Below are 115343 nucleotides of genomic sequence, written 5' to 3' on the forward strand. Positions count from 1 at the left end.
CTCATACGCGTCGCGGATGTCCTTGAGCGCGAAGCGGTGGGTGAAGAGCGGCGTCAGGTCCACGCGCTTCGCGCGCACCACCTCCATCAGGCGCCGCATGCGCTCCTTGCCGCCCGGGCAGAGCGTGGTGACGATGCGGTGGTCCCCCAGCCCCGCGGCGAAGGCGTCGTAGGGCAGCTGGAGCTTCCCGGAGTACACGCCCAGGCTGGACAGCGTGCCGCCGGGGTTGAGCGTGCGCAGGGCGCTCTCGAAGGTCTGCTGCGTGCCCAGCGCCTCGATGGCCACGTCCACGCCGCCGCCGGTGAGCCGCTTCACCTCCGCCACCACGTCCTGGCCGCGGAAGTCGAGCACCACGTCCGCGCCCAGCTTGCGCGCCATGGCCAGGCGCGCTTCGTCCCCGTCCACGCCAATCACCAGCGACGCGCCCATCAGCCGCGCGCCCACGGTGGCGCACAGGCCGATGGGGCCCTGCGCGAACACCACCACCGCGTCGCCTATCTTCACGCCGCCGGACTCCGCGCCGCTGAAGCCGGTGGACGCGATGTCCGCCAGCAGCAGCACCTGCTCGTCCAGCAGCTCGTCCGGGATGGGGGCCAGGTTCGCCTGCGCGAAGGGCACGCGCACGTACTCCGCCTGCGCGCCGTTCATCGTGTTGCCCAGCCGCCAGCCGCCCATGGCCTCCAGCCCCGCGCCGTGGCCGCACTGCGACAGGTGCCCGGAGAGGCAGCCCCGGCACTGGCCGCACGGCGTGATGGCGCCCACCAGCACGCGCTGGCCCACCTGGTAGCCCGTCACGCCCGGCCCCAGCTCGTCGATGACGCCCACCATCTCATGGCCCACGGTGAGGCCCGGCTTCACCGGGTACTCGCCGCGCAGGATGTGCACGTCGGTGCCGCAGATGGTGGTGAGCGTCACCCGGACGATGGCCTCGCCCGCGCCCGCCTTCGGCTTCTCCACGTCCTCCACGCCCAGCTTCTGGGGGCCCTGGAACACGGTTGCCTTCATGTCTCACCTCGTCTGTCTTTTCAGGCGCGCGGCATGCGCACCGTGACCGCCGGCCGGTCGCTGCGGGCCATCACCTGCTGCGCCACCGAGCCCAGCACCATGCGGCTCACCCCCGTGCGGCCGTGGGTGCCCAGGCACACCAGGTCCGCGCAGTGGCGCTCGGCCGCCTGGGTGATGACCCCCGCCACGTCGTCACCCTTCAGCACCGACAGCTCGACCTGGTGGCTCCCGTCGTGCTCCGGGGTCGGCACGCGCAGCTCCAACTGGTGACGCGCCGCCTGGAGCTGCTCGGGCGTGGCCTCCTCCGGCTCCACGTGCAGCAGGTGCACGGTTCCGCCCGGCGGGGTGATGGCGAAGGCGTAGGCGATGGCGCGGTCGCCGGCTTCGCCGAAGTCCGTGGTCGCGAGCACCGTCCGCACCCTGGGTGCCTCCTGCTCCAGCCCCTGCTCCGCCGCGCGCGCCGGCACGCTCACCACCGACATGGGCGCCAGGCGCCGGGCGGACTGGGACACGCTCCACAGCTTCGCGAGCGCCCTGCGCTGGTGGGTCCCCACCACCAGCAGGTCCACCTGCTCTTCCGACGCCAGGGCGATGAGGTGGTCCGCGATGCGGCCCAGCCCCGGCTCCAGCCGCGACCGCACCGGCAGGCCCGCCGCGCGCAGGGGCTCCAGCAGCGATTCGGACTCGAGCTCCAGCGCCTCCCGCAGCTCCGGGGACATGTCCTTGTAGCTGTGCGGGTGCACCAGCCCCAGCCGCTCCGCCTCGCTGCCCACCCAGACGATGCGTCCGCCCACGACCTCCACGGGCCCGACCTTCGCGAGCGTCTTCACCCATTCCCGGGCGACCTCGAAGGGCCTGGAGCGATCCACGCCCAGCATGAGCCGCAGGGGGCGCTCACCGCGCGCCCACGCCTCCAGGCCGGAGCCTTCGCGGATCACCAGGAAGGGGACCTCCAGCAGCTGCGCCATCCGGTCGACCGTCCCTCCCAGGCCGCGGAAGGGCGTGTCCTCGCGCGGCGCGCCGGCCACCACCCACTGGAAGCCGCGCTTCGCCACCAGCGACTGCAGCTCCTCTTCGGGCTCCCCCGTGAGGAGCACGGAGTCGACCTGGGCACCGGTGGCCCGCAGCCGCTCGCACTCGTCCCGCAGCGTGGAGCGGGCGGTTTCGCAGATGGCGTCTCCGAAGGTCCGCACCAGGGTCCCGGTCAGCACGTGCACGAGGCACAGCGGGACGTTCATCCGCCGGGCGAGCAGCGCCGCCGTGTCACAGGCGCGCCGGGCGCTCTCCGAGAAGTTGGTCGCGCAGGCGATGGTCATGGCCTCTCCTTGTCATTCCCCCTGCAAGCTAGTCACTGTCATCGCGGCGACTCCTGGCTCGCGGACTCGAACCCGGCGCGCGCGGACGCGGCCTCCCGCAGCTCCGCGGCCACGCCGCGCGCCCAGCGGGCAATCTGTCCGGAGTCCCGCCAGTCCCCGGCGTGCTCACGCACCATGGACCGGGCGATGAAGCCCCGGGCATCACGCGCCAGCCTTCCTCCGAAGGTCTCGTGGCCCCGCGCACCCACCTGCTCCATGAGGGCCCGCACCTGCGCCGTGGGCGGAATGCGCTCGCGCGACGCCGAGTCGTCGAGCGGTCCGCTGGAGAAGAACCACACGGGCCGCTCGCGCAGCTCCTGCGCGTGCCGGTGCCAGCGGTTGGCGTAGAGCCCGCCTCCGACGATGACGGCGTCGTAGGCCCGCACGTCGCCGACGTCCTCGGGGGCGAGCGCCTCCGCGTCGAGGCCCTCGTCCCGCAGGTCGCTGGCGAGCTGCCCGGCGATCTCCCGGGTCCCGCCCAGCTTGCTTCCGTAGGTGATGAGGATCCGCATTCGCGCCCTCCTGGCCGAAGTCCTTTATGCGTGGAGCGGCCGGACGGCGTTCGCAAGGGGACCCCGGCCGGGCGCCCGCGCCCGGACAGGCTCACGGCGGCAGGGCGCATTGCCGACGCCCGTGCAGGACCCCAGCTTCTTCCGGGGGCATCATGCGCATCCTTGTGCCGGTCAATCGCCTGCCTCATGGCTGGCAAGAAGCACGGGGTCTGGACGCGGACGAGGTGCTGGCGCGGCGCGCGCGTCACGGCCTCAACGACGTGCGGGGCCCGTCCCTCCACTCTCCTGTCCAGAGCCTGCGCGACGCCTCGCGCGACCCGATGCTCTGGTTCCTCGTGGCCACGAGCGTCCTGTACTTCGCCCTGGGGGAGCACGTGGAGGGCGTGGTGATGCTGCTGGCCCTCGTCCCGCTGCTCGGCATGGATGTCTTCCTGCACCACCGGACCCAGGCCTCCACCGAAGGCCTGCGCGGCCGCCTGGCCGAGTTCGCCACGGTGCTGCGCGACGGCCGCGAGGTGGAGGTGCCGGCGCGCGACGTGGTGCCGGGCGACCTGATGCGCGTGGAGGCGGGAGGCCAGTTCCCGGCGGACGGCCTGGTCGTGCGAGGGCAGGGATTGCAGGCGGAGGAGTCCCCGCTCACCGGCGAGTCGCTGCCCGTGCGCAAGCGGCCGCTGGAGCGCCTCCCGCCCGGAGACGAGCCCGCGGTGGACGGCAGGCACTGGGGGCTCGCGGGGACGCGGCTGCTCACCGGGACGGCCTGGGTGCGCGTCGTCTTCACCGGAGCGGAGACCCTGTACGGGAGCATCATCCGTTCCGCGGGCCAGGAGGTCCGGGCCCGCACGCCGCTGCAGCACGCGGTGGCGAACCTGGTGGCGGTGCTGGTGGGCGTGGCGGGCGCGCTCTGCGCGGTGTTGGCGCTCGTGCGCTGGCGCCAGGGCTTCGGGTGGCTGGACGCGCTGTTGAGCGCGGCGACGCTGGGCGTGGCGGCGCTGCCCGAGGAGTTCCCGGTGGCCCTCACGTTCTTCCTGGGCGCGGGCGTGTACCGCCTGGCCCGGCGGCAGGCGCTGGTGCGGCAGGCCGTGTCGGTGGAGAACATCGGCCGGGTGAGCTGCGTCTGCTCGGACAAGACGGGCACGCTGACCGAGGGGCTGCTGCGGGTGACGCGGCTGCTGCCCGCCCCCGGGACCTCGCCGCAAGCGCTGCTGCGCACCGCGGTGCTGGCCTCGCGGGAGGAGGGCAGGGACCCCCTGGACGTGGCGCTGCTGGAGGCGGGAGCGCGCGAGCTGCCGGAGCTGCCCGGCCCCGCGCGCGAGGCCACCTTCCCGTTCACCGAGGAGCGCCGGCGAGAGACGGCGGTGGTGCGGCAGGGGCCCGGGACGCTGCTCGCCGCGGTGAAGGGCGCGCCCGAGCGGGTGCTGGAGCTGTGCGAACTCACCCCGGACGCGCGGCGGGAGTGGGCGCTTCGCCTGGACGCGCTCGCGCACGAAGGACTCAAGGTCATCGCGTGCGCCAGCCGGACGCTGGACGCGGCGCACTGGCACGGCGGCGAGCCGGAGCGGGGCTTCGACCTGCTGGGGCTCGTGGCATGCGAGGACCCGGTGCGCGAGGGGGTGGAGGCGGCGGTGCGGGAGTGCCGTGACGCGGGGCTGCGCACGGTGATGGTGACGGGGGACCACCCCCGGACGGCGCTCGCGGTCGCCCGGCGGCTGGGACTGGGGGGCGCCAGTCCCCAGGTGCTCACGGGCGCGGACCTGGAGGCGCGGCTGGCCGACACGGGCACGGTGCCCCCCGTGGACGTGGTGGCGCGCGCGCTGCCCGCCCAGAAGTACGCGCTGGTGAAGGCGCTCCGGAGGCAGGGCGAGGTGGTGGCCGCCACCGGGGACGGGGTGAACGACGTGCCGGCGCTCCAGGCCGCGGACGTGGGCATCGCCATGGGGGAGCGGGGAACACGCAGCGCTCGCGAGGCGTCCTCCATCGTGTTGTTGAACGACGACTTCGGCACGCTGGTCCGCGCCATCGCGGAGGGCCGGCAGCTCTTCTCCAACCTCCAGCGCTGCTTCCTCTACCTGCTGCTCGTCCACATCCCGCTGGTCAGCACGGCGGCGCTGCTGCCGCTCTGGGGCCAGCCGCTGCTGTACCTGCCCATCCACATCGTGTGGCTGGAGCTCATCATCCACCCCACCGCGATGCTGGCCTTCCAGTCGGCCGCGCGGCCCGGGCGCCTCACCCCCGTGCGCGCGAGGCCCGCGGCGCGCTTCTTCTCCTGGCGTGAATGGACCCTGCTCACGGGCGTGGGCGGGCTGCTGGCGTGCGGGCTCGTCTGGGCCTACGCGCGGTGCCTGTCGGAGGGGCAGGACGTCGAGCGCGCGCGGGCGGTGGCGATGGCCTCGCTCATCCTCGCGAGCGCCGCGTTCGCGGCCGTCCTCACCCGGCTGCGGACGCGCACCGCGCGGTGGGTCTGCGCCCTGTCGCTGGGCCTCTCCGCGTTGCTCATCCAGGTGCCCGCGCTGGCCGCGCTCGTGGGGCTGCATCCCCTCCACGCTCGGGACGGGGCCCGGGTCCTGGTCGCCGTCGCCGCCGCGCTGGTGCCCCTGCTGCTCGCGTGGCCCTGGGCGCAAGGGGGCCGGTCCCGCGGACGGCGGTGGCGGACCGGCCAGCCCACGATGACCTTGGGGCATCCATGACGCATCCGCCGCTCGCCGTCCCGCCCGCGCCTCCCCCCCGGAAGGAGACACCCCTGTTCGCGAGGGTGCTCGCGTGGCTCGTCCCCGTGGCGATCGCGTTCGCGCTCCTGGTGGGCGCGCTCCAGTTGGGCGGGTGGGCCCTGTCGCTCTCCACGTCCTCCGGCCGTGCGTCACCCTGGAGCGCGGGCGGTCTGCTCTCCGCGGGAGGCGCGCTCTGGCTGCTCCATGACCAGGCGGCGCATGGCGCGCGGCGGGCCGCGGGGCGTGCGCTGGCGACCGGGGCCGTGGGCCTGGGCCTCGTGGGCCTCACCCGGGAGGCCCCTGGCGGCGAGCTGGGCCTGGTGCTCACGGGGCTGTCGCTCTGGACCCTGCACGTGCGCACGCGGCGCGGAGGGGCGCCTGCGCGGTGGCTCGCCTCCTGCGCGGCGCTGGTCGCGGTGTGGGGGCTCATCGCGGGGCTGTATCAGGGGCACTGGTTCGGGCTGCCCCCCCTGAACACGGTGGCGGGCGTCTCCCGGGCGCCAGGGCTTCCCGTGTCGCTGGCCCTGCTGCTGCTTTCAGGCGGGCTGCTCTCCCTCCACCCGGAGCAGGGTGTCATGGGCGCGCTCCTGCGGGACGACCTGGGGGGGCACTCCGCGCGGCGGCTGCTGCTCGCGGTCCTGGTCGTCGTGCCCGCGGTGGGCGCAGCCCGGATCCTGGGAGAGCGGCTGGGGTTCTACGGGACCACCGAGGGCATCACGCTCCTCGTGCTCATGACGATGGCGGCGTTCCTCACCGTGACCCTCTGGAACGCGAACGCCCTCTCCCGGCTGGACGCGAGCCGGCGGCGCACGGAGCAGTCGCTGCGGCTGTCGCAGGCGCGTTTCGGAGGCATCGTCGCGCATGCCGCGGACGCCATCATCTCCATCGACGCCGCGCAGCGCATCATCCTGTTCAACGCGAGCGCCGAGCGCATCTTCGGCTACTCCGCGAGCGAGGTCCTGGGACAGCCGCTGGACGTGCTGCTGCCCGAAAACCTCCGGGAGCTCCACACGCGGCACGTGCGGAACTTCGCGCAGGGCACGGTGACGTCCCGGCACATGGGCGAGCGGCTGCCCATCCTCGGCCAGCGCAAGGGTGGGGAGCGGTTTCCCGCGGAGGCCAGCATCTCCAAGCTGAGCGTGGACGGCACGCTGCTGCTCACCGTCATCCTCCGGGACATCAGCGCGCGGCGGAGGGCGGAGGACCTGCTGCGTCTGAGCGAGGAGCGCTTCCGCACCGCGTTCGAGGGCGCCCCCGTCGGCATGGCGCTGGTGGACCTGGACGGCCGGTTCCTCCACGTGAACGCGGCGCTCTGCGAGCTGGTGGGCTACTCCCGGGAGGAGCTGCTCAGCCGGTCCTTCCAGGACCTCACCGTTCCAGAGGAGGTGGCGCGGGACCAGGAGTACGCCGCGAGGATGCGCCGGGGCGAGATCAGGTCCTTCCAGCGGGAGAAGCACTACGTGCGCAAGGACGGCCGGCGCATCGCCATCCTCGTGTGGAGCGCGGTGGTGCGCGACGCCGCGGGAAGGCCGCTCCACTTCATCTCGCAGATGCAGGACATCACCGAGCGCCAGGAGCTGGAGCAGGCCTGGCGCTTCCTGGCGGACGTGGGCCCGCGGCTCGCGGCGTCGCTGTCGTCCCGGACGACGCTGGCCACGGTGGCGGAGCTCACCGTGCCGGCGCTGGCGGACTGGTGCGTGGTGGCCTGTGTGGACGAGAGCGGACGCCTGCATCGCGTGGAGCGCGCGGCCTCGGATCCGCGGGTGGCGGAGCGGCTGCGGACGCTGGGCGAGGCGTACGGGACGCAGCCCCTCCCGCCGGACCGCATCACCGCCTCCGTGCTGCGCACGGGACGGCCGGTGCTGCTGCCGGAGGTGCCGCCCGAGATGTTCGAGGAGGTCGCGGTGGATGCCCACCACCTGGAGCAGCTGCGCCAGCTGGCGCCCCGGTCGGCCATCATCGTGCCGCTGCGCAGCCGGGACCGGAACCTGGGCGTCATCCTCCTCGCGACGTCCGGGTCCGGGCGCCGCTACGGGGCCCGGGAGCTGGCCCAGGCGGAGGAGCTGGCCCGCCGCGCCGCGCTCGCCATCGACAACGCCCGCCTGTTCGAACAGTCCGAGCAGGCCACCCGCATGCGCGAGGAGGTGCTGCGTGTCGTCGCGCACGACCTGCGCGCCCCGCTCAACGTCATCCAGCTCAGCGCGAACCTGCTGGAGAAGGGCCTGCCCGAAGGCGGCGGCGCCCGGCACCGCCTGGAGACCCTCCAGAAGTCGGTCCAGCGGGCGAACCGGCTCATCCAGGACCTGCTGGACGTGGCCCGCATGGACGGAGGCATCCTGCCGGTGGAGCGCAAACCGCTGGAGGTGGCGCCGCTCATCCAGGAGGCGATGGAGCAGCACCGGGGGCTCGCGGAGGCCAGGGCGCTGCACCTCCAGGCCCACGTGCCGGAGGCGGTGCCCCGCGTCCTGGCGGATCCGGAGCGGCTGCTGCAGATCCTCTCCAACCTCCTGGGCAACGCGCTCAAGTTCACGCCCGAGGGTGGACACATCCTGCTGCGCGTCCAGCCGGAGGTGGGCCAGGTCCGCTTCCAGGTGACGGACACGGGCCCCGGCATCTCGGCGGAGGACCGGCCGCGCATCTTCGAGCGCTTCTGGCAGGCCGGACCGAAGCGCAAGGAGGGCGCGGGGCTGGGGCTCGCCATCGTGAAGGGCCTGGTGGAGGCCCACGGCGGCCAGGTCGGCGTGGAGAGCGCGCCCGGCGCGGGGAGCACGTTCTTCTTCACGCTGCCGACCGCGGAGCCCGCGGACGCGCACGCCGACACGCACGCCGGAAGCGCGCCCTAACGGCGCAGGGCCGCCTCCAGCAGGAGCCGCCGCTCCGCCGCCGCGACGACCGCCCGGGTGGCGGCGACGGCAGCGGGATCCACGGACAGGGAGGTGATGCCCGCGCGGACCAGGTGCTCCGCGAAGGCGGGGCGGTTGGAGGGGGCCTGGCCGCAGAGCGACGACGTGATGCCCGCCTCGCGGCTGGCCCGGATGATGCGGACGATGGCGTCCAGCACCGCCGCGTCCTCCTCGTCGAAGAGCTCCGCGCACAGCTCCGAGTCCCGGTCCACGCCCAGCATGAGCTGCGTCAGGTCGTTGGAGCCGATGGACACGCCGGTGATGCCCATGCGCGCGTACTCCGGGATGCGGTAGACGACGGAGGGCACCTCCGCCATCACCCAGCGCTCCAGCCCGCGCTGGCGTCCCAGCGCGCTGGCGTCCACGGCCTCCAGGCACGCCTCCAGCTCCCACTTCGTCCGGACGAAGGGAATCATCAGGTGGAGGTTGGGCGTCTCCTCGCGCACGCGGGCGAGCACCTCCAGCTCCAGCTGGAACACCTGGGGCTCGCGCAGGTAGCGGTAGCAGCCGCGAAAGCCAATCATCGGGTTGGCCTCGGTGGCCTCGAAGTCGCTTCCGCCCTCCAGCCCCCGGAACTCGTTCGTGCGGAAGTCCGTGGTCCGGTACACCACCGGGCGGCCCCGGAAGGCGCGGGTGATGGACAGCAGCGCGCCGGACATCCGCTCGACGAACTCGCGGCCTCGGCCCTCCGCGATGAGCTTGCGCGGGTGCACGCCGCCCAGGGCCTCGGTGAGCATGAACTCCGCCCTCAACAAGCCCACGCCGTCCACCGGCAGCGCCGCCGCCTCCTCGGCCTGTCCCGGCAGGGCCAGGTTCACGTAGAGGCGCGTTCCCAGCGCCTCGGGCGCGGCGGCCTCACCCTGGAGCGGGGCCCCCTTCCGGGCCGGCGCTCCCACCGTGACGCCGGACGGGGCCTCCGGGGCGCGGCCCTCGCGCACGGTGCCGGCGGCGCCGTCCACGGTGACCTCCTCGCCGTCGCGCAGGACCTTCGTGGCGGTGCGCGTGCCCACCACGCAGGGCTTGCGCAGCTCCCGGCTGACGATGGCCGCGTGGCACGTCATGCCGCCGCTGTCGGTGACGACCGCCGCCGCGCGCCGCAGCGTGGGCACCCAGTCCGGAGAGGTCATGGGCGCGACGAGGATCTCCCCGGCCTTAAGCCGCGAGTCCTCCCGGGCGTCGTGCAGCACGCGCACGCGGCCGGACACGGTGCCGGGGGACGCGCCCAGCCCGGACACGAGCGGCCGGGCCCCGGGCGCGGCGGCCTTCGGGGCCTCCGGGGCGCCCTGCAGCGCGGTCGTCACCGGCCGCGACTGGACCAGGTAGAAGCGGCCGTCCTGCTCCGCCCACTCGAGGTCCTGGGGGGCGCCATAGTGCCGCTCCACGCGCAGCCCCAGGCGCGCCAGCTCCAGCACCTGCACGTCCGTGAGCACCCGCGCGCGGGCCTGCTCCGGCGTGAGGTCCTCGCGCCGCTCGCGGCCCACGCCTTCGCGCACCAGCCGGAAGGCCTTCACGCCCACGCGGGCCTCCAGGATGCGGGGCCCCGCGCGCTCCACGACGTAGGTGTCCGGCTCCACCTGTCCGCCCACGACGACCTCACCCAGACCGAAGGCCCCTTCGATGACCAGGTGCCCGCGGTCGCCGCTGGCGGGGTCCACGGTGAACATGACGCCCGAGCGCGTCGAGTCCACCATGGCCTGCACCACCACGGCGATCTCCGGCACCTCCGTGAGCCCCTGGGCCTTGCGGTAGGCCACCACGCGCGGGGTGAAGGCCGAGGCCCAGCACGCTCGCACGCGCTCGATGAGCGCGTCGTCGCCCACCACGTTGGTGAACGACTCGTGCATGCCCGCGAAGGAGGTGGTGGCGGTGTCCTCCGCGGTGGCGGACGAGCGCACCGCGACGGCGGCGCCCTCCCTCAACTGGTGATACGCGGCGAGGATGCCGGCGTGCAGCGCCTCCGGCAGGGGCGCCTGGAGCACCAGGTCGCGCAGCGCCTGCGTGAGCCCGGCGAGCGACCCCGCGTCGTCCGGGTCGACGCGCTCCCACAGCTCGCGCAGCCGGGCGCGCACGGGCTCCAGGGCGTGCTGGAAGGCGGCGGCGGTGATGACGAAGCCCGGCGGCACGGGCAGCCCGGCGCGCGTCAGCTCTCCCAGGTTGGCGCCCTTGCCTCCGGCCTGGGACACGTCCTCGCGGGACAGGGCGTCGAACCAGAGGATGGACGGGAGCGGGGCACGCTGGGGTTCCGGTGCCTGGGCGGTGGGCTCTGGGGGGAGGGACGGGTCCATGGTCTTTGCTCCTGGCGCGGGGCCTTCCGGGCCGGTGCGTCCGCGCTCCCTCCAAGCTGGGGCCGCGCCTCGTGGGGCGCACGCCGTCGTGGGTGGGGGCAGGGGCCGGCCGCTCCATCCGCCGCCGGTCCGCGAGGGGGGCGCCTCGTGCTTATCCGGAGGGGTATGCACGCGCGACAGGACTGGACCCAACGCTACGCGGACCGGGTGCGGACGGCCGAGGAGGCCCTCCTCCACGTCCAGCCGGGGAGGCGCATCCTCATCGGCTCGGGGGCGGCGGAGCCGGTGACGCTGGTGCGGGCCCTGGTGGACCGCGGCCCCTTCCTGGCGGACAACGAGGTGGTGCACCTGCTGACGCTGGGGCCCGCGCCCTACGTGGAGCCCGCGCAGGCCGGGCGCTTCCGCCACGTCGCCTTCTTCATCGGGCCCAACGTGCGTCAGGCCGTGCAGGAGGGGCGCGCGGACTTCATGCCGGTGTTCCTGTCGGACATCCCGGAGCTCATCCGGAGCCGGCGGATCCGCATCGACGTGGCGCTCATCCAGGTCAGCCCGCCGGACGCCCACGGCTACGTCAGCCTGGGCGTCTCCGTGGACATCGTGCGCGCCGCGGTGGACGCGGCCTCGCTCATCATCGCGGAGGTCAACCCGGAGATGCCGCGCACGCACGGGGACTCCTTCCTGGACGTGCGCCGCATCCACCACCTGGTGCCGGTGGCGCTCCCGCTGCTGGAGGTCCATCCCGAGCCTCCCGATGAGGTGTCCCGGAGCATCGGCGCGCACGTCGCCCGGCTCATCCCGGACGGCGCCACGCTGCAGTCCGGCATCGGGAGGATTCCGGACGCGGTCCTGGCGGAGCTGGGGAACCACCACGACCTGGGCCTCCACACGGAGATGCTCTCCGACGGCGTCATGGACCTGGTGGAGGCGGGCGTCATCACCGGCAGGCGAAAGACGTGGCTGCCGGGCAAGCTCGTCACCTCGTTCATCATGGGCAGCCAGCGGCTCTACGCCTGGGCGCACGACCACCCGGCCATCGAGATGCGCCCGAGCGACGACACCAACGACCCCGCGGTGGTAGCGCGCAACGCGCGGATGGTCGCCATCAACGCCGCGCTGGCGGTGGACATCACCGGCCAGGTGGCGGCGGACACGCTGGGCGGTTGCTTCTACTCCGGCATCGGCGGGCAGGTGGACTTCATCCGGGGCGCCAGCCGCAGCCCGGGCGGCCGCGCCATCATCGCGCTGCCCTCCACGGCGAAGGGCGGGACGGTGAGCCGCATCCAGGGCGCGCTGGAGCCCGGCACCGGCGTCGTGACGAGCCGGGGCGACGTCCACTTCGTGGTGACGGAGTTCGGCGTCGCGGACCTCTGGGGCAAGAGCATCCGCGAGCGCGCGCTCGCGCTCATCGCCATCGCCCACCCGGACTTCCGGGGGGAGCTGATGGCCGCGGCCAAGGGACGCCGCTGGGTGCTGCCCGACCAGGTGGTGCCCCGCGCGCGCTACCCCTGGGCGGAGGAGCGGCTGGAGCACACGCTGTCCCACGACGCGCTGACCATCCGGCCCGCCCGCGTCACCGACGAGCGCGCCCTCCAGGAACTGCTGTACGGCCTGTCCGGCGAGAGCTGCTACCGGCGCTTCATGGGGTTCAGGAAGGCGTACCCGCACGAGGAGATCCAACGGCTGGTGGACGTGGACTACGAGCACGCCATGGCCCTGGTCGCGTGCCCGCCGGGCACGGACGAGGTGGTGGGCGAGGTGCACTACCTCTTGGACCCCGCCACGCGCCTGGGAGACGTCGCCTTCGTGGTCCGGGACGACTGGCAGGGACGGGGCGTGGGCACGCTGCTGATGCGGCGCATCCGCGAGGCCGCCATGGCCCGGGGCGTCCCCGGCTTCCAGGCGGACGTGCTGGTGACGAACACCGCCATGCTGGACGTCTTCCACGAAAGCGGCCTGCCCGTGCGCTCCCGTCGCGAGGACGGCGTGTATCACCTGGAGCTGCTCTTCCCCGAGGCCCCCGGCGCTCCCGGAGCCGGGCGTGCCGCGGCGCCCGCCGCCCCGGGGTGAGGGAGCGCGCAAGGCCCGGGAGCCCCGCGCCCTTCACGACTGCCCCTCCCCGTCCGGCCCCTTGCACCCGCCAGGCCCGGTCCAAACGTTCCGCTCAGGGGGCCTCCTCGCGAAGCCCGTCGGGCAAGGTCCCGGAAGGGGGCGGGCATGGCCATCATCGTCGGAACCGATTTCTCGGAGCATGCCCAGGAGGCGGTCCGCGTCGCGGCCGCCCTCGCGAGGAAGACGGGCATGCCGCTGTCGCTCGTGCACGTCGCGGAGCCCGGGATGCTCCGGCGGGACTGGTCGTCCGAGCGCGGCGGCGCCATCACCGACCTGGAGCAGCGGCTGGAAAAAGAGGCCGCCGCGTTGCGCGGCGAGGGCCTCAACGTCGAGCCGCGGGTGCTGCTGGGCATGCCGGACGAGGTGCTCGTCGCGCACGCGGAGCACCTGCGCGCGCGGCTGATCATCACGGCGGCCCTGGGCTGGCGGTCGGAGAAGCGCTGGCGGTTGGGCAGCGTCCCGGCGCGCGTGGCGCAGGCCGCGCACTGCCCGTTCCTCATGGTCCGTCTGGCCGCGCCCTTCCTGGAGTGGTGCCAGGGCCAGCGCCCCCTGCGGGTCACCGTGGGGGACGACTTCTCCCACAGCGCGGAGGTCGCGTTGCGCTGGCTCCCGGAGCTGCGCCGGGCGGGGCCCGTGGAGCTGACGGTCGCCCACGTCTACAACCCCGCCACGGAGTACGGGCGGCTCGGGCTGTACCGCGCGAGCCAGGGGCCGCCGGGCATCGAGTCCATCCTGGAGCGGGACCTGCGCGAGCGCCTGGAGCGCCTCGGGGAGCCCCGGGCGGAGTTCCGGCTGGCCCTGGGGTACGGGAACGTCGTGGAGCCGCTGGGCACGCTCGCGCAGGAGGCGAAGGCGGACCTGCTCTTGCTGGGCACCCACCAGCGCCGGGGGATGCGGCGCATGCGGCACGGCTCCGTCTCGCTGCCCTCGCTCCAGGTCGCGCCGGTGGCGGCGGTCGCGTGCGTGCCGGTGGAGGGCCCGCGGCAGGCCGCGGTGCCCATGGAGGTCCCGTCCATCCGGCGCGTCCTCGTGTCGACGGACTTCTCGCCGCTGGCGAACCTGGCCATCCCCCACGCCCTGTCGCTGCTGCCCCGGGGCGGGGAGCTCATCCTGGCGCACGTCATCGAGTCCCCCCTGCCCGTCGTCTACGCGGACTTCTGGCCCGCGGTGGCGCTGGGCGACGCGGGGGACGAGGCCGAGGTGCGGCGCGAGCTCGAGGCCCTCATTCCGCGCGACGCGGAGCGCCGGGGCATCACCGTCCGGGTGGAGCTGCTGTCGGGGGTCCACGCCGCGCAGTCGCTCTGCCAGGCGGCGGAGCGGTTCGGCGCGGACATCGTCTGCCTGGGCTCGCACGGCCGGACGGGCGTGTCCCGCGCGGTGCTCGGGTCCGTGGCCCAGGAGGTGGTGGCCCGCAGCCGCCGGCCAGTGCTGGTGGTCAAACACCCCGCGCTGCCATGACGGTCTCCATGCTGAAGCCCTTCGAGGTCCACGTGCAGGCCCGCTCGCTGGAGTGCTTCCAGCCGGAGCTCACGGGGGCGGAGTGGGCGGCGCTCCAGGCCAGCGCGGCGCAGGCCCGGGACCGGCTGGCGGGCCACACCTTCTGGAACGTGAACTCCACGGCCCGGGGCGGCGGCGTGGCGGAGCTGCTGCCCCGGATGCTCGCCTACGCGCGCGGGGCGGGCGTGGACACGCGCTGGATGGTGGTGGAGGGCACGCCCGCCTTCTTCCGCATCACCAAGCGGCTGCACCACGCGCTGCATGGCTCGCGCGGAGACGACTCGCCCCTGGGGCCCGCGGAGCGCGCCTGCTACGACGAGGTGCTCCGCGACAACGCGGAGGAGCTGCTCGTGCTGGTGCGGCCGGGGGACGTGGTGCTGCTGCACGACCCGCAGACCGCGGGGCTGGCCCCGACGCTGGCCGCGGCGGGCGCGCGCGTGGTCTGGCGCTGCCACATCGGGTGCGACACGCTTGAGGAGGAGGTGGTGCGGGCGTGGGCGTTCCTCGCGCCGGGGCTCGCCGCCGTGCGGCTCGCGGTCTTCTCCCGGGCCGCCTACGTGCCGCCGCTGCTCGCGGACCGCTCCGTCGTCATCCCGCCCTCCATCGACATCTTCGCGGTGAAGAACCAGCCCATGGCGCCGCAGGTCGCCAGCGCCATCCTGGGCCACACCGGGCTGGTGGCCCTGGCGCCGGACGCCCCCGACCCCGTCTTCATCCGGACGGACGGCGTCCCCGCCCGCGTGTCACGGGGGGCGGACATCATCCGGCTGGGCTCGGCGCCCGCCCCCGGGGCCCCGCTGGTGGTGCAGGTCTCCCGCTGGGACCCGTTGAAGGACCCGGTGGGGGTGCTGCGGGGCTTCGCCCTGCTCTTGCGCGAGTCGCCCGGCCTGCGCGCGGACCTGGTGCTGGCCGGGCCGTCCGTGACGTCCGTCGCGGATGATCCGGAGGCGGCGGCGACCATCGAGAACGTCACCGCCGTGTGGCGCGAGCAGCCGCGCTTCCTGCGCCAGCGCGTGCACCTGGCCAGCCTGCCCATGGTGGACCTGGAGGAGAACGCCGCCATCGTCAACGCGCTCCAGCGCCACGCGACGGTGGTGGTGCAGAAGAGCCTGCGGGAGGGCTTCGGGCTCACCGTCACGGAGGCCATGTGGAAGGCCCGCCCCGTGGTGGCCAGCGCGGTGGGCGGCCTCCAGGACCAGGTGCGCAACGAGGTGGACGGCCTGCTCGTGCGCGACCCCGAGGACCTGCCGGCGTTCGCCGCCTGCGTGCGGAGGCTCCTGGAGGAGCCCGTCCTGGCGGCCCGCCTGGGGGCCCAGGCCCATGAGCACGTGCGCGTCCGCTTCACCGCCGTCCGCCACCTCTCGGACCTGGTGGCCCTGCTCGAAGAGCTGGACGCGCGCTCGGAGCGGAGTGACTGACGCGGGCGCGGGGACCCGCCTCCCTCCTTCAGGTGGCGCCCACGCTCCGTCCCGCTTCCTGGCGCCGTGAGCGCAGCCACTTCTCCAGCCCCACGACGGGCAGCACGCAGGCGCCCACCAGCACGGACCGCGCGATGTCCCCCGGCGCCAGCGGCGCGGAGCCGAAGAGGCGCTGGAAGAAGGGCACGTACATGAAGGCGGCCTGGAGCAGCACCAGCGCCGCGACGCCCAGGAAGACGGTGCGGTTGCTGGTGAAGCCCACCTCGCGCGTGGAGCCGGTCAGCGTGCGGCACAGCCACAGGTAGAAGATTTGAAAGCTGACCACGGTGTTGACGGCCATGGTGCGCGCCTCGGCCAGGACCAGGTCGGACGGGGCCGTGTGGGTGCCCCCCTGGCGTGCGAACTCCCAGAGGAACAGGCCAATGGCGCCCGCCGCCATCAGCAGCGCGACCAGCCCGGTGCGCATCACCACGAAGTGGCTGAGCACGGGCGCGTCCGGCGCGCGGGGCGGGCGGCGCATGACGTGGCGCTCCTTCGCCTCGAAGGCCAGGGGCAGCGCCAGCGTGACGGTGGCCACCAGGTTGATCCACAAGAGCTGCGTGGGGCGCATGGCCAGCAGCGGTTCGCGCACGCCGCCGGCCTCCTGGAGGGGGAAGAAGGCCACGCCCAGCATGAGGATGAGGGCGAGCCCCAGGTTGGTGGGCAGCACGAAGGCGAGCGACTTGACGAGGTTGTCGTAGACGCGGCGGCCCTCCTCCACGGCGGCGACGATGGTGGCGAAGTTGTCGTCCGTCAGCACCAGGTCCGCGGCCTCGCGGGACACCGCCGTGCCGGTGATGCCCATGGCCACGCCGATGTCCGCCTGCTTGAGCGAGGGCGCGTCGTTGACGCCGTCGCCCGTCATGGCCACCACGTGCCCCTGCGCCTGGAGCGCGCGCACCAGCCGCAGCTTGTGCTCCGGGGCCAGGCGCGCGAACACGTCCGTGTCCTTCACCGCCTGGGCCAGCTCCGCGTCGCCCATGCTGGCCAGGCGCGCGCCGGTGAGGCCCGGGTGCGCGGGGGAGTGGATGCCCAGCTGAAGGCCAATGGCCTCCGCCGTGCCCAGGTGGTCGCCGGTCATCATCTTCACGCGGATGCCGGCGGCGTGGCAGCCCTTCACGGAGGCCACGGCCTCCTCGCGGGGCGGGTCGATCATCCCCTGCAGGCCCAGCAGCGTGAAGCCGTCCTCCACGTCGTGGGGCCGCAGCGCCTCCGCCCGGGTCATGCCCTTGCGCGCGAAGGCGAGCACGCGCAGCCCCTGCCGCGCCATGCGCTCCACCTCCGCCAACACGGCGTCCCGGTCCGTCCCGGGCCCGCAGCGGCGCAGCACCACCTCCGGCGCGCCCTTGAGGAACAGCTCGCCGGGCGCCTCCGGGCCGTCCGCGTGGAGCGTGGCCATGAACTGGTGCTCGGACTCGAAGGGGATGGCGTCCAGGCGGGGATGGCGCTCGCGCAGCTCCGTCACGCCCAGGGCCGCCTTCTTCGCGGCGAAGAGCAGCGCGCCCTCCGTGGGGTCGCCTGTCATGCCCCAGCGGCCCTCGCGGGGCTGGAGGTCGGCCTCGTTGCAGAGCACACCCGCCAGCAGCAGCGCGTGCACGTCCCCGGGCAGCTCCTCCACGGGGCGCCCGTTGCGCAGCAGCTGTCCCTGGGGCGTGTGGCCCACGCCGGTGAGCGCGTAGTGCCCGCGCCAGGTCCACAGCGCCTGCACGGTCATCTCGTTGCGGGTGAGGGTGCCGGTCTTGTCGGTGCAGATGACGGTGGTGCTGCCCAGCGTCTCCACGGCGGGCAGCTTGCGGATGACGGCGCGGCGGGCCGCCATGCGCTGCACGCCGATGGCCAGGGCGATGGTGACGATGGCGGGCAGGCCCTCCGGGATGGCGGCCACCGCCAGGGTGATGGCCACCAGCACGGCGTCGCTGAAGGCATAGCCCCGGAACACCCCCACCCCCAGGAGCACGGCGGACAGCACCACGATGCCGGCGGAGATGCCGCGGCCCAGCCGGGCCAGCTCGCGCGTGAGCGGCGTGCTCAGGTCCGTGGCCTGCTCCATGAGGTGGGAGATGCGGCCCAGCTCCGTGGCGCCGCCGGTGGCCACCACCACGGCGGTGGAGGTGCCGGACGTCACCAGCGTGCCGCCGAAGGCGAGGCTCGCCCGGTCTCCCAGCTCCGCGTCCCCGGCGACGGCCGCGACGTGCTTGCTGGACGGCACGGACTCACCCGTGAGCGCGGCCTCCTCCACCTGGAAGTTGCGCGAGCGCAGGAGGCGCAGGTCCGCGGGCACGCGGTCGCCGGACGCAAGCTGCACGACGTCCCCGGGGACGAGCTCCGCGGCGGGCCGCGCCACCGGGTGCCCGTCGCGAAGCACGTGGGCCGTCTCCGGCACCATGTGGTTGAGCGCCTCGATGGCGCGGCCGGCGCGGTACTCCTGCACGAAGCCGATGACGGTGTTGAGCACCACGACGGCGGCGACCACCAGCCCGTCCGTCACCTTGCCCAGCAGGATGGCCAGCCCCGCGGAGGCGATGAGCACCCAGATGAGCGGGCTGTCGATCTGCCGCCACAAGAGCTTCCACGCGCTGTCCGGCCGCGAGCGCTCCAGCACGTTGGGCCCGTGGCGCGCGAGCCGCTCCCGGGCCGCTTCCTCGCTCAGCCCTTGAGGGCCGCTGGAGAGCCGCTCCAGCACGGCCTCCGGGGGCAGTGCATGCCAGGGGACGGAAGGCGCGCCGTTGGGACGAAGGCCCGCCTGCTTCCGGGGGTGTGACGGCTCCTGCATGGCGTGCCTCCCACGGGGAAGCTGGCCACGCCCGTGCACAGCGGGGATGTCCTCCGGCCCCATCCTACATGGGACCAGCAGCCGGCCCGGCGAGCGCCAAATGCCCTTTGAAATCCGGGGCGCCTTCCCGTAGTTTCCCCCGCGACTTCGAGGAGCGTTGCGAGGCCTTCCCGGCCCCAGGCTCGAAGCCGAATGACCCAACGGCGCTCACCTGTACGCGTTTCTTGCGAGGGTGAGGCGGCCTTTCTTTCCAGGGCCTGGCTTCCCTCTTGCCAGCACGGCGCGCCACCCTGGATCCGGAGCCACACCATGACCGCGGTTACCAAGCAGCAGAATCACGACTACGCCATCGCCGACCTCAAGCTCGCCAGCTGGGGCCGCAAGGAGATCCGCATCGCCGAGAGCGAGATGCCCGCGCTCATGGCGATCCGCGAGGAGTACGCGAAGCAGCAGCCGCTCAAGGGCGCGCGCGTCACGGGCTCCCTGCACATGACCATCCAGACGGCCGTGCTGGTGGAGACGCTCCAGGCGCTGGGCGCGCAGGTGCGCTGGGCGTCTTGCAACATCTTCTCCACCCAGGACCACGCCGCCGCCGCGCTGGTGGAGGCCGGCACCCCGGTGTTCGCGCACAAGGGCGAGTCCCTCAAGGAGTACTGGGACTTCACCCACCGCATCTTCGAGTTCGGCCCCGCCGGCAGCGACCACGAGGGTCCGAACATGATCCTCGACGACGGCGGTGACGCCACGCTGCTCATGCACCTGGGCAAGCGCGCGGAGAAGGACCTGTCCGTCATCGCCAACCCCCAGAGCGAGGAGGAGACGGAGCTGTACGCCTCCATCAAGGCCAAGCTCGCCGAGGACGCGACCTGGTACTCGCGCAAGAGCGCGAAGATCATGGGCGTCACCGAGGAGACGACCACGGGCGTGCACCGCCTCCAGGAGATGTCCAACAAGGGCACGCTCCTGTTCCGCGCCATCAACGTCAACGACAGCGTGACGAAGAGCAAGTTCGACAACCTCTACGGCTGCCGCGAGTCCCTGGTGGACGGCATCAAGCGCGCCACGGACGTGATGGTGGCCGGGAAGATCGCCGTCGTCGCGGGCTACGGTGACGTGGGCAAGGGCTCCGCGCAGGCCCTGCGCGCGCTGTCCGCCCAGGTGTGGGTGACGGAAATCGACCCCATCTGCGCGCTCCAGGCCGCGATGGAGGGCTACCGCGTCGTGACCATGGACTACGCCGCGGACAAGGCGGACATCTTCGTCACCGCCACGGGCAACAAGTCCGTCATCACCCATGAGCACATGGTCAAGATGAAGGACCAGGCCATCGTCTGCAACATCGGCCACTTCGACAACGAGATCGAGGTCGCCTCCCTGGAGAAGTACAAGTGGGAGGAGATCAAGCCCCAGGTCGACCACGTCATCTTCCCGGACAACAAGCGCATCATCCTGCTGGCCAAGGGCCGCCTGGTGAACCTGGGCTGCGGCACCGGCCACCCCAGCTACGTGATGTCCAGCTCCTTCGCGAACCAGACCATCGCGCAGATCGAGCTGTACTCGCACAGCGACAAGTACCAGGTGGGCAAGGTGTACGTGCTGCCCAAGCACCTGGATGAGAAGGTCGCCCGCCTCCAGCTCAAGAAGCTCAACGCCCAGCTCACGGAGCTCACCCCGGAGCAGGCGCAGTACATCGGCGTGCAGAAGAGCGGCCCGTACAAGCAGGACACCTACCGCTACTAAGCGGCGCGTCCTGACCTGACACACCCGGGGCACCGTGGGCTTCAAGCCCGCGGTGCCCTTCGTGTCTTCAGAACAGCCGGTTGAGGCCGTTGAGCGCCGCCACGCGGTACGCCTCCGCCATGGTGGGGTAGTTGAACGTCGTGTTGATGAAGTAGTCGATGCCGTTGCCCGGCCAGTCCTGCGCCATGATGGCTTGGCCGATGTGGATGATTTCGGAGGCGTTGTCCCCGAAGCAGTGGATGCCGAGGATCTCTCGCGTCTCCCGGTGGAACAGCAGCTTCAGCATGCCCACGGTGCGGCCGGTAATCTGGGCTCTCGCCAGGCTCTTGAAGAAGGCGTGGCCCACTTCGTAGGGGACGCCCGCCGCGGTGAGCTCGCGCTCGGTGCGGCCCAGGCTGCTGATTTCAGGGCTGGTGTAGATGCCGGTGGGGATGTCCTTCACCAGCTTGTGCTCCGCCCGCCCCTCCACGATGTGCGTGGCGGCGAAGCGGCCCTGGTCATAGGAGGCGCTCGCCAGGGACGGGGCGCCCACCACGTCGCCCACCGCGTAGATGTGGGGCACGGACGTCTGGTAGCCGTCGTTGACCTGGATGCACCCGCGCGAGTCCACCGCGATGCCCAGCGCCTCCAGCCCCAGGTCCTGGCTGTTGCCGGACCGGCCGTTGGCCCAGAGGAAGACGTCCGCCTTCAGCCGCTTGCCGCTCTTCAGGTGCAGCACCACGCTGTCGTCGTGCGGCTCCACGGACACCATCTCCTCCTGGTGGCGGATGAGCACGCCCTGCTCCCGCAGGTGGTAGGAGAGGGCGTCGGAGATTTCATCGTCCAGGAAGGACAAGAGCCGGTCGCGCGTGTTCACCAGGTCCACCTTCACGCCGAGCATCCGGAACATGGAGGCGTACTCGCAGCCGATGACGCCCGCGCCGTAGATGATCATCGACAGCGGGGACTCGCGCAGCTTGAGGATGGTGTCCGAGTCGAAGATGCGCGGGTGGCGGAAGTCCACGCCGGAGGGGTGGTAGGGGCGGGAGCCCGTGGCGATGACGAACGCGTCCGCGTGGAGCAGCTCCACGGAGCCACGCGGCTCGATGACCTCCACGGTGTGCGCGTCCCGGAACTTCGCGCGGCCCACCACCAGCTCCACCCGGTTGCGCTCGTAGAAGGTGGTGCGCAGCTGCACCTGCTTGGACACGACGTTGGTCGCCACCCGCATCATGTCCTTGAGGGTGGTGTGGCGGGCCAGGTCCGCGCGCATCTCCGGGTGGTCCTGCTGCACGTCCATCAGCCGCTGGATGGTGTGGCGCAGGGCCTTGGAGGGGATGGTGGCGGTGTGCGTGCAGGCGCCGCCCACCAGGGCCCCCTGCTCCACGGCGCACACCTTGCGGCCGGACTTCGCCGCCTTCATCGAAGCCCCTTCACCCCCCGGGCCGGAGCCGAGGACCACCACGTCGAACCGCCGAGCGCTCATGGGGCCGGAGTGTTCCCCCAACCCCGGCCCCGAGGGAAGAAATCACCTCGGGGCCGGGCACTGCTTCACACTTCAGTTCTCGAGGGTGGCCGTGATGGACACGCCGCTGTAGGCCGCGTAGCCGTGCATCATCACGTAGTAGGTGCCCGGGCTGGTGACGTACGTGGCGCACGACTCCGTGGTGCCGCCGTTGTTGGACTTGCACTCGTAGGAGGACGTGTCCGGCTGGGAGCCGCCCTTGACGTACACGTCCGGGTCCCCGGTTCCACCGCTGGTCCGCACCGTCAGGAACTTCTGGCCGGACGGCACGGTGACGCTCCAGTAGCGCATGGAGCCCTGCGCCCCGGACAGGCCCGTCACGGTCTGCCCGAGCGTCAGCACGCCCGTGGGCGGATTGGGGTTGGTCCCGCCGGTGACGTAGACGCCGCGCAGGGAGGCGTTGGTGAGCGTCCCGGACGAGGACGCGTTGTACACGCGCACGTGCCAGGTGCCCGCCGTGGGGTTGTCCACGTAGCACGACTGGTTGTTGTTGACGGCGCCGCCTGCATTGCCGACGCAGTCATACGAAGACAGGGTGGGCGCGCTGCCGCGCTTCGCGTAGAGGTACGCCGTCGCGCCAGAGCCGCCGGAGGTGCTGAAGGTGACCTTCGTGGCCCCCGTCGGGACCTCGAGCGTGTAGTCGCAGGAGAAGCCTCCCGGCGGCGCGCTCAAGCCGTACGTGGGGGTGTTGTTGCCGAGCGGGCTGGTGGACGTGCACCCCGGCTGGCCCCCCGACAGGGTGTAGGTCCCCGTGATGCTCGCACCGGAGAACGACCCGGTGCCGTACAGGCGCGCCCAGTAGGTCCCCGGGGACGTCACGGTGAGGGAGCAGGTCTCGGAGTTGCTGTAGAGGCTGCTGGACCTGCAGTCGTAGACCGACTCCGTGGGGGACCCCTCCCGGCGCACGAACAGGTCGGCGTTGCCGCTGCCGCCGCTGGTGGTGAACGTCACCTGGGTGGCCCCGGTGGGGACATAGAGCTTGTAGATGCAGGACCAGTTGCCCGTGTCCGCGCCGATGCCGCTCAGGGGCACGTCCTTGGTCAGGGTCGTGCTGCTGGTGCAGCCGGTCGAACCGGACGGCGTGGACGTCGCCGTCAGGCTCAAGCCGCTGAACGCCGCGTAGCCGTAGACCTTCACGTAGTACGTGCCCGCCTGCGCGCCGTTGATGGCGCAGGACTCGGAGTTGCTGGAGCCATTGGAGATGCAGTCACTGCTGCCCGTGGTCGGCTCCGCGCCGTACTTCACGTACAGGTCCGCGTCGCCCGAACCGCTGGTGGTGGTGAACGTGAGGTTGCTGTTCGGGGACGCGACGTACAGCGTGTACGTGCAGGACCATTCTCCCGTGTTCGCGCTGATGCCCGTGACGGCCACGTTGGGGGTCAGGGCGATGTTGCCGGAGCAGCCGGCCATGGCCTGCACCCGTCCTTCCGGCGGGGGCGCCTTCTTCACCGCCGGGGCCTGCTCCTCGGCCTCGGGGGCGTTCTCCAGCTCCGCGCCACAGCCCGTCAGGGCACACGTCAGCCACGCCGCAGCGAAAGCCTTCCATGCAAGACGCTTCAAGGGTTGCTCCTCGGTTTGTGAGAAGGTGTTGCATCCGAGGCGGCGAAAGACTGTCGTTGCCGTCCGTCGGATGAGGAGAACCCTAGCAAGCGCATCTGACATTTTTTGGAGGTCGTGAGGCCTCTCTTCGCGTCACTCGCAGGTGGCGAGGAACTCCGCGCCGTGCTCCTGGCACCAGCGGCGGTACGTCTCCAGCCGCTCCGCGGGCGACACGCTCTTGAGGACCTGGCCGTCGTCGCCCAGGTATTCGATGGCGCCCTTCACGGTGATGTGCAGGACGACGGGTTCGTCGCCCACGACCTGCCAGCTGTCGATGTTGCCGGGCGGCTCGTAGACATACGTGCCCGGGCCAATCACCTCCCCGGTGTCGAGCAGCTGGCGGCGCCCGGAGACGTTGAAGGCGTGCGACTCGCCGACGTGGCGGTGCCGGGGGATGAGGGTGCCGGGCTCCAGGCGGAAGAGGTACATCCAGCCGCTGCCGTCGCGGAAGAAGCGCAGCGGCTTGAACGCGAGCCCAGGCCGGCCCATGGGGATCCACGGCATGCGTTCGGAGTCGACGGGGTGGGAGGCGTAGGAGGAAGAGGTCATGCCGGAAGAGTGCTCCGGCCCTGGCCCAGTGAAGGGGCCAGGATTGACGGATTTCATTGGGCCAATCCGTGGGAGGATGCGGCATGGACTTCCATGTGGAGCTCCAGGGCCGCCGGGACCTGGCCGGACAGCTCTACCGGGGGCTGCGAGCCGCCATCCTCGACGGGCGCCTGCGGCGCGGGGAGCGGTTGCCGCCCACCCGCGAGCTGGCGCTGCGCCTGGACGTGGCGCGCAACACCGTGAGCGTGGCGTATGAATGGCTCGCCGCAGAGGGGCTCATCGCGGGGCGCACGCGGGCGGGCAGCTTCGTGCAGGGGGAGGCGTCCCGGCCGCGAGGCAGGGCAGGGCGGGAGGCGCAGGTGCCGCTGCGCGCCCGGGCCTTCTGGCGAGCGCTGCCGGACCTGCCCGTGCCGCTGGCCCCCGCCGCGTATGACTTTGGCGTGGGCAGCCCGGATGTCTCCAGCTTCCCCTTCGAGTCCTGGCGCCGGCTGGTGGCGCGCCAGCTTCGGGCGGCCACGGTGTCCGGAGGCTACGTCGACGCGGCGGGACACCGGGGGCTGCGGGAGGCGGTGGCACGGCACGTGGGCCTCGCGCGGGGCGTGCGCGCGGACGCGGAGGACGTGCTCATTACCAATGGCGCGCAGCAGGCGTTGGACCTCGTGGGCCGGGTGCTCATCGAGCCGGGGGACTGCGTCGCCATGGAGGAGCCGGGCTATCCGCCCGCGCGGCAGGTGTTCCAGTCACTGGGGGCGCGCGTCGTGCCCGTTCCGGTGGATGCGGAGGGGTTGGACGTGGCGGCGCTGCCGGATGCCGCCCGGCTCGTCTATGTCACGCCGTCGCACCAGTTCCCGCTGGGCATGCCCATGTCGCCCGCGCGCAGGGTGGCGCTGCTGGAGTGGGCGAAGCGGCGGGACGCGGTGGTGATTGAAGACGACTACGACAGCGAGTTCCGCTTCGGCGGCCGGCCGCTGGAGACGTTGCATGGGCTGGACCGCTCCGGACGGGTGCTCTACGTGGGGTCGTTCTCGAAGGTGATGGTCCCCATGCTGCGGATGGGCTTCCTCGTCGCGCCGCCGTCGCTCCAGCGGGAGCTGCGGTGGGCTCGGCGCGTGATGGATTGGCACAGCCCGGTGCCGGAGCAGGCCGCGCTCGCGCGGTTCATCGACAGCGGGCTGCTGGCGCGGCACATCCGCAAGATGCGGCGCGAGTACGAGGCGCGGCACGAGCGCGTCGCGGAAGGGCTGTCACGCCATTGCGGCGACTGGCTCCAGGTGGTGCCCTCCGTGGCGGGCCTGCACCTGAGCGCCACCTTCCGGCGGGGCGGCCTGGCCCTGGAGCGGGAGACGGTGGCGCGGGCCCGGGCAGCGGGGGTCGGGCTCATCACCCTGTCGCGCTACTTCGCGGGGCCGCGAGCGCGGGCGGGGCTGGTGTTGGGGTATGGCGGCATTCCGGCCGCGCGTGTCCCGGAGGGGCTCCGGCGGCTGGGGGCCAGCCTCCTCCAGGCGGTGGGATTGACTAAGGATTGAAGGCAGATGCTAATCCCTCTCATGCTCAACGCCGCCGAGGGGGACGTCGCGTCGCAGCCCATGTGCCCGCAGCACCCTGAGCGGGAGGCGGTGCGCACCTGCGAGCGCTGTGGAAGGTATGCCTGCGCAGCGTGCGAGGGGGACGAAGGCCGATGCCGCGAGTGCACGCGGCTCTCCGCGCTGGAGGTGCCGGATTCTCGAGCGCGGGCGCACCGGGCCACGGTCACGCAGTACGTCTCCGGCGGCGCGTCGCTGCTGGGCCTGCTCTTCAACCTCCTGCTGTACCCCGAGCTCAAGGGGGAGTCCCAGGAGGTGGCCGCGAGCGGCGTGTTGCTCCTGGTGTTCATCGTCGCCACCACCGCGCGGGTCTGCCTCCTGATGTGGGTCCACCGCGTGGTCCGGCAGCTCAAGGCCCTGGGCGCGGACATCGGGATGAGCCCTGCCCGTGCGGTCTGGATGTGGCTGATTCCCGTCATCAACTGGTGGAAGCCGTACCACCTGATGAGGGACATCGCGGAGCGGCTGGGGGGAATGCCCTTCGTCGCATCACTCCCACTTCAGCTGTGGTGGGCGGCGCTCATCGTTGGACGGATCCTGGAGCGGGTGGAGGGGAAGCTGCTGTCTGGCAAGCCTGTAACGGTCGACAGCACCACCATCGAAGTCGTGAGCCTCCTGTCCTCGGTCTGCTCCATTGCCATGGCGCTCCTCTGCGTGCAGATCATCAACGCGGTCCAGGCGCGGCTCGACCTGCGCCGCGAGGGGCGGGCCGAGCCGGACGCCCCGGTCTCCGAGGAAGAGGCCGCGGCGGCGTGAAGGGGGCTACCTGGTCAGACGCGTCGCGTGGCTCGCTATCGCGGTGACGGGGGCGCCGCGACGCGGACCAGTTGCTTGCCCAGGTTCCGGCCCTCGAAGAGACCCCGCAGGGCGGACGGTGCCTGCTCCAGTCCTTCCGCGATGGTCTCTGCGTGGACGAGCTCTCCCCGGGCGGCCCAGGTGGACAGCTCGCGGAAGGCCTCTGGGAAGCGCGGCACGTGGTCCAGGAAGATGAAGCCCTCCATGCGCGCCCGCTTGAAGGCCAGCTGCATGTAATTGCGCGGCGTGGTGCCGTAGTCGTGGTCCTTGTAGCCGGAGGAGACGGCGCCGCAGAGGACCACGCGGGCGCGCACGGCGAGGTGATCCAACGCAGCCTCCAGGACTGGCCCACCCACGTTGTCGAAGAAGACCTCCACGCCCTTCGGAGCCAGCGTCAGGAGGCGCGTCCGGACGTCCTCGGACTTGTAGTCGATGCACGCGTCGAACCGGGCGACGCGGGTCACCCAGTCGGCCTTCAGAGGACCGCCCGCGATGCCGATGACACGGCAGCCCCGGAGCCGCGCCACCTGTCCCGCGATGGAGCCCACGCTGCCCGCCGCGCCGGAGACCAGGACGGTTTCACCAGGGGCCGCGTGGCCCACGTCGGTCATCCCAATCCAGGCGGTCAGCCCGCTGGCGCCGTAGAGATTCAGCATGGCCTTGGGGTCGATGCCGTCCGGCACCTTGTTGAAGCCGAAGAGGCCCGCGTCACCGGCCAGCGCGTACTCCTGCCAGCCCGTCATGCCCGTCACCCAGTCCCCCACGGCCAGCCGTTCGGAGCGGGACGTGATGACCTGTCCAACACCGACGCCACGCATGACCTCGCCAGGCTCGACGGGCGGGATGTAGGTCGTGTGGGGATTGAGCCAGGTGCGTTGGGTGGGTTCGATGGAGAGCCAGACGACGCGCACCAGCGCTTCGCCAGGGCCCGGGGTCGGCACCGGCGCCTGACGCCATTCGAAGCAGGCGTCGGAGACTTCGTCGTGGGGACGGGACGTCAGCACCCACTGGTGGTTCATGGCGTTTCCTTGGAGAACGCCGGGGCCGCCAGCCGCCGAGCGCATTCGCGGATGTCGTCCGGCCAGCTCCGGGTCCATTTGTTGAAGCGGGTGCGGTCGCCCGCGTAGAGCGCGCGGGCGGCTTCCTCGTAGCCCGGCGCGTTGCCGGCCATCGTGGTCATGAAGCGGTCCGTGGCGGCCTGGGCACGGCGGACGCGGTCGGCTTCTCCGCTGTTCGCGCGAGCGGCCTCCACCAGCTTGCGCAGGGCCACGGACGCGCCGCCGGGTTGCTCGGACAGCCACTCCCAGTGGCGTGGGAGCAGCGTCACCTCACGGGCCACCACGCCCAGCTTCGGGCGGCCTGGGCCTCGGGGCTCGGAGGACTCGGCGGCGGGATCCGGCGCGGGCTGGAGGCGGGCAAGCACCTCCTCCATCGTGCCGCGCAGGTGGAAGTCCACCGTCCGGCCCGTGGCGTCGTCGAACAGGAGCAGGGACTCGGATTCACCCGCGTCGAGCGCGCCCTTGGCGGCAGTGACGACCTCCGCGGGCGTTCCGGAGGCGATCAGGCGCTGGCCGGCGAAGGCGGTCCAGGTGACGGAAGGGGAGGGCATGACGGGCATATTACCCGGACATAAATAGGTGTCAATTATACCCGGGTGATAAATGTCCCCTGGGGCAAAGAACCTTCAGACCTTGTCGGATTGTTGTTCAGTGGTTCTTCACTATTGTGTCCTGCGGGGAACCTCGTGGCTTTGTGAGGATTTTGAAAGGAATCACTTGGTGGGGTGGCAGGCAATGTCATATGTCTATGGTTGCAGTTCGAACGCTTTGCTGTCTTTTGGGGGGTCACATATGAAATTCCTGAGCGCCGTTGTTGCCCTTTCGTCTCTCTTCGTCATGGCGTGCGGCGGGCCCGAAGCCATGCCTGAAAGCCCTGCTGTCGGGAGCGCCGAGCAGGCGGTGCTTACCGCCGGAGATTCGCTCATTGGAAGCTGGCAGAACGGTAGTTGGGTGCAAACCATCTACGTCAGCGGCGATGGCTATATGACGTCCGTCGCCTCGGGCTATCCTTGCTGGTCCGTCGGCTCAAAGAGCTTCCGTGATCTCGTCAAGACGAGCACCAATGAATATACGGGAGAGTGTGGCATCTGCGATGGCACCTCCGTCGTCTGGGTCCCGGTCAGCATCACCGTGTCCACGGACGGCTTGTGGATGACGGAGTACTTCAATGGCACGTCGTCCTCCTGGTACAAGACCTAGCCCCTACCCCGGACCACGGCAGTCTGTTTCTTCGCGCCCTGCTTGAAAGGGGAGCCGGGCGGTGCGGAACGGACCCGGAGCCGAGGCATGAAGGACGCGAACAGGATTCCCGTCATCGTGGGCGTGGGGCAGATCAACGACCGCCCGGAGGATCCACTGCGGGGCCTGGACTCGCTGGGGCTGATGGAGGCCGCGCTCCGGGCAGCGGACACGGACGCGGGCGGCGGCTGGCTCTCCCGGCTGGATTCGCTGGCGGTGGTGGACCAGCTCTCCTTCCGGCAGATGGGGCCGTTGCCGCTTGCGCTGGCGGAGCGGCTGGGGGCCCGGCCGCGTTTCCACGAGCAGACGGCGGAGGCCAACGGAGACAGCCCGGTGCGGCTGCTCCACGAAGCCGCCAACCGGATCGCCTCGGGTGAGGCGGAGGTCGCGGCGGTCGTGGGCGGCGAGGCCCTGCGCACGGCGGCCCGGCGCGCGGCCATGGCGGCCGGGGACGCCCCCTCCGCGCACAACGCCGCGAGCACCATCGGCGTCCAGGCGCACGCGGCCTACCGGCGGCGCTACGGCCTCAACTCGCCGGTCGACGTCTATCCCCTCTATGAGAACGCGGGCCGCGCCGCGTATGGCCAGACGCTGGCGGAGGCGCAGCGGGAGAGCGGCGAAATCTGGTCGCGGTTCTCACAGGTCGCGGCGGGAAACCCGGGCGCGTGGATCCGCGAGCCCTTGTCCGTGGAAGAGATTGTCACGCCCTCGCCGTCCAACCGGCCCATCGCGTTTCCGTATTGCAAGCGGATGGTGGCGAACAGCGCGGTCAACCAGGGAGCGGGGTTCTTCGTCACCAGCCTGGCGAAGGCCCTGGCGCACGGCGTGCCGGAGGATCGGCTCGTGTACGTGGGGCGGGGCGTGGCCGCGCACGAACCGGAGGACTTCCTGGCGAGGGATGGCTACGCGCGCTCGCCGAGCATGGCCGTCTCCCTGCGACGCACGCTGGAGCTGAACGGGTTGACTGTCGATTCGCTGGACTTCGTGGAGCTCTACAGCTGCTTCCCCTGCGTGCCGAAGATGGCGCGCCGGGTGCTGGGCTGGCCGCTGGAGAGGCCTGCCACCGTGTTCGGAGGCCTCACGTTTGGCGGAGGTCCCATCGCCAACTACATGAGCCACGCGGTGGTCAGCATGGTGCAGCGGCTGCGCGAGCAGGGGCGTCACGGCCTGCTCTTCGGCAACGGCGGCTTCGCGACGCACAATCACAGCCTCGTCCTCACGCGTGAGCCGCCGCCCGCCGGGACGCTCCCCCAATCCTTCGAACATCAGGCCGAAGCAGACGCCGCGCGCGGTCCCGTCCCTCGGTTCGTGGAGGACTTCACGGGCCCCGGCCACATCGAGACGTATACGGTGCTGTACGAACGCGACGGCAGCCCGAGGTTCGGCGTCATCGTCGGGCGCGGCGCGTCCGGTGAGCGCTTCCTCGCGAAGGTCCCGGCGCGGGACGCCGCGGGAATCGACTTCCTGTGTGACGGGAAGGAGGAGCCTGTCGGCAGTGAAGGGCACGCTGTCGCCGGTCCCGGCGGGGACATCCTCTGGCACCGGGCGTCCTCCTGACGCTGTCGTTTGGCCCCCGTCCTCCTGGGTTGCCGCTGTGCGGCCGGACGCCGGACGGCTGCTCCTGCTGTGCACCCGGGAGGGGCGCCTGCTGGGGCGTTCGGCTGACGCGCGCGCGAGCCGGCGGGAAGTACGGGCGGGTCTCCTTTGTCTGTCCTCTTCAACCCGCGGACAAAAGGACCAAGATGCTTCGACTCCTGAAACTCGCACCCCTGGCGCTCCTGGTACCCTTCGTTGCCCAGGCATCCGTTGTCTGGAAGGGAGACTTCGAGACCGGCGACCTGTCTCAGTACAGCCAGGCCTGGGCTGTTGCTCCGGACCGCATGCAGGTGCAGGGTGACCTGGTACGGGATGGCAACAAGGCGCTGAAGGTGACCGTCCAGCAGGGAGACAAACCCATCAATGCCAGCGGCAATCGCAACGAGCTGGTTCAAGGCACCTATGAGCCGGACGGCTCCGAGTTCTACTACAAGTGGAGCACCCTGTTTCCCCAGGACTTCCCCAGCTCACCGCGGTGGCAGGTGTTCACGCAATGGCACCATGACGGCTGCTGTGGCTCCCCGCCGCTCGAGTTCTTCGTCACCAACGACACGATGAACATGCGCGTCGGAGGAAGCTCGGGCGAGGTGCTGTGGCAGGAGCCGGTGCACCGGGATCAGTGGAACGACTTCGTGATGCACGTGAAGTGGTCGTCCGACCCGAATGTCGGCTTCATCGAGCTGTACTACAACGGCCAGCTGGTGGTGCCGATGCGCAACATCGCCACGCGCTTCCCAAACACGGGGGGCTACCTCCAGCTCGGCTACTACCGGGATGCGACCATCCCGCAGACGGGCTCGATCTACCATGATGGCTTCACCATGGCGACGACGCCGGAAGAGGTGATGCCCGCGGTCGCTGCGGCTCCCTAGTCCGCCGTGTCAGCTGCCCCTGGGGCTTGAAATCGGTCCCTACCGTTCGAGCCGGGCCGCCAGTTCGAGCCGGGCCGCCACGGCCAGCGCATCCGCGCGGTTGTTCTCCACGTCATCCGAGTGGCCTCGCACCCAGTGCCAGGTCACCTGATGTGAGCGGACGGCGTCCAGCAGCTCGCGCCACAGGTCCGCGTTGGACACGGGCTTCTTGGCCGACGTGCGCCAGCCATTGGCCTGCCACGTGTCCAGCCACTTCGCCTCGAAGGCGTTGCACACGTACTTCGAGTCGGTGAACACCTGGACGCGACACGGCATCTTCAAGGCCTTCAGCGCGACGAGCGCCGCGGTCAACTCCATCCGGTTGTTGGTGGAGTCCGCCTCCGAGCCCTGGAGCTCCTTGCGGTAGTCCTTGCGCTCGGGGGCGATGAGAATGGCCCCCCAGCCGCCCAGGCCGGGGTTCGGCGAACAGGCGCCGTCGCAGTAGATGTGGACGAGAGGGAGCGACATCGAGCGCGCACTGTACCGGCCTTCTGGGGCCGCGGGGTGGCATCAAGAGTCCGCGGAGGCGGGGCGGCGCAGGCGGGCGAGGAGGGCCTCATAGCCGGCGTAGGACAGCGGCAGCAGCAGGGCGAAGAGGACGGTGACCTGCGTCAAGGCGGGGTGGGCCAGGGGTTCGCGCACGTGGGCGGCCATGGCGACGATGAGGCGCTCCGGCCGCGCGAGCACGTCCCAGCTGTTCCAGCGCTCCACCCGGCCCAGGTAGATGCCATAGCCGCACAACAGCGACGTGCTGGCGACGAAGGCCCACGCCGCTGTCCGCCCCCAGCGCTCCTCCAGCCACCGCTTCCAGACCTCCAATGACAGCAGGCCCAGCATCCACCCGGTGGCGGCGAACAGGGCCAGGAGGGCCGCGTCGAACCAGAGCGGCACCACGGGCCGCTGCCGCAGGTGGATGAAGTCGGTGACGAGGTAGGGCGCGTTGGGGAAGAGCGCGAGCCATCCCAGCGCCAGCGGGGCCATGCGCCACGGCCGATCCAGGCCGCGCACCATCAGCACCCGCGCGAGCAGGGCCAGGGTGTAGGGCGCCCAGGCCAGGAACAGGTTCCACGCCAGGAAGGCGAAGCTGGCGCGCTCGCTCCAGTCGAGCCGGACCGCCAGCAGGTTCACCGCGAGGAGGCTGCACAGCGTCGCGGGCAGCAGGCCATGGCGGCCCAGGACGGACAGGAAGCTGGGAGGAGGTCGGGACATGGGGACGTGTGGCGAGGCAGCCGCGCCCCGTGGCGGAATGACCACGCGGGAACGGCTCCGGAAGGGGCGTGGAGCCGGCGCGCCATCGATGGAGCCCCTCGGGCCTGACGCAGAGCAATGCGTGGGCCAGCCCACGAACCCCCGCGCCCCCGGCTGCGGAGCGGAGCGATTCCGGGGGAGACTGGCCCACCCGTTTCCATTGCCAAGGTGAGTCATGGTCCACGCACCTGTCCTGCTCGCGACGCTCGTGCTCGCGGGCGCCGCTCCCGTCCCGGATGAAGCCGCGATGTGGAAGGCGGTCTTCTCGCTGGAGCCGCCCACCGTCCCGGCCATCCGGGCCCGCGCGGAGGCCGACCTGTTCAAGGGAGGCGCCACGGCCTACGGCGTCCTGTCGAAGGTCGCGCGGGTGGGGGGCATGGAGCAGGCCCTGTCCGCTTCAGGGCCCGCCACGTCCTGTGGCAACTCCGCCGTGGCGCGCTTCCGGGGCGGGGTGCGCGCGGAACGCTCCTCCCTGTCCGTGCAGGCGGCGGAGCTGTTGGGGCGGATGCTGGCGGAGGACGCGGCGCTCCGTCAGCGGGCGCAGCGCTCCGAGGATCCGTTCGACCGGGGGCTGGCGTTGGCGGCCTCGGCGCGGGCTCCCTCGACGCAGGAGGAGGCCCTGGCGGCGATGCGGCTGGAGCCGGATCCGAAGCTGCGGCTGTGGGCGACCGCGTTCGCGGAGTGCTTCACGCGCATGGCCGGGAAACGGGACGGCGGCGTGCCGGAGGGGCTGGAGTCCGTGGCGGACGAACTGGCGGAGCTGGCGGACGCGGTGCGGGCGCCCCTTCGGTGTGTCGAGCCCGGCGAGCTGGAGCCGGTGCTGGTGGACGAGCTGGCCAGGGGACTGGCGGCGTCCGGCGGGTGGTCCGCGTCCAACGACTCCATGGAACTCTACGTGCGGCGTGAGAACGGCGAGCGCGTGGAGTTGAGCCCTGCTTGCGCGGTGGCGGCCTATGACGCGGTGGCGGCGAAGGGCACCTACGAGGACGCGTTGCTCATGCCGCTCGCCACGGTGATGGTGGGGAACTGGAAGCTGAGGCAGGCCGCGGCACAGCGCCTCGCGCGAGACCTGGAGCACTTCCCGGAGCTGCGGCGCAACACGCTGGCCGCGGACCTGGTGAACGCGGGCCACGAGGTGCCGAGGAAGGTGACCTTCGATGCGAAGAGGCTCGAATGGAACGACGCCGAGATGGAGGCCGCGGTGCGGCAGGGCAACCCGGAGGCCCGGGCCGCCATCCAAAAGCTCATCCTCTGCCGCCATGGCATTGATCAGCGGGATGTGGCCCTGCTGGGCTACGTCGGGACGAAGGCGGCGGCGGACAAGGCGTACGAGCTCGCGAGGCAATGTCCGGCGGGGAAGGCCGCGGCCGTCGCGGCGCTGGTGCGGATGAAGGACGTCCGGGCCGTGAAACTCCTGCCCGAGGCGATGGAGGACTGGGGCTTCAATCAGGAAGCCCTGCAGCGTGCCCTCCGGGAGGGCTACACCCCGAAGCTGGGGGAGCAGTTGCTGGCCCTGGAGGCCAAGGGCAACCTCCAGGCCCGCTCCGCGGTGCTGTGGTTGAAGGCCGCCGGCGTGATGAAGCCGTAGCGGGGCAGCTCACGTCCGGGGCGTTGGCTGAAGCCCCAGCAGGGCCTTGCCGAGGAAGTCGCGGACCACCGCTGGAGACCAGGCCATCAGCGGGCCGCTCATGGCATCGCGCAGGTAGCGCTCGATGGGGTGGCTCCGCATGTAGCCCGAGCCTCCGGCGAGCTCCATGGCCGCGGTGGTGATGGCCACGGCGGCCTCGTTGGCCACGACCTTGGCCTGCATCTGCAGCACGGGGAAGTCCGGCTCGCGCTGATCCGTGGCGATGGCCGCGCGCATGGCCAGCGCCCGCGCCGCCTCCAGCCGGAGGCTCATCTCCGCCACCGAGAACTGGACCCACTGCATCTGCGCGATCGCCCGGTTCTCCGGAGGCAGCTTGCGCTCCCTGGCGTAGGAGATGGCGAAGGCCAGCGCCGCTTCGGCGATGCCGATGGAGATCCACGGCAGTCCCAGGGCGATGGGGTTGGGCTGGGAGGGATCCAGCCGCAGCCGCCGGGACTCCGGCAGCAGGGTGTCCTGGAAGTGCAGCAGCTGGCTGCGCGTGGCCCGCATCCCCAGGGTGTCCCAGACATCCTCCACCCGGATGCTGTCGTCCTTGTCGATGAGGAAGAAGGCGGGCTGGCCATCACACACGGCATTGGTGAGCAGGTAGCCCGCCCGCTCGCTGCCCGACACGAAGCGCTTGGCCCCGGACAGGCGCCAGCCGCCCTCGACGCGGCGGGCCTCCTGGTGAGGCATGAGGAACATGTTGCCGCTGGTGGGCTCGGACAGCGCGTTGCCGAACCAGGCTCCCTGGCGGAACCTGTCGTTGAAGGAGGCCACCAGCGCGGGCTCAGGCAGTGCCAGGAAGGCGAGCCCCGAGCCCTGATGCATCAGCCAGAGCGTCCCGAAGGAGGCGCTGCCCCGGCTCAGGATGCTGACGACGCGCCCGAAGGTCAGCCAGGAGGCACCCTCCAGTAGCGCGGTGTTCAGCGGGGATGAGGCCATGGCCTCGAAGCCCTCGTCAGGCAGGGAGGTCTCCCGGTCATGCCGCGCGGCCTGCTCGGCCAGCAGCCGTTGGATCCGCTCCGCTTCGGCCAGACAGTCCGCATCGCTCATCGTTCGTTGGAGCTGGGGCATGGAGGCGTCAGACATTAGCCCAAGCCCATGGCTCAGAGCAGCCCGTCCAGGATGAGCTCACGGCGCTGGGAGTCCTGCATCTGCGCGCCGTCGTGGGCCAACACCAGGTGCAACTCGGGCGCGGTGCCCTGCAGGTCGTGCAGCCACCGCAGCTGGTGCGCCATCGCCTGCGCATCCCCGCCGCCCACCCACTGGGCGAGCCGCGGGAGCATCCTCGGGAGCTGGATGTTGTCCTGGTGCCAGGCCACGTCGCCGACGAGCAGGAACTCGCGCCCGTCGACGAGCCGCACGTACACCATCTGGGTGCCGGGCGTGTGGCCCGGGGCCTTGATGAGGACCACGCCGGGGCGCAGCAGGTGCAGGCGCTCGTACTGGAGCGGCGCGAACCCGGCGCGCAGCTCCGCTTCGTGGCTTTCGTCCCTGCTGGCGCCCAACCAGCCCCGCCTCCCGCCGGCACAGCGCCGGCAAGAGGCGGTTGCCGCGGGAACTTCAGTTGCTCAAGCAGACCCACGTGTTGGCGGGGATCTCCTGGCAGAAGCACTCGCCAAAGGTGCCATTGGCCCACTGGCAGCCCGTCTCCGCTCCCGGAGTACAGCGGCGGGTCTGGAGCGTCTCACAGCTGCTGAGGAGCTCGGCGGAGTCCTGACCGGGCTGCACGCCGCTCTCGGCACCGTCTGTCACTTCAGCGCCACCACAGCCCATTCCGAAGATGGAGACGACGGCGAACATCGCGAACCCACGAAGCAACATGTGGCCCTCCCTTTCGCTGGTGAGGTGCGGATGCAACAGCGCATGAGAGTGCTGGTCAAGGTTTACATAGAAAGCGCGATGTCATTGAAAAGCTCCGCACGGAGCGGTCTCAGCGTTTGAGATTGCGGAGCGGGGCCTGACGCTGCTTCGCACGCAGGCTCAGCAGCACGCCCGCGAGCAGCGCGGTGCCACCCAGGAGCAGCCGTTGGGTGAGGGGCTCTCCGAGCAGCAGCACCGCGCCCACCGCCGCGATGACCGGGACGCACAGCTGCACCACCGCCGCGCGCGCGCTGCTCAGGTGGGGCAGCGCTGCGTACCAGAGGCTGTAGCCCACGCCCGAGGCGAGCGCGCCTGACGTGACCGCGAGCAGCAGCCCCTTCGATGACGGATGGGGGGCCACGTCCAGGGCGCGGGCGAGCATCACGAGCACCAGGGCCAGCGGCACGCTGCGCGCGAAGTTGCCGGCCGTTGCCGCCAGAGGATCCGTGCTCGCGCGCCCCCGCAGGCTGTAGATGCCCCACGCGACGCCCGCCGCGGCCATGAGCCCCGCGCCGAGCGCATCCGGCGCGCTCGCTCCAGGGAGCGTGAGCCCTGCGAACCCGGCGAGTGCCACCGCGAGCCCCGCCCACTCGAGCGCGCGCGGCCGCTCACCGCGCGCGAGCCCTGCCGCGAGCATGGTGAGCTGCACGCAGCCGAAGAGCAGCAGGGCGCCCACGCCCGCCCCGATGCGCACGTACGCGAAGCTGAAGCCGGCCGCATACACGAAGAGCGCGAGCGCCGACGCCCAGCTCCCGTGCCCCGTCGCCCCGCGGCCGTCCCGCCGGAGCCGCAGCAGCAGCGCGAGCACCAGCGCTCCTGACGCAAGCCGCACCAGCGTGAACGAGCCCGCGTCGATGCCGCGCGCCGCGCCACCCGAGAGGGCCGCGCGGCACAGCAGCGAGTTCGCGGCGAAGCCCAGGAGGGCAAGCAGGGTGAGGAGGGGAGTGCTCACAACACGGGGACATAGCGGGCCGCGTGACGCGCGTCACGCCCCTGCGGTGGGTAGCCGCGACCGCGCCCAGCACCGGCAGCTCCCACACCCCCGCGTATCGAGCGTCGACCCGTTGGACCCGGTCCGTGTCCCAAGCGAGGCGGTCCAGCCGCGCGGAAGCCCGTTCTCGCCTCAAGCCGGTGAGCCGGGCTCGACCGGTGCCGGGGCGTCCACGTCGATGCCGTCCCGGCGCAGCCCCTCCGTGCTCGCCGCCTCGGCCAGCGTGCCGGGCGGGTTGTCGTACCAGCCCGGGTCCTTGTAGCCGTCCAGGCGCTCGCGAACCTTGAGCACGGTGAACATGCCTCCCATGGTGATGTCATCGTGCTTGCCCTGGCGTCCCACCATGGGGATGGAGTTGGGTGGGATCGGCATCCCCATCCCGCCCATCTCCGCCATGCCCGTCTGGCCCATCGTCATGTAGCCGGGCAGCAGCGCGCGCACCTTCGCGTCCAGCCCATCCGGTTTCACGCCAATCATGTTGGGGAAGGCGTGGCCCATCTGGTTCATCACGTGGTGGGTCATATGGCAATGCAGGGCCCAGTCGCCGGGCGCGTCCGCCACGAACTCGATGGCGCGTGCGCTGCCCACGGGGACGATCACCGTCGCCTCCGGCTTCTGCGCGGACTCGGGGACACGTCCGCCGTCAGTCTCGGTGATGCGGAAGTGAAAGCCATGCAGGTGGATGGGGTGGTGGTTCTGCGGGCTCAGGTTGCCCAGCCGGATGCGCACCCGCTCACCCTGGCGTACGACGAGCGGCTCCGTGCCCGGGAATGCCTTCGCGTTCATGGTGAGCACGTTGAAGTCCGTCATCTCGTTTGGATTGGGCCGACGGGTGCCGACGTCGATGCGCCATTCATGCAGCAGGATGACGAAGTCCCGGTCGACGCGGGGCCCCACGGGCCGGCGCGGGTGGATGACGAACATGCCCGTCAGTCCGAGGCCGATCTGCGTCATCTCGTCATGGTGCGAGTGGTACATGTTCGTCCCTGACTGGCGCAGGGTGAACTCGTAGCTGAACGTCTCACCAGGGGCGATGGACTTCTGATTGAGGCCTCCCACGCCGTCCATGCCGTTGGGCAGCAGGATGCCGTGCCAGTGCACGGTGGTGGGCGCGGGCAGCCGGTTGGTGACGTAGATGCGCACCCTGTCTCCCTCCACCGCCTCGATGGTCGGGCCATGGACCCGGCCGTTGTAACCCCAGCAGAAGGCCTTCAGCCCGGGCGCGAACTCGTGCTCCACCTCCTCGGCGACCAGGTGGAAGACCTTCACGCCGTCCACCACCTTCCACGGCAGCTTGGAGCCATTGGGCACCACCACGGGCTGATAGTCCCGGTGGGGCATCCCGGGGCGCAGCCCGTCCTGCCTCGCTTGTCGCGGGCCGGTGCCCGCGGCGGAGCCCTCGCGAGGCCCGCGAGCCGCCGGGAACTCCGACTGGGCGCGAGCCGCGGATCCGCTCAGCAGCAGCGCACCTCCCGTGAGCGTCGCGCCCGCTGTCGCCAGCATGCTTCGCCGGGTCAGGGTTCCCGTTCCTCCCGCCTCGGGAAGGCTTCCAGGGGAGCCCTCGCGCTCCGAAGTTCTGGGGACGTCCTCCTCGCGGACCGGTGCGTGCGCGGTCTCGGTCGTGTGGATGCTCATGGGGCCTCTCCGTGCCGTGGGTAGCGGTCGGCCACGAGGCGGCCGAAGTAGGGGCTGCGAATGGCGGGTGGCCTCTTCAGCGGAGAGACACAGTCAGCGAAGGAAGGGATGCTCGCCAGCACGACGGGCGTTCGACGCATGGGAACCTCGTGGCCACGCCGTGATGGCAGCCAGGATGACGACCCATGTCGATGTCCCGCGGTCCATGAGGTTCACAACCTCACGGCTTTGCATCGAAGCGTCGCGCCCGAGCGGCTTGGCGTGGACAACACCGCCTCCGACGTCAGGGATGTAGGCGGCAAGCCACCGCCTCCACCGCCGTCCCGGTCTGGCTCGGTCAGGCCATCCTCCAGCGCCGGCATCAGCTTTGGCTTGGGAAGCTCAAGCCTGGGAGGAAATGCCATGAGGAAGCTTGGATACAGCCTGATCATCACCACGGGACTGCTCTTGGGCCCGCTCGCTGGAGCCCAGGGGACAAGTCAGACACCGACCTCGGAGCGACAGACAAACGCGCCCGCGCAGCCGCAATCCGGTTGTCCCTGCGGGATGATGGGGAGCGGCATGATGGGCCATGGCATGGGAGGAGCAGGAATGAGCTGCCCCATGCACGGCAAGGCTGACGTGAAGGTGGAGCAGACGCCGACAGGGGCCATCCTGCGGCTCACCGCGAAGAACCCCGGCCAGGTCGAGGAGGTCCAGCGCATGGCGGAGGGAATGCAGCGCTGCATGAGCGGAAGCGGCACCCCACGGCAGGGCCAGCCGTCCTCGCCCGGCGCGCAAGGAGGGTAGGGGGACGACGCAATGACAGAACGATGACCAACGCATGGATGCGTGCCCACCTTCGTGTCCATGCGCCTGCGTACCTTGGACACCGTTCCCGTTGCCCGCCGTTCCCTCATGGGGCCACGCCGTGGCCCACGCGCACGGAGGCGCGTCTCGTTCCCGCCATGAACTTCACACTCGCGGATCTGTGGACCCACATGGGTCCGGTCGCACAGCTCATCGTCATCCTCATGGGCGTGATGTCGATGGTGTCCCTCCTCATCCTCGCCGAGCGCACGATCGTCTTCCGCGCGTCCCGCCGCCACTCGCGCAGGTACGCCGCGCAGCTGGACTCCCTGCTCGCCAGTGGCGACTTCGACGCCGCCGCCGAGGTGAAGACGGAGAAGGACGTGGGCTACCTGGGGAGGACCATCCGCGCGGGGCTGACGGCCTACCGCATCTCCGCCACCGACAGTCGTGAGGAGGCCATGGAGTCCGTGGCGCGCAGCCTGGAGCGACAGGCGCAGCGGGAGGTCCAGAGCCTCAAGCGCGGCCTGGGCCACCTCGCCACCGTGGGCTCCACTGCCCCCTTCGTGGGCCTGCTCGGCACCACCATCGGCATCGTCACCGCGTTCCAGGAGATGGGCGCCGCGAACTCGGGCGGCATCGGGACCATCTCGACGGGCATCTCCGAGGCGCTCGTCACCACGGCCTTCGGCCTGCTCGTCGCCATCCCCGCGGTCATGGGCTACAACTCCCTGCAGGGCTGGGTGGACGCCCGCGCGGTGGACCTCTCCGAGGCGAGCAACGAGTTCCTCGATGCCACCTCCCGCGCCCTCAAGCGCACGCGCGGTTCCGTGCGGTGATCCGCACGACCCGCGGTGGGATGTCTTGCGTGAAGTCCAGTGCCCGAAGCCATGAGTTTCGGGCACTCTTGAACCACTGGATAGACAGCGGGCTCACGTGAACGCCAGTTCGTCCGAGGGGACGGCCGTGGCCTGCGCGCTGGACCCGGGTCCGAGGAAGCTCCCGTGCCATGAAATTCAATCCAGCCGTGCTCATCATGGCCGGGAGCTTCAGCCTGTTCTTCCTCGTGTCCGGTGTGCGAGCCCTGGTGCGCAAGCGGATGACGGTCGTGAACCCCTCCCATTCCGGGGCCTGGCCGGGCCTGCTCGGCAAGGCAGTGCTCTACATCGTGCTGGGCGTGGCCCTCCTGGGTCTGGGCATCTTCGCCACGCTGGTAGAGAACGACGTGCTCTGAAGCAGCCCCTGCGCCCTGCCGCCCAGGTGGGGCGCTTGGGCCGGCGTATGCCCAGATGCACGGACGAGTTCATGGCGGCCCTGGAGCAGGTGCGCGCAGGCAAAGGAGCACCGTAGCCATGAGCATTCCCCGTGTCCTCCTGGTGCCCCTCCTTCTCGCTCAGCTGGTCCTCGCGAGGGCCTGTCGGCCGTGACTTAACTTCCTTGTTTTGCCATGCTGGCACATTGAACAATGCCAGCCGCCCCCGCTCCCCACCGCGCCGCGAGCGCCGCATTGCTCCTCGCCCTCCTCGGGTGCGGCTCGGCCACCGTTGGTGGGGAAGGAAGTCCTGCGCGCGCGAGGTGGGTCAGCCCCATCCTCTCCACGCCGGACGGCGGGCAGCTGCGCACGACAATTTATTACGGGCCCTGGCAGTGCAGCGCCGCGTTCCTGTCCCGCTGCGAGTCGAAATGTGCGGCCCAGGGCTACCCGCTCATGGGCTGCATGTGGCTGGCCGACATCAAGGGGGATTGGCAGGGCCGATACCTCTTCATGCCCGCAGAGGCCGGTGGCCGCCTCGCCATCACCCACTGCTGCTGTGACTACCCCAAGGTGACGGACCTCCAGCGGCGCCGCGACAAGTGGGATAACGCGCGCGAGCGCTTCCGGGACGTGTGGGGATCCGAATTCGGCGCGTGGCCAGCCAGCAAAGGGAAGGCCTGGCCAGGGCACCACATCTTCGACCTCGCCCATGGCGGGCCAGCGGTGGCTCCTGACAATGTCCTGCCCGTCCCAAGCGACGTGCACAAGGCCTTCAACGACGAGTACCCCGCCTGCTACGCGCCTGGAGGGAAGTGGCTGACGCCCGGCCCTGAGCGTCCCTACGCAGACTGAAGAACGCCGCCATGTCCATGGACAGCTTGCTGGCCGAATTCTCCCGGCTCCACTTCCCCAACCCGCCCGCGACGTCCGCGCAGCTCACCGCATTCGAGACGCGCACCGGCTGGAAGCTGGACGACGACCTGCGCGCCTTTTACTTGCATGCGAACGGCGGCACCCTCTTCAGACCCCTGTCGAGCGCGAAGTACTGCATCCTTCCACTGGACGAGATTGAGCGGGCCCGCGTCGCCATCCGCGGAAGAGACGAGGACAACGCAGGCCCTGCCTCGCATTACACACTGGTGGATATGCAGGACACCAACTACGTCATCCTGGATGTGGCCACGCGGACCACCGGCTGCTATCCGTTGCTCGACGCCTTCCACGAGACGTACCCGGACGAGACGCCGTGCATCGCCACTTCGTTCGAGGAGTTCCTTGAGAAAGCGCTGCGCAGCGGCAACCGGGCGTTCTGGTTGAGCAACGAAACGTCAGAAAGCTGAGCGCGCCACGCACCCTTTCAGCTTCCGGCACGCTTTAGGGCTTGCACCACCATAGGTTCCGCCCGCTGCGTCGCCCACCTCACCGTCCGCCTGCCGTGTTGGCCATGGCAGGACAGAAGAGACGGCGGGTATCGGGCTCACCTTCCGCGCGAAGAAATGAGCGCGGCGAATGCTACTCGCGGCTGGGCGAACTCTTCACCGGCGGTGCCTTGCTCTTGTGGTCAATTTTCTTTTGGGAGGAAGTCTCCTCGGCGCGCAGGGCATCGACCTCGTCCGCAGTCGCGAAGAAGCCTGAGCATACCTTCGCCACGAGACCACTCCCGCCCAAGAGTGTTCTTGTGAGGAGTGAGGCGGTGTGCTGTGCCGTATCGATGACCAAGAAGTCCCCAGCGTTCACTCCCTGAACGAGGGTGAGAAGTGGGGGAACTTCAGCATCCACTGAAAAGACGATTTCTTTCTGTGTCTCTCCACCCTCAAAGAGGCACGGAACCTTCCGCGACTGTCGCCAGCAAGCAAGAGTGCTTTCGGGAGAGTCGAGGGGTTTCACTTGTCCGCCCCGAGGGCCCACCCCGATAGCCTGACAGTCCCGAAAGACAATGTAGAAGTCAGGTCGCGAAGGCTCATCTGCCAGCGCACTGCTCGACAGCGCGCATGCCATCGTGACGAGCCCAACTCGCCACCGATTGAATCGACTGCCGGCACCAATGCGCATCATGTCCCCTCGCAGCGTTGAGCCGACGACCTTGGCATTGGCGGCCTCGTGAGTATGTGGCGCGGTGCCGTACGATGGATGCGGGGGTGTCCGTCTTCGTGGGCTCCGTGCAGGGTGCACCGCGGTGCCGGTGCGGTCCGCTCTGGATCAATTCATGAAGTCACCCTGGATTGTCACCCAGGATGTTTCCGAATGAGGGCGGCGCGGCGTTTTTTCGCGTGTTAGAGGTCCGCGACACCGGGCTGCCGGGCGGCGTGATTCCGCGCGGAGAGCCGAGGTGCAAGTCATTGCATCAGGAGCCCTCGCTTGACGTCCACGCCCCCCTCCTCCCGGGTCACCGGAACCGAATACGAACGCCTTCTCGCCAGCCTGCGGCGCAAGAGCCCCTGGGCGCTGGAAGGTCGGAACACAGCGGTGGCGCTGGAGGGCGGGCACGGGGCCGCACGCGTCCCGGACTCCAGGGTCGACCACGGGCCATGGCGCTCGGTGGTGGACGTCATCGCGGAGCAATGCCGGCTGCACGCGGACCGCGTGGCGCTTTCCGACGGGACCACGGAGACAACGTATGCGCGACTGGATGCGCGCACCCGCGCCCTGGCCTCGGACCTGCGGGCCCGGGGGATTGGACGGGGGGACGTGGTCGCGCTCGTGCTGGACCGGGGGCCCGCCTTCGTTGAACTCGCGCTCGCGGTCTGGAAGGTGGGCGCGGCCTACCTCCCGCTGTCGCCATCGCATCCGCGGGCCTGGCGGGAGGACATCGTCCGCAGGGTCGGTGCGGCGCTCGCGGTCGGCTTCGCACCGGACAGCGCCGTGCCAGCGGTCCCTTTCCTGGATGCGGGGGCCGAAGCGGGCTCCGTCGCGTCGCGGGAGGACGACGCGGTGCTCGCTCCGGAGGACCTCGCGTACATCATCTGCACGTCGGGTTCGACGGGTGAACCCAAGCTGGTGATGAGCGAGCATCGCGGGGTCGCCAACCTCCTGCATGCCCAGCGTGACTTCCTGGGCGCGTTGGGGCCGGACACGCGCGCGCTCCAGTACTTCCACCCGTCGTTCGACGCGTCCCTGTTCGACGTCCTGCTGGCGCTGCCCAACGGCGGGCGGCTGGAGACCCTGGACGCGGCACAGCTCTCTGGCGAGCCGCTGGCCCAGGTGCTGGTACACCGGCGCATCACCCACGCGGTGCTGCCCGCGACGGTCCTGCGCACGCTGCGGCCGGGGGGCTTCCCCGACCTCCAGATGTTGATGAGCGTGGGGGACGTGTGCCTGCCGGAGACCGTCCGGCAGTGGGGCGCGCAGCACCGCTTCATCAACGGCTATGGCCCCACAGAGGTGACGGTGGCCAGCACGCTCCAGGCCGTGCGCTCCGTGGACGGCGAGCGCGTGCCCATTGGGCGCCCCATCTCCAACTACCACGTGGTCCTGCTCGATGAGCACCTGCGCCCCGTCCCCGACGGAGCCCCGGGGGAGCTGTGCTTCGGAGGCGCCGGGGTCGGACGCGGTTACCTGGGCCTGCCGGGCCTCACCGCCGAGCGGTTCATTCCGGATGCGTGGGGCCCGCTGCCGGGAGGACGGCTGTACCGCAGTGGCGACCTGGGCCGGTGGCTGCCGGACGGCACGCTGGAGTTCCTGGGCCGCCGCGACGACCAGGTGAAGATCCGGGGCGCGCGAATCGAGCTGGGGCAGGTGGAGGCGGCCCTGGCCGCGCTGCCGGACGTGCGGGACGCGGTGGCGCTCGTCGACGGCACCGGGGAGCGGCTGCTGGGCTACGTGATGCCGGTCGCCGGCGCGGTGCTGTCGGGCGACGCGGTGCGCGCGGAGCTGCGCCGCCGGCTGCCCGGCTATCTGGTGCCGGACGTGGTGGTGGTGGTGGACGCGTGGCCGCTGAACACGAGCGGCAAGGTGGACCGGGCCCGGCTGCCCCGTCCCCAGCGGAGGGAGCGGACCGGCTACCAGCCGCCGGAGTCCCCCGCCGAAGAGGCCCTGGCGGCCATCGCGGCGGCGTTGCTCGGGATGGAGCGGGTGGGACGGCATGACGACCTGTTCGAGCTGGGCGGGCACTCGCTGTTCGCGACCCAGCTCGTCGCCCGGGTGCGCCGCGTCCTGGGCGCGCAGCTGGAGTTGAGCGCGGTGCTCCAGTCGCCCACGGTCGCCCAGCTCGCGGCTGGCTTGAAGCCAGGCCAGGCGGGGGTGGACCTGGGCCCTCGCGGAGGCCAGGCGGGTGCCGCCATCGCACCGTCGTTTGGCCAGGAGCGCGTGTGGTTGATGCACAAGCTCAACCCGGGCGCGCGCGCCTACCACACGCAAGCCGTCTTCCGGCTGGCGGGGGCGCTGGACATCGCCGCGCTGCACGCGAGCCTCACGGACATCGTCCGCCGCCACGACGTGATGCGCACCCGCTTCCCCGAGGTGGATGGGGAGCTGCGCTGCGAGCTGGAGCCGCCCTGGGCGGTGGAGGTGCCGCTCCAGGACTTCAGCGGCGTGGGCGAGGACGTGCTGGAGGCCCGGGTGGGTGAGGCGGTCCGCGAGGCGGTCCAGACGCACTTCGTGCTGGCGGAGGGCCGGCCATTCCGCTGGCGGCTCCTGAAGGTGGGCGAGCAGGAGTACATCTTCGTGCACGTCGAGCACCACGTCGTGCATGACGGCTGGTCGTTCAACGTCTTCGTCCGCGAGCTGCTCAACGGCTACGCCGACCACGTGCGCCACGGACAGGTGCGCCGCCCTCCGCTGGCCGTGCAGTACTACGACTACGCGCGCTGGCAGCGGGAGTGGATGGGCACGGAGGCCGCGAACGCGCAGCGCCACTTCTGGCGCCAGTCCCTGGAGGGCACGGAGACGCAGCTCCAGCTCCCGCGCCGCGTGTTGTCCGGGACCCGGCGCTTCCGTGGGGTGGCGCCCCGGATGGAGCTGGACGCGGAGCTCGCGCGACGGTTGCAGGACCTGGCGGACCGCAACCACACGTCGCTCTTCACCACGCTCCTCTCGGCGTTCTTCGTCCTGTTGCACCGCTACACCGGCTCGCGGGACATCCTCGTCGGCACCGCGGTCGCGAACCGGCGCTGGCAGGACACGGAGAGCCTGCTGGGCATGCTCGTCAACACGGTGGTGCTGCGCGGCCGGCTGCACGAAGACCCCACCTTCACGGAGTTCCTGGCGCGGGTGCGGCGCAACACGCTGGAGGTCTTCGACCACCAGGAGCTGCCGTACGAGCACATCTTCGCGGAGTCACCCGCGCGGCATCAGGGCGGGTTCAATCCGTTGATCCAGACGATGTTCAACTTCCATGACTCGTCGGTGGGCTCGCTCGAAGCGTCCCCGCTCGACGTCAACATCGTCGAGGGCCTGAGCAATGGCTCCGCCAAGTTCGAGCTGTCCGTCGTCGCGGTCCCCCTCTACGCCGAACCGGGACACATCAGCCGGTTCGCCGGGGACCTGGTGAGCATTCCCCTCTCCGACGGCCCCGTGCGCTCCAGTCCCCGGTCCTCCCTGAGCGGCATCCTGCTCTCGTGGGAGTTCGACTCCGACCTCTTCGAGGACTTCTTCGTCACCGGCATGCTGTCCGCGTACCAGCAACTGCTGCGCTCCATCACCGCCGCGCCGGACACCCGCGTGTCCCGCCTGGCCTTGATGAACGAAGCGCAACAGCGCGCGCTCGTCAGCGTGGGCGCCAGGATGGAGGCGCCCACGTATCGGGTGCACGACCTGCTGGCCCACTGGACCCGGCTCGCGCCCGACGCTCCGGCGGTGAAGGCGGGCGCCTCCGTGCTGACGTACGCAGCCTTGACGCAACGCGCGGAGTCCCTGGCGCACCATCTGCGAGACCTGGGTGTCGGCCGGGGGGCGCTGGTGGCGGTGTGCCTCCACCGCTCGGCGGAGCTGGTCGTGGCCCAGTTGGGGAGCCTCATGGCGGGGGCGGCCTTCCTCTCGCTGGATCCGAAGGCGCCACCGGCGTACCTGGAGTCGCTCGTCCGGGATGCCGGGGCCCACGCCCTGGTCACCACGGCGGCGCTGACGGACCGGCTCACCTCCCTGCCCACCGTCGTGCTGGATGACCTTCCCCCGAAGTCCGGTCCGCCGTTGCCCTCGGGAAGTCCGTCGGACCTGGCCTACGTCCTCTACACCTCCGGCTCGACCGGCAAGCCCAAGGGCGTCCAAATCGAACACCGCTCGGTCGTGTCGCTCATGCACCGGACGGCCCTGGCCGAGGACCTGGGACCGGGCAAGACGATGCTGGCGATGGCGTCGGTCTCCTTCGACGTCTCGGTGCTGGAGGTCTGGGGGGCGTTGTTGAACGGCGCCGCGGTCCACTTCCTGCCGCCGGTCTGGGACGTGCCCACGCTGGCCCGGTGCCTCATCGAGGAGCGCATCACGCATGCGGTGATTCCTCCCGTGGTGTTGCCCCGATTGGCGGCGGAGGCCCCGGAGTCCTTCACCGCCTTGGATCGGGTGCTCGTGGGCGGAGAGGCCTTTCCCCCGGAGGCGTTCCGCACGCTTCAGCGAGCAGGCTTCACGAAGCTGACGAACGCCTACGGCCCCACGGAGATCACCGTCATGGCGAGCGCCTACAAGCTCGACGAAGGACATGATCCCGAGGCCACGAACGTGCCCATCGGGAGGGCGCTGCTCAATGCCCACGTCGTCGTGCTCGACGCATCCGGGCAGGTGGCGCCGCCGGGCGCCGTGGGGGAGATCTGCATCGGCGGGGACGGTCTCGCGCGGGGGTACCGAAACAGGCCGGAGCTCACCGCGGAGCGGTTCGTGCCGGATCCGCTCTCGGCGCATCCTGGCGGGCGGCTCTACCGCAGCGGAGACCTGGGCCGGTGGCTTCCGGGGGGCATCATCGAGTTCCTGGGCCGCCGCGATGAGCAGGTGAAGGTCCGGGGCTTCCGGGTGGAGCTGGCGGAGGTGCGCGCCGCCCTGGCCGAACATCCCGGCGTGGCGGACACCCTCGCGGTCATCGACTCGCGCGCGGAGGAGCCCCGCCTCGTGGGATACGTGGTGGCCGAGCCGGGCGTCGCGGTATCCGCGCAGGCCGTGCGCGAGGACCTGGCGCGCAGGCTGCCGGGACACCTCGTGCCCTCGGAGGTCGTGGTCCTGGAGGCGTGGCCGTTGACCCCGCACGGAAAGGTGGACCGCTCCCGGCTGCCCACCACGACACAGCGGAGTCCGGAGGCGCCCTTCACGGCGCCCAGGACCGAGACCGAGGTTCGCATCGCGGCGGTGGTCGCGGAGCTGCTGGGCGTGACCCGGGTGGATGTCCACGAGAGCCTGCTCGCGCTGGGCATGCATTCCTTGCAGGCGATGCGGCTGGCCTCGCGACTGGGGCGGATGATGGGGCGTGAGGTCGGGCTCGCGACCATCCTCATGGGACCCACCGTCGCGCAGCTGGCCGCCGCGCTCACCGTGGCGCCCGCCACCACCACCATCAAGCGGTTGCCGCGCGCATGACGACCGCGTTCCCGATGTCCTTCGCCCAGCAGCGGCTGTGCTTCCTGCACCGGATGGACCCCACCGGCGCGGCCCACGCCACGGTCCGCTGCCACCGGGTGGCGGGGCCGCTGGACCCGCGAGCCCTGCGGGAGGCCCTGGACGTGCTGGTGGCCCGGCACGAACCGCTGCGGACCGTCTTCCCATTGGGGACGCAGCAGCACCTCTCGCCGCAGGGGCAGGCCCATGTCCACGTCGTGGACGTGGCGACCGAAGCGGAGGCCCTGCGCCACGCGCAAGCCGAGGCGGCCCGACCGTTCGACCTGGAGCACGGACCGCTGCTGCGGCTCACCGTGCTCCGGCTGGAGCCCCGGACGCACTTCCTGGTCTTCGCGGTGCACCTGCTCGTGGCGGACGGCGGGTCGCTCCAGGTCTTCTCCGAGGACCTGGCCCTCGCCTACCGCGCGGCGGTCCTGGGCGAACCCACGGGCCTGTCCGAGCTGCCCGTGCAGTACGTGGACTGGTCCGCGTGGCAGCGCGAGCAGCTCACCGCCTCAGTGCGCGAGTCCCTGTCGCGCTGGTGGCGTGAGCGGCTGTCAGGCGTCCCCCTCTTCCTGGACCTGGTCGCCCCGCGTCCCGCGCTGGGCCAGGGGCGCCGTGCGCATCGCGTGCTGCCCGCTGCCATTGTGCGGTCCGTGCACGCCCTCGCGAGCGCTGAACGTCAGACGGTGTTCACGGTGCTGGCCGCCGCGTGCGGCCTCGTGCTCGGTCAGCGTGCGGGACGTGAGCGGGTGTTGCTGGGACTGGCCGTGGCCAACCGGGACCTGCCCGAGGTCGAGCGCGTGCTCGGCTTCTTCGTCAACACCGTCGTGCTGGAGGTGGACCTGCGCGGCGACCCCGACTTCCGCCAGCTGCTCACGAGAGTGGCCGCTTCCACGGCGGACGCGTACGCCCACAAGGACCTGCCCTTCGAGCAGCTCGTCCAGGACCTGTCCCCACCCAGGGACCCCACGCGCTCTCCCGTGGTCCAGGTGAACTTCGCCTACCATCCGCCCCACACGGCGGGAGCGCTGGCCCTGCACGGCTGCGAGGTGACGGAGTTGCTGCTGGACCTCCCCACCGCGAAGTTCGAGTTCACCCTGCGGGTCGAGGAGCGCTCCGACGGCCTGTTCACGGTGTGGGCCGAATTCGATGAGAGTCTCTTCGACCTCGCGTTCATCGAAGGGCTGCTGGCGGCCTACGAAGAGGTCCTGCGGGCCCTGAGCCCCGACGCACGCGCGACGAGCCTGCGTCCGCCTCCGACCGCGACGGAGGCACACCTCGCCCGCATCTTCGCCGACGTGCTGAAGGTCGCTTCGGTCGGCCCGTACGACGACTTCTTCCAGCTCGGCGGCCATTCCCTTCAGCTGATTGAAATCGCGGCCCGGGTCCTGACCGAGCTGGACCGGGACCTTGGATTGCGTGAGCTGTATCAGCATCCCACCGTGGCGGGCGCCGCCGCCCTGCTGACCCGAACAGGAGCATCCCGATGAGCATTTCCTATCCGTTGCCCAAGGACTGGCAGCATCCGTTGGAGCCTCCCGCGGAATACAAGCGGTTGAGGCAGGAGGCCCCGGTGTGTCCGGTCCGGCTGTTCAACGGCAACACGCCGTGGTTGGTCAGCCGCTACCAGGACGTGCTCACGGTCCTGAGCGATCCCCGCATGGTCCTGGACTCCACGCTGCCAGGGTTCCCGCACATCTCCGCCTCCTCCGTGGCCCGGCAGGAGCGGACCCTGCCTTTCTTCTTTCGCCCGGACGCGGAGTACCGGGTGCAGCGGGCCATGCTCGTGCAGGAGTTCCTGCCCCGGCGGATGGAGGCCCTGCGGCCGCGAATCCAGCGCACGGTGGATGAGGCGCTCGACGCGATGCTGGCGGGCCCGCATCCGGTGGACCTGATGGCCGCGTTCGCGCTGCCCGTCGCCCTGCGCGTCATCTGCGACCTGCTCGGGGTGCCCCATGACGGCGCGGAGCGCCTGCACGTCCTCAGCCGGACCATCGGCTCCCGGGCGTCATCGCGCGAGGAGGCGACGGCGGCCCTGGCCGGACTGGATGAGGTCTTCCTGGCGCTGGTGGAGGCGAACCTCCGTGAGCCCACGGACACGCTCATCGGTCGCGTCGTGTCCGAGCAGGTGGCGACGGGCAAGCTGAGTACCCCGGATGCCGCCGCGATGTTCCATGCGCTGTTCTACGCGGGCCACGGGCCGCCCGCGTACATGTTCGGCCTGGGCACGCTGGCGCTGCTGCTCGACCCGGGGCAGCTGGAGAAGTTCCGCGCGATGGAGGACCCCGCGGCCATCACCGCGGCCGTCCAGGAGCTCCTGCGCTTCGTCAACGTCTCGCACCTGGGCCGGCAGCGCGTCGCCACGGTGGACGTCACCATTGGCGGCCAGCTCATCCGCGCCGGTGAAGGCATCCTCGCCCAGCCGGACTCCGCCAACCGCGACGAGACGGTCTTCGAGGATCCGGACCGGCTGGACCTCCAACGCGAGGTGCACCGTCACTTCGCCTTCGGCCATGGCATCCACCTGTGCACGGGGCGGGCGCTGTCGCTCATCGAGTTCGAGGTGTTCTTCAAGACGCTCTTCCAGCGCATCCCCACGCTGCGGCTGGCCGTGCCACCGGAGGAGATCCGCTTCAAGAAGGATGAGAACCTGCTCGGCGTGCACGAGCTGCCCATCACCTGGTAGGCGCCGCGAATCAGAAGCCCGCGGCGTCCTCCTGCGACCTCACTGTTCCGCCCGGAGGAGCTCCGTCGGGCTCATGCCCAGGAAGCGGCGCAGGCAGCGGGCCATGTGGCTTGGGTGTGAGAAGCCCGCCTCCATCGCGATCTCCGTCAGGCTCTGGCGCCCTTCCATCAAGCGCAGCCGCGCGCGCTCCACGCGACGCTCCATCACGAACCGATGAACCGGCATCCCCGTGGCCTGTTTGAACAGCGGCTTGAAGTGAGACAGGCTGAACCCCGCCACCCTCGCCAGCTCCGCCAGCGTCAGGTCCTCGTCCAGGTGAGCCTCGATGTACTCGACCACCTGCCGCAGCCGCCACGTCGGCAATGCGTGGCGACGCCTGGGCGCCGGGGCTCCTGTGTGGGATTGCGACGCGACCAACCGCGCGGCGAGCGCCGTCGCCAGGCTGTCCACGAAGAGCCTCCCACCCGGATAGCCATCGTGGTCCTCGGCCTGCATCATCCAGCCGATGCGCTCGACCTGCGGGTCCCGGATGTGGATGGCCGGATCCAGTGCCGCCCCTTGCGCTCCCAACCCCAGGGACTCCGCGGCCTCCCGCATCAGCGCGGGCGTCAGCCGCAGGAGCAACGACCGCGCCGGGCCTGACAACGTCCACCGCGTGCTCGACCCCGCCGGAACCACGCAGAACTGACCGTGGATGCGCGCCCCCTGACGCTCGGCATTCCCCACGCGATACGTCACCGGCACCGGTTCCCCCACGTGCAGACAGAGGACATGGCGGTCATCCACCGGCGAGTCGAACCGCCCGGACGGAACCGGAGACGTGAGCACGTCGAGCAACGGCATGCGCCCCGGGCCAAGGCTCGTCACCAGCGCGGCCGGAAGGCTCGGGTAGCACGAGGGTCGATCGGTCATCGCGGGATCCTTCCCCTTGGGGCTGCCGGGCCGCAACACGGAAGATCATCCGTTCATGCCCGGGAACGGCCAGCGGTGCGCGCGGCGAAACGAGCTCGCCGCAATCATTGGCGCGTTCTCTCCCTCTGGAGTCTTCCCCATGAGCCGTCGGTTCTTCCTCCTCGAGTTCGCGGGCATCGCCCTCGCGGCCAGCACGCTCGGCGCTTGTGCATCCCACCCGGAGCTCCGCTCCACCACGGCTGGCGTCACCGCGGCCCGGGTGACGGACGCGGCGGCCTGGCGCGCGGCGCGACGCTTCGCCCCGCTCTCGTTCGGAAAGATTGCCTACGTGGAGCGCGGCTCGGGTGACGCGGCCGTGTTCCTCCACGGAGCCCCCCTCAATGGCTTCCAGTGGCGCGGCGCGTTCGACCGGCTGTGCGATGTCCGGCGCTGCATCGCTCCTGACTTCATGGGCCTGGGCTACTCGGAGGTCCCCGAGTCCCAGTCGCTGGCCGCCGCCGACCAGGTGGACATGCTCGCGGCCCTGCTCGACTCGCTCGGCGTCTCCCAGGTCGACATCGTCGCCAGTGACAGCGGCGGCGCGGTCGCCCAGCTCTTCCTGGTCAAGTTCCCACAGCGGGTCCGGACGCTCCTCCTGACGAACTGCGACACCGAGCCGAACAGCCCTCCGCCCAAGGTGATGCCAGCCATCGAGATGTCCCGCGCTGGGACGCTCGCGGCCTCCACCGCGGAGTGGCTCACCGACCCGGCCATGGCCCGCTCGACGTTCGGCGCGGCTGTCTTCCAGAACCCCGGCACCCTCACCCAGGAGGTCATCGAGACCTACGCCTCGCCCGTCGTGAGCTCACCGAAGCGGCAGGCGCAGTATCACGCCTTCCACAAGGCGCTGCTCCCCAACCCGCTGGCGGGCATCGAGGCGAAGCTCCTTCGCACCCAGGTCCCGGTCCGCATCGTCTGGGGCGAGAGCGACGACATCTTCTCGAACGAGGACGCGCACTACCTCGACCGCACGTTCCCCGGCTCCCAGGGGATCCGCTTCGTGCCGGGCGGGAAGCTGTTCTTCCAGGAGGAGCACCCCGACATCATCGCGGAGGAAGCCCTCCGTCTGTGGAAGGTCCACTGAAACGGAAACAGCAGGGCCCCTCCGTCAACACCGGAGGGGGCCCGCCGCTCCCGCGCGGCCTGGCGGGAGCGAGCCTCAGGGGCAATGCGTGCAGTAGAAGTAGTCGGTATAGACGGGATAGGCGCTCTCCACGCCCCAGCATGTGGGATTGCAGGACGCATCCAGCTCGCACTGACCGACCTGCCCATCGTCTCGCATGGGGTAGGAATCCCAGTACGTGGTGAGCCTGGGGACGTAGTACTGGGTGCATGCACTTGCCTTCACGGTGTTGTCCTTCTCGGAAATCACCGCGGGCGGGCGCGCTTCGTTCCCGGTGCCTTCCAGGCTGGAATCGCCTCCGCACGCGACCAGCCCCGACGCCAGGAACGCAGACACTGCCAGGAAATGCCTCATGGGGCCTCACCTCTTGAAAGGAACTCTGGAAGAGGCCCACATGTTCGCTCATCCCCACCCCAGACGGAAATGCCGCACAGCCGACGGACCGTGAGGATTTGATTCAAAGGCCGCACATCGACGAAGTGCCGGTCGTCAAGGCCATCCGTGACGACCCGCTGGAAGGTGAGCTCCGCGGGGTCCGCGTGGAACACCTTGCTCACCGCCAGGAGGGAAGGGCGCAGCGCGCTGACTTCTGCTTCCCCGGTCTGCTCCTTCCCGCCGAGCTGGAGCTGGCCGAGGTTCCCATTCGCGAACGTGGGCACATGGCCCTCTTCGGCGCCCACAACCTGGAGCGAGACCCCGAAATCGATGCGCGGTCATCATGTGCGCGGTTGTCTCCTCACGCTCCAGGGTAGGACCGCGCGGATGAGGGTTTCGGACGTTTCGCGACCCCGCGGGGCATCAATCACTTTGAGTCAGAAGGCGTTACTTCACTGGGAAGGCCGCGCCAGCGTTGCCTTCCCGGCTTCTGGCCGAAGCTGGTAGTGCCACCCCCGGGGGACCCATGTCGCTGAAGCTCCTGTCGCGGACGGTCGTGTCCGCCTGCGTGCTGTTCCTGCTGTCGGCGTGCCAGAGCGCGGGCAATCCCATACCGTCACCCGGTGACACACCCTGCCGTGGCACCGCGTCCGTACCGACAGCCGTGCGCGAAAAGTTCCTCACGGTCGCGAAGCCGGTCCCCGGTGAGTACGTCGTCGTGCTCAAGGAGTCCCGGGAAGGGGACGTCGCGCCGGCGCCGGGGGTGGTCGCGCGGAGCCTCACCGAGCGCTTCGGCGGCAAGGCCTTCCACGTGTACGCGCACGCGCTGCGGGGCTTCGCTGCGCGCATGAGCGAGAAGGAGGCCCGTGCCATGTCCGCCGCGTCCGAGGTGGAGTACGTGCAACAGAATGGCGTGGTGACGCTCGACGGGAGCCAGGCCGATGCGACGTGGGGGCTCGACCGCATCGACCAGCGCGACCTGCCGCTCAATCAGCTCTACGAGTACCAGACGCAGGGTCGGGGCGTGCACGTGTACGTCATCGACACGGGCCTGCGTCCCACACACCAGGAGTTCGCCGGGCGGGCGGACATCGCCTTCGATGCCGTCGACGACGGTCGCAACGGCGTGGACTGCAACGGCCATGGCACCCACGTGGCCGCCACGGTGGGCGGCAACATGTATGGCATTGCCAAGAGTGCGTCGCTGCACGCCGTGCGCGTGCTGAACTGCGAGGGCTCCGGGACGACGGCCGGCGCGGTGGCGGGAGTGGACTGGGTGACCGAGCACCACCAGTCCCCGGCGGTGGCCAACATGAGCCTGGGCGGCGGGGAGGACGCGGTCCTCGACGACGCCGTGCGCCGCTCCATCGCGTTGGGCGTGACGTATGTGCTGGCGGCGGGCAACGAGAACCAGGACGCGTGCAAGCGCTCTCCGGCGCGCACCGCCGAGGCCATTACCGTGGGTGCCACCACCCGCGTGGACCGGCGGGCGTCCTTCTCCAACCATGGCGACTGCGTGGACGTCTTCGCGCCCGGCGAGGGCATCCTCTCGGCCTGGGCCAGCGATGACACGGCGACCCGAACGCTGAGCGGCACGTCCATGGCCACCCCGCATGTCACCGGCATCGTCGCGCTCTTCCTGGAGGCGCATCCCTCCGCCGCGCCGCAGGAGGTCATCGCCGCCATGACGGGCAACGCCACGCCGGACAAGGTGGCCAACCCCGGGCACTGCTCGCCGAACCGGATGGCCTACTCGGGCTTCATCGCACCCCTGCGGGCCCCCACGGTCCGGAACAGCGGGGAGTAGGCACGTCCTGCGTCCGCGCTCACGCGAACTGTCGTCCCCTTCCGCTCTCTGCTCCAAAGCGGAGCCCATCTGTGCACGGGGCGTCACGGGAGGCGTCGTCCCCGGCCTTCCGGCGCCGGTCCGTAGTAGGAACGCGCCGATGTCCGACCTCGACGACTCCTCGCTCCTGGAACTGCTGGACCTGACCTTCGACGCACTCTGTGCGTCCCGCGTCTCGGATTGGGTGGACCCCGACCGGGTTCTCGCCGCGGTCGACCTCGCCCTGGCGCCCGAACGGGTGACGGGCTGGCATGCCCGGCTGGGCATCCCCCTGCGCACGCGCCTGCTCGCGCGCGCGGCGAAGAGCGGCATCAAGCTGGGCGCGTGGCTCCCCGCCGAGGCCACCACGTCCCTGACGGCGCTCCTGGGCCAGCCGGTGCACCTGCCTCGCAAGGCCATCGATGAAATGGTGGCGTCCGAGCAGGTGCGGGAGACCGTGCGCACCACGCTCCAGGAGACCCTGTCGTCGCTGGTGAGCAAGGTCATCGCGGGAGCCCCCGGGACGGGCGGCTCCGGGCTGAGGGATGCGCTGAGCTGGGGCGCGCGAGCGGCGGCCTCGGCGGGCAAGGGAATCCTGGGGGGCCTGGGCGGCAGCTTGCAGGACCGCGTGCGCGAGGTCATCGACGGCTCCATGGCCCTGGTGCAGCGGCGGATCGCCGAGCGGCTCGCCAGCGAGGAGACCGCCCGCGCCCTGGGGGCACGGCGCCTGAAGCTCTTCCTGTCCACCCTGGAGAAGACAGAGGCCGAGGCCGCGCAGGCGTTGGGCCGGGTGCCCCACGAGCACCTCGACTCCCTGGCGCCCCAGGTGATTGCGCACAACCTCGCGCGCCCCGAAGTGCGCGAGGGGCTGAAGGCCGAGCTCCACGCCGTCCTGGAGGACCTCTCACGGCACACGGTGGGGGAGCTGCTCGAACAGGCCGGGCTGCGGGACGCGACACGCCAGTGGCTGCACGCGCACGGACTGCCCTTCGCGCGCACGCTGGCACACTCCGCACCCTTCATCGCCTGGCGGCGTTCCGGGCCGTAGGCCGCGCCGATGAATGGCTCACAAGCCCGTGCGCGGAATCGCAGTGCGGAAGAGAATGGCGCCCGTGCTGCCTTGGTCGAAATTCGGGCCCTGACAAGTCATTCCCAAGCAAAATGTGGCCGGGGGCCTGGCTCCTGGTCCTGGAGTGGGGACCGGACATGATAGAGGGGCCCCCATGTTTCCTGAATCCGGGCTTCGCAACCTCGCTGCCGTCGCGCTGACGACCGTCGCGACCCTGGCCTCCGCGGCCGGGACGCCCCTTCCGGCGCAATCCGCCTTCTTCCTGACCCGGAGCGAGAACCGGAACCAGGTCCACTACGCCCTGCGCCTGGACGAGGCCTGCCGCCCCGTGGGGACGCGTCCCGTCCAGGTGTACTGGCGGATGTTGGAGCGCGGGGCCTCGGAGGTGGAGGAGCTGCTGGACATCGAGCAGCCCGTCTATGGGCTGGAGGATTCGCAGCCGGTCGACGCCACCGCGGAGGGCTGGCGCGTGCGGGTGCGCCTGCGGGCCTTTCCCTCGCGCCCCATCGACATCACCACCGCGCGGGTCGACGGCCGATGCCAGGTCCAGGCGTGGACGAAGCTGGGCAACAGCGTCTCCCGGCTGGAGCACGTCTTCGTGAAGACGTCCTGGCCCTTCTCGGTCGACTTCGTGCGGCTGGATGGTGTGAGCCCGGAAGGGCAGCCCGTCCATGAGCTGATTCGCCAGCCGTGAGTTCCGAGCGCTCTCCTCCGCTAGCAGGTTGAACAGCGTGAGCCCGCTCGGTCGCCGCATGCGACGGAGGGCCCGGAAAACGGGGGCCCGCTTCCTCCCACCGTGAGGTGTTGTCCTCCGGCGACCGCGTCCTCAGCCTCCTCGAAGGCGGGCACTCAGCCCTCGCAGGAGACAAAGCCATGAGAGCAGGACACAGTACTCACTTCGGATTCGCCCTGATCGTTGGAGCAATGCTGTTCGCCGCGGGCTGCGCCTCGACGAGCGTCGGCAAGACCTGGAAGAGCCCGGCACTCGCTCAGCTCCCCCCCGTCAAGAAGGTCGTTGTCGTGGCGATGGTGCCGAGCGACGCTACCCGGCAGCAGCTCGAACAGGAGTTGGTGTCGAAGCTGTCGGAGAAGGGAGTCCAGGCCGTCAAGAGCTCCGACGTCCTCCCGGCGGGAGCGAAGCCTGACAAGGAAACGCTCCGGAGCGCCATCGAAGGCAAGGGTTATGACGGCATCCTGGTGGCCCGCTTCGCCGGGATCCATGAAGATGTCAACGCCGCTCCCTCCATGTCCTACTACGACTACGTCGGGTTCTACGGGCCAACGGCCTACTCCGTGACGGAGGAGGCGCGGATGCAGGTCAGCCTCTTCGACGCCCGAAGCGACAACGGACAGCTGCTCTGGAGCACGAACACCAAGACCTACGAGCCCTCGGACGTGCAGAAAGAGGTCCCGGGCCTCGCGAATGCCATCGTCAAGAGCATGGCCAAGGACCACGTGGTGGGGAGCGCGAGCTGACGCAAGGACGCCAGCCACGCAACGGCGGCTTTCAATGCAGGGGAGGCGGAACCGGGAGCGCATGGGAGGGGCCAAGGCCCTGTGGATCCACCGCGCGCGCCAGGTCCGCCTCCTCGCTGCTTCCCGTCGAATCCCTACCAGGTCCCTCAGCGGTCGTCGCCGTCGCGCCCCGCGGACGCGGGAACCGCAGGACTGACCTCCTGGCGCCCGCCCGTCAGCACCCAGGCGCGCTGACTGGGGGCGAAGCGAGGCGCCAGATAGCCATCGTTGATCTCGCGAGTCACCGCGAAGCGATTGAACGCCGTGGCGGGGATGAACAACCGCGTGTTGTCCGCGAAGCCATCCGAGGCGGCGTCGACGTCCCCCTCGGCGGCCGAGACGACGCCGTCACCATTCATGTCGACCCTCGCGACCTCCCGGGCATAGGCCTTGAAGAGGCGGCGGTCCAGGTTCCGCTCCCAGGGCATGAACGACGCCAGCCGGACATAGACATCCAGGAAGATTTCGTTGGCGAGCCCGCTTGGGATGAATCGCTGGCGGAACTCCCGCTGGGAATCGATGTCCGCGTCGAAGAGGTCCGGATCGCGAGGGCGATATGGGCTGTCTCCATACTCTTGCGGAAAGTTCTTCACGCCCAGGGGCCCCGAGCCCGGGATGATTGACTTCAGCAAGCCAATCTCACCGTCCTCGAAGGCGTCAGGAGGCGCTCCAATCCTGTCGGGGAAGCCACCGGTGAACGGCAGCTCGTAGAGCGGGTGGACCCAGTTCGTGGTGTAGTTGAACTCCCAGTAGTTGTGCACGTCCAGTTGCTGCATGGCGTTGTACGCCCCCATGCTGAGCTGGATGGGGACGACGTTGCTCTGGATCCACGGGAAGCGATCGTTCTCGCTCGGGAACCGGACGGCCTTCCCATCCGTCGTGAAGAGATTCCCGGGGACATTGTTGTGGTGTCCGATCTTCGCCAGCATCGCGGCATCGGCCGGGGTCATCGTGCCGAACCGGGCATGCCCGTCAGGGCGCGCGGGCGCGACTGGCGGGACGACCAGGTCGTGGATCATCCAGCCCTCGTACCACCCGCTCTCGTTGTTGATGACGAAGAGCCCGGAGATGTCCGTGAAGACGTCGATGAAGGCACGGACGTCGTTCGGGTCGGTGGGCAGCCCGGGCTTCGGCTCGACGACGAGACGTACCGACGCGATGGTGGGCAGCCCGCAGTTGCCGCCCGTGGCCGTCAACATCGCGGTGTCATTGACGCCGGGGATGATGCTGACGAAGACGTTGCGCTCGAAGCCATTGGTATCCAGCAGGTAATACTGGAAGAGCTGGCTTGGCGTGTCCGCCTCCGCGAAGACCTGCATGGGGAGGAAGGTGTGCGGCCGGCTTGCGATCCGGAGGAGCCGCTCCTTCAGCGGCGTGGGCAGTGCGACGACGTCGCCACGGTTGGCCACGGTGGCCACATCCGCGTCGGCATTCGGGTTGGGATGACACGGCGGCGGCGGTTGCTCCGCGTGAGCCTGATGAAGCGGGAGACATGGGGTCGCCAGCGCGAGCGATGCGATGGCACCCATGGCGCGTCTGCGCACCTGCTTGAGCGGAGAGACAATGAGGGGAGCTTGCACTTCGAGCCTCCTTCGGGCGGCGTGCCAACCGTGAACGAAAGAGGGCAAGCGGCTGCCTGCCCATCTTCCTGGACTGCGCCGAGGATCTATTCCCTGTCCCTCTGGATGCTCAGTGTCCGCGTGTCCCTTCTTCGTGAGAGGAATGCAACGGACGGGGGGCCCTGGCGCGCTGACTGAACCCTCGCATTCCGCCGCCGGGCCTTCCGCGGCCCCCGGGCTTCACGCGGAACCCGCACCTCCAGTAGCATGGGGGACAGAACCTCCCGGCCTCTTGGGGATGCCGGGTGAGCTTCTCCAGGATCGAATCATGACCCGTCGCATTGGGGGCGCCGGAACAGGCCCATCGCCGCTCTCGCGGTCCGCAGGCACACCTCCTCCTCCGCCCAAGGCGGCGCAGAAGAACACGGCCGCGACCGAGCCCAGCAACCTCCGCGAGGCCCGCTACGAGAGCCGCTTCGAGGAAGCGGACACCGCCCGTCCCAAGCCCCAGGCGGAGGGCGCCAAGGCCGGTGCCGCGGCCGGCGCCAAGGCCGGTGCCGGGGCGAGCCAGGACACCTCGAAGCTGGGCGCGGACGTCCGCAAGACCCTGGATGAGCAGCTCGCGCTCCATCCGAAGAACAGCGCGGCCTGCAAGACGCTCAACGCGCTCGCCGCCTCCCCCGGCTTCCAGGGGATGAAGCCGGCGGATCAGCAGAAGCTGCTGCGCTACGTGGGCGGCACCAACCGCGACCTGTCCGGGCCCGCGCGCGCGGCGCTGGACAAGAAGCTGGGCACCGACGCCTACAAGAAGGCGGACGCGGGCAAGCAGACCGCGCAGCTCCAGAAGTTCCTCACCGACCAGCCGGCCACGCCGGACGTGGTGTCGCCCCAGAAGGACGCCTTCAAGGACAAGCGGCTGCCGTACAAGCTGCACGGGCCCACGAAGGCGAAGGACATCGAGTTCCAGGGCGGCAAGGCCGACGCCGTGAAGTACGAGGTGGAGGTGGACGGCAGGAAGATCCCCGTCTACCTGCCCAAGAAGATGGACAAGACCACCACCCACAGCATCGACGAGGTGGCCAAGGGGCTCGCCGCGCTGCCCAAGTCCAGCCGCGCGCTCGTCAAGGAGGTGCTGGTCGAGGGCAAGCCGAACCCCGACGACGCCTACTGGGCCAAGGAGTACAACGACCCCAACTTCTCCTCGTACATGACGGCCGGCGCCGACGGCGTCATCAACGTCTATCCGAGCAAGCCGAAGCAGTCGCAGGACTACCTCGACGGCACGATGATCCACGAGACGGGCCACACGCTCTCCATGAAGACGTGGGGCTCCGACGACAGCGACAAGCGCTGGGATGGCTGGAAGGCCGCGGTGAAGAGCGACGGCATCGTGCCCTCGAAGTACGCGAAGGCGTCCGTGGGCGAGGACTTCGGCGAGACGCTCCAGCTCTACCAGCAGGTGAAGGGCACGTCGCAGGAGGCGGAGGTCCGGGCGATGATGCCCGAGCGCTTCAAGATCATCGACTCACTGGTCGCCGGGAAACCGTGACGCGCGGAAATGAGAGGAGCTTCAGGTCATGAGTGAGCCCAAGCATCCGGGGACCATCCAGTTCATCGACGGCGCGACGAAGGAAGTCACCAAGACCGTCGACGCCAAGGAGGTTCCCCCCTCCATCCGCTTCGCGAAGAACGAAGCGGGCGAGCTGGTGCCGGTCGTGAAGATCGTCGCCTTCCAGGAAGGAGACCGCCGGACCCTGCGGGAGTACGGGCCGGAGGGCCAGTTCCTCCGCTCCACGGTGCAGCTGCGGAACCCCTCCCGGTGAGCCGGGGCAGGGTCCACGCCTCGCGGAGCCCCTTCGCGGCGCTGGTGGTCGCCAGCGCGCTCGCCTGCACCCGCCCCGCCGCGGCGCCGCCCCCGCCCGCGGCGGCGCCCGAGCAGCCCGCACCGCCCGCACCGCCCGCACCGCCCTCGCGACCCCTGGTCGCGCCGGGCATCTACAACGGCCGGCCGCCGCGCCACGTGGGCCTGTTGCAGTTGAAGGTGCGGGAGGACGGGACCGCGACCCTCCTCTACGTCGTGTCCGTCCACCTGCCTCCCGTGGAACTGGAGCGCCGGGAGGTGCGGCTGGAGCCGGGGCCGGAGGGCCGCGTCTGTCTGAGCCCGGAGCCCGAAGCGCTGGAGCCTTGTCTGACGCTCGCCCCGGACGGGAGCTTGAACGTCCGGACCCGCGAGGAGGACGCGGAAGGACTCCCCGTCCTCCTGCGGCGTGAGCCCTCGCCGTAGCCCTGCCGGGGGAAGACCTCCGGCGGCGGGGGAAGGTGTTTCAGTTCGTGGGTGTTTGCGCCGTCAGGAGGCCGATCCGAAGGAAAGACCATGTCCCCTGCCCGCCGCCCCTACGACGATGACGCGGAGCTCACGCGACGCGGTACGTGCTGGAGCACTGCGGCGAGCTCATCACCCCCTTTGAGCACCGGGTGCGAAGGTCCCTCCTGATTCGCTACGAGGAGCGGCCCCTGCTGGAGCCTCCGAGGGTTCGCCAGGGGTACTTCCTGGACGACCTGGAGGTGAACGCGGCCCTCGAGGGTGGCATGCCGGCGTTCCTTCGAGGGGGGCGGGACCGCATCCTGAGGGAGCACGCGGACACGGTGTTCATCCACCGGTGTGAGCGGTGCCGGAGCATCCTGGCGACACCCCGGGCGCGGCAGTGCCTGTGGTGCGGCCATGACTGGCATTGACGACGGAAGCGGTCAGGGGGCTTTCGGCGGCTCGGCCGCGGGCAGGGCGGGCGCGGCGGCGGGGCGGGCGACACGGGTGACACGACCGCCACGATGTTCCCGGAACTGGCTCCGCTCGACTTCGCCATGGCGCTCCCCCTGGCTGGACGCGCGAAGGTTGGCCCAGGGCTTCACCCACCCCCAACGGCCCCCGGTCAACACGCCTCGACCCCTCGGTGCGCGCGGCGTCCTGCCGTCCTCGACAGGCCAGGCGTCAGGCCGGCGCGGCGGTCGCCTCGCTGTCACGCGGTGAGAGTGCGTGGACGCTGTCCAGCGCGCGCGCCACGTCCGCGTCATGCGTGACGACCACCAGGCCACGCCCGTGTGCCTTCATCCCATCGAGGTCTCGCATCACGCGCGCGGCGGTGCGCGGATCCAGGTGCTCGGTGGGCTCATCCAGCAGGAGCCAGGGGGCCTCTGAAAGCCAGGCGCGCGCGAGGAGGACGCGCCGTCTCTCGCCTCCCGAGAGGGCCTCGCCGCCGCGGCCGAGGGGCGTGTCGAGCCCCTGCGGCTGCCGCGCGTACCAGTCCCCCAGACCTGCCTTGTGAAGCGCCGCGACGGCCTCGTCGTCGGTGAGCGTCGCGCGCACGACCCGGAGGTTCTCCCGCAGGGTGGTGTCGAAGAGGTGCGCATCCTCGGCCGAGCAGTGCAGCAGCTCGACCCGGCGTTGCTCGCTCACGTCCGCCAACGAAACCTCGCCGAGCTTCACCACTCCCGCCTTCGCAGGGAGGTGCCCCGCCAGGCTGAGCAGCAGCGTCGTCTTCCCGCTCCCGCTGGGCCCGGTGAGGGCGAGCGACCTGCCTCGACGCACGGTGAGGTTGATACCCGAGACCGCCGCGCTTCGGTCCGGCCAGCCGCACGCGAGCCCCTCCGCGCGCAGGTGGGCCGCCGGAGCGGGGGAGGGGAGCGCGGTGGCCGGGTGCTCCGCCTCGGGCATCTCGAGGAACGGAAGCAGCCGCCGGGCCGCCTCGGTCGAGCGCAGCAGCTGGGTCAGCGCCGCGGGCATGGACTGGAGGGCCTCGAACGCACCGAGCGGCACGAGCACGACGACACAGAGCTCCACCTGCGAGAGCGCTCCGCGTCCAAGCGCCGCGAAGCCGAGGACGAGCGCCGCCCCCACGCTCGCGCTCCACGCGCCGTGCATCAGGAAGGTCGCGGCGGCGGTCCATCGGGCAGCCCGCGCGGAGAGCCGCTCCAGAGACAGGTCGTCCGCGCGCAGCGCTCCCAGCAACACCCGCGCCTGTCCCGAAACCTTCCACTCCGCCGCGCCTTCGAGCAGCTCCAGCGCGGTGGCCAGCTGATGCGACCGGGTGTCCGACGACGCCTTCTCCAGGAGGGCCAGCGCGCGCGCACCCATCCAGGGTGCCACGCCCCCCGCGATGGCCAGGCTCACCGCCAGGGCCCCCGCCGCCGCCGGAAGGAAGAAGGCGAGCAGGACGACGCTGCCGACGCCGACACCCACCGCGATGGCCATGGGCACGAGCGCGCGGATGACCGCCTCGCCCACCGCATCCACGTCGCCACCGAGCCTCGCGACGAGGTCCCCGCGCTTGAGGCCCAGGACCCGGGTGAGCGGCCCGCGCGCGAGCGCGTCCACGAGCCGGGCCCTCAGCCGCGCCACGCCATGAAAGGCCACGTCGTGCGCGACGAGCCGGTGGGCGTAGCGGAGGCCCGCGCGGGAGAGCCCCAGGGCCCGCACGCCGACGATGGCGAGCGTGAGGTCGAGCACGGGCGGCATCTCGGCCGCGCGCGCGATCAGCCACGCGGACAGCGCCCCCAGCGCCGTCGACGCGAAGAGCGCGGCGGTCCCGAGCGCGACCGCGAAGCCCACCGTGCGGGGACGGAGCCCAAGCTCCGGCAGCACCTGACGCAAGGGATGACGGCTCATGCGGCCTCCGCGAGGGTGTCCGGGGAAGGGGCTTGCGAGTGGAGCGTGAGGACCTCGTCCGCGATGGCCAGCGTTCGCGCGCGGTGGCTGACCAGCAGGAGGGTCGTCCCCTGCCGGGCGCGCCGCTTCAGCGCTTCGAGGACGCGCTGCTCGGAGACTTCATCCAGGTGCGCCGTGGGCTCGTCCAGGAGCAGCAGCCGCTCGTCGCCCGCGAGGACCCGGGTGAGCGCGAGCCGCTGCCGCTGCCCGAGCGAGAGCCCCTGGCCGTCCCGCCCCAGCTGCGTGTCCCAGCCTTCGGGCAGCCGCGCGACGACGGCATCGAAGCCGGTGGCCTCCGCGGCGGCCGACAGGGCGGAGTCCGCGATCACGCGCCCCCGGCAGACGCTCTCGCGCACCGTGCCAGGCTCCAGATGGAGCCGCTGGGGCAGCCACGCGAGCTGGGCCCAGTAAGTCGTCAGGTCGAGCGACCCGAGCGGGAGCGCCGCCGCGCCTTCGGGCCGCAGGAAGACGCCCCCGCGCGTGGGCGGCAGGAGCCCGAGCACCACCGCCAGGGCCGTGCTCTTGCCCGCGCCGCTCTCCCCTCGCAACCCGAGGATGCGGCCCTGTCCCAACGGCAGCGCGAACGACAGCCCCTCCGGTGCGTGGCACCCGGCGTCGCGCGTGGCGACCGAGACGTCCCGCAGCTCCAGCGTCCCCGAGGTGAGCGGGGGCGCCGCGAGCGTGCCGCGCGCGGGCTGGGGGGCTTCGAGCCGCGCGATGGCCTGCGCCGCCGCCTCGGCGCCCTCCGCGGACGCGTGGAAGAGCGCGCCCACCTGACGCAGCGGCGCGTAGACCTCGGGCGCGAGCAACAGCACGAAGAGGCCCGTCTCCAGCGGCATCGCGCCTTCGAGCAGCCGCAGGCCGATCCCCACCGCCACACTGGCAATCGAAAGCGTGGCGATGAGCTCCAGCACGAAGCTGGAGAGGAAGGCGCGCCGCAGCGCCTGGAGCGTGGTCCGCGCGTGCGCCTCGCTCAGCCGAAGGACCTGGGCCGCGACGCCCCGGTGCCGGCCGAGCGCCCGCAGCGTGGCGAGCCCGGTGATGAGGTCCAGCACCCGCGCGCTCAGCTGCTGCATGCTCGCGAGCTGCCGCACCGTGGCCTCGCGCGTGAAGCGGCCCACCAGGACCATGAAGAGCGGGATGAGCGGCAGCGAGCCCGCCATCAGGACCGCGGAGACCGGATCCGCGCGCCACACACAGACGAGCAGGGCCGGCGTCGCCAGCGCCGTGAGCAGCAGCTGCGGCACGTAGCCTTCGAGATACGGCTGCAGCGCGTCCAGCCCACGCGTCGCCAGCTCCACCTGCGCCACCCCGCCGGCCGAAGTGCCGTCCCGCTCCGACCGGGACGCCAGCCGCGCGAGCAGGCCTGCTCGCAGCTGCGCGATGACCCGGTGCGCGCTCCGCTTCCCCGTCCACTCCTGGAGCCCCGCCAGCGCCGCGCGCAGCAGCCACACGCCGCCCAGCCAGAGGAGGGCTTCGGGGCCTGCGGCCACCTCGCGCGCATGCCCCAGCAGCCGCGCCAGCCCCCGCGCCTGCAGGACCGTGAGCGCGACCATCCCGAGCCCCAGGCCCGCGGTGAGCAGCACGTAGCGCCGCGCGGCGCTCGCGTGCCGCAGGAGCTTCGGGTCGAGCGGCTTCATGGGACGCTCAGCCCTCTCCCAGCGCCGGGGTGAGCTCGTCGACGGTGACGCGCTGGCGGAAGACCCAGTACGTCCAGCCCTGGTAGGCCAGCACGAACGGCACCAGCGCGACGGCGACGTAGGTCATGATCCGCAGCGTGTAGGGGGTGCTCGACGCGTTGTGGACGGTGAGCGAGTGCGCCGGCTCCAGCGCCGGCATCACGTCCGGAAAGAGCGAGCCGAAGAGCAGCACCACCACGCCCGCGATGGCCAGACAGCTGAAGGTGAAGGACCAGCCCTCCCGCTCCCGCCAGACGCTCAGCGCCGCCGCCCCCAACGCCAGGGCCACGAACCCCAGCACCGGCCACGTCCACGCCACCGAGTACTGCACCTGCGTCCACAGTCCGAAGGCCCCGCTGACTCCCAGCGTGGGCAGCGCCATCCGCTTCGCCCAGCCGAGCGCCCGCGTCCGCAGTGGGCCCTGGGTCTTCAGCGCGACGAAGACCGCGCCGTGGCTGAGGAAGAGCAGGGTGGTGGCCAGGCCGCCGAGCAGCGCGAAGGGGGAGAGGAGGCCGAGGAACGTCCCGGTGAACTGATGCTTCGCGTCCAGGGGGACCCCGCGCACGATGTTCGCGAAGGCGACGCCCCAGAGCAGCGCGGGCACCCACGACCCCACCTGGATGGCCTGCTCCCAGCGGCGCTGCCACAGGGGGCTGTCCAGCTTGGCCCGGAACTCGAGCCCGATGCCGCGCACGATCAACGCGACGAGGATGAGGAAGAGCGGCAGGTAGAAGCCGGAGAAGAGCGTCGCGTACCACTCCGGGAAGGCCGCGAACGTCGCGCCGCCGGCGGTGAGCAGCCACACCTCATTGCCATCCCAGACCGGGCCAATCGTGCGCAGCACCGCGCGGCGCTCCGCCGGGGTCTTGCCCAGGATGGAGAGCCACATCCCCACGCCGAAGTCGAAACCTTCGAGCACGAGGTAGCCCGTCCACAGGACCGCGATGAGACAGAACCAGAGTGTATTCAGTTCCATGATTTTCTATCGATGTCAGGCAAGAGGGGCCGGAGCTCAGTAGCCAAACGAGAGCGGCGCGGTTTCAGGGTGGCTGTCTTCGCTCGCGACGGGTGCCGGATGTTTCAGGCTCGCACGGACGAAGTGCCGCATCAGGTAGAACCAGACCGCCGCCAGCGCCCCGTAGACGCAGGTGAAGCCAATCAGCGTCGTCCACACCATGGCGGGCGACACGGCGGTGGACACGCCGCTGGCCGTCAACAGGCGGAGCGCGTCCACCCCGTTGGGATTGGGGGCCACCAGCCAGGGCTGCCGTCCCATCTCGGTGAAGATCCAGCCAAAGGAACACGCGAGGAACGGGGTGGGCAGCGCCGCGAGGCTGAGCCGGGCGAGCCGCTCCGAGTTGCTCGCCACGCCTCCCCGCGTGAGCCAGAACCCGACCAGCGCCAGCGCCGCGCTCCCCACGCCCAGGCCAATCATCAGGCGGAAGGACCAGTAGGTGACGGCGAGGTTCGGCGCGTAGTCCTGACCCGCGCCGTAGCGCTCCTCGTAGCGCTTCTGGACGTCGTTGACGCCCTCCAGCGGTGCCTGGAAATCACCGCTCGCGAGGAAGGACGTGAGGCCGGGAAGCTCCAGCAGGTGGCGCACGCCCCGGCAGTCGTTGTTCAGGTCTCCCACCGCGAGCAGCGAGAAGGGCGCCCCCGCGCGGCCGTCGCAGAGCGCCTCGGCCGCGGCCATCTTCATGGGCTGCTGCTGGAACATCAGCTTCGCCTGGGCATCCCCGCTCACCGCCACGCCGAGGCCGGAGACGATGACGGTGACGAGCCCGAGCCGCAGCCCGCCGCGAAAGGTCTGGGCCTCCGTCGCTTCACCTGCCTGGCTCGAGCGCACCATCAGCCAGCCGCAGATGCCCGCCACGAAGGTGCCCGCGACCAGGAAGGCGGAGGTCACCGTGTGGGGGAAGGCCACGAGCGCCGTGTTGTTGGTCAACACCGCCACGATGTCCGTCATCTCCGCGCGCCCGGTGGCGGGGTTGAAGTGCGCCCCGACGGGGTGCTGCATGAAGGAGTTGGCCGCGAGGATGAAGTAGGCCGAGAGGTTCACGGCGAAGGCCACCAGCCAGATGGAGGCGAGGTGCAGCCCGCGCGGCAGCTGCTTCCAGCCGAAGATCCAGAGGCCCAGGAAGGTGGATTCGATGAAGAAGGCCGCCAGCGCTTCCATCGCGAGCGGGGCGCCGAACACGTCGCCCACGAAGCGCGCGTACTCGCTCCAGTTCATTCCGAACTGGAACTCCTGGACGATGCCCGTCACCACGCCGAGCGCGAAGTTGATCAGGAAGAGCTTGCCGAAGAGCCGCGTCAGCCGGAGCCATGCCGGCTTGCGCGTCACCACCCAGAGTGTCTGGAGCAGCGCGACGAGCGGTGCGAGCCCGATGGTGAGCGGGACGAAGATGAAGTGATAGACCGTGGTGATTCCGAACTGCCATCGCGCGAGTTCAAGGCTGGTCATGACGGAGGGGCGTCATTGCAATTGCCCCGCCGTTCACGACGCCTCGGGTGCGCCCTGGAGCCTGCGCAACAGCTGCACCGCCCCCCGTGGACCCGCGCAGATTCTGCGCTCCGTCGCCAACGCGCCCGGGACCGCCGTCACACCGTCCGGGAAAAGCGGGGCTTCGCGGCCCTGGCGAGGTGGGCGTCGAACACCATCGCCACGTTGCGCACGAAGAGGCGGCCGAGCGCCGTCAGCTCCAGCTGCGTACCGTCGCGGACCAGGAGGCCGTCCGCCTCGAAGGCGCGCAGCCGCTCCAGCTCCGGGGCGAAGTACGTCGCGCCCTCGTCGCCGAGGTCCGTCCAGAAGTTGCACATCAGCTGGGTGATGACGGCGCGGCGGCGCCGGTCGTCGTCGGTGAGGACGATGCCGCGCTCGGTGGCGAGGCGTCCCTCGGCCACCCGCGCGTAATAGGACGGCAGCGGTCGCACGTTCTGGGCATACGCTCCGCCCACGTCGCTGATGCCGGTGCTGCCCAGCGCCACCACGTCCGACGCGGCCTTCACCGTGTAGCCCTGGAAGTTGCGCCCCAGGCGGCGCCCGGCCTGTGCCCGCGCCAGCTCGTCCTCGGGCACCGCGAAGTGGTCCATGCCGATGGGCCGGTAGCCCGCCGTCAGGAAGGCCTCGCACGCGGCGCGGAACAGCTCCAGCTTCGTGCGTGCGGCGGGAAGGGCCTGCGCGGGCATGCGCTTCTGGTGCTTCAGCACGTCCGGCATGAAGGCGAAGGAGTAGACGGCGAGCCGGTCCGGCCGCATCTCCAGCACCGCCGCCAGCGTGCGGGCCCAGCGCTCCGCGTCCTGGTGGGGCAGGCCGTAGATGAGGTCGAAGTTCACGCCCGTGAAGCCCAGCGCGCGCGCATGCTCCAGCAGCGCGCGCGTCTGCTCGGGCGTCTGGAGGCGGTTCGTCGTCTGCTGCACCAGGGGGTCGAAGTCCTGGAGCCCCATGGAGACGCGGTTGAAGCCCAGCTGGCGCAGCAGCGACAGCTGGCCCGGCGTGGTCAGCGCGGGGTGGACCTCGATGGCCACCTCCGCGTCTGGCAGCGGCGTGAAGCGGCGGGTGAGCTCCGTCCACAGCCGCTCCAGCTGCGCCTCGGTGAGGAACGTGGGCGTGCCGCCCCCCCAGTGGAGCTGCGACAGGCCGCGCCGCTCGCCGAGCCGCCGGGCGACCAGGTCCATCTCCATGACGAGGTGGTCGAGGTACCGGTCCGCCGCGCTCGGGTCCTGGCTGATGACGACGTTGCAGCCGCAGTACCAGCAGAGGCTGCGGCAGAACGGCAGGTGGACATAGAGGGACAGCGGCTCCGAGGCCTCCCGCGCGCCGGCCAGGGTGAGGCGCTCCGCGAGGGCGTCGGGGCCAAAGTCGCCGCGCCACTCGGGGGCGGTGGGATAGCTGGTGTAACGCGGGCCGGCGACGTTGTAGCGGGCCAGCAGTTCCTCGGACGGCGTGGGGAGGTCGAAGCGGGTTTCCATCACACCCCTGCTCCAATCCAAACCCTGTGCCAGCTTGCGCCCGAGGGAAGCTCCGGGCCGGGCGCGCAAAGCCTGCGCACCTCCCCAGGGCCCCGGACCTCTTCACGTCCTGGCGCCAGGGCGTGCACCGCGATGCGAGCGCAATGCCCAAGGACCAACGCCGCGAGCAGCAAGCGCCTTGGAAGTGGCTTCCATTCCACATCCCTGGATGTGTCTTGGGATGCCGGTCTTCCATGGAAAAAGGCTTGATTGCGTTCCTGGCTGCGATGGCATTCATGAACAGCATTCCTGGGGGGCTTCTGATGCATCGCATTGTGAATCAGGTGTGGGGCGCGCTGTGCATTGCGCTGCTGGGATTGCTCGGCTGTGGCGGTCCCCCGGAAGGAGAGTCGCTGGAGGTGTTGGGCATGGAGAACGCGGGCGTCACCGTGATGACGCCGAAGCGGGTGATGCCGCTGGGCGACTCCATCACCCAGGGGGCGGCGGGGCACGCCAGCTACCGGTGCGAGCTCTGGCGGAAGCTGACCCGGAATCGCTACAAGGCGGACTTCGTGGGCACCCTGTCGACGGGCTACCTGGGGGAGAACACCTGCTCCTCGCCCGGGTTCGATCGCGACCATGAGGGCCACTGGAGCTGGCGGGCGGATCAGGTGCTGGCGAACATCTCCAACTGGGCGGAGAGCACGCGCCCCGACCTGGTGCTCATCCACCTGGGCACCAACGACACGTACCATGACCAGACAGAGGACAGCACCGTGTCGGAGCTGGAGCAGATCATCGACCGGCTGCGCGTGGTGAACCCACGGGTGAAGGTGTTCCTGGCCCAGCTCATCCCCACCGCGGGCGCCGCGCTGGCGCTGAAAATCCAGTCCCTCAACCAGCGCATGCCCGGGCTGGCCGCGGCCAAGAGCACGGCGGACTCGCCTGTCTACGTGGTGGACCAGTGGACCGACTTCAACCCCTCGACGGACACGTATGACGGGGTGCATCCGAATCTCCTCGGTGAGGAGAAGATGGCGGAGCGCTGGTACCAGGCCATCCGCGAGCACCTCTGACCGGGCTGCTCGGAGTTCCGCCCTCACGCCCCCCGAGTCCACTGGCGGACATCAGGCCCCTGGATGCAGAATGCGCGCTCGCTGTCTCCCGGTGTGCGCGGCCACGCACCCGGTTGCCTCGTGCCGTCAAGGGACCAATCCCGGACCGCACGCGTCTTGTTTCATCTGGGGGAGTCATGCGCGTCCTTGTTGCGACAGGGGTTCTTCGTTCACATGTGCTGCGAGCCGTGCTCTCGGCGGGGCTGCTCGGCGTCGCCGCCTGCAAGGGTTCGGCGGGCTCGGAAGGCACCCAGGGCCCTGCTGGACCTCAGGGCCCACCGGGTGCCCAGGGCCCGCAAGGTCCGCAGGGGCCCGCGGGACAGGGCCTGAGCGCCTTGCTGCTCACCACGCCCGAGCCCGCGGGCGCCAACTGCGGCTTCGGCGGCGTCAAGCTGGAGACCGGCGTCGACCGCAACGGCGACGGCGACCTGCTGGATGAAGGCGAGGTGAACGCGTCCGCCACGAAGTACCTCTGCAACGGCGCCCAGGGTCCCAAGGGCGACACGGGTGCGGTGGGCGCGGTGGGGGAGATGGGGCCCCAGGGGCCCAAGGGCGACACCGGCGACACGGGCCTGATGGGCCCGCAGGGGCCCAAGGGCGACACGGGCTCGCAGGGGCTCCAGGGCGAGTCCGGACCGCTCGCGTTCGCCTACGGCGACGGCTCCGCGGGGGACTTCACCCTCTCCTCCTTCGCGAATCCGCGGTTCTTCCAGGCTGGGAACTACCCCCTGCCCGCTGGCGCCAACCTGATGTTCCACAACGTGACCATCGACGGCACGCTCATCGTGTCGAGCGGAACGATGATTCGCGCCACCGGCGACATCATCATTGGTCAGACCGGCGCCATCATCGTCAGCCCCGACTTCGCGATTCAGACCCTCAACCCTTCGCAGAAGGGCATCGCCATGTCCGCCTCCTTCAACTACCTGGGGGGCAAGGGACTGGACCTGGGGCGCACTTCCCTGGTCTCCCGCGCCGACCTCCAGGGTGGCGGGAGCGGGTTCCGCTCGACGACGAACCCCGACATCCTTGGCGGCGATGGTGGCGGGCGGCTCATCCTCGCCGCCAAGGGCAACATCATCATCCGCGGCTACATCGACACCAACGGTCGCCAGGGCATCAACAACAGTGTTCCCACCATCAACCGGCCCGCTGGCTCGCCGACCCCCGTGGCGGGTGGCGGAGGCGGTGGTGGCGGCGTCGTCAGCCTCATCTCCCGCGGCACCATCACCGTGGATACCAATGGCAAGATATACGCCAATGGAGGCAATGGAGCCGTTGGCTGGAACGGAGCCACTCCGGTGGCGGGGCAGATGTATGGCGGCGGCGGTGGTGGCGGCGGTGGCATCATCCAGTTCCTCAGCGCGAACGCGCCCGTCATCGTGAACCCCGCCAACGTCCAGGTGAACGGTGGCGCCGCGGGCGCGTCGGCCGTCTCTGGCACGGCCACGACGCTGGTCCAGACCGGCGGTGGCGGTGGCGCTTGCGCGGGCGATGGCGGAGACGGCACGAAGTCCACGTTGAGCGCTGACGCCTCCAAGGCGGGCGCCACGGGAGACATCATCACCGTCAAGGCAGACCAGCCGGAGCTGCTCTTCTACTGAGCGCCGCCCGCAAGCGAGGCCATCGGCACCGTCGCCAGGGTGAAGCGGTGGGACACGATGACGTTCCTGCCGCGGCTCGCACGCCACGTGAACTTGCTTCCGCTCCCCGGCGCGATGGGAGCCGGAGTGTCCGCCAACGCACCCCGCCTCCCTCCTTCGGGGCGAACCTCGCGCGTCGCCCCGCCACCTGGGCTTGGCTCCCTCTTCATGGAAATGAGAAGCGCTCCGCTGGAGAGGGCCACGGCCAAGACGTGGGACGGACTTTCACGCATGGCCTTCGCGGCGGACTGGAACCCCGAAACGGCCATTGACTGGAGCCGCCCCATCGAGCCGGGCGCCGTCAAGGAGGGCTGGGTCCGCATCCTCCAGTATTTCTACGAGGGAGAGTGGCAGGGGCTCGAAATCATCCAGCGCTTGATGAACAAGGCCGCGCACCGGTTCAACACGAGCGAGATGGTCACGTACTACTCCACCCAGTGCTACGACGAGTCCAAGCACTTGTTCGTCTTCCGCACCTATCTGAGCAAGCTCAACGCCTCACCCACGAAGCAGCGGACGTTTGATCCGCTGGTGTTCCTGGCGACGTCGGGTCCCCTGCCGGTGGAGCGGTGGCTGCTGGCGACCTATTTCACGGAGACCCTGGCGGCGACCCTCTTCCAGCGCGCCCTGGAGCTGGACGCCGTGGACCCGACGGGCAAAGAGCTGCTCCGGCTGATGTTGAAGGACGAGTCGCGGCACATCGCCGGCACACGGCTGGGCGTCCAGACGCTGATGGCGCACGCGGGTCCCTTCAAGACGGCGCTGCTCAAGCTCTGGTGGAGGCTCTTCGTGCGCCTCGCCGTGGCGGAGGTGCGCAAGCTGAAGCGCCACGGCGACGAGGTCGGCATGGAGCCCGAGTCCATCCTCCAGAAGACCTTCGTGCGCATGGCCGGGATGGAGGCGTTCGACGGCGAGTTCCTGAGCGACGACTTCGCGCGGGGATTCCTGCGCGACCGGGTCGCGTAGCCGTCCCCTGGGCGCTCTCGGGGAGGCTCGTGATCAGCGCCCTGACCCTGGAGCCGTCGGCGACAGTGTGTTGATGATGGCCGCATGTCGTCGCCCCCGGCCCATCCCTCCCTGACCTCCCTGGTGCCCCCACCGGGCGAGCTGCTTCGCACGCAGAGAAAAGCGGGCCGGTCCGCCGTGGTCGGCCTGATGCTCCTCTGGGGCGCCGCCTTCGTGAGCCCCTTCCTGGCCTACCAGGAGGACGTGAAGGCGGCGCAGGGCGAGCTCCTCATCCACCTGTCGGACCGCGCGGGCTTCCAGGCCCAGGCCCTGGGCGCGCACCTCGGGCTGCTGCGCTCGGAGCTGCAACGGCTGGCGGAGCACCCGTCGCTCCGGCCCGAGGATGGCGCCGCGGCGCCCGAGGTGGCGCTCCTCGAGAATGCCTTTGGCCACACGTCTCTCTTCTCGGGGGGCGTCGCGCTGGTGTCCGCGGACGGCGCTCGCATCTGGAGCGACCCGGCGGAGATGCCGCTCGGGCGCACACCGCTCGCCTCGCGCCCGTGGTTCCGGCGGATGGTGAAGGAGCGGGTCGCTTCGGTCGGACTGCTGGACGAGGAGGGGGGAGGGCTCGTCGCGGTCGCGGTCCCCATCGTGCGCGACGAGCGCGTCGTGGGCCTCCTCGTGGGCGAGCTCGCGACGGCGAACGAGCTGCTCCCGACCCCTCGCGGAACGCACGAGTCCATGGTCGCCCTGCTCGGCGAGCGCGGCCGCATCCTCCTGCCAGCGACGCCCCCGCCGCTGCTGCGCCAGCCGGAGCTCGCCACACGCCTCCGCCCGCTGGTGGACGCTCCCGGGGCCGTCACGCTCGGGAGCACGCGGCTGCTCGGCGCGGCGGCGCTCGTTCCCGGAACCGGCATGCTGCTCGCCGTGCTCGAGGACGAGGCGCAGGACCGCGCGGTGCTCAAGAGCCGCTACCTGGGCCAGCTCGGCTTCCACACCGCGCTGCTCGGCGGAGTGCTCCTGCTCTTCACGGTGCTCCTGCGACGCTCCTACCGTTCGCTGGTGGCCGCCGAGGAGCAGCTGCGGCGCCAGGAGACGATGGCCGCGCTCGGCACGGCGTCCTCGCTCATCGCCCACGAGGTGAAGAACGCGCTCAACAGCATGCAGGCCGCGCTCAGCATGATCCGCGCGAAGGGAGGGGAGACGACCCTGCCCGTCCAGGCGCTGCGCTCCCAGGCGGACCGGCTTGGCCACCTTGCCCGCTCATTGCTGAGCTTCGCCTCTCCCCAGTCCACGCAGCAGCGCAGCTGCGAGATGCACCTGCTGGTGCAGGACGCGCTCCAGGCCGTGCGGCTGCTGCCGGAAGCGGCGGATGTCGCCATCGAGACCACGCTGCAGGAGGGGCTCTTCGTGAAGGGGGACCCGACGCTGCTGGTCTCCGCTGTCGACAACCTCATGCGCAACGCCGTCGAGGCCGGCGCCGTGGCCCATGACACGGGCCAGCAGCCCACGCCCCGCGTCGAGGTCCGCCTCCTTCGCGACGGCGCGGAGGTGGTGTTCATCGTGGAGGACAACGCGGGCGGAGTGCCCCCGGCCTTCGAGCCGCGGCTCTGGGAGCCCTTCGCGGTGGGGCGCTCGAAGGGCATCGGGCTCGGGCTTCCGATGGTACGCACGGCCATCCGTGCGCATGATGGAGGAAGCGTCTCCTACACCCGCGTGCCCGGAGGCAGCCGCTTCACGGTCCGCCTTCCGCTCGAGAGAATGGCTTCATGAGCACCTCCCTGCTGCTCGTCGATGACGACAGGACCTTCTCTTCGCTCGCGGCCTCCATGCTGAGCCAGGAGGGATTCCGCGTCCGGGTTGCCCGGTCGCTGCACGAGACCCGCGTCGCGCTCGCCGCGGAGGCGCCCGACCTCGTCGTGCTGGACCGGAGGCTGCCGGACGGAGACGGGCTCGTCTTCCTGCCCGAACTGCGCGCCCAGCTCCCGACGACCGTCGTGCTGATGGTGACCGCGCACGGCGACATCGAGAGCGCGGTCGAGGCCATCCGGGCCGGGGCGCGCGACTACCTGAGCAAGCCGGTCGAGATCGACGACCTGGTGATGCGCGCACGCCGCGCGGCCAGCGACCTCCAGCTCCAGGAGCGGCTGCGCCAGGCGGAGAGCGTCCTCGAAGGACAGCATCGGATGGCGGAGCCCCGCTCTCCGGCGATGCAGCGCACCCTGGAGATGCTGGAGCGGATCGCCACCACGCCGCGGAGCCCCGTCCTGCTGCTCGGGGAGACCGGGACCGGGAAGGCGGTGCTCGCCCGCCATCTCCACGCCTTGCGCCAGAAGCAGGGCGCCTTCGTGCAGATCAACTGCGCCGCGCTTCCGGCCACGATGATGGAGAGCGAGCTCTTCGGCCACGAGCGCGGCGCCTTCACGGATGCGAAGACGGCCAGGCGCGGGCTCGTGGAGCTCGCGAGCGACGGGCTGCTCTTCCTCGACGAGGTGGGGGAGCTGCCGCTCGCGCTCCAGGCCAAGCTGCTCACGTTCCTCGACAAGGGGGCCTTCCGGCGGCTCGGTGGCACGACGGAGCTCACGAGCACCGCGCGCATCGTGGCCGCCACCAACAAGGACCTGGAAGCGGAGGTCGCCGCCGGGCGCTTTCGCGAGGACCTCCTCTTCCGGCTCAGCGTGTTCCGGGTGGACGTGCCCCCGCTGCGCGAGCGTCGCGAGGACGTGCTGCCGCTCGCACGGACGCTCGTGCTGGAGCTGTGCTCGGAGCTCGGCCGGCGCCCCGTCCCGTTCTCTCCCGCCGCGGAGGAGCGCCTGCTGAGCTACCCCTTCCCCGGCAACGTACGGGAGCTGCGCAACGTGCTCGAACGCGCGCTGGTGCTGGAGGGCGGGCCCGCGCTCGAACTGCAGTCGCTCGCCAAGGGGGGCGGCATGCCGGCCCCGGTGGACCCCAATGCCTTCTCCGTGTCGGGCCCACCCCGGCCGCTCGATGAAGTGGAGCGGCTCTATGTCCGGCACGTGCTCGAGCAGCTGGGAGGCAGGCGCATGGAGGCGGCCCGCGCACTGGGCCTGTCCTATCCGACCTTTCTCCGCCGCCTGGAGGAGAACCCCCCCTCGGAGTGAAGGACTTAAAAAGTCTTTCATCGCTTGAGGCGCGGGCTTCAAGTTTCTTTCATCCCCCGGTGCTGACGGGCCACGCCCCAGGCGGGAAGGGCCCGAAACGGCCCGGCATGACGCTTGCGTAGGCCTCCTGTCACTTCGAGCCCTTTTGCGGTTCGGCAGATGACAGGAGAGCTCAAGCAATGACTTCAGGTGGAAAAGCTGCGGAGGAGAGGCCCTCGTTGAAGGGGATCCTCGCCTCGGACTTGCCGGCTTCGCTGGTGGTGTTCCTGGTGGCGCTGCCCCTCTGCATGGGCATCGCGCTCGCCTCGGGAGCGCCCATCATGGCGGGCCTCATCGCGGGCGTCGTGGGTGGCATCGTGGTGGGCTTGCTGGGGGGCGTGCCGCTGCTCGTGAGCGGCCCCGCGGCGGGCCTCGCGGTGATGGTGTTTGGCTTCATCCAGCAGCTGGGCTTCGCCGTGACGTGCGCGGCGGTGGCCGCGGCGGGGCTGGTGCAGGTGGCGCTCGGCGGGCTGAAGGTGGCGCGTTCGGCGCTCGCCATCTCGCCTGCCGTCATCCACGGAATGCTCGCGGGCATCGGCATCCTCATCGTGCTGGGGCAGGTCCACATCGTCCTGGGCGGCTCTCCGCAGAGCAATGCCTGGAACAACCTGCGGGAGCTGCCCGGGCAGATCCTGGACCTTCATGGGCCGGCCACGCTGCTGGGGCTGCTCACGCTGGGAATCCTCATCGCGTGGCAGTTCCTGCCGAACGGGCGGCTGAAGAAGGTCCCGGGGCCGCTGGTGGCGGTGGTGGGTGGGACCGTGGTCGCGGCGGTGATGAACGCGAACGTGGCGCGGGTGAAGCTGGCCTCGGATGCGCTGTCGGCCATCCAGCTGCCCTCCCTGCCGGAAGGGTCCATGTGGGGCGCCTTCATCGTGGCCGTGCTGTCCCTCGCCCTGGTGGCGAGCGCTGAGTCGCTCCTGAGCGCGGTGGCGACCGACAAGCTCCACACGGGGCCTCGGGCGAACCTGGATCGCGAGCTGCTCGCGCAGGGCGTGGCGAACACCGTCTCCGGTCTGGTCGGCGGTCTGCCCATCACCGGCGTCATCGTGCGCAGCGCGGCGAACATCAACGCCGGCGCGAAGACGCGCTGGTCGGCGGTGCTCCACGCGGTGTGGATGCTCGCCTTCGTGACGCTGCTGGGCGGCCTCGCGTCCTACGTGCCCCTGACGGTGCTCGCCGGCCTGCTCGTGCACGTGGGCCTGAAGCTCGTGAACCTCGCCCACATCCGGGAGCTGCGGCACCGCGGCGAGCTGCCGGTCTACCTCATCACCGTGGCCGGCGTGGTGGGCATCAACCTGCTCGCGGGCATCGGGCTGGGACTCGGCGCGGCCATCCTCCGGCTCCTGTGGCAGCTGGGCCAGGTGCGCGTGGAGACCCGCGCCGTCAACGGCGTCCACCAGGTGTGCATCAGCGGCGCGCTGACCTTCGTCGGGGTGCCGAAGCTGTCGACGGCGCTCGCGAAGATTCCCTCTGGCTCCAGGGTGGAGGTGGACGTGGCGGTGAACACGCTCGACCACTCCGGCTTCGAGGCGCTGGAGAGCTGGGCTGACACGTATCGCAAGACGGGCGGCACCGTGACCATGGAGCCGCTCGAGGACGTCTGGACCCGGCGCAGCGCGCGTGCGGCCCCCGCTGCAGGGTCTGCTTCATCCCCTTCCTCCCCCGTTCATCACGTCTCGTCACTCGCTTCCGGAGGTGCTCAGTGAAGAAGCTCATCAGAGGTCTGCTCGATTTCCGGCGTCACACGCTGCCCTCGTACCGGGCGACCTTCGCGAGGCTCGCGAAGGGGCAGTCTCCTGACTGCCTCTTCATCAGCTGCGCGGACAGCCGCGTGGTGCCCAACCTGCTCGTCTCCACGGACCCCGGTGACCTCTTCACCGTGCGCAACGTGGGCAACCTCGTGCCGCCCGCCGCGAACAACGGGCAGTCCACGGGGGACCGTGGCGAGGCGGCGGCCATCGAGTTCTCCCTGGGCTTCCTGCCCATCGAGGACGTCGTGGTCTGCGGCCACTCGGGCTGCGGCGCGATGAAGGCCATCCTGGCCGGAGGCGCCGTGGACGGCGCGCCGAACCTCGTGCAGTGGCTCGGGCACGGAGCGCCCTCGCTCAAGGCGTTGAAGGAGAACACCCAGGTGGGCGCGGGGCTGCCCGACGCGGATCGCCTCTCCCAGCTGAACGTCCTCGAGCAGCTGGAGCACCTGAAGACCTACCCCATCGTGCGGGAGCGGCTCGCGGCGGGGACGCTGCGGCTGCACGGCTGGTGGTTCGACATCGGGGCGGCGCAGGTTCACGCCTACCGGCCCGACCTCGGCCGCTTCGTTCCCATCGACGAGACCGAGGGGGAGCGGCTCCTGACGGAGCTGACGGAAGAGCAGCCGGGTCTGCGCGCCGTCCAGTAAGGCGGCATCGCGCCTCGGCGATCCTGCGCGGATCGCCGGGGCCTGCTTCGCTCAGGGTTCGCTGAAGCCGCCGCGCACCCACGCGTTGGCGACGTCCCGGGTGAACTTGAAGTTCACCGGCACGCGATGCTTCGCGACGGTCGCGCCCGCGTCGTCGATGGCCGAGAGGAACGCGTGGGGCTCGTACTCATCGGGCACCATCTCCAGCCGGACCTCGTACCAGCGTCCCTCCCAGGCGATGGAGAGCTTCTTGGTCATGGCCTGGTCGCGCTGTCGCGCGGAGCGGTCCAGGACCTCCGAGGCCGTCTTCACGAAGGTCGCGAACGCCGGCGCGTCGAAGGGCTTGGGGTTCTTCTTGTCGCGGCCCATCACCCACGGGCTGATGAGGGCGGGCTCTGAGAGCCCCTGCTTGCGGATCTCCACCGCCCAGCCGTCATCCTCCTCGTTCTTGATGACCCGGGCCGACCAGCCGTTCTTCCGCCAGAACGTGGGCTCCATGACATCGGGCTCGGCGGGCGTGTGCTCATTGCTCATGGGCACTCCTCATACCCCCTGGGGCTGACGCGCGCCGCACCCATCAGCGAGTTGGGGAGCGAGCGCCAGGTTCGAGGGGTCGATGAGGGCCGCTGACGGGGAGGTCACTCGATGGCTGGCGGCTCGGGCTCCAGGAGGTGAGGGGGCTCCGACTGCCCTTCGTCCCGGAGCCTGAGCGCGCGGTCGATGCGCGCGGCGGCGCTGATGAGGCCCAGGTGGCTGAAGGCCTGGGGGAAGTTTCCCAACTGCTCGCGCGTCAGCGGGTGGATCTCCTCCGCCAGCAGTCCCAGGTGGTTCGACGCCTCGGCGTGCGCGACGAAGACGTCCTCGGCCTCCTGGATGCGATTGGCCAGCGCCAGCGCCTCCGCCAGCCAGAAGCCGCAGAGGATGAAGCCTCCCTCCGGCCCCGCCACCCCGTCATCCATCCGGTACCGGCGCAGGAACGGGCCCGCGCCCAGCTCCGCGCGCAGCCAGTCGATCGTCCTCAGGATGAACGGATCCGTCCCCCGGAAGCAGCCCACGATGGGCAGCTGCAGCAGCGCGGCGTCCGGCTCGTTGCCTCCGTAGACTCCGACGAAGTGCTTGCGCGCCGGATCCACGCCGTTGCGCAGGATGTCCGCCCGGATGACGTCCGCCAGGGCGGCGCTGGAGTGCTCCAGCGCCGTCTCCCCGAAGAGCCGCGCCAGGTGCTGCCCCCGGCGCACGGCCAGCCACCCCATGAGCTTCGAGTGGACGTTGTGCCGCATCTCCCGGCGCGGCTCCCAGATGCCGTGGTCGGGTTCGCTCCAGCGGCGGGCGGTGGTGTGGATGACCGACCGGAGCAGCCTCCAGGTGCGCAGCGGCAGCCGCCCGCCGGAGCGCTCGTAGAGGTACGCCGCGTCGAGCAGCGCGCCCGCGGTGTCGAACTGGAACTGGTCCCTCGCGCCGTTCCCCAGCCGCACCGGCCGCGAGCCCTGGAAGCCGGCCAGGTGCTCCAGCTCCCGCTCCGGCGGCACGGGGGCGCCGTCCAGCGTGTACATCACCTCGAGCCCGTCACCGCGCTGCAACGTGTCGCGCATGAAGTAGAAGAACTCGCGCGACTCGCCCTGGAAGCCGAGCAGGTTGGTGGCGCGCACCGCCATCGCGGAGTCGCGGACCCAGCTGAAGCGGTAGTCCCAGTTGCGAGGCCCTCCAATCCACTCGGGGAGCGACGTGGTGGCCGCAGCCACCATCGCGCCCGTGGGGCCGTACATCAGCAGCTTCAGCGCCAGCGCGGAGCGCAGCACGTGGTGCCGCCACGGCCCTTCGTAGTGGAGCTGTTGCGCCCACTCACGCCAGGCCTGCCGCGTGTCCCGCAGGTGGTCGAAGGGGCGGTACGCGGCAAGCGGCTCCGGCCGGTCGGCGTCCCACGCCAATATCATCCAGCGCCGCTCGCCCGGCCCCATGCGGATGCGCGTCTGGAGGCCCGTGTCTCCCCGGCAGGGCTGGCCGCGCAATGGCTCGCAGGGCCGCCACTCCGCCTCCCCGCTGAGCACGGCGACCAGCCGCTCCCCTCCCGACCCGCGGGCGACCAGGCCGTGCTCCTCCAGCTCCACCCGCGTCCGCGATGCCCCGTAGCCGAAGCGCGGGTCGAAGACGACGTTCAGCTCCACCGGACCTTCCAGGCACTCGATGCGCCGGTGCACCTCGTGGACGGTGGAGCGCGGGTCGTTGGTCCACGGCATGTAGTCGATGATGCGGATGGCCCCCTTGCGCTCGAAGCGGAACAGCGTCTCCAGGACGTTGGTGTCCGGGTCGTAGCGCTGCAGGCTCTCGAAGGGCCACACGACGGGGGTGATGCCGGTGATGCCCCCCTTCTGCTCATCGAGGATTCCCGCGAAGACGCTCGGGCTGTCGAAGCGGGGGAAGCAGAGCCAGTCGATGACGCCGTCCGGCCGGACGAGCGCGCAGGAGCTTCCATCGCCAATCACCCCGCGGCCCGCGAGGGAGACCTCCCGGTAGGACGCCGGGTTGGTGAACCGGAAGGGGCGGGCCATCCGCTTGGCGGCGCTGTAGAGGTCCATGGGCAGGCGTGTCGCGGGGCAGGAGCGCGACCTCCCGCCCTCAAAGTAGCCACGGCGTCCGCTGCTGCCGGGCGCACCCGCCGACAAGCGCGTTTGTATTCACATTCAGAGAGAAAATTGGAATCGAAGCGCTCCCGGAAATGTCAGACCGACCCGGTATGAATCTCCTTACGCGACGCCATTCCGGGCGTCGCCGAAAGGGCCGCACTCGCAATGCAAAAGTCACTGATTTCCCTCGGGCTTCTGGTGGGTATGGCAGGGGTCGGCTGCGGTGGGCTCGATGAGGCCGGGGCGGTGGACTCCGCCGTGGCGGGGGACACGACCTCCCAGGTCACCCAGGGCGTTATCACCCAGGTCACCGGCACCAGCCCGGTGGTCTTCGTCGCCATGTCGGGCAACGAGACGAAGCCCTACGACCAGTCCGCCACGTCGGTGGTGGCCTACACGCGGGATTCGACGACCGGGGCGTTCACGGCCTATCCGGGCACGGGCTCCGCGGACGGCACCATCTCCGTGCCGAACGTCCCTTCCGGCCGCATCTACCTGAAGCTGGGTTCGCGCTACCTGGTGAGCACCAGCCGTGCGTTCGACCTGGGCTCCACGGAGTGGGGCCGCGATGGCACCTTCGTCTCACAGCCCACGCCCGTGACGGTGTCCGCCACCGGCCTGTCTCCCTGGCAGTCGGACGACTACCTGGAGGTGTATTCGTTGAACGCGGGCGCGTTCGGCTACGTCAACCGCGGCGTCACGGGGTTCCCCCTGGCGGGCGCCACGTCGCTCTCCGGGCTGAGCTTCAATTACGCCGACATGCTCAACCCGGTGCTGCTCGACAGCAGCCGCGGGGATCTGTTCTCGCTGGCGCAGATGCGGTTGCAGACGAGCGCGAATGGAGTGCCCTACCGCGCGATGCACAAGGTGCTCGTCACGAGCATGACGCAGGTGGAGGGCCAGCCCGTCACCGTCAGCGGGACCTTCACCCAGCCCGTCGCGACAGGCACCTTCGCGGTGGACTGGAGGCGCTCGGCCTTCGAAGCCCTTCGCACCCAGGTGAACCCGGGCGCGGTCAGCACGTACAACGAGATCTGGATGTCCGCCCGGCCGGCCGCGCTGAGCTCGGCGTTCGCGTCCATCAGCGGGCAGCCACTGCTCGTGAAGCTCAATCCTGACTCGCTGCGGACCGACATCGTCACGGGGAGCATGACCTACAACAACCCGCTCCCTGCGACGTGGCAGAAGGTGGCGCTCGTCGCCGCCGGCTTCACGAAGAGCTACGCGCTGGGAAGCGCGACGCCCTACACCATGAGCGTGGACATCCGCGTGGACCAGGAGGCGAGCGCGTTCACCGCCGCGCCCGTGCAGCCCCTCGTCGGGCCGGTGCAGGCGCCCCTGGTGAACACGCGCGGCGCGTTCCAGGACCTCACGGGCGTGGGGACGGACGCCTCGCTGCGCTGGTCGAAGCCGCTGGTGGGCACGGCCACGAACTACGTGGTGAACATCTACCGGCTGGGCACGAGCAACGGTGCCACCACCGTGACGCGCGTGGCGGCGCTGCACACGGACCTCCAGAGCGTGTACCTGCCCCCGGGCGTGCTGCAGGCGGGCCAGACGTACTTCGCTGAGATCCAGAGCTGGTACCAGCCCGGCTCGGACCTGGCGACGAGCCCGTACAAGCGCGCGCTGCCGCGAGCCCGCGCCAGCGTGCTCACCGGCATGTTCAGCCCGTAGCCGCTGAAGTCCTGGGAAGGGAGGGAGCCCGCTCCCTTCCCTCCTCACGACCCGGATGAAGCTTCACCTCGGGCGGCGGGGCCCTGCCGCCCGAGGGGCAGATCCACCACGAACGTGGCACCGGCGCCGAGCGCGCTCTCCACGGTGATGGTGCCACCGTGGGCGCGGACCGTCTCACGCGCCAGATAGAGCCCCAGGCCCAGCCCGCCGTAGTTGTACGCGGGCACGGCCTGCTCGAACCGCTCGAAGATGCGCGCCTGATCCGCGCGGTCCACCCCGCTTCCGCGATCCCGCACCTCGAGCCGCGCGAAGTCGCCCGTCACGCGCGCACGCACCGTGATGGGGTGGCCCGCGCCGAACTTCATGGCATTGAGGAGCAGGCTGGTGATGAGCCGCCCCAGGCGGGCGCGGTCCCATTGCCCCACCACCGTCTCCTCGAAGCCGAGCTCCACCGAACAGTCCGAGGCTTTCAGCCGCTCAGCCAGGGCGTCCACCTGCTCCCGCACCAGGGTGGACAGGTCGCACGCGTCCAGCGCCAACGCCAGCGCTCCCGCCTTGAGCCGGGACACCTCGAGCATCTCGTCGGCCAGATAGGCGAGGCGGCTGACCTGACGCTCGAAGGTCCCGAGCAGGGTCACGAGCCGGCCGTCGGTGGGCGCTTCAGGCGCCCGCGTGCCCATCACCTTCCGGATCGACTGCACCTGGAGCTTCATGGCGGTGATGGGGGTCTTGAGCTCGTGGGAGGCGATCGCCAGGAAGTCGTCGCGCACGCGGACTGTCTCCTGGGCTGCCTGGTAGAGGCGAGCGTTCTCCAGGGAGATGGCGGCCTGCGCGGCCAGCACCTCCAGGGTGAGGATCCGCTCGGACGTGAACGCCCCCGCGAGCTGGTTGTTCTCCAGGTAGAGCATGCCGGCGAGGTCCGTCTGCCGGACGAGCGGAATGCACAGCACCGAGTGCACGCGCAGCGAGGCGAAGTACGGATCCGAGGAGAAGGGGCTCGGCTGGGATGCATCGTCGAGCAGGACCGGCTGCCGCAGCCGCTGCACGTGCGTCAGGAGCGAGCCCGGAAGCTCGGCACCGGGCGCGACGGGCTCGCCGAGGACGGAGACCTGGATCCCGGACTCCGTCAGCTGCGCTGCCACCCGCACGAGGGGATGTCCCCCTTCGAGCGTCATCAGGTATCCCCGCTCCGCACCTGCCTGCTCGAGCGCGCTCCGCAAGAGCTTCTCCAAGAGCCGCGGCAGGACGATCTCCTGGGAGAGGACCTGTGACGCGTGCACCATCGCGCGCGCGTCGAGCTGGGCGGGCTCCGCATCCAGGCGGTGCGGGAGCACACGCGACAGCCGCTCCTTCATGCGCGGGTACAGCTGCTCCAGCTGGCGCAGCTTCGCCTCGGCCCCCCACTCCTGGTACGCGCGCCAGGCCTCTTCAAGGTAGGCGTCGGCGACGGTGCGCAGGCCGCGGGAACGGTAGAAGCGCGCGGCCAGCTCTCCCGCCAGCGCCGCATATTGGAGGAGGCCGCTCTCGCGCGCGGCCCGGAGCGCCTGCTCGTAATGCTCCGCGGCCTCCTCGGTCCGTCCATGCCGCCGCGCGACCTCCGCCGTCACCAACGCATTGAAGGCGAGAAAGTTGGCGGGACAGAAGGCTGCCAGGTTCCTGAGGAAGGCGTGATGGCCTTCGAGCTCGTCCTTCCACTGCGCCTGCTCCTCCGCCGCTGCCTCCTCCCCATGGGCCGCCAGCGTCAGGGCGACCATGAAGACGGCATGGGCCTCACCGTACTGGCCCCGCTGGGCGACGATGAGTCCGGAGAGCTGTCGCGCTTCGGCGAGCGCGGCGGCGCGGTTGCCCAGGACGAGGTGGAGTTCGAGGCGGCGGACGCGGTACCAGAAGCTGGCGAACGGCGGCTGGCGGCTCACCCGCTCGGCGAAGGCCGCCTCCTCGAGCCTCTCGAGGGGGAGCGCCGGAGGGCGGCCGCGCAGCGCCTGGGTGAGGCGCTGGACGACCTCGACACAGACGAGCAGCGGCTCGTTCCCGATGCCGCGGTTGAAGTCGGCGGCGGCCCGCGCCGCGCGGTCGACCTCTTCGAGCCGTTCGCCCGCGGCCAGCGCCAGCATGCAGCGGTGGGTGAGCCCGAGGCAGACGAAGACCACGTCTCCCGCCCGCCTTCCCGCGCGCAGGGCCCGCTCCAGGTAGGTGTAGAGGGAGCGCGGCGGCTCGACCCAGGGGAAGATGGCGACGCCCGCGACCAGGCACACCTTCGCCTCATCCGCGAGGAAGCCGTGCCGCTCCACCAACGCGAGCGCCACGCGGGCGATGCTGGCCGCCCTGGCGTACTGCTTGTGGGTGATGACCAGCTCGAAGCCATAGGCGGTGAGCCCCACCGTGGACGCGGAGGTCAGGCCATGACGGAGCGTGAGGATCACCATCTGGCACGCCACCAGATGGTGCAGCTGTGGGTTGCGGAAGTAGGCCGTCGGCAGGAAGGAGGCCAGCACGTTCATGGCGGCCTCCATGTCTGGATCCCGCATGGGCGCCAGGCTGAGCAGCGCTTCGATGGCGTGCTCTCCGAGGAGCTGCTCCACGGTCCGGTCCGCTTCCTCTACCTGCTCCAGCGTGGGCTGGGGGCTCAGCGCGATGCCGTACTGATGGAGGCAGGCACTGGCGCTGTCGATGGCGGAGCCCAGGGCGCCCCGGGTGGTGTGCAGCTCGATCCGCGCCCGGTAGGCGCTGGCGCGCTCGGTGGGAGTCCGCGCATGGTCCAGCAGGACGGCCAGGAGGCGCTCCGCCGTGTCCAGCCTGCCGGCGGACAGCTCGCTCTCGGCCTCTTCCAGCTGAAGGCCCTGGGCGAGCTCATGATCAACGGCCCATGGATCGGGAGCGAGCAGCGCCTGGCCCGCCTGGAGGTAGCGGATCGCCGCACCATGCGCGGAGGCGGCCCTGGCCCGCCTGGCGGCGAGCAGGTTGAGCCGGGCGATCGCGATGCGCTCCTCCCGCGTTTCGATCAGCTCGATGCCCTGGTCGAGCTGGGCCACCAGGGTGAACACGCGCTCGGGCAGCAGTTGCGGTGGGGTGTGCGCGAGCAACTGGCGGCCGATGCGCAGGTGCGTGGCGGCGCGCACCTCGGGTTCGAGGAGCGCGTAGGCGGCCTGTTGCACGCGGTCGTGTGAGAAGCGATAGGTGCCTTCGAGGTGCAGGAGCAACCCCTCGCGCGCCGCCGCGTCCAGCGCGATGCGCAGGGCGTCCTCCGCGAAGCCACCCGCCACGCTGAGCAGTGGGAGCTCGACGGTCGCACCTAGGCAGGCCGCGAGCTTGAGCGCTTCCTGCGTGAGGGCGGGAAGGCGTCGCAGCTTGCCGAGCATCAGCTCGATGACGCCTTCGCCCAGCTCCAGCGCGCGGATGCGGTGGGCGCTCCACCGCCAGGTGCTCCGCCCCCGGTCGAAGGTGAGCAGGCCTTCGCGCTGAAGCGCGGAGAGCAGCTGGAGGGTGAAGAAGGGGTTGCCGTGGGTCTTCTCACAGACCAACGCCGCCAGCGGAGCGAGGGTCCGTGGCTCCGCGCCGAGCGTGTCTCCGATGAGCTGCGCGCAGTCCTCGCGCGAAAGGGGGGCCAAGGTGAGCTCCGTCACCCGGGTCTGGCCCTTCTGGAGCACGTCCAGGGCGAGCGCCAGCGGATCGGACGGCACCCTGTCGCGGTCGCGGGAGGCCCCGAGGATGAGGAGGGGGTGGGGAGCGGGGTGGGACGCGAGGTGCTGGAGCAGCCGCAGGCTGGCCTCGTCGGCCCACTGGAGGTCGTCGAGGAAGAGCGTCACCGGGTGCTCCTTGGTGAGTGCTTCCAGCAGCTGTCGGAACACCTGGAGGAAGCGGCTCTGGGCCTCGGCGGGAGCCAGCGGCGCGACCTCCGGAAGCCGCCCGGTCACCTGGAGCAATTCGGGGATGAGGTCGGCGATCAGCTGCCCGCTCGCGCCGAGCGCCTCATCCAGTCGCTCCTGCCACCGGGCCTTCTGGGATGCGTCCTCCGCGGCGAGCTGCCGGAAGAGGGGTTGGAACGCGCGGGCAAACGCAGCGTAGGGAGCCTCCTGCTGCTGGTCGAACTTGCCCGTCAGGAAGAGGCCGCCCTTGTCGAGGACCGTGGACCGGAGCTGGGTCACCAGGGAGGACTTGCCAACGCCACCCTCTCCCAGCACCAGGACCAACTCCGGGAGCTTCGCGGCCACCACCCGCTCGAAGGCGGCGCGCAGCTGCTCCAGCTCGGCCTCCCGAAGCGGGAGCAGCCGCGGTGTTCGCAGCTGTCCGAGCGCGTCGCTGGCGCCGAGGGCGAACGGCTCGATCCGCCGGTTCGAGGTCCATTGCTGGCGGCAGTTCAGCAGGTCCACGAGCAGTGCTTGCGCTGTCGGGTAGCGGTCCTCGGGCGCCTTCGCCAGCAGGCGCATCACCAGGTCCGACACCACGGCCGGGAGGTGGGGCTGAAGCTCCACGAGCGGCCGGGGCGTGCGGGCGAGGTGGCTGTGGATCCATCCGAGCGGGTCCTCGGCCTGGAAGGGCAGCTGGCCGGTGAGCACCTGGTACAGAACGACGCCCGCCGAGTAGAGGTCCGTGCGTGCGTCGACGGGACGGTCCATGCGGCCTGTCTGCTCGGGCGACAGGTACGGACCGCGTGCGGCGAGGGCGAAGTCGGTCAGCTGGACGTGGCCCGTCTCGGGATTGACGACCAGGTTCTCCGGGCAGACGTCCTTGTGGATGACACCGTGGGCGTGGAGGTCGGTGAGGGCTCCGGCGATGCCGACCGCCAGGTCGAGCGCGCGGCCGAACTCCATGGGAGTCCCGAGCAGTTCGTCGAGGAATCGGCCTCCACCGTCCTCGAGCACCAGGGCGAAGCGACCGCCGGAGGTTTCCAGGGACAGCGCGCGTACCACGGCCGGCGAGTCGGGCTCACGCCCGAAGTCGAACGCGTGGCGGAGCTCCGCGAGCTCCCTGGGAGAGGGCTGCTGGGAGCGCAGCAGCGTGACGAGCACCCGGCGGCCGTCGGCGGACGCGCCCCGGTAGACGACGGCGCGCTCCCCCTGCCGCACGATCGTGTCCAGGGTGTACCCGGGCAGCAGGTCCATCTTCTCGTCCATCCTCACCTTCGCAGTATCGCGGTGTTGGAGTCGGACTGCAGTGATGAATGCCGGGCACCCACGGGTGCGCGACACTCCAGCGGAACGACGGTTGCTCAGGGTGCAGGGGGCCGACGGTGCAGGGCCTCCGCGAGGCGGACGTATCCCTGGAACGCGCCGCTGCCCTGGGGCGCCTCGCCCTTCTCGATGGCATGGGCGAAGCGCACCCCGGCGTCCGCCTCCAGCCGCTCGAAGAGGCCTTGGACCTTCGGGTAGTCGTGGCGGTCCAGCACCTCGTGGTACCGGGTCCAGCGGGCAATGCCGTACCAGAGCGGCGAGAAGGCACTGAAGAAGGTCGTGTTCAGGTACGCGAGCATCTGGTTCAGCCGGTCGAAGTCCCCGGTGCCCTGGGCGAACGACAGCCCGGTGCCCACACCGCGCGCATGGTAGGGCCGGCCCAGCCACTCCAGCGCGACGATGGAGCCAAACGAGCAGCCAGAGGGGACACCGTAGAAGAGGATGGGCAGTGCCATGGTGAGTCTCCTGTCCGAAGCGGAAGGCGTGATGCCTTCGACGGGGACAAGATGGCCGTGGCGACTCGCGCCGTGTAGACACCGCAACGCGAACACAAGGTCCACACCCGTGGACGAGGTGGCGAGCAAGGTCCACCTCACGGACGAGCAACTGCGAAGCCCGCACGCGCAGGAAGCAGGCTTCACCTCGGAGCTGCGCGCCAGGCTCACGCCGCTCCACGGATGGCGGCTCGGGCTCCAGGAGGTGAGGGGGCTCCGACTGCCCTTCGTCCCGGAGCCTGAGCGCGCGGTCGATGCGCGCGGTGGCGCTGATGAGGCCCAGGTGGCTGAAGGCCTGGGGGAGGTTTCCCAGCTGCTCGCGCGTCACGTCCCCTGGGCATCACGTCCCGGCCGTGAGCCGCCAGACGCACTCCCTACGTCGCGGAGGCCGGCGCTCCCGGCAGCGTGAACAGGAAGGTGCTGCCCTGGCCGGGCCCGCTCTCCGCCCAGATGCGGCCCCCGTGCGCCTCCACGATGCCCCGGGCGATATAGAGCCCGAGCCCCAGCCCTCGCCGGTCCTCGCCGCGGGCCTGCCAGAACCGGTTGAACACCACCTCCAGCTGGTGGCTCGGGATGCCGGGGCCGGTGTCCGTCACGGAGAAGCGGACGTCGGCGTCCACCGGCTCCACCCGCAGCAGGATCCGGCCACCCGCGGGCGTGAACTTGATGGCGTTGGACAGGAGGTTCGCGAGCACCTGGAGGACCCGATCATGGTCGAACTTCGCCATCAGCGTGTTCCCGCGCAGCTCCACGTCGAACCTGAGGCCCTGGGCGGAGGCCAGCGGCTGGAATGCCTCGACGGAGTCCCTCACCAGCGCGGTTGCGTCCTGCGGCGCGGGGGCGACGCGGATCCTCCCCGCCTCGATGCTGGCCACATCCACCAGGTCGCCAATCAGCCGGTTCATCCGCGCGGTGAAGCGCTGGATCTTCTCCGCGGCCTGGTTCGCCCGCTGGCCCGCCTCGTCCTCGCCAGCGCCTCGCTTGATCAGGGCCGCCTGCAACGCGATGCCCCCGAGCAGCGTGCGCAGGTCGTGGCTGACCATGCCCATGAACTGGTCCCGCGTGGCGAGCGCCTCGTCCGCGTACGCCCGCTCGCCCGACAGCCGCAGGTCGGTCTCCGCCCGCTCCAGGTGGAGGAGCGCCGCCAGGGCCAGCAGCCGCTCGTCGCGTTCGTCCTGCAGCTCCGCGTCCGCTGCGTCCCGCTCTCCCTGGAGGACCGTGTCCTCCTTGGCCCGCTCCCGGGTGAGGGTCTCCCGCGCCACGGGCGCCGCGTTGCGTCTCGTGTCCGCGGTGTCGCGGGCCGTCTGGAGGGCCTCGTCCGCCTGCCCCCGAGCCTTGTCGATCGCGGCGTCCGAGCCCTCTTCAATCGCCTGCTGCCGCTCGGCGTATTCCTGGTCCGACTTCTTCCGCTCCACGCGGAGGCCTTCGTCCGTTTGGGACCGCGGGGGCTTCGGTGCTGTGTCCTCGGTCGCCATGGGAACCCCCTGTGAAGTGCCACTGAGAGTCAAGGTAGTCCCAATCCGCTCCGTCCGGGGCCCTGCGCGCCCGAGGTGCTGACCAGCGCTGCTCAGGCTGGCCGCTCGACGTGGCCGGGAGGTGGAGCCCTCCACCCTGTTCCGCGCGAAGGGCATGTTGGAGCCGGGGGGCCGCGATTCGACCGGGCCGGCCCGCGATGCCCTCCGCGAGCTGCTGGATTCAATCCGCTGAGCGCTGGCTCAGTTGCCGGCGTAGGCGGACATGTTGCTGCCCGGGTAGCCGCCGGTGCCGGACCAGGTGGAGGGCAGCGTCGTCAGGCCCGGCTGCACCTTGTAGGAGCCGGTGCCGCTGGTGTGGCGCCAGTAGATGTCGCCGGTGGGAGCGAGGACCGCCAGCCAGTACGTCGTGCCCGACGTCACCGCCTGTGACGTGATGGTGCAGCTGTTCCACGCGCCGGGTGTCACGGGCGTGACGGTGCAGGTGCGCAGCTGCGCGCCGGGCGTCCCGCTCCCATTCGCATACAGGCCGAGCTGGAGCGTGGTGGCCGTCGTCTGTGCATCCACGTAGAGGCTCAGCCGCGTGACGTTGCCGGTGGCGCCCGCCGCGTAGCTGAACGCCGCCGCGACGCCGGCGTTCTCGAAGTCGGACGTCGTCAGCACGGTGCTGTTGCCGACGAGGGCGGTGGGCGCGGCGGAGGTCGTCGCGCTGGCGTTGGCCGTATAGGCCGAGCTTCCCGCGGCGTTGGTCGCGCGGACCCGGTACCAATAGCGGGTGCTCGCGGCCCGGCCCGTGTCACTGAACGTCGTCACGTTGGCGCCCGGCGTCCCGACCTGGGCGAAGGTGCCCGGGGCCCCGGAGACGTCCGGCGCCCGCTCCACCAGGAAGCCGCTCTCGTTGGTCGAGGCATCGGTCCACGCCAGGTTGATCTGCCCCGACGACACCGCCGTCGCCGTCAGGCCCGTGGGCGCCGCGGGCGCGGTGGTGGCGCTGCTCACGTTGATGGACACCGTGGCGGAACTGGTGCTGGCGACGGGGTTGCCATTGTCCACGGCCACGGCACGCACCGTGTGGCTGCCCTGTGAGGGATTGCTCCAGGTGCAGCCGTAGGGGCTGGTGGTGCTGGAGCAGATGAGCGACGTGCCGTCCGCATAGAAGTCCACCCGCGCGATGCTCCGGCTGAAGCCCGCGCTGGCGGTCGCTGCCAGCGGCACGGAGGCCGGCGCGGTGTACGTGGCATTGGCGGCGGGGGAGGTGAGGCTCACCGTGGGCGGGTTGGACAGCGTGAGGGGCACCGCCGCGGAGGTGGTGGCCTGGAGCGTGTCGTCGGTGGCCTTCGCCGTCACGCTGTGCGCGCCGTCCTGGAGCGAGCTGACGCCGCAGCTCACGGACGTCGTGGTGGGCGCGTTCACCGTGCAGAGCAGCGTGGTGCCGTTGTCGAAGAACTCCACCTTCGTGAGCGTGCGGCCCGGGCCCGCCGTGGCGGTGGCCTGGAGGTTCAGGTTGGCGGGCGCGGTGAAGTTGGCGTTGGCGGCCGGCTGGGTGATGGACACCGTCGGCGCGGTGGAGCTGCCCGCGGAGAGGCCATACATGGAAGCGCTGGATGCGCCCGTGTACACGGTGGAGGTGCCGAACGTGGGGCCCGGCAGCGCGGAGAGGCCCGTCGGCGAGTAGCGCATGGAGCCGGTGGGCAGGTCCATGTAGCGGAACACGCCGCCCCCGTTCGCGCCCAGCAGCGCCAGCCAATAGACGGTGCCCGACGTGAGCGTCACCTGCGGTGCGGCGGTGCAGCCGTACCACTGCCCCGTCACCAGCGGCAGCGGATCCACCACCGGGGTGGTGCAGGAGGAGAGCAGGGTGCCCGGAGCGCCCGAGGCATCACTGTAGACGCCAATGGACAGCGCTGCATTGGCATTGCCCGGCGCCGCGAAGACCTTGAGCGTCCCCAGCGTCCCGGTCGCGACGGCGGTGTACTGGAAGGCGTTCACCGAGCCGCCATTGTCGAAGTCGTTCTGCGTCCCCACGGTGTCGACGCCCACCAGCCGCACGCCGCCCGCGGAGGCGCTCACCGTGAAGCTCACCGGAGCGGAGTTGGTGACGAGCGCAGGGCTGCCATTGTCCGTCGCGCGGGCGAAGACATTGGAGTACGTGCCGGCCGTCGCGTTCCACGTGCAGCCCGTGCCGGTCGTCGTGAAGCAGAGCGACGTGGTGCCCTGGAAGAACTCCACGCGCGTGAGGGTCCTCCCCGCGCCCGCGCTGGCCGAAGCATTGAGGGTCGTGCTCCCCGTGGGCAGCGTGGCGCCGGAGACGGGGCTCAGGATGCTGACCGTGGGCGGGCCGGCGACCGTGATGGCCACCGACGCGGAGCCGCTCTCGCCCAGGCTGTCCACCGCCTCCGCGCTCACGGTGTGGCTGCCATTGCCCAGGCTGCTCGTGGCCGTGCAGGTGACCGGGTTGGAGACGGGGGCGTTCACGGTGCAGAGCACGGTGGCGCCCGCGCGGAACGTGACGCTGGCAATCGTGCGGCCCGAGGTGGGCGTGGCCGTGGCGCCCAGGCTGAGCGTCGCGGGCGCGGTGAAGTTCTGACCGGCCAAGGGCGCGGTGATTGTTACGGCGGGGGCGGTGGGAGGCGCCCCGGAGATGACGATGACCCCGCTGGTCGAGTGGCGGATGCGGAGCGCGTTGTTGCCGGTGTCGAAGGTCCACCCGTCCGCGGCCAGGTCCGTGCGCTGCGACAGGGCGGTGCCGCCCGCCGTCACCGCCGAGGGGACGAAGGCGAGGCGCAGCACCTCCGTCGCGCTGGCGTCGTAGGTGGTGTAGCGGACCTCGTTGCCGGGGCCGTAGGTGACGCTCTTCACGACGGAGGTGGAGCGCAGCAGGTGGTTCTGTCCGGCGGGCGCCCAGTCCGGCTGCGCGCCCATGCCGATGACGAAGTGGCGGATGAAGTCACCCCAGCCGTCCGTGAACCAGACGTTGTTGGGATACGGCCCGTCGATGGTGAGCCCGCTGTCGCGCACCATGTACGTGGCCCAGTTGAACGCGCGGAAGGCCTTGTCCTTCGCCGCCGCGTCCCCGGTGAGCTCCGCGTAGCGCGCGTTCACGGCGGCGTAGCGCGCGGTGTGGCTGCCCATCTTGTAGTGGAAGGCGAACTGCTCCTTGATGGGACGCGCGCCGAACTCCAGCGTGTCCCCGAAGTTCGTCTCGATGAAGGCGATGATGTTCTGCACGTGCGCCTGCCAGTTGGGGTCCAGGCCGGGGTTGTCCATCAGGAACTTGGCCGTCTCCCCGGGGACCAGCTGGTTCAGGTTGTTGGTGGCGTCCGAGCCCACGTCCTCGAAGTACTGGGTCCAGTTCTGCGTCGCGATGGGGCCATTGCTGCCCAGCAGCCACGCGAGGACGGTGGCCTGGGTGCTCTGCCATTGGGCCAGCTGCGTGCCGCTGTAGCCGGGCGCGCCGTTCAGCGTCCCCGCCTGGCCCAGCTGGATGAGCTCCTGGAACAGCTTGAGGGGCTCCACGACGTTGGACGCATAGTTGTCCACGATGTTCGCGCCGGTGCGCACGGCGTTGTCGGAGGCCCGCACGCGGTACGGCCAAGGCGAAACACTGGCGGTCGGGGTGCGCAGGTGGCTGGTGAGCTGGTTGGCCGCGTGGATGGCCATGTCGCGGTAGGCCGTGTTGCCATTGAACTTGAAGGCCTGGACGGCGGCCCACGCGAGCGCGCCCACCTTCTCCGGCTGGAGGTAGCCCACGCCGTCGCCCACGCCCACCGAGGAGCCTGCCTGCGTGCCGGCGTACGTCAGCGTGCCGCTGGCGCCGCTCGCGTAGGGCACGTTCGACCAGTGGTCCCCCACGGCCGTCATGCCGTGCGCCAGGTGCCAGTCCAGCAGCGCCAGCGCGACGTTCCGCAGTCGCGGGTCATTCTTGTAGGGCGAGTACGCGAGGCCGGACTCGATGAGCATCGCGTTCAGGCCGGCGGGGTTGTGCGGCCAGCCCACCGGCTCACCGGCCGGAGAGCACCCGGGCGCCGTGCCGCTGCACAGATACGAGTGCGCGTAATAGGCGGGCCTGGCCACCGACGGGTTCGTGAGGTTGGACAGGTTGGGGAGCGCGAGCAGGTAGTTCTGGTTCAGCTCCAGCACGTAGTCATACGCGGCGGAGCTGCCCGGGGCCGTGGGCGGCGCCCAGGACAGCAGCTTCCCCGTGCCGTCGCACTGCGCGGCGTGCTGGTCGATGTTGCCTCCGCCGCTGCACGCGAGCGCCTGTCTCACGGTGGTGGGCTCGGGGGCGTCGGAAGGCGCGACACAGCGGGTGAGCAGGAGGAGCGTGAGTGCTCCGGTGAGGGAGCGGAGGATCCGCGCCGGGAGATGGGCATGCATGGGGTGGGGTGTCCTTGGAGGGGGCGCACAAAACAGCACCGGCCCTGGAGATTGCTCTCTCCAGGGCCGGTCCATTATCGCCCGTGCCCGGTCGCCGGTTGCGTCACAGCTCCGGCAGCCGTCAGATACGCCAGCCCCTTCAAGCCTGCCCACACCAGTCGCACGCGAACACCTCCAGTTGAAATCCCTGCCATTGATTACCCATGACGTCACGCCGCCAGGAACAACCGTACCGTCGGGCAATGGATGGGCATACGGAGAGTGTGTTTTTCCTTTCACTGCCACAGGCGCATGAGAGGAATATCCAGATGCCAGAGATTTCGAAGCTTCCCGCTCCGGGGCCCACGCCTCCCAACCAGCCGTCCAACACCGTCAGGCTCTTCCAGGACGCGAGCTGGTCGAGTTCGTCCTACCTGCTCAACGTCAATGACTACACGAAGGACAAGCGCCACTCCATCTCCGGGACGAGCATCCAGGACAAGGCGACCTGGATTGCGTTCAACCTCCCGGTGGGGACCGTGGTGACGATGATGGACAACTTCGTCGCGCCGGCCGACGGCAACGTCTACAACCTCAAGGGCTGCGGCAGGGTGGTCGACCTCGTGGGAACGGGCAAGACCGAGGCCGTGGCCCTCTCGCTGGTCAACATGAATGACTGCATTTCGGCGTGGTTCTGGCACACGCCCGACCTGAACCTCGGAGGCGTCGAGCTCTACCAGGATGCCGACTTCAAGGGGAACCGCACGGTCCTGTTCCTCTCGGAGTGGAACGCGAGACAGATCCACTCGCTGTCGGGCTGGTACATCCACGACAGCGCGAGCTCCGCTCGCTGGCCGTCGCTGTATGACGCACAGACGGTCTCGTTGTTCGCCAATGCTGACGGTTCGGGGGTGAGCTACGAGAACATCAAGGCCTGGGGCAGCTTCTCGCAGCTGAGTAATTTCAAGGAGGCGGGCTTCAACGACGCCCTCTCCAGCTTCTCCTGGAACAACCTCATCCCGAAGCAGGAGGTCATCGCCCCGGTCATCGTCACGGTCCCGAACAGTGGCGGGAAGACCCTGTCGACGCAGACGACCGCGACGAACAACAGCCCCGAGGTGCAAACACAAACCATCACGCTCACCAATACGACCGAGCAGACGACGTCGGTGACGGTCACCAACCAGTACACCGCGGGCATGGAGCTGGGTTATTCGCTCTCGGCCAAGGCGGGTATCGGAGTGGGTGAGGTGACCCAGGAATGGACGCTCAAGCTCAGCTTCAGCTACTCGCGCACTGACAGCTCGACGCTGACCAAGACGCAAACCACGGCGCTCTCGATCTCGCAGGTGTTCAACGTGCCTCCCTACAGCATCGCCCAGGCGACGCTCTGGGTGCAGATGGGGCTGCTCCCCCCGAACACGACCTACAGAACCACGGCCGAGCGTTGGTACGACGCCGACCTCAAGGGAAGCACGTACGACCCCGCGAACGGCTGGTGGAGGCGGACGGAGTTCATCACCCTGCAGATGGGTGGCACCCTGGCCGTGAACTCGAACCTGGTCGTCGAGACGTCGTCGATTCCCCAGGGCGCCGATGCATTGGCAGCCAGCGCCTAGCCCCCTCTCACACCGTGGAGAGTTCCCAGGTGGCCTCGAGTCCACCCGGGAGCCCCTGCGTGCGCGCCTTCTTCGACAAGCACGACGCGCTACGAGAAGCGCGCCGTGGCGAACCAGACTGAAGCGATGTGGAGCCGATGCCTGGAGACCGGACCGCTCCACGCGCTCGCGCACGCGCCCGCACGGGGCCTCGTCGCCGTGGGCGGAAGCAACGGCGCCGTGCACCTGCTCGACAGCCTCACGCTCGACGTCCGCGCCCTCTTCCACCTGGGCATGGCCACCGCGCGCCCGGAGTCGCTCGGCATCGTGCGGAAGCGCCCGTCGAACACCCTCCGGGCGCTGGCCTGGCACCCCGACGGAGAGCACCTCCTCTGCGGGTCCTGGGACTTCGTGGCCCGCATGTTCCACAGCCGCACTGGCGGTCGCTGCTCGAAGGTCGCGCTGGGTGAGTGGGGCGCACCCGGGCACGGCACGGCACGTCCCCGGGGCCCCCGCTCGGATGCGGGAGCCCCGAGGCGCGGGGGCCTACTTGCGCAGCTTGAACAGCAGCACGTCGGAGCGCCGGGACTGCGGCGTGTACCAGGTGCCGTCCATCTCGAGCGCCTCCCTCAGGGTGCCCGCCACCACGACGCCGTCCGGGGAGGCCGCGAGGTGGAACTCATGCCCGGACGTGAGCCCCAGCACGCGGACCCACCGGGACTCCAGCCCGGGACCGAAGGCCGCCAGCGTGGGCCGGGGCAGCTCATCCTGCTGCCAACCGACGTCGCCCAGCCCGACGAGGTTCCCCGCGCCGTCCTGGGTCGTCACGATGTTCCCGGCCCCGTCCACCACCATGTCCGTGAACCCGGAGTGCGCGAACTGACGGAGGGACACGTCCCCACCCGCCCCGGTGAGCACGCCCACGAGCGCATCCCGGGCACCTTCGTATTCCTCCGGCTCGCGGCTGACGTACTGCTGGCCTGCGAACGACAGGTACCCGTTGAAGTTCCCGGTGAAGGCGATGCGTTGGTCGGGCAGCACGCCCACGGAGGTCACCTCGCCGTAGCGCGCGCTCATCACCCGCGCCCAGCCGAAGTCGCCCCCGACGCCGTACCGGGCGACGAAGCCTCCGCGCTCCGCGACGGTGCCGCCACCGAAGTCGGTGTTGTTGCCCGCCTGTCCGCCCACGATGACGCCCTCGCTGGCGTCCACTGCGACGCTGTTCGCCCGCGTGCCCACCAGGGACGTCCCGGCCAGCACGCGCGACCAGAGGGGCGCGCCGTCCCACTGGAGCTTCAGCACGTAGGAGTTCGGGTATTCGTCGTCGTACGGAAACGCCTTGCCCGAGTACACCGGCCCGTTGCCGAAGTCCGTGTAGCCCCAGAACGTGCCGACGACCACCGCGCTGCCGTGCGCGTCCGTGGCCAGGTCGAGCACGTCCATCGGGTTGTCGTAGTAGTGCTCCGGGTCGCTCGGGTCACCGAACCAGGCCCGGAAGCCGCGCGTCCAGTCCACCGTGCCGTCAGGCTTGAGCTTCATCACCACCATGCCGGAGCCCTGGGGCAGCGGCCCCTTGCCCAGGTCCGGTGCCCCGTCGTAGCTGCCGGCGACCAGCACGTTGCCCACCGTGGTCACCACCACCTTCTCCAACCGCACCCCCGCCTGCGGGAAGGAGCGCGTCCACGCGACGGTGCCATCCGCCCGGTGCAGGGTGACGGTGTGGCCCGACGTGGCGGGCGGGGTCCCCGTGCCGTAGAGCCGGGTGACGACCGCGAACCCGCCATCCGGCGCGGGCGCCACGTGCTGGGGGGCCTCCGCCCGCGCGCCTCCGTCCTGACGCACCCAGGCCGTGGTCCCCGACGGCTTCGTGCCCCGGTACGAGCAGAACGGGTCGCTCTCATACGTGATGACCAGCCGGGGCGCGCCCCCGATGATCTGGCGCTCTTCCGCGTCCGTGGAGACGAAGCCCACGCTGTTGGTGCTGTCCGGCAGCAGCGCGAACGCGTACGTCCCGGAGGCCGTCACGGTGTTCGTCACGTCCAGCTCCACCCAAGCATCCCGCGCGACGGCCCCCAGGTCCACCAGCGGCTCGCCCAGTGGCGCCGGGCGGTGGTTCCAGTCCGTCGTCGCCCCGTCGAACGTCGACGCCCGGTAGAGCCGGGGCCCGTTGCCCGTGCCGTCAATGGCATACAGGCGTAGCGCCACCCGCTGGATGCGCTCCGGCCGCAGCTGGACATCGAAGCGGAGGAAGGCCTCCGCGCGGGGATCCGCGTCCACCCGCAGCGAGGCGTGGTGCTGGAACTTCGAGTCCGGCGCATCCGCCGCGGCGTAGGTGTCATGCAGCGCGCTGACGGGGACCTCGACGTACTCCGTGCGGGTCAGGCACGCGTCCGTCGGGGCCGCCTTCGCCGCGCCCGTCCAGACGAGCAGCCGGGGACGCAGCGACGCATCCGCGCTCTCCCGCGAGTAGAACGTCACGCCGTCGCTGGAGGTCGGGTACAGCCCGAACGTCACGTCCCCGTTGCCACGCACCAGGTCCGTCACGTCGTAGTCCACCCAGCTCCCCGTCGCGAGCCCCTGCGCGTCCTCCACCGGGCTGCCCGTGCGGGCCGGCCGCGAGTTCCATGTGACGCTGGCCTCGCTCCACGGCAGCCCCGTCAGCGCGTACACGGTCGGGCCGTCATCCGACCCCGAGCTCACGTACAGGCGCAGCACCGCGCGCTGCACGGCCTCCGTCAGCCCCTGCACCGGGAAGCGCAGATAGGCCTCCTGCATGGGGGCGCTGTCCACCTTGAACGTCGTGGCGCCGCCCTGGGCCGTGTCCGGGCGCTCCGCGTCGACGAACGTGTCCCCGCTCGCGCTGAAGGAGACCGGCGCGCCGGAGAGCGTGAGCGGCGCGGGAGGGGGCGGCGGGTTGTCCGTGGCGGACTCCACGGTGAGGACGAGCTGCGGCTTGTACTCGAAGGACTCGCTTGAGCCGAACGTGAGGCTGTCCGTGCCCTTCGCCGAGAGGAGGAGGTCGACGCTGTAGTAGCGGCTGGGGATGTACATGCCCGATACGTCGAGCTCCACCCAGGTCCCGCTCCTCACGGGCCCCTCGCTCGAGGTGAGCCAGGCGTCGCTCCAGTCCGGCCGGGTGTTCCACGTCACGCTTTCGTCCCAGATGTGCACGCCCGGCGAGTTGTGCACGGCGACACCCTGGGCCGCGTTGTTCATCGCGAACAGGCGCAGCCTCGCGGACGTCACCGTCCCGGGAACGGGGAGCTCGGCCCCGGAGAAGCGCAGGTACGTCAGCGCCTCGGGGGTCCGTGAGACCTTCAAGGTGGAGGAAGCGCCGAAGCTCGTGTTCGGGGACGCGGCCTCCACATGGGCGTCCTCCGTGGGCGTCAGGACGACCGTTCGCGTCGTGAGCGCCGCGCGCTCCTTGCTGACGGTCTCCGCCCCGGGTTCAGGTGAACCTTCCTCCACTGTCAGTGGCGCGCCGCACCCGCTCAGGGTCGCGAGCGCCACACCTATTCCCCACAACATCCCTGCGACTGTCATTCGTCTCACGCTGACGCTCCCTCTGGGACCACGAGAGGAAGGCATGAGCAACAGATGAGCCAGACATCGGGCCGTGGCCGCTCCCGCCAGGAGGGCAAGCAACAGGGCGGCCTTCTTTTCCCCCAGGCGGAGATGTTCAATGTCATCCATTCGTCCAGGTCCGCAGGGGGGCATCCTCCTCGGGAGCTGCTGTCGTGGTCCGCCCTCGCATCCCCGGGAGCCTCCATGACGCAGTCCAGGACGGCCGTACTCGCGCTGATCATCACCCTCGCGCTCGCCCCTTCAGTGGCCACGGCGGGCCAGAGCGCCTCCACCCGCTGGGCGGCGAGCCGGGGTGACTTCCTCACCTGGCAGCTCAGCGGCGTGGGTCGCGCGGCGGATGGCTCGCTCCAGCTGCTTCCGGGGCAGTCCTGGTCCGGCACCGACCCCTACGGGCCGGGCGGCTACTACGGCGGCACCTATTACAACGGCGGCTCCTTCTTCCAGGGCGAGGCCACGAGCCCCATCGTCTCCAGCGCGTTCGGCTTCCGTGAAGCCATCGCCTCCTGGGAGGCCACCACGCCCACGGGCACCTGGGTGGAGACGCTCGTGCGCGTGCAGGTGGGCGGCGCCTGGACGAAGTGGTTCAGCCTGGGTGTCTGGGCTTCGGACGCCTCCACGGTGCAGCGCCACTCGGCGGACTCGCAGGCAGACACCGTGGCGAGGGTCTCCATCGACACGCTCATCGTCACCGCGAAGAAGAGCGCCGCGACCGCGTGGCAGGTGAGGACGCGGCTGTTCAGCGCGAACGGCGTGGCCACGCCCGTGCTGCACGCCAGCGCGCTCACCACCTCCACCTCGCCGGAGACGCGGCCCACCGTGCCCGCGGGCAACCCGGCCCGCTGGAACCAGGTGCTCGCGGTGCCGCGGTGCTCGCAGATGGTCTACCCGGACGGCGGCGAGGTCTGGTGCAGCCCCACGTCCACGGCGATGGTGCTCCAGTACTGGACGGCGGACACGCGGGGCTGCGAGGCGAATGTGCGCGCGGCCGTCGCGGGGGTGCATGACTGGTATTACGGCGGTCACGGCAACTGGCCCTTCAACACCGCGTACGCGGCGGGCCAGGGCCTCCAGGCGCACGTGGCGCGCTTCACGAGCTTCGCGCAATTGGAGCCGTGGCTCTCCGCGGGAGTGCCCGTCATCCTCAGCGTCGCATGGGGCAAGGGTGAACTGACCGGCGCGCCCATCCCCTCCACCGCGGGCCACCTCATCGTGCTCGCGGGCTTCGACGCGGTGGGCAACCCCGTGGTGAACGACCCGGCGGCCGCCAGTGACACCGCCGTGCGGCGCACCTACTACCGTTCGGAGCTGGAGCCGTTGTGGCTCTCGCGCTCCGGGGGCACCGCCTACCTCGTCTACCCCCGGGACTGGCCGGTGCCCGCGCTGTAGGAACCCTCATGGTGGAGCAGGCCCATGGTCTGCTCCGCCATCGCCGAGCGCCTGCGTTACGCCGCGGCAGGCGGCCCGAACCAGCGGGCCAGGGCCTCACGCAGCCCCTGGTCCGTGCCCTCTCCAACCCACGCGACGTGTCCGTCCGGTCGGACCAGCACCGCGGCGGGCGCGGTGACCCCTCCGAGGGCCGGGAGCTCCCACTCCCCCGTGTAGCGAGCAGCGACCCTCCGAACCCGGTCCGCCCAGGGGGTGACATCAAGGATGCCGGGCTCGCCCAGGTCGAGCAGCACCGGTCGCGCGTCGTGCAACAGGTGGAACACGCGCCGCGGGCCGTCGGCGGTGACCAGGTCGAGGTCCGGCATGCGGCGCCCGAGCAGCGGGTGTCCGTTGCCGAGGTCGTAGTGGATGTCCAGCCCCGACATCATCGCCGCGTACTGCTTGCGGGGCCCGTCCATCCGCAGCAACTCCGTCAGCGTCTCGCGCACGGCGTCCATTCGCGCGTCACCGCGGCTCAGCGCGGTCTGCGCCATGGTCTTGCGCAGCGCACGGGCCGCGACGGGGTGCCGCTCGGCCTGGTACGTGTCGAGCAGGCTCTCCGGCGAGACGCCGCGCACGACCTGGGCCAGCTTCCACCCCAGGTTCACGGCATCCTGCACGCCGAGGTTGAGCCCCTGTCCGCCCATCGGCGAGTGCACGTGGGCCGCGTCGCCGGCCAGGAGCACCCGCCGGTCGCGGTAGGACGCCGCCTGCCGCGTCATGTCGGTGAACCGCGAGAGGTACGTGGCGCCGCGCAGGCCATGGTCCGTCCCGTAGAGCGCGATGAGCCCCTCGCGCAGGGTCTCGAGGGTCGGCGCGTCGCCCGTGACGACGCGCTCCTCCCTGAGCACGACGCCCACGCGGCCGTCCTCCATCGGGCCCATGGCGTAGGTGCCCTTCTCGTCCCGGCGGATGCCGAACGTCGGCGCTCCGGTCATCTCGACCTCGGCGATGAGGTAGCTGACCGACGCGTCCCACCCCGGGAACTCGATGCCCGCCGCCTTGCGGACGAGGCTGCGGCCCCCATCGCACCCGACGAGGTACTTCGCGCGCAGTGCACGGCCGTCGGACAGCTCCACGTCGACGCCGGTGTCGTCCTGCGCGAAGCCCGTCACCTCGCATCCACGGTAGCTGGGCACCGCCAGCTCGCCCACCCACTCCGCCAGGATGCGCTCGAAGCGCTCCTGCAAGAGCGCGAGCCCATGGTTGTGACGCGTCGGGAAGTCGCTGAGGTCCAGCGGCGTCTGCCCGAACGAGACGTTCTGGACCGCTTGCCCTTGCGAGGTGAAGCGCTCGACGACCCCGCGCTGAGCGAGCACCTCCAGGCTGCGCGCGTGCAGGCCGCGCGAGCGTGAACCGGCGACCTCCTGACTGGCGCGCCGCTCGACGATGGCCACGTCCACCCGCGCCAATGCCAGCTCCGCCGCCAGCATCAGCCCGGTCGGGCCCCCTCCGGCAATCACCACCGCGTGCTGCGTCATCCTGTCCGCGTGCATTTGTCTGCCTCCCGCGTCTGGCCTCGAAACGGGCGACGGTGGACCACGAACGGGGGGGCTTGCGGCAACACCCGGGGTCTGGCATTTGCTGGCAGTGGAGAGGACGGAGAGGGCTGCCGTGGCACCTCCAGCGGCCCGTCGCGGACGCAGCTGAAATCCGCGGACGCGCCAGTGTCGACTCGCGCTCCAACATCCACGCCGTCAGCAGCGGCTGACGCGTCGTATGTCTCACGTCCTGCACGGCTCTACTCACGACCTCGAGGGGACGTACACCTCCTACGCAACCGACGAGTTCGTCGGGTGGCGACACCCGAAGGTTTCTCCGTCAAGCATGACGCCGCGCATCCATCTGTTCGTTCGACCGCATCGTCGTCTGGCTCGATATCCTGCCCACCATGCCCCAGGCTCCGAAGTACGTCGCGCTGACCCTTGTCACGGCGGCAGGACAGGAGATTCCCGTCACGGGGACCTCCTTCACCATTGGCCGGCAGTTCGACTGTCATTACCGGCCTGACTCCGTGCAGATCTCGCGTCGGCACACCCTGTTGATCCACGAACCGGAGGGTTGGTTCGCGGAGGACATGGGCTCCGCCATGGGGACCTTCCACAACCAGCGTCCCCTCACCGACCGCCAGCGACTCGCCGATGGCGACGAGCTCATGGTCGCGGACGTCAAGCTTCGGATCCGGCTCCGCTAGCGTCTCCCATCGCATGGGACTGGACGGACCCTGCGAATCCGGGCAACGGCGGAGTTCTGGAGCGCCTGCTCCCCGTGTCCCCTTGCGGCCCGCCGGCCTGCCCATCCGGGCCTCATGCCGCACCGTGTCCACCTCTCGTTGAGAGGACATCGACATCCCATCTGGGAGGACGGCATGGACGTCAATGAGGTCATCGACCGGGCCCGCGACAGCATCACCGTGAGGCGCGTCTACGGAGAGGCCATCCAGCAGGACGGAATCACCGTGATTCCCGCGGCCCTGGTGGCCGGCGGAGGCGGCGGAGGCGGCGGCGAGGGGCCGGCGGCGCTCCAGCAGGCCGCAGGGGAGGGTGAAGCCGTGAAGGGCAGCGGCTCAGGCAGTGGCTTCGGTCTGAAAGCCAGGCCCGCGGGCGCCTTCGTCATCCGCGAGGGCAAGGTCACCTGGGTTGCCGCCGTGGACGTCAATCGCATCATCCGGGGCGCCCAGTTGCTCGCGGGCACGGCGATCCTCCTGAGCGGCCTCCACCGCCTGCTGAGCGCACGCCGTTCCGCCCGCCTCCTGCGGCACGCCTGGCGCTGAGTTCGCCGGATCCAGAACGGGGGCCCGCCCATCATCATGCGACCTTGGGCTCGGGCCTGGCGTCTGGTTCGAGCTCGACGCCAGGCAATGACAGCCTCCGGGTCAGCGCTTCAGCCACATCGGCTCGCCGGGGCACAGCCGGCAGCGGGCCTCACCGTTGGCACAGGAGTCCGCGCAGGACGGGAGCGCCGCGCGGGCCGAGCTTCCGGCGCGGTACAGCAGGTCCTGGTACGCGATGGAGCCCACGACGGGGTGCATGCTCTGGAATTGCACCACGGTGGCCCCCGAGCGCTTCAGCCGGAAGGTCGGCGTCCCCACCGCCAACGCGGTCCGGATGGCCTGCACGCCGCCCGCCGTCTTGTCCTCGCCGTAGGTCGTCGTGCCCTGCGTGATTTCAAGCCGGCCCGCCGACGTGAGGAAGCCCACCAGCTCCACGTCATTCGTCGCCGGGCAGCCTGCCTTGCACACCGCGAGGTCCGCTGACGCCTGGGTCGTGGGCACGAGGGACTGACGGTGGATGCGGTGGTTGTAATACAGCACGTCGCGCTCGATGGTCGGCCGCGTGCCTGTCTTGAACCACTGGATGTAATACGCAGTCATGTCGTACGCGGGCCACTGCTTCCCCGTCGACGGCCGGATGTTGTGGTGCTCGTGCTGGTCGTTCCAGGTGATGATCTGGACCTCGTCCATGCCGTCGGCAATCACGTTCTCCCAGATGGAGCGGAGCGTCAGCGAGTTGCGCGCCTCCCAGAAGGCCTTGTCCTTGGGCCGGTAGTCCTGGCTGCTCATCGGGTGCATCCACGACTTCCCGTACCCGGCCGCCTTCGTCTTCAGGCTCCCGGAGTACCCCGCCGTCGTCACCGGGACGGCCGTCCCCCAGCCCGCGTAGGCATCCCCCACGCTCCGGTACTCCTCGAAGAGCGCCGTGCTCCCCGTGCCCAGGAAGACGGGCACCAGGTACAGGTTCATGCCCAGCTCCGCCGCCGCGCGCTGCTTCACGGTGGCGTAGAACGCCGCCGTCCGGCCCTGCGCGGGAGGGTTGAACAGGCCAACGACATACTTCCCATCCGGCCGCCGCAGGAGCGCCGCGTAGCCCTTCAGCTGGTCCAGGATGCGAATCATCCGGTCCTGGTCCCCCGCCTGGCTCCCCGTGCTCAGGATCGTCATGTCGAAGTTGGGGATGATGTCGAAGTTGCCGGCCTGCGAGGCCGCGTCGGCAATCGTCTTCGCCCGCGTCCACACCGCGCCGTTGTTCACGTCGCTGTCGGTCCACAGGTTCAGATAGAAGCCGTCGATGCCAATCCTCGCCGCGAGCTCGATTTCGTCCCTCGCGTCGCGAAGCCGCCAGTCCGTCTCCGTGCGGGGCAGTCTCGGGAGCGGCCGCTCGCGCATCATGCCGCCGTAGGCCGCGTGGATTCCGCCCTCGCCATTCACCGCGATGTAGTTGCGCTCGTAGTAGTCGTTGGACGTCGGGTTGGTGTTGTCCATTGACACCGGGTAGTAGTGCCAGTGCGCATACACCCGCTTCGCCGAGCTCCGGAGCGTGGCGCGCGGCACCGCGGTGAACGCCCACTCACACGGGCCACAGTCCGGCCCGCAGTCGACGCCCGTCTCGGTGCCGTTGCGCACCCGGTCCGAGCAGGTCGCGGCGGGCGTCACGCTCAGCGGGACGCTGTACTGGTTGTCGCTCTCGTTGGTCTCCGCCGGCAGGCGGTTGATGTCATCCACATGCGCGAGGAGCGTGTGGGCTCCCGCCGTGGCCGGCGCGGTCCATACCTTCGTCCCCGCGGGGCCGGAGTTGGCGGTGAGCGTGACGCTGGCCCCCGGCGCGAGGGAGCTGGTGTGCGTGTCCGACCACGACACCTGCGTGCCGTCCACCCAGAAGGAGAGGCCGTGGATGGTGCCCGTGGGCGTCGCGACGTTCCCCGCGTTCTTGATGGTGGCGTTGAAGGTGACGGCACCGCTCGGGGCCACCGTGGTCGGGCTCATACCCGTCACGACGAGGTTGTAGCCGTCCACGAGCGCATCCTGCCGCGAAGCCAGGGGCTCCTGGAGCGGATCCCCGCCACAGCCCATCCACGCCGCCAGCAGCCCAAGGGACAGGACCTTCCATGCGCTCTTCGAGTCGTGAATCGCCGGTTGCATCCAGAAGCTCCGTTCAATTTTCCGCCGCTGCTATCGCGTCAGCGCGAGCTGGTTGACGCGTTCCAAGGGCGGGCCGGCTCCATTGTCGCTGTGGCGCTGAAAGGGTTGCTTCGGGAAGCACCCGGCGCGACCGCCAACCTTCATGCATCGCGGGCTGCGTTGATCAGGGACCGCGCCTGGCCGAGCTTCATGGGAACCCGAATCGCACTCAGGGACCCCATGCCGCCTGGAGGCTGGGTATCCTCAGCGGATGACCCTCCTGGTGCAGTGTGAGTTTCGGGTGCAGCGGCCTGACCTTGAGTCGGAGTTCATCCGGCTCGCCCGGGCGTTGGCTTCCGCCGCCGCGGACGAGCCGGGGACGTTGCGTTACCAGTGGTTTGTCGCGCAGCGGCCGGGGCACTACTCGATCCTCGAGGAGTACGTCGACGCGGACGCGGCCGAAACGCACAACGGCAATGTGGGAGCGCTGCTCGTCGAACTTTTTTCCGTGGCCGAGCTGGTGTCGGTGTCGTTCTACGGCGAGCTCAACAAGTACTTGCGCGACTGGAGCACCGGTCGGGACGGAGTCTCGGTCCACGTGCCGTTGTGACTCCAGCCTTCGAATGGAGCCAGCGCTCTCACGCGGGGATCAGCGTCCGGGCGACATGCTGGATGTAATCCGCGCGAGGGCGGCTCGCGCTCAGCGTCTTCGGGTTGGCGATGGCGAGGTGCAGGAGCCCCACGTACGTGGAATAGGCCTGCAAGGCCCAGTTGCGCGCCTCGCGGGCCGGCAGCCCGAGTGCACGGTACAGCTTCACCAGATAGTCGAGGCGCCGCTGCGACACCCGCGCGAGGACCGGCTGGATGCGCGGGTCCGAGGCGGCGCCCGCGACGATGGCGACCTCAATCCTCCCATGCGGGCCCAGGTCGAACGTCAGCGCCAGCAGCTGGTGCAGCCGCTGCCTCGGGTCCGGCAGGGTCTCCAGCCGCTGGATGAACTCCGTGGTCGCCAACTGCTCCCAGCGCGCGAGCGCGGCCTGGAGCACGTCCGCACGGTCCTTGAAGTGCCAGTAGAAGCCGCCCTTCGTCACGCCCAGGCCGCGGGACAGCCGCTCCACGGACAGGGCCTCCACGCCCTCCGCGAGGCTCCAGAGGGCGGCGTCCGCCCAGTCTTCCGCTGACAGGCCCGGGCCCCGGTGCCGCTTGCGGATGTCCTCGATGCTCCGGAAGGGCGAAGGCTCCGGTGGGCGGGCAGTAGTGCGTCTCATCGTCGAGCGCAGTCTGGCGGACCCCCTCCCGGAGGTCCAGGGCGCATTCCCGGCGGGTCGGGAGATACGGTGCCGTATCGGTATACGGTACCGTATCCGATGACACGAATGGGGGCTGTGCATGCGGGTGACGACAGGGACGTGGCTGATGCTCGTGGGAGGGATTCACAGCGCCATCGGCCTGGTGCTCTTCCAGTCCCGCACCGCCTCCGCGCTGCCGGAGGTGCTGCGGCCCTTCGCGCAAGGTGCGGACCACGTGGACGTGAAGACGGTGGAGTCAGAAGCCACACTGCGCGAGTTCCTCGCGGCGCTCCTGTCGTACCAGCCCGCGTGGATGACGGCCCTGTACGGCGTGCGCGCAGTCTTCGTCCGGTTGCTCGGGATGCGCCAGCACGGGGTGCCCCGGCCACAGCACCTGCGCCCGGAGGACATCCCCATGACTCCGGGTGGCGCGGCCTTGTTCTTCACCGTGCGCCACGCGGAGGAGGAACACGTCTGGGTGGTGTCCGCGAAGGACCAGCACCTGGACGCCACCCTCGCCGTGGTGGTGGAGCCGCGGCCGGGCGGTGGACCCCGGCGGCGCTTCCACGTCGTCACGCTGGTGCACTATCGGAACTGGGCCGGGCCCGTGTACTTCAACGTCATCCGGCCCTTCCACCACCTCGTCGTCGGGGGCATGGCGCGCCGTGCGGCGCGCGCGCAGGAGGGGTGATCTGGAAGTTTTCTATGGCAATGGACTCAATGCGTTCATCACGAAATGGATGCACTTCTCTTCCAAGCCTCTCCGTTCGTCGCCTCGGTGCAGTGCTCTAGCATTGCGCGGCAGCGCACGTTCATCTGGATGGGAGACATTGCAATGAATTGGGATGCGTTCCGGCAGCAGCATGGCAGCCTCAAGCGGTCCGCCCTTTTGGGGCTGGGCGCCGCAATGACACTGGGACTCTCCGCGGCGGCGCTGCTGACGCCCACGGAGGCGGCGGCCGAGGAAGAGAATCCGTGTCCCTTCTCCGGGGTCCTGTGCTTGTTCGACGGCCCGGACTTCACCGGTGAGGTGTGGAATGTCATGGCCTGGCCGCCCGGCGGCGCGGGGACCTGCGTGAACCTTCCAGAGCACGGCTGGGAGGACCGGGCCGTTTCCGCCATCAACAACGGACCCTACACCGCATCGCTGTTCCTCAATGAGGACTGCGTTGGCGGCCCCTATCCCATTGGCCCTGGCGAGTGGGTGAGTCCCCTGAACTTCGCGCCCAGGAGCGTCTGGGTCTACTGAGCAGGGGCCCTGGAGGCCGACGCTCTCGGCCTCCGGGGCTCAATTCCTTGCGCCGCGGCCGCGCCAGAGCCGCAGCGTGGCGAGGAGTCCCAGCACCGTCAGGCCCCCTCCGGCCTGCGTGCAGCCGCCCTTGGAGGGGCTGCTGATGGGATCCGCGTCCGGGGTGCCTCCGTCCTCCCCGGTGCCTCCATCCGGCGTGCCCGCGTCCACGGACTGCGTGGCGCAGGTCAGCTCGAAGTCCACGCTCAGCGGCGGCAGCGTGATGTCCGCGTGCTCCAGCGTTCCTCTGAGTGTGGCTTGATGGCGTCCGGGCGTGAGGCCCAGGCCGGGCGGTGACGGGTTGCCCGGCGTGCAGACCGTGTAGAGGAACAGCAGCGGCCGGTTGTACTCGTAGCGGTGGCTCTCGTAGTTGTCCGCGCCCGCCGACGTCAGCCCGTGGTGGTTGCTGAAGGACCAGGGCTGGCCGTCCACCTCCACCGTCCAGTGCACCCAGGGCAGGAAGGGCACCAGCTCCGCTGACGGGGTGAAGCGCAGCGTGGTGAAGTCGCCCTCCTGCGTGCTCCCGCAATTGGAGTCCCCGTACACCGGGAACGTCCCCCGGCTCGGCGTGTCCACGCTCAGCGTGCCCAGGGTCGTGGGCAGCGGCCGCTCGGGGCCCGTGGTGAAGGTCGCGGATTGCGTCTGCGTCTCCTGGTGCTGGCAGAGGCCCTTTGCCTCGATGCGGTACTGCGTGCCCGGCACGAGCGGCGCCTTGGGGACCAGGACCTGAGTGTTGCGGCTGCCATCCGCCAACGTGAAGGGCACCGGCGTGCCATCCGACTGGAGCAGCCGGAGGGTGGAGACATCCGTGCTCTCCAGCAGCGGTGGCCTCACCACCAGCCCGGGGACGTTCGCGGGTACGGGGCCGCCGTCCTCGGGGAGCGGGAAGCGAACGTCGATGAGGCAATTGGGCGCGGCGCAGGCCTCCGCCGAAGGGGGCGTGAACACCCCCAACCCCAGGAGGAAGGTCCCCACCGCGCCCCATGTCCAAGCGTGTCCGTGCATATGCCTCATCAGACACCGGAGCCCGGCGAAGTGGGACATTGGCTCAGGAACGGCGTCGCCAGAGCCGGAGCGTGGCCAGGAGCCCGAACGCCGCGAGCCCTCCGCCCGCCTGCGAGCACCCCTTGGCCTTCAGCGGAGGGCCGTCGTCCGGGGTGGGGTCGGGGAGGGGGTCTTCCTGGCCGCCGTCGCCGCCAAAGTGGGGGCAGTACACCTCGAAGGCGACCTCCAGCGCGGGCAGCGCCATCCCCGCCTGTTCGAGCACCGGGCGCAGCGTGGCCGTGTGCCTGCCTTCGGAGACGCCCCTGGCCGAGGCGGGCATCCCGGGGGGCTCCTGGTCACAGAGCGTATAGACGGTCAGCAGGTCCCGCATCGCCCTGAACCCATCCGCGGGGATGACGCCGCCGCTGGCGTCCACCGCGCCGTGCGGGGCCGTGGCCCACGTCTGTCCATCCACCTCCAGCGTCCAGTGCACCCACGGGAGGAACGGCACCAACCCGGGGGCGGGAGTGAACTCCAGCGTCGTCCGGCCGCCAAAGTAGTTCGCCGCGCACGACGCGCCGCCGTCCCAGACCTTGATGCTTCCGGCCTGACTGGTTCCCTTTTCCAGCACGCCGGTCGCCGTGGGCAGCGCGACTTCCGGGCCCGCGGTGAAGTCCGCCATCGCGGCGAACGGCTGCCCCGTGTGGCCGTCGGAGCAGGGGATGGTCCCCTCCAGGTGGTAGTGCGTCCCGGGGACGAGCGGGGCGGTCGGGACGAGGACGCCGCTGCTCCCAGGTCCCTTGAGGAGACGTGCCTCCACGTCCACGCCTTCCTTCGTGCGCAAGCGCAGGGTCTGCTCCTCCACCCACTCTTCGGCAGGCGGCACGACCACCAGCGCGGGCACGTTCGCCGGGACGACCGCGTCCGGGGGCAGGGGAACGCGGCTGCCCTCCACGGTGCACAGGGGGCCCTCGCAGGCCTCCGCTGAAGGGGGCTTCGCCAGGCCAAAGCCTCCCAGGAACACGCCAATTGTCAGGGCCGTCCATCCGTGTGTCTTCATGGGCCTTGAGACACGCGGGCCCGGCGGGTTGGGACATGACGCTTTCGCGGCGAAGCAGGTCCGGGGTGGACCGCGACCGTTCAGCGTGCGGACGCGACCGTCCGGCACGCGGGGCCAGGATGCGGCACGCCCGCGGCCGATACTGACGGGCCTATGCGACGCAAGCTCGTGCTGCTGGTGCTGGCCGTGGCGGTGTGGCTGCCATCACTCCACCTCCTGTTCCGGCCCCGGAATCGGGAGGCCCTGGCGGCGGCACTGGCCTTCCGTCAACGCGCGTTCTCGCTCCAGGCGTCGAGCGCGGAGCGCGACGTGCTCCACCGCACCAACCCGGAGTGGGACCTGATGGTGCGCACCTTCTCCGCGCTGTCGTTCGCCAACCTCGCGCTGTCGGAGCCCTGGCGGAGGGCGGAGCACCTGGAGGTCGTGGACGCGCTCATCGCCCGGACGCTGCGCGACGAACGACGGGCGCACGAGGCCTTCTTCCTGCCCTACGTGCACGCGGGGCCCTTCAAGGACCCCTCCGGGCGCAGCCTCTTCGTGGACGGGGAGCTGGCGTTGATGCTCGCCGCGCGTCAGGTGGTGGCGCCGCGCGCGGAGTACGCGCCGCTCTTGCGCGAGCGCGTGGACCTCATCGCCGGACAGCTGGAGCGGGCTCCGGTGCTCGCGGCGGAGAGCTACCCCGACGAGGGCTGGACCTTCTGCAACACGGTGGCGCTCGCGGCGCTGCGCCTGTCGGACACCGTGGATGGGCGGGACCATGGCTCGCTGCTGCGCCGGTGGGTGGACTCCGCGCGGGAGAACCTGTCGGACCGTCGGACAGGTCTGCTCGTGTCGAGCTTCACCTACGACGGCGTGACGAAGGACGGGCCGGAGGGCTCCACGCTGTGGCTCGCCGCGCACATGCTCCAGGTGGTGGACGCGGACTTCGCGCGCGACCAGTACCAGCGGGCCCGCGCCGCGCTCCTGGGGCAGGCGCTGGGCTTCGCGTGGGCGGGGGAGTGGCCCTCGGAGGCGGGGGCGGTGCAGGACGTCGACTCCGGGCCCACCATTCCCTGGGTGAACGCGAACGCGGGCTCCAGCGGGCTCGCGCTCGTGGGCGCGGCGGCGTTCGATGACGAGGAGGCGCTGGACGGGCTGCTCACCAGCCTCCATTTCGCGGCCTTCCCGGTGCACGACGACACCGGGCTGCGCTTCGCCGCGGGCAACACGCTCGCGGACGCGGTGCTGCTGTACGCGCTCGTCGAAGGACCCCTCTGGCGCCTCGCGCGGGCGCCGCACCTGGAGGCACACCGATGAGGCGTCACCCGTTTGTCCTGGCCGCGCTGGGCCTCTGCGCGCTCTTCGTCTGTCTGCACCTGGGCGGAGGGCGTCAGTCCGTGGGCGTGCTGTCCGGGACCGTCGTGGGCGGCCCCTGGCGCATGGGCCTGGGGGTCGGCTACGCGCTGGCCTGGTTCGGCGCGGTGCTGGTGGCGCCGGTGCTGCTGCTTGCGGGGCTCGCGGACGTCGTGCTCGGCCGCGTCCGCCGTGCGAGGCCTTGAGCCTCGCTTCAGCGCCGGTACAGCGCGCCGCCCTTCATCACCAGCCGCACCTGGCGCACGGCGGCGATGTCCTGCGTGGGGTCGCCCTCCACGGCGACGAGGTCCGCGTAGAGCCCGGCCTTCACCTGCCCGACGCGGTCCTCCCAGTGCAGCATGCGCGCGTTGCCGGAGGTGGCCGCCTGGAGCGCCTGCGCGGGCGTCACGCCGCTGGCCACCAGCAGCTCCAGCTCGCGCGCGTTCTCCCCGTGCGTGAAGACGCCCGAGTCCCCACCCACGCACAGCGGCACGCCCGCCGCCAGCGCGGCCTTGAGGCCCTCGCGCTTCTTCTTCGCGGACTCGGGCTCTGGATCCACGCCGCGCCTCCAGCCCCGGTACTGGAGCATGGCGTCGCCCGCGGCCAGCGTGGGGCACAGGAACACGCCCCGCTGGGCCATCAGCTTCCAGACCTCCGGCGTGCCCGCGTCGCCGTGCTCGATGCTCTCTGCCCCGGCAAGCACCGCGCGCTTCATGCCCTCCGGCGTGCTGGCGTGCACGGCCACCGGGCGCCCGCCGCTCCTGGCCGTCTCCACGATGAGGCGCATCTCCTCCTGGGAGAACGTGGGGAGCGCCTCACCGCGCGGGCCCCAGCGGTAGTCGCCGTAGACCTTGATCCAGTCCGCGCCGCGCCCCATCTGCCCGCGCACCGCGCGCGTGAGGCCGTCCACGCCGTCCGCCTCCTCCGCGCCCTGGGGCACCGTCCATTCGGAGGCGAACCCCTTGGGGCCGTAGCTGCCGGTGGCGACGAGCGCGCGCGTGGTGACGACCATGCGGGGGCCCGGGATGATGCCCTGGTCGATGGCCTGCTTGAGGCCCACGTCCGCGTCCCCCGCGCCCTCCGTGCCCAGGTCGCGCGTGGTGGTGAAGCCCGCCAGGAGCGCCGCCTTCGCGTGGTTCGTGGCCCGCGCCACGCGCAGCGCCAGGGACTCCTTGAGCACCTGGTCGTCCCACTTCGCCTCGTTGTACGGATGCAGGAACAGGTGCGAGTGGCCCTCGATGAGCCCGGGCAGCAGCGTCGCGCCGGGCAGGTCGATGACCTCCGCGCCCTCCGGCGCCTTCACGCCCTGCGCGGGCCCCGCCGAGACGATGCGCTCGCCGGTGACGACCACGACCCAGCCCGCGTGGGGTTTCGCGGTGGTGCCGTCGAAGACGCGTGCCGGACGCAGCACGTAGGAGCGGGCAGGGGCCTGGGCCCGCGCGGACGCGGAGCCGAGGACCCCGGACAGGACGGCGAAGAAGAGCAGGGCGCGCATGTGGGGGCGCAGTCTGCGCGCGCACCGCCGCCGGGGACCATGGGTTTGTGGGGCAGACCCACGGAGTGCTTTGCTTCGCACTCGATGTCCGCTTGCGTGCCTCCGTGTGTCGTGGGCCAGCCCTGAACGCCGCGCCGTTCCCCTGGGAGCTTCCTTGAACCGACTGTTCGTGCTCGCCGTGCTGCTGTGCGTCGCCTGTAGAGACGAGAACGACCTGACTCCCGTGGGCCCGGACAGGGGAGGCCCGGTGGCCCTCGTCGTCCACTCGGACTGGTGGAACTTCGTCAACGCCTCCGACGACGTGAAGGACATCACCGTCCTGCTGGGGGACGGCAGCCGCTTCCGTCAACCGCTGGGCCGTGACGGCATCGCGCGGTTCGACGACCCGGCCATCACCGGCCCTCAGGACATCACCGTTGTCATCGCGGGCAAGAACCAGGTCGTGGCCAGCACGACGCTGGCCGTGGAGGGAACGGAGGTGTGGGTCCCCTCCAGCACCGGCCTCGTGGGGGCCATCCCGTCCAGCCGGCAGGCCACGCTCACCGGCCGCGTGACGAACCTGCGCGGGAGTCCGGTGCGGCTGCGCGTGGTGGGCCCGGGCTTCCATGGCACGGCCCTCACGCTGGTGGATGGAACCTTCAGCATCGACGTGAATGGCAACGCCCCCGGCAAGGTGGCGCTGGTCGTCAACGGCCGCGCTGACGGCGTCGAGACCTTCGGGCTGCTGTCGGACATCGCCGTGGGAGCGGGGCGAACCGTCCGCAACCTGGTCATCCCCATGGACCACCCGCTGGACCAGCGGCTGCCCGTGGAGGTGACGCACCTGCAGCCCTATGACGCCGTGACGGAGGTCCACGTCAACCACCTGCTCGGCTCGGAGCTGTTCTTCAGCTCGGTCGGCGCGGGGACCTTGCCCATGGACGTCAAGACCGTGGCCCGCACGCCGCCGTTCGACACCGTGGACGTCCGGCTGTCCGTGGCGGCGGGCACCCGCGAGCGGATTGCTTCAGGGCGGGTGACCGCGAGCACGCGGATGCTCAAGGAGGGCCTCACCACGCTGGCCCTGCCCACCCCCATGGCGCTCACCTCGCCCACGCCGGGCACGGAGACCGCGCCCGGCGCGGGGCCCCGCGCCGGGCTGACGCTGCGCTGGAGCACCGACCCCGCCGCCCACGCCGTGACGGTCCGCCTGATGTCCCAGCAGGGCGAGCCGGGGCTCTCCTGGTACGTCACCGCCCCCGCGTCCGTCAGCGGCTTCACCCTGTTCACCCTGCCAGCGGAGGTGTCCGCGGTGCGGGAGCTGGGCGCGGGCCGCTACTCCGTGCAGTGGTCCTCGCGCTTCCTGGGCGCGGGCCACGGCTACCAGGAGCTGTTCACCCAGGCGCCCGAGCTGGATGCCCCGGACGCCTGGAACACCGACACCTCCGGCAACGTCATCCTCCAGGACTGACGCGCGCCGCCCCCCGCGTGCCGGCGCTACGGCGCCAGCGCGCGGAACACCTTGGTGTCGCCGTCGTAGTTGTTGGGGTTCCAGTACACCTTGTCCGCGCCGTCCCGGCCGTCGATGTCCGCGAAGAAGAAGCCGGTGTTCTCCGAGTTGCTGAAGCCGGTGTTGTCCATCACCGGGCTGCTCGCGAAGTTGGTGCCGGTGCTGGGGTACACCTGCATGCGGCCCTCGCGGAAGCCCGGCCGCCAGAAGAGCTTGTCCGCCTTGCCGTCGCCGTCCACGTCCGCGAAGTAGAAGCGGGACGTGTCCACGCCGCTGGTGCCCGCCTCGTGCAGGAAGAACAGC

Annotated in this window: 86 protein-coding genes and 1 riboswitch (2 of these 87 only partly in view); of the genes, 47 read left to right on the top strand and 39 right to left on the bottom strand. The window is 70.6% G+C overall.

What is annotated here, in order from left to right; all coding sequences use genetic code 11:
• The 3 genes in view from AABA78_RS13470 to AABA78_RS13480 are tightly spaced (at most 38 nt apart) and all read right to left on the bottom strand, a layout consistent with a single transcriptional unit that may run on beyond the window.
• Positions 1-1005, bottom strand: partial view of a zinc-binding dehydrogenase gene (locus AABA78_RS13470; protein WP_338263390.1) — the 5' portion only. 51 nt of this gene lie to the left of the window's left edge; the window shows 1005 of its 1056 coding nt (coding positions 1-1005); the start codon lies at positions 1003-1005; its stop codon lies off the left edge, out of view.
• Between the two features lie 20 nt (positions 1006-1025).
• Positions 1026-2321, bottom strand: a complete 1296-nt coding sequence (locus AABA78_RS13475) for a universal stress protein (RefSeq protein ID WP_338263391.1) — start codon at positions 2319-2321, stop codon at positions 1026-1028.
• Positions 2322-2359: 38 nt separating this feature from the next.
• A complete protein-coding gene (locus AABA78_RS13480) occupies positions 2360-2872 on the bottom strand; it encodes a flavodoxin domain-containing protein (RefSeq protein ID WP_338263392.1) in 513 nt (170 codons plus the stop codon).
• A 152-nt stretch (positions 2873-3024) separates the two neighbouring features.
• On the opposite strand from AABA78_RS13480, the gene AABA78_RS13485 reads away from it, so the two are divergent.
• Together AABA78_RS13485 and AABA78_RS13490 are read left to right on the top strand one after the other, a co-directional pair.
• Positions 3025-5556, top strand: a complete 2532-nt coding sequence (locus AABA78_RS13485; protein WP_338263393.1) for a cation-translocating P-type ATPase — start codon at positions 3025-3027, stop codon at positions 5554-5556.
• Complete coding sequence (locus AABA78_RS13490; RefSeq protein ID WP_338263394.1) at positions 5553-8420, top strand: sensor histidine kinase; 2868 nt, start codon at positions 5553-5555, stop codon at positions 8418-8420. The genes AABA78_RS13485 and AABA78_RS13490 overlap by 4 nt, the downstream gene beginning before the upstream one ends.
• On the opposite strand, the gene ppsA is transcribed toward AABA78_RS13490, so the two are convergent.
• Positions 8417-10765, bottom strand: coding sequence for a phosphoenolpyruvate synthase (gene ppsA / locus AABA78_RS13495; RefSeq protein WP_338263396.1), 2349 nt, complete (start codon positions 10763-10765; stop codon positions 8417-8419). The genes AABA78_RS13490 and ppsA overlap by 4 nt on opposite strands.
• Positions 10766-10930: 165 nt before the next feature.
• Between ppsA and AABA78_RS13500 the strand changes: the two genes are divergently transcribed.
• The 3 genes from AABA78_RS13500 (at position 10931) to AABA78_RS13510 (ending at position 15789) form a co-directional block, all read left to right on the top strand.
• Complete coding sequence (locus AABA78_RS13500; RefSeq protein WP_338263398.1) at positions 10931-12832, top strand: GNAT family N-acetyltransferase; 1902 nt, start codon at positions 10931-10933, stop codon at positions 12830-12832.
• Positions 12833-12979: 147 nt separating this feature from the next.
• Entirely contained in the window at positions 12980-14332 is a 1353-nt protein-coding gene (locus AABA78_RS13505) for a universal stress protein (protein WP_338263400.1), read from the top strand.
• 8 nt (positions 14333-14340) lie between these two features.
• The gene (locus AABA78_RS13510) at positions 14341-15789 is read left to right on the top strand and encodes a glycosyltransferase (protein ID WP_338263401.1); all 1449 of its coding nucleotides are present in this window, start codon (positions 14341-14343) and stop codon (positions 15787-15789) included.
• Between the two features lie 28 nt (positions 15790-15817).
• Here AABA78_RS13510 and AABA78_RS13515 read toward each other — a convergent pair whose 3' ends face one another.
• On the bottom strand, positions 15818-18601 hold the full coding sequence (locus AABA78_RS13515) for a cation-translocating P-type ATPase (RefSeq protein ID WP_338263402.1): 2784 nt from the start codon (positions 18599-18601) through the stop codon (positions 15818-15820).
• Positions 18602-18744: 143 nt separating this feature from the next.
• Positions 18745-18817: riboswitch (S-adenosyl-L-homocysteine riboswitch) on the top strand.
• Positions 18818-18910: 93 nt separating this feature from the next.
• On the opposite strand from AABA78_RS13515, the gene ahcY reads away from it, so the two are divergent.
• Positions 18911-20341 (top strand): adenosylhomocysteinase, encoded by a 1431-nt coding sequence (gene ahcY, locus AABA78_RS13520; protein ID WP_338263403.1) that lies wholly within the window; start codon positions 18911-18913, stop codon positions 20339-20341.
• Positions 20342-20408: 67 nt separating this feature from the next.
• On the opposite strand, the gene sthA is transcribed toward ahcY, so the two are convergent.
• From sthA to AABA78_RS13535, 3 genes are all read right to left on the bottom strand, one after another.
• The gene (gene sthA / locus AABA78_RS13525) at positions 20409-21806 is read right to left on the bottom strand and encodes a Si-specific NAD(P)(+) transhydrogenase (RefSeq protein WP_171414825.1); all 1398 of its coding nucleotides are present in this window, start codon (positions 21804-21806) and stop codon (positions 20409-20411) included.
• Positions 21807-21878: 72 nt separating this feature from the next.
• Entirely contained in the window at positions 21879-23405 is a 1527-nt protein-coding gene (locus tag AABA78_RS13530) for a PPC domain-containing protein (RefSeq protein WP_338263404.1), read from the bottom strand.
• A gap of 132 nt (positions 23406-23537) precedes the next feature.
• On the bottom strand, positions 23538-23993 hold the full coding sequence (locus tag AABA78_RS13535) for a cupin domain-containing protein (protein WP_338263405.1): 456 nt from the start codon (positions 23991-23993) through the stop codon (positions 23538-23540).
• Between the two features lie 83 nt (positions 23994-24076).
• Between AABA78_RS13535 and pdxR the strand changes: the two genes are divergently transcribed.
• Both pdxR and AABA78_RS13545 read left to right on the top strand, forming a co-directional pair.
• Positions 24077-25519: a MocR-like pyridoxine biosynthesis transcription factor PdxR gene (gene pdxR / locus AABA78_RS13540; protein WP_338263406.1), complete on the top strand. Its 1443-nt coding sequence runs from the start codon at positions 24077-24079 to the stop codon at positions 25517-25519.
• A gap of 6 nt (positions 25520-25525) precedes the next feature.
• Positions 25526-26332: a DUF4328 domain-containing protein gene (locus AABA78_RS13545; protein ID WP_338263407.1), complete on the top strand. Its 807-nt coding sequence runs from the start codon at positions 25526-25528 to the stop codon at positions 26330-26332.
• A 35-nt stretch (positions 26333-26367) separates the two neighbouring features.
• Here the strand turns inward: AABA78_RS13545 and AABA78_RS13550 are convergent, their stop codons facing one another.
• Positions 26368-27390 carry an NADP-dependent oxidoreductase gene (locus AABA78_RS13550; protein ID WP_338263408.1) on the bottom strand — a complete coding sequence of 341 codons (1023 nt, stop codon included), beginning with the start codon at positions 27388-27390 and terminating at the stop codon, positions 26368-26370.
• On the bottom strand, positions 27387-27980 hold the full coding sequence (locus AABA78_RS13555; protein ID WP_338263409.1) for a DUF2239 family protein: 594 nt from the start codon (positions 27978-27980) through the stop codon (positions 27387-27389). Before AABA78_RS13555 ends, AABA78_RS13550 begins: the two co-directional genes overlap by 4 nt.
• Before the next feature lie 241 nt (positions 27981-28221).
• On the opposite strand from AABA78_RS13555, the gene AABA78_RS13560 reads away from it, so the two are divergent.
• From AABA78_RS13560 to AABA78_RS13570, 3 genes are all read left to right on the top strand, one after another.
• Positions 28222-28629, top strand: a complete 408-nt coding sequence (locus AABA78_RS13560; protein WP_338263410.1) for a hypothetical protein — start codon at positions 28222-28224, stop codon at positions 28627-28629.
• Positions 28630-28716: 87 nt separating this feature from the next.
• The gene (locus AABA78_RS13565; protein WP_338263412.1) at positions 28717-30225 is read left to right on the top strand and encodes an acetyl-CoA acetyltransferase; all 1509 of its coding nucleotides are present in this window, start codon (positions 28717-28719) and stop codon (positions 30223-30225) included.
• Positions 30226-30410: 185 nt separating this feature from the next.
• Positions 30411-31136, top strand: coding sequence for a polysaccharide lyase family 20 protein (locus tag AABA78_RS13570; RefSeq protein WP_338263414.1), 726 nt, complete (start codon positions 30411-30413; stop codon positions 31134-31136).
• Between the two features lie 39 nt (positions 31137-31175).
• Here AABA78_RS13570 and rnhA read toward each other — a convergent pair whose 3' ends face one another.
• Positions 31176-31643: a ribonuclease HI gene (rnhA, locus tag AABA78_RS13575; RefSeq protein ID WP_338263415.1), complete on the bottom strand. Its 468-nt coding sequence runs from the start codon at positions 31641-31643 to the stop codon at positions 31176-31178.
• Between the two features lie 42 nt (positions 31644-31685).
• Positions 31686-32384, bottom strand: coding sequence for a DUF1361 domain-containing protein (locus AABA78_RS13580; RefSeq protein ID WP_338263416.1), 699 nt, complete (start codon positions 32382-32384; stop codon positions 31686-31688).
• Positions 32385-32598: 214 nt separating this feature from the next.
• Between AABA78_RS13580 and AABA78_RS13585 the strand changes: the two genes are divergently transcribed.
• Positions 32599-34011 carry a hypothetical protein gene (locus AABA78_RS13585; RefSeq protein WP_338263417.1) on the top strand — a complete coding sequence of 471 codons (1413 nt, stop codon included), beginning with the start codon at positions 32599-32601 and terminating at the stop codon, positions 34009-34011.
• Between the two features lie 9 nt (positions 34012-34020).
• Here the strand turns inward: AABA78_RS13585 and AABA78_RS13590 are convergent, their stop codons facing one another.
• The 5 genes from AABA78_RS13590 to AABA78_RS13610 form a co-directional block, all read right to left on the bottom strand.
• On the bottom strand, positions 34021-35142 hold the full coding sequence (locus AABA78_RS13590; protein WP_338263418.1) for an acyl-CoA dehydrogenase family protein: 1122 nt from the start codon (positions 35140-35142) through the stop codon (positions 34021-34023).
• A gap of 17 nt (positions 35143-35159) precedes the next feature.
• Positions 35160-35561, bottom strand: coding sequence for an MBL fold metallo-hydrolase (locus AABA78_RS13595; RefSeq protein WP_338263420.1), 402 nt, complete (start codon positions 35559-35561; stop codon positions 35160-35162).
• 55 nt (positions 35562-35616) lie between these two features.
• Positions 35617-35877: a hypothetical protein gene (locus AABA78_RS13600; protein ID WP_338263421.1), complete on the bottom strand. Its 261-nt coding sequence runs from the start codon at positions 35875-35877 to the stop codon at positions 35617-35619.
• Positions 35878-35986: 109 nt separating this feature from the next.
• The gene (locus AABA78_RS13605) at positions 35987-36868 is read right to left on the bottom strand and encodes a DMT family transporter (RefSeq protein ID WP_338263423.1); all 882 of its coding nucleotides are present in this window, start codon (positions 36866-36868) and stop codon (positions 35987-35989) included.
• Between the two features lie 171 nt (positions 36869-37039).
• Positions 37040-38542, bottom strand: a complete 1503-nt coding sequence (locus AABA78_RS13610) for a multicopper oxidase family protein (protein ID WP_338263424.1) — start codon at positions 38540-38542, stop codon at positions 37040-37042.
• Positions 38543-39145: 603 nt separating this feature from the next.
• On the opposite strand from AABA78_RS13610, the gene AABA78_RS13615 reads away from it, so the two are divergent.
• The 8 genes from AABA78_RS13615 (at position 39146) to AABA78_RS13650 (ending at position 50790) form a co-directional block, all read left to right on the top strand.
• Positions 39146-39331 (top strand): hypothetical protein, encoded by a 186-nt coding sequence (locus AABA78_RS13615; protein WP_338263425.1) that lies wholly within the window; start codon positions 39146-39148, stop codon positions 39329-39331.
• A 158-nt stretch (positions 39332-39489) separates the two neighbouring features.
• Positions 39490-40170, top strand: a complete 681-nt coding sequence (locus AABA78_RS13620) for a MotA/TolQ/ExbB proton channel family protein (RefSeq protein ID WP_338263426.1) — start codon at positions 39490-39492, stop codon at positions 40168-40170.
• Between the two features lie 170 nt (positions 40171-40340).
• Complete coding sequence (locus AABA78_RS13625; RefSeq protein WP_338263427.1) at positions 40341-40565, top strand: hypothetical protein; 225 nt, start codon at positions 40341-40343, stop codon at positions 40563-40565.
• Positions 40566-40838: 273 nt separating this feature from the next.
• Positions 40839-41438: a hypothetical protein gene (locus AABA78_RS13630; RefSeq protein ID WP_338263428.1), complete on the top strand. Its 600-nt coding sequence runs from the start codon at positions 40839-40841 to the stop codon at positions 41436-41438.
• Between the two features lie 11 nt (positions 41439-41449).
• Positions 41450-41926: an SMI1/KNR4 family protein gene (locus AABA78_RS13635; protein WP_338263429.1), complete on the top strand. Its 477-nt coding sequence runs from the start codon at positions 41450-41452 to the stop codon at positions 41924-41926.
• A 1018-nt stretch (positions 41927-42944) separates the two neighbouring features.
• Positions 42945-48083 carry a non-ribosomal peptide synthetase gene (locus tag AABA78_RS13640; protein WP_338263430.1) on the top strand — a complete coding sequence of 1713 codons (5139 nt, stop codon included), beginning with the start codon at positions 42945-42947 and terminating at the stop codon, positions 48081-48083.
• A complete protein-coding gene (locus AABA78_RS13645) occupies positions 48080-49594 on the top strand; it encodes a condensation domain-containing protein (RefSeq protein WP_338263431.1) in 1515 nt (504 codons plus the stop codon). The genes AABA78_RS13640 and AABA78_RS13645 overlap by 4 nt, the downstream gene beginning before the upstream one ends.
• Positions 49591-50790: a cytochrome P450 gene (locus AABA78_RS13650; RefSeq protein ID WP_338263432.1), complete on the top strand. Its 1200-nt coding sequence runs from the start codon at positions 49591-49593 to the stop codon at positions 50788-50790. The genes AABA78_RS13645 and AABA78_RS13650 overlap by 4 nt, the downstream gene beginning before the upstream one ends.
• 39 nt (positions 50791-50829) lie before the next feature.
• Here AABA78_RS13650 and AABA78_RS13655 read toward each other — a convergent pair whose 3' ends face one another.
• On the bottom strand, positions 50830-51702 hold the full coding sequence (locus AABA78_RS13655; protein ID WP_338263433.1) for a helix-turn-helix domain-containing protein: 873 nt from the start codon (positions 51700-51702) through the stop codon (positions 50830-50832).
• Positions 51703-51841: 139 nt separating this feature from the next.
• On the opposite strand from AABA78_RS13655, the gene AABA78_RS13660 reads away from it, so the two are divergent.
• Complete coding sequence (locus AABA78_RS13660; RefSeq protein WP_338263435.1) at positions 51842-52825, top strand: alpha/beta fold hydrolase; 984 nt, start codon at positions 51842-51844, stop codon at positions 52823-52825.
• Positions 52826-52900: 75 nt separating this feature from the next.
• Here the strand turns inward: AABA78_RS13660 and AABA78_RS13665 are convergent, their stop codons facing one another.
• Positions 52901-53218 (bottom strand): hypothetical protein, encoded by a 318-nt coding sequence (locus AABA78_RS13665; protein ID WP_338263436.1) that lies wholly within the window; start codon positions 53216-53218, stop codon positions 52901-52903.
• Positions 53219-53765: 547 nt separating this feature from the next.
• Here AABA78_RS13665 and AABA78_RS13670 point away from each other — a divergent pair.
• The 4 genes from AABA78_RS13670 to AABA78_RS13685 all read left to right on the top strand — a co-directional run bounded on the left by AABA78_RS13670 (position 53766) and on the right by AABA78_RS13685 (position 57609).
• Positions 53766-55046 (top strand): S8 family peptidase, encoded by a 1281-nt coding sequence (locus AABA78_RS13670; protein ID WP_338263437.1) that lies wholly within the window; start codon positions 53766-53768, stop codon positions 55044-55046.
• Between the two features lie 139 nt (positions 55047-55185).
• Complete coding sequence (locus tag AABA78_RS13675) at positions 55186-56112, top strand: hypothetical protein (RefSeq protein ID WP_338263439.1); 927 nt, start codon at positions 55186-55188, stop codon at positions 56110-56112.
• A gap of 175 nt (positions 56113-56287) precedes the next feature.
• The gene (locus AABA78_RS13680; protein WP_338263441.1) at positions 56288-56827 is read left to right on the top strand and encodes a DUF4833 domain-containing protein; all 540 of its coding nucleotides are present in this window, start codon (positions 56288-56290) and stop codon (positions 56825-56827) included.
• Between the two features lie 326 nt (positions 56828-57153).
• Positions 57154-57609 (top strand): hypothetical protein, encoded by a 456-nt coding sequence (locus AABA78_RS13685; protein ID WP_338263442.1) that lies wholly within the window; start codon positions 57154-57156, stop codon positions 57607-57609.
• A 146-nt stretch (positions 57610-57755) separates the two neighbouring features.
• On the opposite strand, the gene AABA78_RS13690 is transcribed toward AABA78_RS13685, so the two are convergent.
• Positions 57756-59057, bottom strand: a complete 1302-nt coding sequence (locus AABA78_RS13690; RefSeq protein ID WP_338263443.1) for a hypothetical protein — start codon at positions 59055-59057, stop codon at positions 57756-57758.
• A gap of 478 nt (positions 59058-59535) precedes the next feature.
• Between AABA78_RS13690 and AABA78_RS13695 the strand changes: the two genes are divergently transcribed.
• From AABA78_RS13695 to AABA78_RS13710, 4 genes are all read left to right on the top strand, one after another.
• Positions 59536-60756 carry a hypothetical protein gene (locus AABA78_RS13695; RefSeq protein ID WP_338263444.1) on the top strand — a complete coding sequence of 407 codons (1221 nt, stop codon included), beginning with the start codon at positions 59536-59538 and terminating at the stop codon, positions 60754-60756.
• 28 nt (positions 60757-60784) lie between these two features.
• On the top strand, positions 60785-61030 hold the full coding sequence (locus AABA78_RS13700) for a hypothetical protein (RefSeq protein WP_338263445.1): 246 nt from the start codon (positions 60785-60787) through the stop codon (positions 61028-61030).
• A complete protein-coding gene (locus AABA78_RS13705) occupies positions 61027-61491 on the top strand; it encodes a hypothetical protein (protein ID WP_338263446.1) in 465 nt (154 codons plus the stop codon). Before AABA78_RS13700 ends, AABA78_RS13705 begins: the two co-directional genes overlap by 4 nt.
• 191 nt (positions 61492-61682) lie before the next feature.
• Positions 61683-61943 (top strand): hypothetical protein, encoded by a 261-nt coding sequence (locus AABA78_RS13710; protein ID WP_338263447.1) that lies wholly within the window; start codon positions 61683-61685, stop codon positions 61941-61943.
• A 253-nt stretch (positions 61944-62196) separates the two neighbouring features.
• Here the strand turns inward: AABA78_RS13710 and cydC are convergent, their stop codons facing one another.
• The 5 genes from cydC to hemN all read right to left on the bottom strand — a co-directional run bounded on the left by cydC (position 62197) and on the right by hemN (position 69560).
• On the bottom strand, positions 62197-63870 hold the full coding sequence (gene cydC, locus AABA78_RS13715) for a thiol reductant ABC exporter subunit CydC (protein ID WP_338263448.1): 1674 nt from the start codon (positions 63868-63870) through the stop codon (positions 62197-62199).
• Positions 63867-65549: a thiol reductant ABC exporter subunit CydD gene (cydD, locus tag AABA78_RS13720; protein WP_338263449.1), complete on the bottom strand. Its 1683-nt coding sequence runs from the start codon at positions 65547-65549 to the stop codon at positions 63867-63869. Before cydD ends, cydC begins: the two co-directional genes overlap by 4 nt.
• A 7-nt stretch (positions 65550-65556) precedes the next feature.
• Entirely contained in the window at positions 65557-66564 is a 1008-nt protein-coding gene (gene cydB, locus AABA78_RS13725) for a cytochrome d ubiquinol oxidase subunit II (protein ID WP_338263451.1), read from the bottom strand.
• A gap of 36 nt (positions 66565-66600) precedes the next feature.
• Positions 66601-68052: a cytochrome ubiquinol oxidase subunit I gene (locus AABA78_RS13730; RefSeq protein WP_338263452.1), complete on the bottom strand. Its 1452-nt coding sequence runs from the start codon at positions 68050-68052 to the stop codon at positions 66601-66603.
• A 137-nt stretch (positions 68053-68189) separates the two neighbouring features.
• On the bottom strand, positions 68190-69560 hold the full coding sequence (gene hemN / locus AABA78_RS13735) for an oxygen-independent coproporphyrinogen III oxidase (protein ID WP_338263454.1): 1371 nt from the start codon (positions 69558-69560) through the stop codon (positions 68190-68192).
• Positions 69561-69862: 302 nt separating this feature from the next.
• Between hemN and AABA78_RS13740 the strand changes: the two genes are divergently transcribed.
• The 7 genes from AABA78_RS13740 to AABA78_RS13770 all read left to right on the top strand — a co-directional run bounded on the left by AABA78_RS13740 (position 69863) and on the right by AABA78_RS13770 (position 78804).
• The gene (locus AABA78_RS13740) at positions 69863-70615 is read left to right on the top strand and encodes an SGNH/GDSL hydrolase family protein (protein WP_338263455.1); all 753 of its coding nucleotides are present in this window, start codon (positions 69863-69865) and stop codon (positions 70613-70615) included.
• A gap of 374 nt (positions 70616-70989) precedes the next feature.
• Positions 70990-72258: a DUF7151 family protein gene (locus AABA78_RS13745; protein ID WP_338263456.1), complete on the top strand. Its 1269-nt coding sequence runs from the start codon at positions 70990-70992 to the stop codon at positions 72256-72258.
• 270 nt (positions 72259-72528) lie between these two features.
• Positions 72529-73263: a ferritin-like domain-containing protein gene (locus tag AABA78_RS13750; protein ID WP_338263457.1), complete on the top strand. Its 735-nt coding sequence runs from the start codon at positions 72529-72531 to the stop codon at positions 73261-73263.
• A gap of 84 nt (positions 73264-73347) precedes the next feature.
• Entirely contained in the window at positions 73348-75015 is a 1668-nt protein-coding gene (locus tag AABA78_RS13755) for a sensor histidine kinase (RefSeq protein ID WP_338263459.1), read from the top strand.
• Positions 75012-76364 (top strand): sigma-54-dependent transcriptional regulator, encoded by a 1353-nt coding sequence (locus AABA78_RS13760; RefSeq protein WP_338263460.1) that lies wholly within the window; start codon positions 75012-75014, stop codon positions 76362-76364. The genes AABA78_RS13755 and AABA78_RS13760 overlap by 4 nt, the downstream gene beginning before the upstream one ends.
• Before the next feature lie 179 nt (positions 76365-76543).
• The gene (locus tag AABA78_RS13765) at positions 76544-78112 is read left to right on the top strand and encodes a SulP family inorganic anion transporter (RefSeq protein ID WP_338263461.1); all 1569 of its coding nucleotides are present in this window, start codon (positions 76544-76546) and stop codon (positions 78110-78112) included.
• The gene (locus AABA78_RS13770) at positions 78109-78804 is read left to right on the top strand and encodes a carbonic anhydrase (RefSeq protein WP_338263462.1); all 696 of its coding nucleotides are present in this window, start codon (positions 78109-78111) and stop codon (positions 78802-78804) included. The genes AABA78_RS13765 and AABA78_RS13770 overlap by 4 nt, the downstream gene beginning before the upstream one ends.
• Positions 78805-78855: 51 nt before the next feature.
• On the opposite strand, the gene AABA78_RS13775 is transcribed toward AABA78_RS13770, so the two are convergent.
• Positions 78856-79338: a hypothetical protein gene (locus tag AABA78_RS13775; protein WP_171419519.1), complete on the bottom strand. Its 483-nt coding sequence runs from the start codon at positions 79336-79338 to the stop codon at positions 78856-78858.
• Between the two features lie 104 nt (positions 79339-79442).
• Complete coding sequence (locus AABA78_RS13780) at positions 79443-81380, bottom strand: glycoside hydrolase family 15 protein (RefSeq protein ID WP_338263463.1); 1938 nt, start codon at positions 81378-81380, stop codon at positions 79443-79445.
• A gap of 213 nt (positions 81381-81593) precedes the next feature.
• Here AABA78_RS13780 and AABA78_RS13785 point away from each other — a divergent pair, with 213 nt between their 5' ends.
• The gene (locus AABA78_RS13785) at positions 81594-83105 is read left to right on the top strand and encodes an ABC transporter substrate-binding protein (protein WP_338263464.1); all 1512 of its coding nucleotides are present in this window, start codon (positions 81594-81596) and stop codon (positions 83103-83105) included.
• A gap of 44 nt (positions 83106-83149) precedes the next feature.
• Here the strand turns inward: AABA78_RS13785 and AABA78_RS13790 are convergent, their stop codons facing one another.
• The 4 genes from AABA78_RS13790 to AABA78_RS13805 form a co-directional block, all read right to left on the bottom strand.
• Complete coding sequence (locus tag AABA78_RS13790; RefSeq protein WP_338263465.1) at positions 83150-88219, bottom strand: GAF domain-containing sensor histidine kinase; 5070 nt, start codon at positions 88217-88219, stop codon at positions 83150-83152.
• Positions 88220-88314: 95 nt separating this feature from the next.
• Positions 88315-88731, bottom strand: coding sequence for a glutathione S-transferase family protein (locus tag AABA78_RS13795; RefSeq protein ID WP_338263466.1), 417 nt, complete (start codon positions 88729-88731; stop codon positions 88315-88317).
• 413 nt (positions 88732-89144) lie between these two features.
• Positions 89145-90185 carry a sensor histidine kinase gene (locus AABA78_RS13800; protein ID WP_338263468.1) on the bottom strand — a complete coding sequence of 347 codons (1041 nt, stop codon included), beginning with the start codon at positions 90183-90185 and terminating at the stop codon, positions 89145-89147.
• A 300-nt stretch (positions 90186-90485) separates the two neighbouring features.
• A complete protein-coding gene (locus AABA78_RS13805; RefSeq protein WP_338263469.1) occupies positions 90486-94619 on the bottom strand; it encodes an Ig-like domain-containing protein in 4134 nt (1377 codons plus the stop codon).
• A 308-nt stretch (positions 94620-94927) separates the two neighbouring features.
• Here AABA78_RS13805 and AABA78_RS13810 point away from each other — a divergent pair, with 308 nt between their 5' ends.
• Positions 94928-96217, top strand: a complete 1290-nt coding sequence (locus AABA78_RS13810) for an ETX/MTX2 family pore-forming toxin (RefSeq protein WP_338263471.1) — start codon at positions 94928-94930, stop codon at positions 96215-96217.
• A 525-nt stretch (positions 96218-96742) separates the two neighbouring features.
• On the opposite strand, the gene AABA78_RS13815 is transcribed toward AABA78_RS13810, so the two are convergent.
• The gene (locus AABA78_RS13815; RefSeq protein ID WP_338263473.1) at positions 96743-99706 is read right to left on the bottom strand and encodes a CBM96 family carbohydrate-binding protein; all 2964 of its coding nucleotides are present in this window, start codon (positions 99704-99706) and stop codon (positions 96743-96745) included.
• Positions 99707-99964: 258 nt separating this feature from the next.
• Here AABA78_RS13815 and AABA78_RS13820 point away from each other — a divergent pair, with 258 nt between their 5' ends.
• On the top strand, positions 99965-101167 hold the full coding sequence (locus AABA78_RS13820; RefSeq protein ID WP_338263474.1) for a C39 family peptidase: 1203 nt from the start codon (positions 99965-99967) through the stop codon (positions 101165-101167).
• Between the two features lie 56 nt (positions 101168-101223).
• On the opposite strand, the gene AABA78_RS13825 is transcribed toward AABA78_RS13820, so the two are convergent.
• A complete protein-coding gene (locus AABA78_RS13825; RefSeq protein ID WP_338263475.1) occupies positions 101224-102702 on the bottom strand; it encodes an FAD-dependent monooxygenase in 1479 nt (492 codons plus the stop codon).
• 395 nt (positions 102703-103097) lie between these two features.
• Here AABA78_RS13825 and AABA78_RS13830 point away from each other — a divergent pair, with 395 nt between their 5' ends.
• Together AABA78_RS13830 and AABA78_RS13835 are read left to right on the top strand one after the other, a co-directional pair.
• Positions 103098-103400 (top strand): FHA domain-containing protein, encoded by a 303-nt coding sequence (locus AABA78_RS13830; RefSeq protein WP_338263476.1) that lies wholly within the window; start codon positions 103098-103100, stop codon positions 103398-103400.
• A gap of 174 nt (positions 103401-103574) precedes the next feature.
• Positions 103575-103979 carry a spore germination protein GerW family protein gene (locus tag AABA78_RS13835; protein ID WP_338263477.1) on the top strand — a complete coding sequence of 135 codons (405 nt, stop codon included), beginning with the start codon at positions 103575-103577 and terminating at the stop codon, positions 103977-103979.
• A gap of 102 nt (positions 103980-104081) precedes the next feature.
• Here AABA78_RS13835 and AABA78_RS13840 read toward each other — a convergent pair whose 3' ends face one another.
• Positions 104082-106124 carry an endo-1,3-alpha-glucanase family glycosylhydrolase gene (locus AABA78_RS13840; RefSeq protein ID WP_338263478.1) on the bottom strand — a complete coding sequence of 681 codons (2043 nt, stop codon included), beginning with the start codon at positions 106122-106124 and terminating at the stop codon, positions 104082-104084.
• A 250-nt stretch (positions 106125-106374) separates the two neighbouring features.
• Here AABA78_RS13840 and AABA78_RS13845 point away from each other — a divergent pair, with 250 nt between their 5' ends.
• Positions 106375-106713 carry a putative quinol monooxygenase gene (locus AABA78_RS13845; protein ID WP_338263479.1) on the top strand — a complete coding sequence of 113 codons (339 nt, stop codon included), beginning with the start codon at positions 106375-106377 and terminating at the stop codon, positions 106711-106713.
• A gap of 28 nt (positions 106714-106741) precedes the next feature.
• Here the strand turns inward: AABA78_RS13845 and AABA78_RS13850 are convergent, their stop codons facing one another.
• Positions 106742-107371: a TetR/AcrR family transcriptional regulator gene (locus tag AABA78_RS13850; RefSeq protein WP_338263480.1), complete on the bottom strand. Its 630-nt coding sequence runs from the start codon at positions 107369-107371 to the stop codon at positions 106742-106744.
• A gap of 121 nt (positions 107372-107492) precedes the next feature.
• Between AABA78_RS13850 and AABA78_RS13855 the strand changes: the two genes are divergently transcribed.
• Positions 107493-108083 (top strand): DUF2867 domain-containing protein, encoded by a 591-nt coding sequence (locus tag AABA78_RS13855; protein ID WP_338263481.1) that lies wholly within the window; start codon positions 107493-107495, stop codon positions 108081-108083.
• Positions 108084-108128: 45 nt separating this feature from the next.
• Positions 108129-108641: a peptidase inhibitor family I36 protein gene (locus AABA78_RS13860; protein ID WP_338263482.1), complete on the top strand. Its 513-nt coding sequence runs from the start codon at positions 108129-108131 to the stop codon at positions 108639-108641.
• Positions 108642-108680: 39 nt separating this feature from the next.
• On the opposite strand, the gene AABA78_RS13865 is transcribed toward AABA78_RS13860, so the two are convergent.
• Positions 108681-109655 carry a hypothetical protein gene (locus AABA78_RS13865; RefSeq protein ID WP_338263484.1) on the bottom strand — a complete coding sequence of 325 codons (975 nt, stop codon included), beginning with the start codon at positions 109653-109655 and terminating at the stop codon, positions 108681-108683.
• Between the two features lie 73 nt (positions 109656-109728).
• Entirely contained in the window at positions 109729-110724 is a 996-nt protein-coding gene (locus AABA78_RS13870) for a hypothetical protein (protein ID WP_338263486.1), read from the bottom strand.
• A gap of 153 nt (positions 110725-110877) precedes the next feature.
• Between AABA78_RS13870 and AABA78_RS13875 the strand changes: the two genes are divergently transcribed.
• Positions 110878-112020, top strand: coding sequence for a linalool dehydratase/isomerase domain-containing protein (locus AABA78_RS13875; protein ID WP_338263487.1), 1143 nt, complete (start codon positions 110878-110880; stop codon positions 112018-112020).
• Entirely contained in the window at positions 112017-112262 is a 246-nt protein-coding gene (locus AABA78_RS13880) for a hypothetical protein (protein WP_338263488.1), read from the top strand. Before AABA78_RS13875 ends, AABA78_RS13880 begins: the two co-directional genes overlap by 4 nt.
• Before the next feature lie 8 nt (positions 112263-112270).
• On the opposite strand, the gene AABA78_RS13885 is transcribed toward AABA78_RS13880, so the two are convergent.
• Complete coding sequence (locus AABA78_RS13885; protein WP_338263489.1) at positions 112271-113551, bottom strand: metal-dependent hydrolase family protein; 1281 nt, start codon at positions 113549-113551, stop codon at positions 112271-112273.
• Positions 113552-113705: 154 nt separating this feature from the next.
• Between AABA78_RS13885 and AABA78_RS13890 the strand changes: the two genes are divergently transcribed.
• On the top strand, positions 113706-115001 hold the full coding sequence (locus AABA78_RS13890) for a hypothetical protein (protein ID WP_338263490.1): 1296 nt from the start codon (positions 113706-113708) through the stop codon (positions 114999-115001).
• A gap of 26 nt (positions 115002-115027) precedes the next feature.
• On the opposite strand, the gene AABA78_RS13895 is transcribed toward AABA78_RS13890, so the two are convergent.
• Positions 115028-115343: the end of an FG-GAP-like repeat-containing protein gene (locus AABA78_RS13895; RefSeq protein WP_338263492.1), read on the bottom strand. The gene runs 1637 nt beyond the window's last position; the window shows 316 of its 1953 coding nt (coding positions 1638-1953); the start codon falls outside the window, past its right edge — the gene reads right to left on this strand; it ends in the stop codon at positions 115028-115030.

This window comes from Corallococcus caeni (genome assembly GCF_036245865.1).
Taxonomy (GTDB): Bacteria; Myxococcota; Myxococcia; order Myxococcales; family Myxococcaceae; genus Corallococcus; species Corallococcus caeni.

Bases quoted from the DNA above. Each gene is read 5' to 3' on its own strand.
- AABA78_RS13475 (WP_338263391.1), bottom strand. From the start codon at position 2,321: ATGACCATCGCCTGCGCGACCAACTTCTCGGAGAGCGCCCGGCGCGCC.
- AABA78_RS13480 (WP_338263392.1), bottom strand. From the start codon at position 2,872: ATGCGGATCCTCATCACCTACGGAAGCAAGCTGGGCGGGACCCGGGAG.
- AABA78_RS13485 (WP_338263393.1), top strand. From the start codon at position 3,025: ATGCGCATCCTTGTGCCGGTCAATCGCCTGCCTCATGGCTGGCAAGAA.
- AABA78_RS13490 (WP_338263394.1), top strand. From the start codon at position 5,553: ATGACGCATCCGCCGCTCGCCGTCCCGCCCGCGCCTCCCCCCCGGAAG.
- ppsA (WP_338263396.1), bottom strand. From the start codon at position 10,765: ATGGACCCGTCCCTCCCCCCAGAGCCCACCGCCCAGGCACCGGAACCC.
- AABA78_RS13500 (WP_338263398.1), top strand. From the start codon at position 10,931: ATGCACGCGCGACAGGACTGGACCCAACGCTACGCGGACCGGGTGCGG.
- AABA78_RS13505 (WP_338263400.1), top strand. From the start codon at position 12,980: ATGGCCATCATCGTCGGAACCGATTTCTCGGAGCATGCCCAGGAGGCG.
- AABA78_RS13510 (WP_338263401.1), top strand. From the start codon at position 14,341: ATGCTGAAGCCCTTCGAGGTCCACGTGCAGGCCCGCTCGCTGGAGTGC.
- AABA78_RS13515 (WP_338263402.1), bottom strand. From the start codon at position 18,601: ATGCAGGAGCCGTCACACCCCCGGAAGCAGGCGGGCCTTCGTCCCAAC.
- ahcY (WP_338263403.1), top strand. From the start codon at position 18,911: ATGACCGCGGTTACCAAGCAGCAGAATCACGACTACGCCATCGCCGAC.
- sthA (WP_171414825.1), bottom strand. From the start codon at position 21,806: ATGAGCGCTCGGCGGTTCGACGTGGTGGTCCTCGGCTCCGGCCCGGGG.
- AABA78_RS13535 (WP_338263405.1), bottom strand. From the start codon at position 23,993: ATGACCTCTTCCTCCTACGCCTCCCACCCCGTCGACTCCGAACGCATG.
- pdxR (WP_338263406.1), top strand. From the start codon at position 24,077: ATGGACTTCCATGTGGAGCTCCAGGGCCGCCGGGACCTGGCCGGACAG.
- AABA78_RS13545 (WP_338263407.1), top strand. From the start codon at position 25,526: ATGCTAATCCCTCTCATGCTCAACGCCGCCGAGGGGGACGTCGCGTCG.
- AABA78_RS13550 (WP_338263408.1), bottom strand. From the start codon at position 27,390: ATGAACCACCAGTGGGTGCTGACGTCCCGTCCCCACGACGAAGTCTCC.
- AABA78_RS13555 (WP_338263409.1), bottom strand. From the start codon at position 27,980: ATGCCCTCCCCTTCCGTCACCTGGACCGCCTTCGCCGGCCAGCGCCTG.
- AABA78_RS13560 (WP_338263410.1), top strand. From the start codon at position 28,222: ATGAAATTCCTGAGCGCCGTTGTTGCCCTTTCGTCTCTCTTCGTCATG.
- AABA78_RS13565 (WP_338263412.1), top strand. From the start codon at position 28,717: ATGAAGGACGCGAACAGGATTCCCGTCATCGTGGGCGTGGGGCAGATC.
- AABA78_RS13570 (WP_338263414.1), top strand. From the start codon at position 30,411: ATGCTTCGACTCCTGAAACTCGCACCCCTGGCGCTCCTGGTACCCTTC.
- rnhA (WP_338263415.1), bottom strand. From the start codon at position 31,643: ATGTCGCTCCCTCTCGTCCACATCTACTGCGACGGCGCCTGTTCGCCG.
- AABA78_RS13580 (WP_338263416.1), bottom strand. From the start codon at position 32,384: ATGTCCCGACCTCCTCCCAGCTTCCTGTCCGTCCTGGGCCGCCATGGC.
- AABA78_RS13585 (WP_338263417.1), top strand. From the start codon at position 32,599: ATGGTCCACGCACCTGTCCTGCTCGCGACGCTCGTGCTCGCGGGCGCC.
- AABA78_RS13590 (WP_338263418.1), bottom strand. From the start codon at position 35,142: ATGTCTGACGCCTCCATGCCCCAGCTCCAACGAACGATGAGCGATGCG.
- AABA78_RS13600 (WP_338263421.1), bottom strand. From the start codon at position 35,877: ATGTTGCTTCGTGGGTTCGCGATGTTCGCCGTCGTCTCCATCTTCGGA.
- AABA78_RS13610 (WP_338263424.1), bottom strand. From the start codon at position 38,542: ATGAGCATCCACACGACCGAGACCGCGCACGCACCGGTCCGCGAGGAG.
- AABA78_RS13615 (WP_338263425.1), top strand. From the start codon at position 39,146: ATGCACGGCAAGGCTGACGTGAAGGTGGAGCAGACGCCGACAGGGGCC.
- AABA78_RS13620 (WP_338263426.1), top strand. From the start codon at position 39,490: ATGAACTTCACACTCGCGGATCTGTGGACCCACATGGGTCCGGTCGCA.
- AABA78_RS13625 (WP_338263427.1), top strand. From the start codon at position 40,341: ATGAAATTCAATCCAGCCGTGCTCATCATGGCCGGGAGCTTCAGCCTG.
- AABA78_RS13635 (WP_338263429.1), top strand. From the start codon at position 41,450: ATGTCCATGGACAGCTTGCTGGCCGAATTCTCCCGGCTCCACTTCCCC.
- AABA78_RS13645 (WP_338263431.1), top strand. From the start codon at position 48,080: ATGACGACCGCGTTCCCGATGTCCTTCGCCCAGCAGCGGCTGTGCTTC.
- AABA78_RS13650 (WP_338263432.1), top strand. From the start codon at position 49,591: ATGAGCATTTCCTATCCGTTGCCCAAGGACTGGCAGCATCCGTTGGAG.
- AABA78_RS13655 (WP_338263433.1), bottom strand. From the start codon at position 51,702: ATGACCGATCGACCCTCGTGCTACCCGAGCCTTCCGGCCGCGCTGGTG.
- AABA78_RS13660 (WP_338263435.1), top strand. From the start codon at position 51,842: ATGAGCCGTCGGTTCTTCCTCCTCGAGTTCGCGGGCATCGCCCTCGCG.
- AABA78_RS13665 (WP_338263436.1), bottom strand. From the start codon at position 53,218: ATGAGGCATTTCCTGGCAGTGTCTGCGTTCCTGGCGTCGGGGCTGGTC.
- AABA78_RS13670 (WP_338263437.1), top strand. From the start codon at position 53,766: ATGTCGCTGAAGCTCCTGTCGCGGACGGTCGTGTCCGCCTGCGTGCTG.
- AABA78_RS13675 (WP_338263439.1), top strand. From the start codon at position 55,186: ATGTCCGACCTCGACGACTCCTCGCTCCTGGAACTGCTGGACCTGACC.
- AABA78_RS13680 (WP_338263441.1), top strand. From the start codon at position 56,288: ATGTTTCCTGAATCCGGGCTTCGCAACCTCGCTGCCGTCGCGCTGACG.
- AABA78_RS13695 (WP_338263444.1), top strand. From the start codon at position 59,536: ATGACCCGTCGCATTGGGGGCGCCGGAACAGGCCCATCGCCGCTCTCG.
- AABA78_RS13700 (WP_338263445.1), top strand. From the start codon at position 60,785: ATGAGTGAGCCCAAGCATCCGGGGACCATCCAGTTCATCGACGGCGCG.
- cydC (WP_338263448.1), bottom strand. From the start codon at position 63,870: ATGAGCCGTCATCCCTTGCGTCAGGTGCTGCCGGAGCTTGGGCTCCGT.
- cydD (WP_338263449.1), bottom strand. From the start codon at position 65,549: ATGAAGCCGCTCGACCCGAAGCTCCTGCGGCACGCGAGCGCCGCGCGG.
- cydB (WP_338263451.1), bottom strand. From the start codon at position 66,564: ATGGAACTGAATACACTCTGGTTCTGTCTCATCGCGGTCCTGTGGACG.
- AABA78_RS13730 (WP_338263452.1), bottom strand. From the start codon at position 68,052: ATGACCAGCCTTGAACTCGCGCGATGGCAGTTCGGAATCACCACGGTC.
- hemN (WP_338263454.1), bottom strand. From the start codon at position 69,560: ATGGAAACCCGCTTCGACCTCCCCACGCCGTCCGAGGAACTGCTGGCC.
- AABA78_RS13740 (WP_338263455.1), top strand. From the start codon at position 69,863: ATGCATCGCATTGTGAATCAGGTGTGGGGCGCGCTGTGCATTGCGCTG.
- AABA78_RS13750 (WP_338263457.1), top strand. From the start codon at position 72,529: ATGGCCTTCGCGGCGGACTGGAACCCCGAAACGGCCATTGACTGGAGC.
- AABA78_RS13755 (WP_338263459.1), top strand. From the start codon at position 73,348: ATGTCGTCGCCCCCGGCCCATCCCTCCCTGACCTCCCTGGTGCCCCCA.
- AABA78_RS13760 (WP_338263460.1), top strand. From the start codon at position 75,012: ATGAGCACCTCCCTGCTGCTCGTCGATGACGACAGGACCTTCTCTTCG.
- AABA78_RS13765 (WP_338263461.1), top strand. From the start codon at position 76,544: ATGACTTCAGGTGGAAAAGCTGCGGAGGAGAGGCCCTCGTTGAAGGGG.
- AABA78_RS13775 (WP_171419519.1), bottom strand. From the start codon at position 79,338: ATGAGCAATGAGCACACGCCCGCCGAGCCCGATGTCATGGAGCCCACG.
- AABA78_RS13780 (WP_338263463.1), bottom strand. From the start codon at position 81,380: ATGGACCTCTACAGCGCCGCCAAGCGGATGGCCCGCCCCTTCCGGTTC.
- AABA78_RS13785 (WP_338263464.1), top strand. From the start codon at position 81,594: ATGCAAAAGTCACTGATTTCCCTCGGGCTTCTGGTGGGTATGGCAGGG.
- AABA78_RS13790 (WP_338263465.1), bottom strand. From the start codon at position 88,219: ATGGACGAGAAGATGGACCTGCTGCCCGGGTACACCCTGGACACGATC.
- AABA78_RS13795 (WP_338263466.1), bottom strand. From the start codon at position 88,731: ATGGCACTGCCCATCCTCTTCTACGGTGTCCCCTCTGGCTGCTCGTTT.
- AABA78_RS13805 (WP_338263469.1), bottom strand. From the start codon at position 94,619: ATGCATGCCCATCTCCCGGCGCGGATCCTCCGCTCCCTCACCGGAGCA.
- AABA78_RS13810 (WP_338263471.1), top strand. From the start codon at position 94,928: ATGCCAGAGATTTCGAAGCTTCCCGCTCCGGGGCCCACGCCTCCCAAC.
- AABA78_RS13820 (WP_338263474.1), top strand. From the start codon at position 99,965: ATGACGCAGTCCAGGACGGCCGTACTCGCGCTGATCATCACCCTCGCG.
- AABA78_RS13825 (WP_338263475.1), bottom strand. From the start codon at position 102,702: ATGCACGCGGACAGGATGACGCAGCACGCGGTGGTGATTGCCGGAGGG.
- AABA78_RS13830 (WP_338263476.1), top strand. From the start codon at position 103,098: ATGCCCCAGGCTCCGAAGTACGTCGCGCTGACCCTTGTCACGGCGGCA.
- AABA78_RS13835 (WP_338263477.1), top strand. From the start codon at position 103,575: ATGGACGTCAATGAGGTCATCGACCGGGCCCGCGACAGCATCACCGTG.
- AABA78_RS13840 (WP_338263478.1), bottom strand. From the start codon at position 106,124: ATGCAACCGGCGATTCACGACTCGAAGAGCGCATGGAAGGTCCTGTCC.
- AABA78_RS13845 (WP_338263479.1), top strand. From the start codon at position 106,375: ATGACCCTCCTGGTGCAGTGTGAGTTTCGGGTGCAGCGGCCTGACCTT.
- AABA78_RS13850 (WP_338263480.1), bottom strand. From the start codon at position 107,371: ATGAGACGCACTACTGCCCGCCCACCGGAGCCTTCGCCCTTCCGGAGC.
- AABA78_RS13855 (WP_338263481.1), top strand. From the start codon at position 107,493: ATGCGGGTGACGACAGGGACGTGGCTGATGCTCGTGGGAGGGATTCAC.
- AABA78_RS13860 (WP_338263482.1), top strand. From the start codon at position 108,129: ATGGATGCACTTCTCTTCCAAGCCTCTCCGTTCGTCGCCTCGGTGCAG.
- AABA78_RS13870 (WP_338263486.1), bottom strand. From the start codon at position 110,724: ATGAAGACACACGGATGGACGGCCCTGACAATTGGCGTGTTCCTGGGA.
- AABA78_RS13875 (WP_338263487.1), top strand. From the start codon at position 110,878: ATGCGACGCAAGCTCGTGCTGCTGGTGCTGGCCGTGGCGGTGTGGCTG.
- AABA78_RS13880 (WP_338263488.1), top strand. From the start codon at position 112,017: ATGAGGCGTCACCCGTTTGTCCTGGCCGCGCTGGGCCTCTGCGCGCTC.
- AABA78_RS13885 (WP_338263489.1), bottom strand. From the start codon at position 113,551: ATGCGCGCCCTGCTCTTCTTCGCCGTCCTGTCCGGGGTCCTCGGCTCC.